We start from the raw sequence: 112521 nt of genomic DNA, 5'->3' as shown, positions 1-112521 counted from the left end.
CGACAGCGCCGCCACGGGCGCCGGCGTGTCACGGACATAGGCGCCGAATGACTTGTCGCGCAGCAACAGCCCGAGCGAGCCGATGCAGGAAATGGCGATCACCAGATGGAGGATGCTGGGCCCGATCAGCATCCCGAGGAACCATTCGAGGCTGAGCGTCGGGTTGCCGAGCAGCGTGATCTGGATCGTCGGCAGCGTGCGCCCGGCAACAGACGCCCCTGCCACGCCCAGGTCGCGTGGCGCCTGGGCCAACAGCGTCGCCGTGGTGACGAGCCGCAGATAGGTGGAGGCGACCGATCCTGTCGACAGGAACACCGCCTCGTAGAACACCGTCACCGGCGGATCGGTGGCCCCACGGGTGCCGACGCCTTTTGGAATGACCATGAAGGCGACAGCCTGTTCGCGGCGAACCATGGCCAGCGCTTCGGCGCGCTGCGGCGTCTGCGCCACCACCTCCAGATACGGTGTCGCATCAATGTTGCGCGTGATCGCGCGGGCGAGCGGGCCGCCGTCCTGATCGACGATGACGACGGGCAGGTTGCTCAGCGTGCCGCCCCACATCATGGCCGCCATCGCCGCCAGCATCACCAGCGGAAACAGCGTGAGCAGGAAAAGGTCGAGCGGGGTACGGAGGATTCGCGCGGCTTCCTGCCGAAAGGATGCCGCGAACGCGCTCATTGCGGCCAGTCGAACAGGACGCTCATCCCCGGCCGCAGCCCCGTGGCGCGCTGCGTCGGCTCCAGCTTCACGGCAAAGGCGTGAACGTCATAGCCGCTCGACTGCCGCGTCGCACGGAACGTGGCGTAGCTGCCCTGTGGCGCGATGTTGGTGACGCGAAAATCGATGGTCTTGCCCAGCGCGGGCACGGTGCCGCGCAGCACGCGGCCCTGCTTCATGCCCCTGAAATCATCCTCCTGGACGTTGACCGTCACCCACGGCCGATCGATCGCGATCAGCTGGATCGCGGGCAGGATCGGGCTGACGATCTCGCCCGGCTGCACCAGCCGCCGCGATACCTCGCCATCAATTGGCGAAATCAGCCGCGTCTCACGCTCAGCCGCATCGGCTGCGAACACCAGCGCCTCGGCGGACCGCACCTGCGCGGCGGCGACCTGCTTGTTCTCCTCCCGCGTGCCGGCGGCGACCTTTTCATATTGCAGCCGCGCCGCCTCCGCGATGCGCGCGCTCGACACCATCGCGGCGCGTGCCTCGTCACGCCGCTGCGCCGCGACCACCCCCTGTTCATAGAGGCTGTCGACCCGCCGGCTGGTCGTCGCGGCGAGGTTCGCGGTGGCGCGCGCCGCTTCCCAATTCGCGCGCATGGCGGCGATGTCCTGCTCGCGCGCGCCCTTGTCGGCGATTTCCTGCAGCGCGCGTGCGCTTTCCAGCGCGGCGGCGGCCTGTTGCGATCCCGTTTCCACTTCCGGCGCATTGAGGATCGCGAGTACCTCGCCGCGGCGCACGCGATCGCCCTCCGACACCATGATCCGCGTGAGCCGCGACAGCGCCTTGGTCGCGACGTTCACCTCCTCCGCCTCCACCTCGCCCTGCAGCGGCGGCAGGGCCGGACGGCTCGCGAGCCACAGGCCGATTGCGACGGCGATGGCGACGATCACCACGCCGCCCCACAGCAGCCAGCGCGTGCGATGTGACGGCGGCGGCGCGTCCTCCGCGGTCGCGGGAGCAGCAACCGTCTGCGCGCTCATCGCCGCGCCACGATCGGGATGCGCACGTTCGCGCCCGCCAGATACTGCGGAAAGGCGTCGAGCTTGCCGGACGCGGTCAGCAGCGCCGCGAGCGCCAGTTCATATTCATATGCGGTCGCCACGCGCTGCGTTCGTGCCGCCGCCAGCGCGGCTTCCGCCCCGGTCACTGCCGTCACTGTCCCCTCGCCCTCGCGGAAGCTGATCTGCTGAACGCGCAGATTCTCCGCTGCTGCCGCCAGGCTGCTGTCCAGCGAGACGAAGGAACGCCGCGCGCTTTCGACCAGGTTCCACGCCCGCAGCGTGGCGACACGGCTCGTCTGCCGCGCGCCCCGCGCGGTTTCCGCCGCCGCCGCCTCCTGCTCCCGCGCCGCCGCGACCGACTGCGATCGCCCGATATTGGACAACAGGGTGTACCGCACGCCGACGCCGACGATCCAGTCCGGCTCGACCGGCAAGGCATTGGAACGGTTGAGGTTATATTCGCCAAAGGCAAAGGCCTGCGGCCGCTGGCGCGCCTTCGCCAGATCCACCCCGGCCCGCGCCACCGCGGTCGCCGCATCGGCCTCGCGCGTCTGCGGCAGATCGTCCTCGCCGCCCAGGAACGTACTTGGCGGCGGCAGCGGCGCGGTCTGCACGAACAGCGGTGTCGTGGGGGTCACGCCCTCCTCCTCGAGCAGGCTGGCAAGGTCGCTGCGGGCGCTGTCATGCGCCAGCACCGCGCGCTCATATTGCCGCTCCGCCGCGTCACGCGCGACCTGCGCCTCCAGACGGCGGGCGCGGGGAACGAAGCCCGCCAGCTCCAGCTTGATCGCGTCGGACAGCAGATCATCGAGCGCTGCGAGCGACTCGCGCGTCGAATCCTCCAGCGAGGCGGCGGCAAGCTGGCCGAAATAGGCGCGGACCAGATTGACCCGCACCAGATCGCGCGCCGATCGGGTGCGCGCCTCGCCCAGCGCGGTTCCCGCCGCCGCCCCGCGCTTGATCGCGGCGATCGCGCCACCGGTGTAGATCGGCAGGATGCCCTGGACCGTGGGGCGGAACACGCTCTGGCGAAAGCGATACGACACGTCGCTCGGCAGTGCGGCGAACAGCCCCGGCAGCGCCTGGGAGATTCGCCCCACGATATCGGAGGCGATGGTCTGAAATTCAGGTGCGACGGAGCTGGGGATCGAATCAAGGAAGCTGTTGGAGCTGTCCAGCGCGTCGCGGCGCGGGCCGGTGAGGTCGAGCGACAGCGTCTTTTGATATTCGACATATTGCGCCGACACGGTGACGATCGGGCGGTTCAGCGTCGACAGCGATTCTTCGGTGAGGCGCGCCGCGCTCTGGGCGTGCTTCGCGGCTGAGAGCGCCGGATCCACGCGGTCAGTCCGCTCCAGCGCGGCGGTGAAGCTCATCGCCACCGGATCAGCCGTCGCTGCACTCGCACTCCCCAGCGCGGAAACGGCCAACAGCGCAATCCGCCAGCCGCTGCAGCGCACACCAAGGTCTGCCTGCCTGCCGTGCGCAGGCGAAACCGGATCCCAGCGACGGGGGCCCCCTCTCCACATGGCGTGAGCGTACGCCCCTTGCCTGGCCAACGCCAGTTGGTCCGCGCGTCATCGGCATGAGGGGAAGTACGAAGGAGAAGGTGGCGGAGAGGGTGGGATTCGAACCCACGGTACCCGTAAAGGCACAACGGTTTTCGAGACCGTCCCAATCGACCACTCTGGCACCTCTCCGCGAGGCAACCGGGCGTGCCAGATGGCGGGCCCGGTGGATCGAGGGCGCGCCTCTAACGCGCTTGTTTGCATTGCGCAAGCGGCTGCTTGTGCAGCGCGCAACAACCACTAGATTGGCATCATGCCTTCTGCCCCCAGTTCCCTGTCGATCCCATCGCGATCGGCCAGTTCCGCAGCGGCGAGCGATGCGCCCGCGCTGCCCGCGGTGGCCCATGCGCGATTCTCCATCGGTGACATCGTGCGGCATCGCATGCTCGATTTCCGCGGCGTCGTGTTCGATGTCGATCCGGTCTTCGCCAATACCGAGGAATGGTATCAGTCGATTCCCGAGGGGATCCGGCCGCGCAAGGACCAGCCGTTCTACCACCTCCTCGCGGAGAACGCCGAATCGACTTATGTCGCTTACGTCAGCCAGCAGAACCTGGTGCATGACGAGAGCGACGAGCCGGTCGACCATCCGGCGATCGCTGGCCTGTTCACGGGGCTGAGCGACGGGCGCTATCTGCTGCGGCGCGAGCATCGTCACTGATCGCGACGCAACGGTAATCGACGTCAGCGGCCGCGCGCGGCGTTGACAAACGGGCGCGACTCTCCTAGCTGCGCCCTTCCTCCTGGCCCGGCAATCCGGACCGGGCACAAGCATTTGGATAGAGTCAGGCCATGTTCGCAGTCGTGCGCACGGGCGGCAAGCAGTATCGCGTTGCCGCCGGAGACAAGATCGTCGTCGAGAAGCTGGAGGGCGATGCCGGCGCCTCCGTCACGCTGAGCGACGTGCTGCTGGCCGGCGAAGGTTCGGAGCTGAAGCCGACCGACGGGCTCACCGTCGCTGCCGAGATCATCGCGCAGGCGAAGGGTGAGAAGGTCATCGTCTTCAAGAAGCGCCGCCGTCACAACTACCGCCGTCGCAACGGCCACCGCCAGAACCACACGATCCTGAAGATCGTGTCGATCGGCGCGTCGGCGTAATCGCGAAGCGTAAGGAGCAAGCACCATGGCACATAAGAAAGCAGGCGGCTCGTCGCGTAACGGTCGTGATTCGGCCGGTCGTCGTCTTGGCGTGAAGAAGTTCGGCGGTCAGGAAGCGATCGCAGGCAACATCCTCGTGCGTCAGCGCGGGACGAAGTTCTATCCGGGCCGCAACGTCGGCATCGGCAAGGACCACACCCTTTTCGCGCTCGTCGATGGCCGCGTGGTATTCCACGACGGCAAGCTCGGCCGTAAATTCTGTTCGGTCGACATGATTGCCGAGGCGGCAGAGTAACATCGGGCGACCATCCGGGTTGCCCACCAGGGCGATCCGGAGCCTCCATCAGGGAGGCCAGCCACCAGACAAGGGAGCCGGGTCCGCCCAGGCTCCCTTTTTTATTGCTCCCTCAATTCACCGCGTCTGTCGCCGGCCCGTCATCGGTCCCGGCTAACGGCGCGTCAGGCGAGGAGGGCGCAGATGTTCGCGCGGACGAAGAGATTGACGTTACGGCCGGGATGGCCGGAAGAGGCCGAGAGGCTGCAGCACACCATCGCCCATGAAGAGGTGGCGATGAAGCTGGCGCGGCTGCCCTGGCCCTATACCCTCGCCGATGCAGAGGCATTTTTGTCGATGCCGCGCGGGGAGGCCGAGGCGCGATTCCTGATCCTGAGCCACGACCATGATTATCCCCGCATGATCGGTGGCATCGGCCTGACCGACCAGGGCGGCGGCGTGGCCGAGCTTGGCTATTGGCTGACGCCGTCGGCCTGGGGCCGCGGCTATGCGACCGAGGCGGCACGCGCCGTCGTCGACATGGCGCGCCATGCCCTGCCCCTCCGCCGGATCGAGGCGCGCCACCATCTCGACAATCTGCCCTCGCGCCGGGTGCTCGAGAAGCTGGGTTTCCGCGAGATCCGGCGCGAGGCCAGCTTCTCGCTGGCGCAGGGCCGGGCCGTGGACAGCGCCGTGCTGGCGCTCGACATGGGCGAGGAAGAAGAGGTCCCGGCGCGAATGGCAATCGCCGCCTGATCGCCCCTCGCCGCCCTCCTTTCTCCTGCTTGCCTGCAATGCACGGCCGGACGACGTACGCCCTCCAGCACGCCGTCCGGCTGCGTAAAGCAAGCCATTGCAAAACATTGCTGATGCGCCGACAGCCGGCTTGATGTCCGTGACCCCGCTTCGCCGCCGCATGACCCCCGAGGAATCGCGCAGCGCCGCGCTGTCGGCCGCGCGCGAGCTTCTGGTCGAGGTCGGGCCGCAGGCCGTCACGCTGAAGGCGGTGGGCGCGCGGATCGGCCGCACCCACGCCAATCTCCTCCACCATTTCGGATCGGCCGAAGGGCTGCAGAAGGCGTTGATCGAGGATCTGGCGGCGCGGATCGTCGGCACGATCAAGGCCGCAGTGCTCCGCTCACGCGAGGCGGAGGATCCCGCGGAGGTCGTCGACCTCACCTTCGACGCCTTTGGCCGCAACGGCGCCGGCGCGCTCGCGAGCTGGATGATCCTCACCGGCAATGAAAACGCGCTCGACCCGATTCTCACCGCGATCCACGATCTGGTCGAGGATCTGGCGCAGGACCATCACGGCGGGGCGCCGATCCGCGAGGAAACGCTTCAGCTCGTACTGATGGCCCTGGGCGACGCGTTGCTCGGGGCGCCGATGGCCAAGGCGCTCGGCCTGTCGCGCGATACCGCGCGCAAGCTGGCGCGCGGCATGTTGCTGGCGGACCGGGGTCGATAAGCCGGAAGCCCGGGGAATCGGGTTCGGGGCTACAGGATCAGCAGCCCGATTCCCGCGCCCGCCTGAATCGCGACGATCAGCAGCAGCCGGGTGGAAAACGGCTCCTTGCGCGTCTTGTGGCGAAACAGGTGGCGCGCGGCGAGCGCGCCCGGCGACCCGCCGATCAACGCCAGCTGCAGCAGGCTCGCCTCCGATATCCGTCGCTCGCCGGCAATGGCGCGGCGCTTGTCCGACCAGAATGCAGCAAAGGTCGCGGCGTTAATGAGCAGCGCGGCGAACAGCAGAGTCGTGACCATCTGCCCTCCCTGCCCCATCGTCGGTTAAGCAATCACCCGGTGATGCCGCGGCCGGCAGCGGTCCTTGTCGCTTTGCGCCGGCGAATTCGCTAAGCGGCTCGCCATGCATTTCCTCGATCAAGCAAAGATCTTCGTCCGCTCGGGCGCCGGTGGCCCCGGCGCGGTCAGCTTTCGCCGTGAAAAGTTCATCGAATATGGCGGCCCTGACGGGGGCAATGGCGGCAAGGGCGGCGACATCGTGTTCGAAGCCGTCGCCGGCCTCAATACGCTGATCGACTTTCGCTACACCCAGCATTTCCGGGCCGAGCGCGGCCATGGCGGCTCGGGATCGAATCGCACCGGCGCGGGCGGCGAGGATCTGGTCATCAAGGTGCCGGTCGGCACGCAGGTGCTGGCGGACGATGAGGAGCGCACCCTGCTCCTCGACCTGACCGAGGTCGGCCAGCGCGAGGTATTCCTGCGCGGCGGCGACGGCGGGCGCGGCAACGCCAGCTACAAGACCTCGACCAATCGCGCGCCGCGCCAGCATGGCACCGGCTGGCCCAATGAAGAGGCCTGGGTGTGGCTGCGGCTGAAGCTGCTCGCCGACGCGGGGCTCGTCGGCCTGCCCAATGCCGGCAAGTCGACCTTCATCAATGCGGTGACCAATGCACAGGCCAAGGTCGGCGCCTATGCCTTTACCACCACCCGCCCGCAGCTGGGCGTGGTGCGGCACAAGGGTCAGGAATTCGTCATCGCCGATATTCCCGGCCTCATCGCCGGCGCGGCGGAAGGCGCCGGCATCGGCGACCGCTTCCTCGGCCATATCGAGCGGTGCCGCGTGCTGCTGCACCTCATCGACGCCAATGATGTCGACGTGGGCGAAAGCTATCGCATCGTGCGCGAAGAGCTGGAGGCCTATGGCGCCGGGCTCGACGAGAAGCCGGTGGTGATCGCGCTGAACAAGATCGACACGCTCGACGAGGAACTGATCGCGGCGCTGTCGGCGGAGCTGGAGGAAGCGAGCGGGGCCGAGGTGATCCCGCTGTCGGGCGCCAGCGGCACCGGCGTCGACTGGGTGCTGGACAAGTTGCTCGAGAAGATCGGCCCCGATCACGCCCGCGTCGCCGAGGATGACGAGGGCGAGGAACCGGTGGAGTGGTCTCCGGTCTGACGCGCAGCGCCCGCGTCCGCCGGTTCGCCCCGGCGATCGCGGCCTTGGCGGTGGCGGCGCTCGCCCCGGTGGCGCCGCGGATCGCGCTCGTCGGCGCAGTACTTCTGTCGATCTGGTGGGTCGCCCGCCGCGACAACCAGGTCGGCACCTGGGGGGTCCTCTACGTCCTGTTGCTGATGATCGTGGCGATGCTGACCCTGCTCGTCACCGCGCTCACGCTGCTTCACCGCCTGCACGGCGGCTGATCGCGCGCCTTGGCAATCCTGCGACGCGGGCTTACCTCGCCGCGATGCCCGTCCGCTCCCTGTTCCCGACCCTCTTCTACGAAGAGACGATCGACGATGCCGCGCTGCTCGAGGAGCTGGAGGCATCGGTCCGCGCCTTTGCCATGGACGATACCGCCGGCAAGCGCTGGTCGAAGGAGCATGGCTATCGCGGCTATACCTCCTACGCCTCGCTCGACGATCTGCCGCAGCGCGACCCTGCCTTCGCCGATCTGAAGCGTCACCTCGATCGTCACGTCGCGCGCTTCGCGGCCGAGTGCGGCTTCCAGCTTGGCGGGCGCAAGCTGAAGCTCGACAGCCTGTGGGTGAACCTGCTGAAGCCCGGCGGCGCGCATTCGGGGCACATCCACCCGCACAGCGTCGTCTCCGGCACCTTCTACGTCAGCGTGCCGCCCGGCGCCGGGGTGCTCCGGCTGGAGGATCCCCGCCTGGGCCTGATGATGGCAGCGCCGCCGCGCGAGGGCAGTTTCGTCCATGCCGAGCCGCGCCCCGGCACGATTTTCCTGTGGGAAAGCTGGCTCAGGCACGAAGTGATGCCGAGCAGCGCCAAGCAGGATCGCATCAGCGTCAGCTTCAACTATCGCTGGTAGGCCTGCGGTGAGGGTGGCTTCCGCCGCGCCGCCGCATTAAGGCCGCCGCAACACCTAATCTCAAGGATCTATCATGGGTTTCCGCTGCGGCATCGTGGGCCTGCCCAACGTGGGCAAGTCCACCCTCTTCAACGCGCTGACCGAGACGGCCGCGGCGCAGGCGGCCAATTACCCGTTCTGCACGATCGAGCCGAACGTCGGCAATGTCGGCGTTCCCGACCCGCGCCTCCAGAAGCTGGCCGAGATCGCCAAGTCCGCCAAGGTGATCGAGACTCAGCTCGCGTTCGTCGACATCGCCGGCCTGGTGCGTGGCGCGTCCAAGGGTGAGGGGCTGGGCAACCAGTTCCTCGGCAACATCCGCGAGGTCGACGCGATCGTCCATGTCCTGCGCTGCTTCGAGGATGGCGACGTCACCCACGTCGAGGGGAAGGTCGATCCGATCGCCGACGCCGAGACGGTCGAGACCGAGCTGATGCTGTCGGACCTCGAAAGTCTCGAAAAACGCGTGCCCAACCTTATCAAGAAGGGCCAGCAGGGCGACAAGGAGGCCAAGATCGGCGCCAGCGTGCTGGGCCAGGCGCTCGAGCTGCTGCGCGACGGCAAGCCTGCCCGCCTCACCCAGCCCAAGGATGCGGAAGAAGAGCGAGTCTTCTCGCAGGCGCAGCTGATCACCGCCAAGCCGGTGCTCTACGTCTGCAACGTCGATGAGGCGCATGCCGCCGACGGCAACGAGCTGTCCGCGCGCGTCTTTGCCAAGGCCGCGGCCGAGGGCGCCGAGGCTGTCGTCGTGTCCGCCGCGATCGAGGCAGAGATCGCCACCATGCCGGTCGAGGACCGCGGGGAGTTCCTGTCCGAGCTGGGGCTGGAGGAAACCGGCCTCGCCCGCGTGATCCGCGCCGGGTACAAGCTGCTCCACCTCCTCACCTTCTTCACCGTCGGCCCGAAGGAAGCGCGCGCCTGGACGATCCCGGCGGGATCAAAGGCGCCGCAGGCCGCCGGCGCGATCCACAGCGATTTCGAACGCGGTTTCATCCGCGCCGAAACGATCGCCTTTGACGATTATGTCGCCTGTGGCGGCGAGGCCGGCGCGCGCGAGGCGGGCAAGCTGCGACAAGAGGGCAAGGAATATGTCGTCCAGGACGGCGACGTGATGCTCTTCCGCTTCAACGTCTGACGCCCACCCGAACAAGAAACCGCCGGCAGCCCTGAGGCTCCCGGCGGTTTTTTCATGCCTGCTGGTGCGCCGCTGCGCCGGGTGGAAGGCTCAGGCCTCCAGATCGCGCATCAGCGCGCGCACTGCGCCGTCGACGTCGGCATCGGTGTCGCGCAGTTCCTCGATCCGCCGCACCGCGTGGATCACGGTGGAATGGTCGCGGCCACCGAACTTGCGGCCGATCTCGGGCAGCGAGCGCGTGGTGAGCCGCTTGGCGAGGTACATGGCGATCTGTCGCGGCCGCGCCACGGCACGCGCGCGGCGGGCCGAGATGAGGTCCAGCGGCTTCAGGTCGAAATGCTGCGACACGCGCTTCTGGATTTCGTCGATCGTCACGCGCCGCATGCTGCCGCGCAGCACGTCGCCCAGCGTCGCGATCGCAAAGTCGAGGTCCAGCGTCTCGCCGGTCAGCTGCGCATAAGCGATGACCCGGTTCAGCGCGCCTTCCAGCTCGCGGATGTTGTTGGTGATGCGACCCGCCAGCATGTCGAGCACGTCGGCGGGCACGCGCACATCGGCCATGTCGGCGACCTTGCGGTCGAGCAGGGTGCGGCGCAGTTCCAGCGACGGCGGCTTGATGTCGGCGACCAGGCCCATCGCCATGCGGCCGATGATCCGCTGCTCGATCCCTTCCAGCGCCTGCGGCGAGCGATCCGCCGAGATGACGAGCCGCTTGCCCGCGCCCATGATCTCGTTGACGGTGTGGAAGAATTCCTCCTGCGTCGCGTCCTTGCCAGCGATGAACTGCAGGTCGTCGATCAGCAGCAGGTCGGCCGAGCGCAGCCGCATCTTGAACGCAAAGGTGTCGCGGGCGCGAAGGGCGGCGACGAAGTCGAACATGAAGCGTTCGGCCGACATCGCGATCACCCGCGCGCCGGGGACCGCCGCCATGAAGGCGTGGCCGATGGCATGCATCAGGTGGGTCTTGCCCTGCCCCGTGCCGGCATGAAGGAACAACGGGCTGAAGCGGACCGCGCCGGGCTTTGCCAGCTGCTTGGCGGCGTTGAACGCCACCTTGTTCGACGCGTCCACGACGAAGCGGTCAAAGGTGTAGCGCGGCTCCAGCGCGGGGCGCTCGACATCGCTGGCCGGCGCGGCGGGCGCAGCCACGACGACGGGCGCTGCGACGGGCACCGCGGTCAGCGACACCACGGCGGCGCCGGCGCGCGCAGGCGCCATCTCGATCTCGACCGAGCGGATGTCGGGCAGGATTGCGCGAAACTCGCGGAACAGCCGCTCCGCATAATGGCTACGCACCCAGTTGGTGGCAAAGGCCGACGGCAGGGTCAGGCGAACGCGATCGGGATCGCCCGCCTCGTCGAGCTGCATCGGCTTCAGCCACTGGTCGAACAGGCGGACGCCGGCGGACTCGCGCAGGTTGGCGCGCACCCGCGCCCATGCCCTTGCCAGGTCACTGCCTTCGTCAGTTGTTCGATGTTGTGACAACGGCACGCGCACCCTTCCTCGGGCCGCGACACGGGTCGCAGCCACAGATCGACAAAGCAAAAATGTCCCCCGATGTGGCCCCCGCCACGGTCGGCTACGACGATGGTCAAATGAGCGCCGCAGGCAGACAGCCGCGGCGACTGACTATGGTTTAGGAACAGCCGCGTGAGTCGATCAAGTCCGGCTCGTGCCGCATTTTTGAAATATACCTCCTTGACTCGATCCGGCCCGCGCAAATCCGTCGAAAAACGCACAAGTTGCTGTTTTTGCTAGGAGAAACTGAAACGGCGCAAAATCCGCGACGCGCGAATCGCGAGATTTCCTAGCCTTTCGAAACGGACCCGTTTCGTTCCAGCCGCGGGGTTGCCGCGTACAAAATGGGTCCGCCGACGAAGGCCCGATCCTTGCTTGTGGCCGGGCGGTCATCCAGGCCTACGTAGTCACCCCAAGGTCACCAGCGCCTTCACGAATCCGCCCGGCTTGTCGCGAGTCGCGGCCAGCGCCTCATCGAGCTGATCGAGCGTGTACCGCCCGGTGTAGAGCGGCGTCGGATCAAGGCGCCCGCTTGCCACCAGATCAATCGCCTCGCGCAATCCGCGCAGCTGGACCGCCGGGTCACGCTCATGCGCGTTGACGACGTCGATCCCCTTCCAGTTCCAGTTCTGGACGTTCACTTGCCGCGGTCCGTCCTGGTGATAGCCGGCGATCACCAGCCGCCCGCCGAATCCGACGAGCTCGCCCGCCAGGTCGAGCGGCCATTGCTTGCCCACCGCCTCGATGACGCGCGGGCAGAAGGTGCCGCCGGTCAGTTGCCCGATCTGGCCGATGATCTTGTAGTGATCGATCATCGGCACGGTCACCTCGGCGCCGAAGCGGCGCGCAAGCTCCAGCGATTCGTCGCGGCGCGAGATCGCGATCACCCGCGCCCCTGCTTCGCTCGCCAGCCGGGTCAGGACCGCACCAAGGAACCCGATGCCGATGATCGCCACCCACTGCCCGGCCTCGATCTGCGACCGGCGGAAGATGTTAACCGCGCAGGCGATCGGCTCGCCGGGGAAAGGCTGCCCGTCGAGCGCCGACGGCAGTGGCACCACCTTCTCGACCGGCGCCACGTCATAAGCGGCAAAGGCGCGTTCGGAGAGCATCGCGACCCGCGTGCCGATCGCGATGTCGGCGCCGCTGCCCACCGCATCGACGACGCCCCACGCCTCATGGCCAAGGCCACCCGGCGCGCCCGGCCAGCTCGACCATTCCTGCCCCTCCCACGGCTCGACATTGGACGCGCACACGCCGCACCCCTCGATCCGCACGCGTACCTCGCCGGCGCCCGGCTGCGGCACCGGCACCTGCTCGACGCTGATCTTGCCGGGCGCCTGAAGCACCGCTGCCTGCATCATTTCCGTCACGATCCATTCCGCCTTTCGTTCGACCCTACGTGATCGATGTTGGTGTTCTTCGCCCGCCGACACGCCATGATCCGCGCCATGACCACACCCCCCGCGAACACGCCAGCCGACGCGCACATGACCCGCACGCTGCGCGAGAATATCGAGCGGCTGAACGCGCGGGCCGAGCAACAGGCGAGGAACGCGCCGCTGGGCGACCGGCTGGCCGACGCGATCACGCGCTTTGCCGGGTCGATGCGCTTTGTCGTGCTCCACGCCATCTTCTTTGGCAGCTGGATCGTCTGGAACCTCGGCTGGATCCCTGGCCTCGCGCCGTTCGACCCGACCTTTGTCGTGCTGGCGATGGAGGCATCGGTTGAAGCGATCTTCCTGTCCACCTTCGTCCTCATCTCGCAGAACCGGATGGCGGCGGTGGCCGATCGGCGCCGTGACCTCGACCTCCACGTCTCCCTGCTCGCGGAACATGAACTGACCCGGCTGGCCGGCATGGTGGAGCGGATCGCGGTCAAGGTGGGCGCGGAAAGCGATCCCGAGATCGAGGAGATCAAGCGCGACATCTCGCCCGAGCAGGTGCTCGACTTCCTCGACAAGAAGGACAGCGACTAACGCCCGTCATCCGGCGTGGACGTTCAGCGCAAGCAGATGCCCGCCCCAGTCGCCCACCACCAGGCTGGTGATCGACCCCGGATCGACATCGAACGCCAGCATCCGGTCGAGCGATAGTCCCAGATAATGCGCGACGACGCCGCGGATGATGTCGGCATGCGAGACGCAGACGATCGCCCCCAGCCAGTCGGCCTGCGCCAATCCTGCGAGGTGCGTCACCGCGCGCGCCACGGCATCGGCCATCCGCTCGCCGCCCGGTGTCTGCCCCACGGCGCGCTGTTCATTCCAGCGCGCCCACTGCGGATCATCGGCCAGATCGGCAATCGCCTGCCCTGTCCAATCGCCGAAATCGAGCTCGTCCAGGGCATCCGCGACGAACGGCTGTCCCAGGCCGAAATGGTCCGCGATGACCGCCGCCGTCTCCATCGTGCGCCGCTGGGGGCTGGTCTCCACCCGCACCACGTCGGTCAGCCGCCGCGCCGCCCAGGCGGCCTGCTCGCGTCCGACCGGCGCAAGGCCGACCGGACTGCCACGCCCGGTGAGCACGCGCCCTGCTTCGACATGGGCGCCGTGCCGCACCAGATGGATCGTCGCTGCCACCGCCCCCGTTTCAACCTTTGTTGAAGATGCGACCTGAACGGGCCGCGCCGGCCCCTGTTCCGCGCAAATCGATTAACCTGCGTCAACAAGTAGTTGAGGAAGCGAAATTAACGGGAACCAAGGGTAGATGAAGATGTTCAAGCTCCGGTGGGACCGCTCCTAAGCGGGCGAAAACTCAAAACAAAATACAAAGCGGGGACCAATGAGCGAACATGTTCTCATCACGGGCGGCGCCGGTTTCATCGGCCGCTTTGTCACCGAAGAATTGCTTCGCCGCGGTCACCGTGTTCGTATCCTCGACAATCTGCTGCCGCAAGTCCACGGCGATGGCGGCCGCCCCGCAAACCTGTCGCCCGAAGCGGAACTGATCGTCGCGGATGTGCGCGATGGCGATGCGGTGGCGAAGGCGCTCGACGGGATCAACAGTGTCGTCCACCTCGCGGCCGAAGTCGGCGTTGGCCAGTCGATGTACGAGGTGGAACGCTACACCTCGGTCAATGACGTCGGCACGGCTGTGCTCTTCGAGCGGCTGATCGACAATCCCGTCCGCCGCGTCGTCACCGCCTCCTCGATGAGCATCTATGGCGAGGGGCTGTATCGCGACGCGGACGGCCATCTGGTGGAGGATGCCGCGCGCGGCATGATCCGCGATGGCCAGCGGCAATGGGATCCGACCGACGCGCAAGGCCGCCCGCTCACCCCCGTCGCGACACCCGAGACGAAGCGCCCCGCGCTCTCCTCGATCTACGCGCTCAACAAATATGTGCAGGAGCGCACGACGCACATCATGGGCGCGCCCTACGGCATCGAAAGCGTCTGCCTGCGGCTGTTCAACGTCTATGGCCCCGGCCAGGCGCTCTCCAACCCCTATACCGGCGTCCTCGCGATCTTCGCCTCGCGCCTGCTCAACAAGCAGCGCCCGATGGTGTTCGAGGATGGCGAGCAGCGCCGCGACTTCGTCCATGTCGGCGATGTGGCGCGCGCCTTTGCCGAGGCGCTGTTCCTGCCAGAGGCGGTAGGCGGCACGTTCAACGTCGGGTCAGGCAAGGACCGCTCGGTCACCGAAGTAGCCGAGGCGCTGGGCCGCGCCATGGGCCAGAATGACGCATCGCCGGAAATCGTCGGCAAGGCACGCGTCGGCGACATCCGCCACTGTTTCTGCGACACGTCGCTGGCGGAGCAGCAGCTCGGCTTCCGCGCCACCGCCGATTTCGAGACTGAGCTGGCCGTGCTGGCCGACTGGGTGGCGCAGCAGACCGCCGAGGACCGCGTCAGCCATGCGCGCGCCGAGCTCGAGAAGCGCGGGCTGGTCGCATGACCGCGACTTCCCAGGGAGCGGACGGGCGCGCGATCCTGGTGACCGGCGGCGCGGGCTTCATCGGCAGCAATATCGCGCACCGGTTGGCCGGCGAAGGCCACCGCGTCATCGTCTATGACGCGCTCGTGCGCGAGGGCGTGAAACGCAACCTCGAATGGCTGACGGCAAATCACGGCGAGCGGATCGACGTGCGGATCGCCGACATTCGCGACGAGGCGGCGATGACCGAGGCGGTGCAGGCGTCGCAGGCGGTGTTCCACATGGCGGCGCAGGTCGCGGTGACCACCAGCCTCACCGACCCGCGCGCCGATTTCGCGATCAACATCGCGGGCACGTTGAACGTGCTGGAGGCCGCGCGCCTCGCGCCGCAGCCGCCGGCGGTGATCTTCGCCTCGACCAACAAGGTCTATGGCGATCTTGCGGACCTTGCCTTTGACGAAACCGCCAACGGCTACCAGCCGGTCGATCCGCTGGTGAACGCTTACGGCATTGGCGAGACGCGCCCGCTCGACTTCCACACGCCCTATGGCTGCTCCAAGGGCGCAGCGGACCAATATGTCCTCGATTACGCGCGCAGCTACGGCATCCCGGCCGCCGTCCTGCGGATGAGCTGCATCTACGGCGAACGCCAGATGGGCACCGAGGATCAGGGATGGGTCGCGCACTTCCTGATCCGCGCGCTGGAGGGGCGCACGATCGACATCTATGGCGACGGCCATCAGGTCCGCGACATCCTTGAGGTGGGCGACGCAGTCGACGCCTATGTCGCGCTCTGGCAGCAGATCGATCGCCACGCCGGCGAGGTCTTCAACCTGGGCGGCGGGCCCGACAATGCCGTCAGCCTGCGCAACGTGCTGGCGGAGATCGAGGCGGTTGTCGGCTACCCGGTCGACCTGCGCTTTGGTGATTGGCGCGCAGGCGACCAGCGCTATTTCGTCGCCGATCGCCGCGCGGTCGATGCCGCACTCGGCCTCGCGCGGCCCGCCGACTGGCGCACCGGCCTGCGCCGCCTTGCCAGCTGGCTCTCGGCCGAGCGCGGTCTTGCGCTGGGAAGCTCCCCTTCGCTCAAGGTGGCGGTGTGACTCACCGTCCGCGCCGTATCCTGATGACGGTCGATGCGGTGGGCGGCGTCTGGCGCTATGCCGTCGATCTCGCCGGCGCACTGGGCGACGCTGGCATTGAGACGGTGCTTGCCGTGCTTGGCCCCGCGCCCTCGGAAACGCAGCGGGCGGAGGTCGCGGCGCTCCGCCGGGTGACCCTGGTGGAAACGGGCGAACCACTCGACTGGCTGACCGATGATGCCGTTGCCGTCCGCCACGCCGCGGCGACGATCGCGGCGCTGGCGATCCGCCACCGCGTCGATCTGCTCCATGTGAACCAGCCGGCCCTGATCCCGGGCCTCACCGGTGACCTTCCGGTCGTGGCGGTGGCGCATGGCTGCGTCTCGACCTGGTGGGAAGCCGCCCGCCCCGGCACGCCGCTCGACCCCGCCTTCGCCTGGCATCGCGCGCTCGTTGCCGACGGGCTGCGCCGCGCCGATTGCGTGGTCGCGCCGAGCGAGAGCTACGCCCACACGATCGCGCGCCATTACGGCCTCACCGCCGCGCCGATCGCCGTCCACAACGGCCGCACGCCGCCGTTGGTCGCGCCGGTCGCCACGCGGCATATCGCCTTCACCGCCGGCCGCCTGTGGGACGAGGTGAAGCGCACGCCGCTGCTTGATGCCGCCGCCGGCCGGCTCGCTGTCCCACTCTATGCCGCCGGTCCCACCCGCGCGCCGCATGGTGCCTCGGTCCCGGTCGAACATCTCCACCTGCTCGGCGAACTGACGCCGGACGGCATCGGCGCAATGCTGGCGGCACAGCCCGTCTTCGTCTCTGCCGCTTCGTTCGAACCGTTCGGGCTGGCGGTGCTGGAGGCGGCGCAGGCCGGCTGCCCGCTGATCCTGTCGGACATCGACACCTTCCGCGAGCTGTGGGACGGCGCGGCGCACTTCGTCGCCGGCGATGATCCCGCCGCCTGGGCCGATGCCATTGCCGAGGTAATGGGCGACGATGCCGAGCGCGCCCGCCTCGCCGATGCCGCGCTCGCCCGCGGCGCGCATTTCACCGTCGGCGCGACCGCAAAGGCGATGCGCGCCCTCTACACTGACGCACGAAGAGCCGCGGCCACCGGCGAGAACCCGGCCGGCACCAGCGAAAGGGTCGCCGCATGAAGATCATCTATTTCACCCACAGCTTGGCGTCCTGCTGGAACCACGGCAACGCCCATTTCCTGCGCGGGGTGCTGAGCGAGCTGGTCGCGCGCGGGCATGACGTGGTCGCCTATGAGCCAGAGGGCGCGTGGAGCCTCGCCAACCTCCTGGCCGACCATGGCGAGGCGGGGCTTGCGGCGTGGCGCGAACGCTATCCCGAGCTGAGCACGACCACCTACGATCCCGCGACCCCGGCCGACCAGCTTACCGACGGCGCCGATCTCGTCATCGTGCATGAGTGGAACGACCATGGCCTCGTCGCCGCGCTGGGCGATCAGCGCAAGCGCGGCGCGCACCACACCCTGCTGTTCCACGACACGCACCACCGCGCGGTGAGCGAGCCCGAGGCGATGCGCGCCTATGACCTCAGCGGCTATGACGGCGTCCTCGCGTTCGGCGAGACGCTGAGCGAGATCTACCGCGACTGGGGCTGGGGCAAGCGCGTCTGGACCTGGCATGAGGCGGCCGACCTGCGCCGCTTCCACCCGCCCGAGGTGGAGGGCGAGCGTTCCGGCCTCGTCTGGATCGGCAATTGGGGCGATGGCGAGCGTACCGAGGAACTGGAACGCTTCCTGTTCGCCCCGGCGCAGGGCGCGAAGCTGCCGCTCGACATCTATGGCGTGCGCTACCCGGCGGAGGCGCTGACCACGCTGGACCGCTACGGCGTGCGCTATCACGGCTGGGCGCCCAATGCGGCCGCGCCCGATATCTTCGCCCGGCATCTCGCCACCGTGCACGTGCCGCGGCGCTATTATGCCACCATCCTGCCCGGCATCCCCACGATCCGCGTGTTCGAAGCGCTGGCCTGCGGCATCCCGCTGGTGTCGGCACCGTGGGACGATGCGGAGGGGCTGTTCACCCCGTGGCGCGACTATCTCGTCGCCCGCGACGGCGCGGAAATGACTCGGCACCTCACCGCGCTGCGCGACGATGCTGGCCTGCGCCGCTCACTCGCCAGGCACGGCCTCGCCACGATCAAGGCACGCCACACCTGCGCGCATCGCGTCGACCAGCTGCTCGCCATCGTCGCCAGCCTGCGCTCGCTCGAACAGACGAAGGACGCCGCATGAAGATCGCCTTTTACGGCTCAAGCCTCCTGTCCTCCTATTGGAACGGCGCCGCGACCTATTATCGCGGCATCCTGAAGGCACTGGCGGCGCACGGTCACCAGATCACCTTCTATGAACCCGACGCCTTCGACCGGCAGTCGAACCGCGATATCGAACCGCCCGAATATGCGACCTCGATCGTCTATCCCGCGACGCAGGAGGGCCTGCGATCGGTCCTGGCCGAAGCGCGCAAGGCCGATGTGGTGGTGAAGGCCAGCGGCGTCGGCGTATTCGACGCGGAGCTGATCGCCGGCATCATCGACCATGCGCGCGCCGATGCGCTCAAGATCTTCTGGGATGTCGACGCCGCCGCAACGCTGGACGAGATCCGCGCCGATCCCGCGCACCCCGTCCGCGCCGCGCTGCCGCAGCTCGACATGGTGCTGACCTACGGCGGCGGCCCGCCGGTGGTCGAGGCGTATGAGGCGCTGGGCGCGGCGCGCTGCATCCCCGTCTACAACGCCGTCGATCCCGACACGCACCACCCGGTCGCGCCCGATGATCGCTTCGCCTGCGACCTCGCCTTCCTCGGCAACCGCCTGCCCGATCGCGAGGCGCGAGTGGAGCAATTCTTCCTCGCCGCCGCCGCTGCGCTGCCCGAACAGAGCTTCCTGATCGGCGGCAGCGGCTGGCACGACAAGCACATGCCGGCGAACGTCCGCCACCTCGGCCATGTCGGCACGGCGGACCACAATGCGTTCAACTGCACGCCCCGCGCGGTGCTCAACATCGCGCGCGATTCGATGGCCGCGGTCGGCTTCTCCCCCGCCACCCGCGTGTTCGAGGCGGCCGGTGCCGGCGCCTGCCTCATCACCGACTATTGGGAGGGGATCGAACAGTTCCTGATCCCGGGCGAGGAAGTGCTGGTCGCCCGCACCGGACAGGACGTCGCCGATCTGCTGGCGGACCTCACCACCGAACGCGCCCGCGCGATCGGTGAGGCGGCGCGCCGCCGCGTCCTGGCCGAGCACACCTATGAGCTGCGCGCGCGGCAGGTCGACGACCTGCTGCGCGCCCATGCCGCCGCGGCGAGGGTGGCGGCATGAAGCTCGTCGTCCTTGGCCTCAGCCTCGGCTCCTCCTGGGGCAATGGCCACGCCACCACCTGGCGTGCGTTGCTGTCGGGGTTCGCCGAACGCGGCCACGACATCCAGTTCCTCGAGCGCACCGTGCCCTGGTATTCCGGCGACCGCCGCGACCTGACCGATCCCGATTTCTGCCGGCTCGATTATTATGCCGACCTCGCCGACCTCGCGACGTGGCGCGACGCGATTGCCGGGGCGGACGCGGTCATTGTCGGTTCCTACGTGCCGGAGGGCGTTTCGATCGCCCGCTACGTGCAGGCGACGGCCCGGGGCGTCACCGCCTTCTACGACATCGACACCCCCGTCACGCTGGCGAAGCTCGACCGCGGCGACCATGAATATCTCTCGCCCGAGGTGATCCCCGGCTTCGACCTGTACCTGTCCTTCACCGGGGGCCCGACGCTGGAGCGGATCGAGCGCCAATATGGCGCCAGGGCCGCCCGCGCGCTCTATTGCACCGTCGACGCGACCCGTTACCAGCCGCAGGACACGCCCAAGCGCTGGGCGCTCTCCTACCTCGGCACCTATAGTGACGATCGCCAGCCGACGCTGGAACGGCTGCTGATCGAACCGGCGCGCCGCCGCCCCGACCTTCAGTTCGCCGTCGCCGGGCCGCAATATCCCGACACGATCGACTGGCCGGCCAACGTCACCCGCATCGATCACCTGCCGCCGGCCGATCACCCGGCCTTCTACAGCCAGTCGCGCATGACGCTGAACGTCACGCGCGCGGACATGATCGCCGCCGGCTGGTCGCCCTCGGTCCGGCTGTTCGAGGCAGGCGCCTGTGGCACGCCGATCCTGTCCGATCGGTGGGAGGGCATCGACGATCTCTTCGTGCCCGGGCGTGAGATCATGCTCGCCGACACCACCGAACAGGCGCTCGCCGCGCTGGAACAGGATGCCGCCGCGCTCGGCCATGCTGCGCGTGATCGCGTGCTCGCCGCGCACACCGCGTCGCACCGCGCCGCCCAGCTCGAAGCTCACATCAACGACGCCACCCGCCCCCAACCCAGCCGGAGCAAGCCCCGCATGGACACCAACGACGCGCCCGTCACTCTGGTCGCCGGCGGTGCCGGCTTCATCGGCTCGCACCTGTGCCAGGCGCTGCTCGCGCGCGGCGAGCATGTCGTCTGCCTCGACAACCTTCAGACGTCGCGCGCGACCAACGTCGATGATCTGATCGGCCACCCGCGCTTCACCTTCGTCAAGGCGGACGTGATCGAGAAGCTGCCCGCGACGGTCACCGCGCTGACCCGGCGGATCACGCGCGTCTACAATCTCGCCTGCGCCGCCTCGCCGCCGCATTACCAAGCCGATCCCGAGCATACGATGCTGACCTGCGTCGTCGGCACCGATCACTTGCTTCGGCTGGCCGAGCAATCGGGCGCCCGCTTCCTCCTCACCTCCACCAGCGAGGTCTATGGCGATCCGGAGGTTCACCCCCAGCGCGAGGATTATCGCGGCGCGGTCAGCTGCACCGGCCCGCGCGCCTGCTATGACGAGGGCAAACGCGCTGCCGAAGCGATGGCGCTCGATTTCGCGCGGCTCGGCCGGGCGGACGTTCGCGTCGCGCGCATCTTCAACACCTATGGCCCGCGGATGCACCCCGACGATGGCCGCGTCGTCTCCAATTTCATCTGCCAGGCGCTCACCGGCGATACGATCACGGTATATGGCGACGGCAGCCAGACGCGCAGCTTCTGCTACGTCAGCGATCTGGTCGACGGGCTGATCCGCCTGATGGACAGCGAGACGGTCGGGTCGGAGCCGGTCAACCTGGGCAATCCGAATGAGATGACCGTATCCGACCTCGTGACGCGGATCGTGGCGCTGACTGGCACCACCGCGCAGGTCGACTATCATCCGCTGCCCGTCGACGATCCCCGCCGGCGCAAGCCGGACATCACCCGCGCCCAGACGATGCTGGGCTGGGCGCCGCTCGTCCCGCTGGAGGAAGGGCTGTCGCGCACCTGCACCTGGTTTGCCCAGGAGCTGCGCCAGGCGGATCGAATGCCGCTGCTGTCGGTTGCCGCCGAATAAGGAGAACAGCCATGGACAAGCGCGCAACGACTGAAACCAAGCGGCCCAACCTGTCGACCGAGCATCAGGACGAGGGGGACGCGATGCGGCCCTCCGACACGCTCGACAAGGGGCAGCCCAACGAACAGACGATCAAGCGCAAGACATCGCTCACCCGCAACGAATAGCGCTGGGTCGCCGGGCGGACCAACATAGGTGAGGACAATCACCCGCCGCCCGGCCTTTTCCAGCCGAAAACAACGTTTTATCGTTGCTTTTCAATGCTTGCCCATTTCGATTGCGGAAACGACCGGGTGGTCATAGGTCTTTCGCGACAATGACCACCAATCCCACCCCACACCTGCTGGCGATGGAGACCGAACGCCGGTCCCAGCTGCTGCTGAACGCGGTGAAGGATTACGCCATATACCTGCTCGACACCGCAGGTTCCGTGGTCAGCTGGAACCCCGGGGCGGAGCGGTTCAAGGGCTACACCGCCGATGAGATCATCGGTGAGCATTTCTCGCGTTTCTACACGCCGGAGGACCGCGCCACCGGGCTTCCGATGCGCGCGCTTGAGACCGCGGCGGCGGAGGGAAAGTTCGAATCCGAAGGCTGGCGGCTGCGCAAGGACGGCACCCGCTTCTGGGCCAATGTCGTCATTGATCCGGTCCATGACGAAGACGGTACGCTGATCGGCTTTGCCAAGGTCACGCGCGACATCAGCGACAAGAAGGAGGCGGAACGCGCGCTGTTCCGCAGCGAGCAGCAATTCCGCCTGCTGGTGCAGGGCGTGCGCGATTACGCCATCTACATGCTCGATCCCGACGGCAATGTGTCGAGCTGGAACGCCGGGGCGCAGGCGATCAAGGGCTATACCGCCGAAGAGATCATCGGCACCCATTTCTCCCGCTTCTACATCCCGGCCGATCGCGACCGCGGCGAACCGGCCAAGGCGCTGCACACCGCGCTGATCCACGGCACCTTCGAGAAAGAGGCGCTGCGCCTGCGCAAGGACGGCACGACCTTCTGGGCGCATGTCGTCATCGATCCGATCTACGACGATGCCGGCGCACTCACCGGCTTCACCAAGATCACGCGCGACGTGACCGAGCGGCGCCGCGCGCAGGAGGAACTCGACACCGCGCGCGAGGCGCTGGCGCACAGCCAGAAGATGGAGGCGATCGGCCGGCTGACCGGCGGCGTGGCGCATGATTTCAACAATCTGCTCACCGTCATCCGCTCCTCGGCCGACCTGCTGCAACTCCCCAACCAGAGCGAGGAAAAACGGCAGCGCTATATCGCCGCCATCGCCGAGACGGCGGATCGCGCGGCGCAGCTCACCGGCCATCTGCTCGCCTTCGCCCGGCGCCAGCCGCTCGAACCCGAGACGTTCGCGGTCGGTGATCGCGTGCTCGGCCTCGAACGGCTGATTATCACCACCGTCGGCTCGCCGGTCCGGGTCGAGGTGGAGGTGGCGGACGACGCCGGCTGCGTCACCGCCGATCCCAACCAGTTCGAATCCGCGGTGCTCAACATCGCGATCAACGCGCGCGACGCGATGCCTGACGGCGGTGTGCTGCGGATCACCGCGCGCAACGTCACGCACGTTCCTTCCGTTCGCCGCCACGCCGCGGTCGATGGCGATTTCGTCGCCGTCGACATCAGCGACAGCGGCACCGGCATGGATGCCGAAACGCAGGGCCGCATTTTCGAGCCCTTTTTCACCACCAAGGCGGTCGGCCGCGGCACTGGGCTTGGCCTCAGCCAGGCCTATGGCTTCGCCAAACAATCGGGCGGCGAGATCAGCGTGCGCAGCACGCCCGGACACGGCAGCACCTTCACCATCTACCTGCCCCGCGCCGCCGCCGCGCCGACCGCGGAGCCGCTCACACCGGCGGTGCTTCGCCACGCGCTGCCGACGCAGCGGGTGCTGATGGTCGAGGATAATGAGGTGGTCGGCCGCTTCGCCCGCACCCTCCTGGAGGAACTGGGCCAGACGACGACCTGGGCGACCAACGGCGAATCCGCGCTTCGGCTGCTGGAGGAATCGAACGGCGGTTTCGATCTCGTCTTTACCGACGTGGTGATGCCCGGGATCAGCGGGATCGACCTTGCCAAGGAAGTGGAACGCCGCTGGCCGCATTGCCGCGTCGTGCTGACCAGCGGCTACAGCCACGTTCTGGCCGAGGAGGGGAACCACGGCTTCCCGCTGCTGCGCAAACCCTATTCGCTCGACAAGCTGATGAGCGTGCTGGGCGTCGCCCCGGCGGCAAAGCTCGCTTCCTGACCAGCGCGTCCGCCGCGCCTCACCCCCCGGCGTCGCGAATCGTTTCCATCACCACGAAGGTCGATGTGCTCGAGACATTGGGCAGCGTCGAGATACGCTCGCCCAGCACCGCGCGATAGCTGCGCATGTCGGCGGTGCGGACCTTCAGCAGATAATCGAAGTGGCTGGCGATCATATGGCATTCCTCCACCTCGGGAATAGCCAGCACGCCCTGCCGGAATTCCTCCAGCGCCGCCTCGCGCGTGTCGGACAGCTTCACCTCGGTAAAGGCGACATGCCCCTGACCCAGCCGCGCCGGGTCGATCACCGCGCGAAAGCCGCGGATGATCCCGCGATCGGTCAGCCGCTTCAGCCGCACCTGGCACGGCGTCTTGGACAGCCCCACGCGCTTCGCCAGCTCGGTGACCGACAGCCGCCCGTCGGCGCGCAGGATCTGGATGATCTTTCGGTCGAACGGGTCGAGTTCTTCCGGATCAAAGGGCGAAACGTCCATCCACAGCCTCAATGACAAGCCAAAGCGTCTGAGACAGGCCATATCATAAGTCGGATCGCCCGGACGAGCCTCACTATATAGCGGCCATCAACTTTCCGGACTGAGACCATGGCCGATCTCCCCCCGCTGTTCGCCGATTTTGCCCCGCCGGTCCGTGCCGCGACGCCGCTCCGCGCCGCGATCACCGCCGCCACCCGCCGCCCGGAGCCGGAGGCGCTCGCCCCCCTGCTCGACGAAGCGACTCTGCCGGAGGAGACAAAGGCCCAGGCGCTGGCGACCGCGACGAAGCTGATCACCGCGCTGCGCGCCAAGCACAAGGGCACCGGCGTCGAGGGTCTGGTGCAGGAATATGCCCTCTCCAGCCAGGAGGGCGTCGCCTTGATGTGCCTCGCCGAGGCGCTGCTGCGCATCCCCGACGACGACACCCGCGACGCACTGATCCGCGACAAGATCGCCGGCGGCGACTGGCGCAGCCACATCGGCGACGGCCGCTCGCTGTTCGTCAACGCCGCCACCTGGGGCCTGGTGGTGACGGGCAAGCTCACCAACAGCGTCAACGACCGCGGTCTCGCCGCCGCGCTCACCCGCCTGATCGCGCGCGCCGGCGAACCTGTCATCCGCCGCGGCGTCGACATGGCGATGCGCATGATGGGCGAGCAGTTCGTCACCGGCGAGACGATCGAGGAGGCGCTGAAGCGCGCCCGCCCGCTGGAAGCGCGCGGCTTCGGCTACAGCTACGACATGCTGGGCGAGGCCGCGACCACCGCCGCCGACGCCGACCGCTATTACCGCGACTATGAAACCGCGGTTCACGCCATCGGCAAGGCGTCGGCCGGCCGCGGCATCTATGCCGGCCCCGGAATCTCGATCAAGCTCTCCGCCCTCCACCCCCGTTACGCCCGCGCCCAGGGCGACCGCGTCATGGCCGAGCTGCTGCCCCGCGTCCGCGCGCTCGCCCTAATCGCCAGGGGCTATGACATCGGCTTCAACATCGACGCGGAGGAGGCCGACCGGCTCGAACTCTCGCTCGACCTTCTCGAAAGCCTCGCGCTCGATCCCGCGCTCGCCGATTGGAACGGCCTCGGCTTCGTCATCCAGGCCTATGGCAAGCGCTGCCCCTTTGTCATCGACTGGATCGTCGATCTCGCCCGCCGCGCCGACCGCCGCATCATGGTCCGTCTGGTCAAGGGCGCCTATTGGGATGCCGAAATCAAGCGCGCGCAGGTTGATGGCCAGTCGGACTTCCCCGTCTACACGCGCAAGATCCACACCGACGTCTCGTACCTCGCCTGCGCCCGCCGCCTGCTCGCGAACCGCGACGCGGTGTTCCCGCAATTCGCCACCCACAATGCGCAGACGCTGGCGACCGTCCACGCCATGGCCGGCCCCGACTTCACCATCGGCGATTACGAATTCCAGTGCCTCCACGGCATGGGCGAGCCGCTGTATGACGAGGTGGTCGGCGCGGATAAGCTCAACCGCCCCTGCCGCATCTACGCCCCGGTCGGCACGCACGAGACATTGCTCGCCTATCTCGTCCGTCGGCTGCTCGAGAACGGCGCCAACAGCTCGTTCGTCAACCGCATCGCCGATCCCGAAGTCTCGATCGCCGATCTCGTCGCCGATCCGGTCGCGATCGTCCGCGCCGCCGACACGCCGGGGCAGAAGCACGCCGCGATCGCGCTCCCGGCCGACCTCTACCCCCGCCGCCGCAATTCGGACGGCCTCGACCTCACCGACGAACGCACGCTCGCCGCATTGGCCGCGACGATGCAGGCCGGCGCCCACAGCAACTGGCACGCCGCCCCCAATGATGGTCAGGGCACCCCCCGCCCGGTGCTGAACCCCGCCGACCACCGCGACACCGTCGGCACCGTCGTCGAGGCAAGCCCCGAGCAGGCATCGGCCGCCGCGCGCACCGCCGCCGCCGCCGCCCAGTCATGGGCCGCCACCTCCCCGGCCGACCGCGCCGCCATCCTCGATCGCGCCGCCGACACGATGCAGGCGCGCATGGCCGAGCTGATCGGCCTGACCGTGCGCGAGGCCGGCAAGTCCGTCCCCAATGCGATCGGCGAGGTGCGCGAGGCGATCGACTTCCTGCGCTATTACGCCGACCAGGCCCGCCGCAGCTTCGGCCCCGCGCACCAGCCGCTCGGCACCGTCACCTGCATCAGCCCGTGGAACTTCCCGCTGGCAATCTTCACCGGCCAGGTCGCCGCCGCGCTCGTCGCGGGCAACGCCGTGCTGGCGAAACCGGCTGAGGAAACCCCGCTGATCGCCGCGCAGGCCGTCGCGATCCTCCACGCGGCCGGCGTCCCCACCGACGCGCTACAGCTCGTTCCCGGCGACGGATCGATCGGTGCCGCCCTCGTCGCCGCGCCCGAAACCGCCGCCGTGATGTTCACCGGCTCGACCGAGGTCGCCCGCCTCATCCAGCGCGAACTCGCCACCCGCGTCTCTGCCGATGGCGCGCCGATCCCGCTGATCGCCGAGACGGGCGGCCAGAACGCCATGATCGTCGACAGCTCCGCGCTTGCCGAACAGGTGGTGGCGGACGTCATCGCCTCCGCCTTCGACAGCGCCGGCCAGCGTTGCTCGGCGCTGCGCATCCTGTGCCTGCAGGAGGAGGTCGCCGACCGGATCCTCACCATGCTGCGCGGCGCGCTGCAGGAGCTGCGCATCGGCCGTACCGATCGGCTGGCGGTCGACATCGGCCCGGTCATCACCGCCGAGGCGCAAGGCAACATCACCCGTCACATCGCCGCGATGCGCGACCGCGGCCACAAGGTCGATTCGCTCCCGCTCGGCGAGGCGACCACGCACGGCACCTTCGTCGCCCCGACGATCATCGAGCTACCCGATATTGCCGAGCTTCAGCGCGAGGTATTCGGCCCGGTCCTCCACGTCATCCGCTACAAGCGCAGCGGGCTCGACGCGCTGATCGACCGAATCAACGCCACCGGCTATGGCCTGACCTTCGGCCTCCACACCCGCCTCGACGAGACGATCGCCCATGTCACCGCGCGGGTGAAGGCGGGCAATCTCTACATCAACCGCAACGTCATCGGCGCGATCGTCGGCGTTCAGCCCTTCGGCGGCCGCGGCCTGTCGGGCACCGGGCCCAAGGCGGGCGGCCCGCTCTATCTCGGCCGGCTGGTGCGCGGCGCGATCGAGGCGCCCGCCGGCACGTCGACGGCAGCCGATGCCGCCACCCGCGACCTCGCGCTCTGGCTGGAACAGCGCGGCGACGAACCCGCCGCCACCCGCGCCCGCGACATTGCCGCCGCCTCCCCGCTCGGCCTTGAGGCGGAGCTCGACGGCCCGGTGGGGGAGCGCAACCTCTACGCCCTCCACCCGCGCGGCCGGATCCTGCTGCTGCCTGAAACCAGCGCCGGGCTGATGGCGCAGCTCGCCGCCGCGCTCGCTACCGGCAACGACCTCGTGGTCGACGCCGCTTTCCGGGCCGATCTGCCGGCCCCGATCGCCGCCCGCGTCCGCTGGACCAGCGACTGGTCCAACGACGGCCCCTATGCCGGCGCGCTGATCGAGGGCGACGCCGCGCGCGTGCGCGACCTGCAACAGCGAATCGCCGCGCTCGATGGTCCCATCGTGCTGACGCAGGCGAACGACTATCGCCTCGAATGGCTGGTCGAGGAGGTGTCCACCTCGATCAACACCACCGCGGCCGGCGGCAACGCCAGCCTGATGGCGATGACCTGAGCCGCGGCATCAACCACACGCATGGCGGGGCCGCGCGGGACTGGATTTTTCCCCGCGACCCCGCTATGCGCGCGCTCTTCCAGGTAAATCGCTGGAACGCTTGCGGGAGGGTGCGGCAACGCGCCCGCGACGACCGCTAAACTTAAAGAGAGTGACATGGCGAAGAAAATCACAGGCTATATCAAGCTGCAGGTGCCTGCCGGCGCTGCAAACCCGTCGCCGCCGATCGGCCCGGCGCTGGGTCAGCGCGGCGTGAACATCATGGAATTCTGCAAGGCGTTCAACGCGCAGACCGCTGACATGGAAAAGGGTTCGCCCCTCCCCACCGTCATCACCGTCTACGCCGACCGCTCGTTCAGCTTCGAGACGAAGACGCCGCCGGCGACCTTCCTCATCAAGAAGGCGCTGAACCTGAAGTCGGGCTCGAAGGAGCCGGGCAAGACCAGCGCGGGAACCATCAAGCGCTCGCAGCTCGCCGAGATCGCACAGGCCAAGATGAAGGACCTGAACGCGAACGACATCGACGCAGCAACGAAGATCATCGAAGGCTCCGCTCGCGCGATGGGCCTCCAGGTTGTGGAGGGTTAATCCCATGGCGAAGCTCACGAAGAAGCAGAAGGCGATCACGATCGACCGCGAGAAGCTGCACGGCGTCGACGAGGCGATCAGCCTCGCCAAGTCGGGTGCGACCTCCAAGTTCGACGAGACGATCGAAGTCGCGCTGAACCTCGGCGTCGATCCGCGTCACGCTGACCAGATGGTCCGCGGCGTCGTCACGCTGCCTAAGGGCACCGGCAAGACCGTTCGCGTCGGCGTGTTCGCCCGCGGCGCAAAGGCTGAAGAGGCACTGGCTGCCGGCGCCGACGTCGTCGGTGCGGAAGACCTGATGGAAACCATCCAGGGCGGCAAGATCGACTTCGATCGCTGCATCGCGACCCCGGACATGATGGGCATCGTCGGCCGTCTCGGTAAGGTTCTGGGTCCCAAGGGCCTGATGCCGAACCCGAAGCTCGGCACCGTGACGATGAACGTCGCCGAGGCGGTGAAGGCTGCCAAGGGCGGCCAGGTCGAATATCGCGTCGAAAAGGCCGGTATCATCCACTCGGGCATCGGCAAGGCAAGCTTCCCGGCCGAGGACCTGCGCGCGAACTTCGACGCGCTGGTCGACGCCGTCGTCAAGGCCAAGCCGGCCGGCGCCAAGGGCAAGTACGTCCGCAAGGTCGCGATCTCCAGCACCATGGGTGCGGGCATCAAGATCGACGTGGCGGAAGTCGCTTCGGCCTGATCCGACGTCTCAGTTAGCGTAACGAAGAAGGCCGGGGGGCAACCTCCGGCCTTTTTTGTTGCCCGCTGCCGCCGGCGGCATGGCCCGCGTGAACCCATCCGTTGCCGAGGCGTTACGAACCGCATGAGCGAGGGCACCATCGCTGCGCCCTGGTGGAAGCGCGGCGTCATCTATCAGGTCTATCCACGCTCCTTCGCGGACAGCGATGGCGACGGCATCGGCGACCTTGCCGGGATCGAGGCGCATCTCGATCATATCGCCTCGCTCGGCGTCGACGCGATCTGGCTCTCGCCGATCTTTCCCTCGCCAATGGCCGACTTCGGCTATGACGTCGCCGATTACACCGGCGTAGAGCCAATGTTCGGCGACCTCGCCGCCTTCGACCGCCTGCTCGCCGCGGTCCGTGCGCGCGGGCTGAAGCTGCTGCTCGATTTCGTCCCCAACCATTCCTCGACCCAGCACCCCTGGTTCGTCGAAAGCCGCGCCAGCCGTGATAATCCGAAACGTGACTGGTACATCTGGCGCGATCCCGCGCCGGACGGCGGCCCGCCCAACAACTGGATCAGCGACATGGGCGGCCCGGCGTGGGAGCTCGATCCCGCAACCGGCCAATATTATCTCCACACCTTCCTGAAGGAGCAGGCCGACCTCAACTGGCGCAATCCTGAGGTCGTGGCGGCGATGACCGACGTGCTGCGCTTCTGGCTCGACCGCGGCGTAGACGGCTTCCGCATCGACGTGTTGTGGCACATCGTGAAGGCGCAAGGCCTGCCGGACAATCCGCCTAACCCCGACTGGCGCGAAGGGATGGCGGAGAAGCTGCGCCTCATTCAGCTGAACTCGACCGACCAGCCCGAGGCTTATGACTTCGCCCGCCAGTTCCGGGAGCTTGCCGACAGCTATGGCGAGACCTTGCTGGTGGGGGAGATCTTCCTGCCGCTCGATCGCCTGATGCGCTGGTACGGCCCGGCGGATCAGCCCTACGTACAATTGCCCTTCAATTTCGAGCTGATCGAAAACCCCTGGGATCGCGACACGCTGGCCGCGCTGATCGCCAGCTATGATGCCGCCATTCCCGAACATGGCTGGCCCAATTGGGTGATCGGCAGCCACGATGCGCCGCGCATCGCTGCGCGCGTCGGGGAGCGCCAAGCCCGTGTCGCCGCCATGCTGCTGCTCACGCTGCGCGGCACCCCGACACTCTATCAGGGTGACGAAATCGGCATTGGAAAGGTCGATATCCCGCCCGACCGGGTCCGCGACCCGCAGGACCTGCGCCAGCCCGGCATGGGGCTCGGCCGCGATCGCTCGCGCACCCCGATGGCCTGGGACGCCGCGCCCAACGCCGGCTTTTCCACCGCCGAGCCGTGGCTGCCGCTCCACCCCGACTGGCGCACCCGCAATGTCGCGGCGCAGGAGGCGGACCCGGCCTCGATGCTCTGGCTCTACCGCCGCCTCCTCGCCGCGCGCCGCGCCAGCCCTGCGCTGTCACTCGGCAGCATGACGCTGCACGCCGCGCCTACCGACGTGCTCATCTATGAGCGCCACCACGGCGACGAGCGGCTGCTGGTCGTCCTCAACCTCGGCAGCACACCGCGCGACGTTGCGCTGCCCGATGCCACCCGCCCCGGCCGGATCATCGTCGCTACCGGCACGCGGGCAACGTTCGACGGCACGATCGATACCGATGAAGCCTATGTCGTGGAGCTACTCGCCTGATGCGCATTGCCATGTTGTCGTCGATCTCCTGGCCGACGCCGCCGACCGGCTATGGCCCGTGGGAATTGGTGACCAGCCTCTTGACCGAGGCGCTGGTCGCGCGCGGCGTCGACGTCACGCTTTTCGCCACGCAGAATTCGCGCACCGCCGGCAAATTGGAGGGCGTCGCCCCGCGCGGTTATTCGGAGCCCCCGCATCTCGACGCCAAGGTGTGGGAGGCGATGCACATCGCGCATTGCATTGAGCGCGCCGGCGATTTCGACCTCATCCACAACCAGGCCGATTTCATGCCCCTCGCCTGGTCGCGGCTGATCGACACGCCGATGCTGACGACGATCCACGGCTTCTCGTCCGAACGGATCGTGCCGGTGTATCAACGCTACGACGATCACGTTCACTACGTCTCGATCAGCGACGCCGATCGCCACCCATCATTGCGCTATGCCGCGACGATCCATCACGGCATCCCCTTGGACGATTTCGCCTTCGACTCGGTCGGCAGCGACGACCTCCTGTTTTTTGGCCGGATCCACCCGGACAAGGGGCCGGCGGACGCCATTGCCGCCGCACAGCGCGCCGGGCGCCGGCTGATCATGGCCGGGCTGGTCCAGGATCATGGCTATCACGAACGCGAGGTGGCGCCGCATATTGACGGCGACCACGTGATCTACCGCGGCGTGGTCGGGGGTGACGCGCGGGTACATGCGCTCGGCCGGGCGCGCGCGCTGCTCCACCTCATCGGCTTCGACGAACCCTTCGGCCTGTCGGTGGTGGAGGCAATGGCCTGCGGCACCCCCGTCATCGCCTACAATCGCGGCTCGATGCCCGAACTGATCGAACACGGCGTCACCGGTTTCCTCGTCGACACGCTGGACGAGGCGGTCGCCGCGATCGAGCGCGTGGGGGAGATCGACCGCGCCACCTGCCGCGCCCGCGTTGCCGAACGGTTCAGCGTCGAGCGCATGGCGGACGATTACATCAGGCTATATCAACAGCTTATCGGCTGATCGCATTTCTCGCCCCAGGGCGTGACAAGGCTTCTCCAGCCCGCGACAATGCGCGCAAAGGAGAGCGTACCCTATGCCGCATTACGGCGACTTCCAGACCCAGATCTATGGCGCCGGCCTGTCCGGCATCGTCCCCACCTACCCGGTCGATTTCGCGACGCTGGAAAAGCGCGCGCAAGCCGCGCTGCCGCCGCATGTGCTGACCTATGTCCAGGGCGGCTGCGGCGACGAATATACGCAGGACGAGAACGCCCGCGCCTTCCGCCACTGGGGCATGATGCCGCGCATGATGGTGGACGCGACGTACCGCGACCTGTCGATCGATCTGTTCGGGCTCAAGCTGCCCTCGCCCTTGTTCATGGCTCCGATCGGCGTCACCGGCATGATGACCCAGGACCAGCATGGCGATGTGGCCGCGGCGCAGGCCTCGGCGATGACCGGCGTCCCGCTGACCGCCTCCACCCTCTCGAATGATCCGTTGGAGGACGTGAAGACTGCCTGCGGCGAGACCCCCGCCTTCTTCCAGCTCTACACCCCGCGCGACAAGGAACTGGCCGAAAGCCTCGTCTCCCGCGCCGAGGGGGCCGGCTACAAGGCAATCGTCGTCACGCTCGACACCTGGGTCACTGGCTGGCGGCCGCGCGATCTCAACCCGTCCAACTTCCCGCAGCTGCGCGGCCATGTGCTGCAGAATTACTTCGTCGACCCTCGCTTCCGCCAGATGCTGGGCGGCAGGGCACCGGAGGAGGATCTGCGCACCGCGATCGGCACCTGGGGCGCGACGTTCGGCAAGGTGCTGACGTGGGACGACATGGCTTGGCTGAAATCGATCACAAAGCTGCCGATCGTGCTGAAGGGGATCTGCCATCCGGACGACGCGCGCCGTGCGATCGATACCGGCGCGGATGGCATCTACGTTTCCAACCACGGCGGACGGCAGGCGAACGGCGGGATCGCGGCGATCGACATGCTGCCGGAAGTGGCTGACGCGGTGGCGGGGCGCGTGCCGGTGCTGTTCGATTCGGGTATCCGGTCGGGCACCGACGTGGTGAAGGCCATCGCCCTGGGCGCGGATGCGGTGGGCGTTGGCCGGCCCTATTCCTACGGCCTGGCACTGGGCGGTGCGCCGGGCTGCGCGCACGTACTGAAATGCATCCTCGCCGAGGCGGACCTGCTGATGGCGGTCAACGGCTGGCCGACGCTGAAGGCGGTGCGCGAGGCGGGGGCAATCCGCACCGATCGCTAGCAACGGGAAAGGCGTCATCCTCGGCAGCGCGAGGATGACGCCCTCCTGAAGATCAGATCCCGACCAGCCCGCCATCCTCGCGGGTGATCACGATCGTCGCCGAACGCGGGCGGCTGGCGCTGGCCGAAGTGCCGCTCTGCGACGCCGGCCAGTTCGACGTGATATTGTCCGGCCCGCCATTCTCGCCCGGGTGCTGGATGTTGACGAACAGTGCCTTGCCGTCCGGCGTCGAGGTTATGCCGGTGATCTCGCACTCCTTCGGCCCGACCAGGAACCGCTTGAGCGTCGCGCCCGGCGCCTTGCCTACCCGCGTCGTCGCCGTGCTGGTGCCCACCGACGTCGTGTTGTTCACGGTCTTCGTGCCGCCATCACCCACCCGCCCCGGAATGGCGGCGAGCATCTGGTTGTTGGTCACGTCGGTGAAGGCGCCATCGTCGGTCTGCAGCCACATCACCGGGCTTGCCCCCTGCCCCGCGACATTCGACGGAAGGCTGAACCACAGGCCATCAGGCGAAGAGAAGTCGTTGCTGTCGTCCAGCCCCGACAGGTTGATATTGTCCTTGTTGAGGTCGCTGCCGGCACCAAAGGCATAGACGTCCCAGGTGAACGCCGTCGCCTCGGTCGTGTCGCCATTTTCGCGCAGGCGGATGACATGGCCGTTGACGTTCCCCGCACTGTTGCTGCGCCCGTCGGTGCGCGGATCGACATAGGCGCGCGGGTTGGCGGCATCGGTGCGCGCCGGGCTGCGCGAGGAATTGTTGGTGAGCGTGCAATACATCTCGCCGTTCGCCGGATTCACCGCGGTCCATTCCGGTCGGTCCATCGGTGTCGCGCCCAGAAGGTCCGCGGCAAGGCGCGTGTTGATCAGCACGTCTGCCTGATCCGCGAACGGATAGGTCGCATTGCCACTGGTCAGCGGCCCGCTGCCGAACGTGAGCGGCAGCCACTGCCCGCTGCCGTCGGCGTTGAACTTCGCGACATAGAGCGTGCCGGCGTCGAGATATTTGTCGCCCACCGCCAGGCGATCGGCGGCATTGGCGTCGCTGGCTGACCAGGGGGTGCTCGACACGAACTTGTAGATATATTCGTTCTGGGCGTCGTCCCCCATGTAGAAGGCCGGCCGTACGCCGGCGACCATCCGGCTTGGCTCCACGCCCTCATGGTTCATGCGGCCCAGCGCGGTGCGTTTACGCGGCGTGGACTGGGGATTGTACGGGTCGATCTCGACGATCCAGCCATATTGGAATGGCTCGTGGCGGAAATCGGCCGTGCCATCGGTTGCCGCGTCCGCGATCGCCGTCGCATTCCATTTGCGGAAGATCGTGCTGCTCGCGTCCGCCGGGGTAACCGTCGTCCAACCGTAATTGCCGGCCCGCCCCTCACTGATGCCATAGCGCGCCAGGCTGACATTCTCCTTCGCGCGCCCCGCGCCGCTGCGCACCGCGGCGTCCCCACGATCCCGCCGGAAATAGCCGGCCCAATTCTCCTCCGCGGTTGCATAGGTGCCCCACGGCATCATCCCATTGGCGCAATTGTTGATCGTGCCCCGCCCCTGCGTCCCGTCCTTGGAATAAGCGGTGCGCAGCAGCGGGTTGCCGCGCGCGGGGCCATTGAAGGTCATCGGGGTATTCGGGGTGATGCGGCGGTTCAGCGCCGACGCCTGGACATAGCTCCACGCCGACGCGCCGTGCGTCACCTCGATCACCGACACGCCATGCGCCTCGACCTCCTTGATCGCTTCCGCCTCGGGCCGCACGCCGCCGGTGATCGTCTGCCCCCGCGGGTGAAGATAGCTTTCGGTGATATTCTCGTGATTGAGCACCAGCAGCCCGCGCGTGCTGCCCGCCGCATCGCGCGTCGCCCCTGTCGCAGCGAGCCCGAAGAAGCTCATGCCATCATGATGATCGCCCGCGCGCGCCGCGAAGTTCGTGTCCGTCCCGTCATTGGCATAGGCCGACGTGCTGGCGTTGATCGGGTCGCCCAGCCGGTAGAGCACGGTCACCAGATAACCGGCGGGCACCGTCACCAGATCGTTGCGATTCTTCGCCACCGCGACGAAATCCAGCGTCGCGGGCGTCACCGTGATCGTCGTGTCAGCGGTGGCGCTATCGCCGAGGCCGCTCGTTCCGGTGAAGCGGAACACCAGCGGCGTCGACGCGCTCACCGCCGGAGCGATGAAGGTCGCGCTCGCGCTATTGGCGTTGTTCAGCGTGACCTGCGGCCCGCTCACCTGCGTCCAGCGCACCGATTGCGCCGCGCTGCTGGCGGTACCCCGAAGCGTGACCGTCTTGCCCGCGCTCACGCTCGCGGCCTGGCCGGACGACACCGTGATCGGCTCTACCGTCACCAGATCGCCGTCGTCGTCGCACCCGGCCAGCAGGACGCCGCCGAACACGGCCGTGGTCATCGCGGTCAGGCCGCCGCGCAACGTCTGCCGCCGCGAATAGCGTCGCGCGATCAGATCGCTGAGATGCTGGTTGGCGCTGCCGTTCGTGTCGATGTCACCGTCGTCATAGACGAAACGCGATTCGGTCATCTTCTTCCCCCCAGAGGCGTGATCGTTTCCGCACCTCTGCCCGGGATGGATGACGCGGCCGTGGCGCCACGGCGTCCGATCGGTTGCACTTCCGTGGTAGTTTGACGACACTTGACCCGCGCGCGGATTTCGCTAGGGAGCGCGACTTGTCATGGCCCCGGCCGTGACGCCGTCCGAGACAGCGGGTGGGCCCTGGCGCCCTTAATTCCCCGCCGAGACGGGGACAGGATTTTGCCGCAGCGCGCCCGCGTGCTTCGGTTTGCCGCACCGCTTACGGGATCATTCCCGCGCCGTGCGACTGCTTCCCATTCCCCTTCGCTGGACAACCGTATGCGGTATCTGCCGCATGCGGATCGTAACCGGCCGCAGCCTTCGGGATGCGGCCAAAGTGTGGAGAATGGCATGGATCGTGCTGAAAAGGCCCAAGCCGTCGCCGAACTCAAGCAGACCTTCTCCGAGGTCGGCGTGGTGGTCGTCACCCGCAACCTCGGCCTCACCGTCGCTCAGTCGACGCAGCTGAGGACGAAGATGCGCGAGGCCGGTGCCGTCTACAAGGTCTCGAAGAACAAGCTTGCCAAGATCGCGCTCGATGGCACCGACTATGACGGCCTTGGTGAATATTTCACCGGTCCGGTCGGTCTCGCGACCTCGGTCGACCCCGTTGCGGCTGCCAAGGTGGCCGTGGACTTCGCCAAGACGACCGACAAGTTCGAGATCGTCGGCGGCGGCATGGGTGCGACCAAGCTCGACGTGGAGGGCGTGAAGGCGCTCGCTACGATGCCGTCGCTCGACGAGCTCCGGGCGAAGATCGTCGGTCTCATCGTGGCCCCGGCCACCAAGATCGCGACCATCACCCAGGCGCCCGCCGCGCAGATCGCGCGCGTGCTTGCAGCTTACTCGGAAAAGGAAGCCGCCTGATCCTTCAGGCAGCATCGTTTCATTCGAACGTTTCAAAGGAAGTATATCATGGCAGACCTGAACGCGCTGGTTGACCAGCTGTCCGAACTGACCGTCCTCGAGGCGGCTGAGCTCTCGAAGCTCCTCGAAGAGAAGTGGGGCGTCTCGGCCGCAGCAGCGGTTGCAGCAGCTCCGGCAGCTGGTGGCGGCGCAGCTGCTCCGGCCGCTGAAGAGAAGACCGAGTTCGACGTGATCCTCACCGGCGACGGTGGCAAGAAGATCAACGTCATCAAGGAAGTCCGCGCGATCACCGGCCTGGGCCTGACCGAAGCGAAGACCCTCGTTGAGGGCGCGCCGAAGCCGGTCAAGGAAGGCGTGTCGAAGGACGAAGCCGAGAAGATCAAGAAGCAGCTGGAAGAAGCCGGCGCGACCGTCGAGCTCAAGTAAGCAGCGGCGCGGGGCGGGCCTTCTGGTCCGCACCGCGTTCGGCCCTCGGGCCACGATTGCGAGGAAAGGCGGCTTCCCCTGGGGGAGCCGCCTTTTCTTTTGCGTGATGCCCGGAGGCAGAGAGCGAGGCCCGGCGCTGGATCAGCGCACGCGCGTCGGCCTCTTGGGCTCAGGCACCGGCGCGCCCGCTCGTGTGCCAGCCGCCAGCATCTGAACAGAGTGCTTTCCGCAGCCCGTCAGCGGCGCGCGACAATCCCTTGAGCGAGCCTGCCACCTGTCGGCAGCAGCGACGTCGACCGCCTCAGCGGCCAGTGTGCGGGCGTACGCCGATCGTGTCGAACATGCGCGACGGCTGGTCGAGCCAGAACGGCCCCAGCTTCGCCTGCCCGGCACGCTCGATTCCCAATGCGTGCACTGACGTCGTCTGTCCGCCGCTGTGAACGGCGCGGATCGCGACCACCGGCACAAACATCGGCCGATCCCCCGCCTGCAACACGGTGATCGCATCGCGCGGCATCGCGGCGACCGCACGGACGCGTCGCGACTCACCCGGCATCAGGTCGAACGGCGGCACCGCCGGGCGACCGACCGGCTCGGCGAACATGGCGGCAAGCACCGCATCCTGCCCCGGCTGCGCGCTCGTCAGCCGAATCTCCACCGCCACGCCGCGCGCGGGCACGTCCGACGCGTTGCGCACCGTCACCGTCACATCAGCGGTCGCGGTCACCATGTTCAGCCCCGCGCGGCTGACGGTCGGCAGGTCGAGATCAAGCCGTGCGGCCGGCAAAGGCGCGGCCGGCGCCGCGGGCGCCACGTCATCACGCCCGCGATCAAGGAAGCGCGGCTTGCCCGTGGGCGCAGCAGCGGCGCCGGCGCGCGCGACTGGCCGGACCGGCTCCACCGGCCGGGCGGGCTCCACCGCTGGAGCCGCCCGATCCGCCGGCACCCGATCGCGCACCCGCGCCCTGCGACGCCACAAATAAAGCCCCGCGGCAGCGAGCAACCCAAGGCCGATCGCCACCGGCCAGAACCAGGACGTCGGCTCAGACTCCGCAGCCCGCGCCTCACCATCAACGTCGACTGTCTCTTCTTGCGTCGGCTCAACCGTCAGGTCCGGAGCTTCATCTGCCTCGCTGCCCGCAACAGGTGCAGCATCCGCGCCGACCGTGGGCGTTTCAATAAGCGTCGGCTGCTCATCGAGCACCGGCGCAGGCACCGGAGTCGGCGTAGCCACCGGACTCGGCGCGGCGCGCGGCGACTCGGCGGGCTGCGGCGTGGCCGTCGCCCGCGGCGTCGGGGTCACGGTTGGCGTTGGGCGCGGCGCGGGTGGGCGGATGATCGGCGCCGCAGCGTTGGTCGCTGGCGCCTCGTCGGCCGGTCCGACCGGCGCGCTGGTCGGCGTCGGCGTCGGCTGCGAGGGCGGCAGGCTGAAGTTGCCGAGATCGGGGGTGCTCGTCGGCACGTCCTGCGCCAGCGCCGCACCACCGGCAAACGCAATCCACGCGCCCGCCACCAGCGCCGCGCGCCGCCCCTTCTTCGTCCCTGCCATCGTCATCGCGTTATCGTCTGAACCCTGAACACGGGGCAACGGAATCGCTGCCGCGCCGCCGCCTGTACGGCGGACCGGCCGCACCACCAAACGCCGCGTGACAGGGTGTGGCGGCTTCTTCAGCCTTTACCGCCCGGCATCAGGCCTTTGACCCCTTGCGGTCGCCAGGTCCGGTTGACGGAGGGCGACCCCTCCCCTATATCCGGCCGGTTACCACAGCTTCGGGAAATGACATGGCGTCGCGCACTATGTCGAACGGATTGGAGCAGGTGGGTTCATAAGACGCTGCAAGGCTGCCGTTGGTTCCGGATCCGGAACATGACGCGCGGCCTTTTGGCGTCTTGTCCTGCGCCCGGACGAATTAGACCAAGGCAGACAGCTACATGGCAACCAAGGCGATCGAAGGCGGCACCGCAAAGCGCCGCATCCGCAAGGTTTTCGGCAACATCCACGAAGTGGTGCAGATGCCGAACCTGATCGAGGTGCAGCGCGAAAGCTACGAACAGTTCCTGCGGTCCGACCCGTCGATCGGCTATGTCTCGGGCCTCGAGAAGACGCTGCGCAGCGTCTTCCCGATCCGCGACTTCGCCGGCACCGCGGAACTCGACTTCGTGAACTACGAGCTTGAGCCGCCGAAGTTCGACGTCGAGGAATGCCGCCAGCGCGGCATCACCTATGCCGCGCCGATGCGCGTGACGCTGCGCCTGATCGTGTTCGAGGTGGACCCGGAAACGGAAACTCGCTCGGTGCTCGATATCAAGGAGCAGGACGTCTACATGGGCGACATGCCGCTGATGACGGAGAACGGCACGTTCTTCATCAACGGCACGGAGCGCGTGATCGTCAGCCAGATGCACCGCTCGCCGGGCGTCCTCTTCGATCATGACCGCGGCAAGACGCACGCCTCGGGCAAGTATCTCTTTGCCGCCCGCGTGATCCCGTATCGCGGTTCGTGGCTCGATTTCGAGTTCGACGCGAAGGACATCGTCAACGTTCGTATCGATCGCAAGCGCAAGCTGCCGGTCACGGCGCTGCTCTACGCGCTGGGCCTCAACAGCGAGGAAATCCTCAACCACTTCTACAACCGCGTCACGTATGTGCGCGGCGAGGGTGGCTGGCGCATTCCGTTCGCGGCCGAGAACTGGCGCGGCGTGAAGCCGACGTTCGACCTGGTCGACGCAAATTCGGGCGAAGTGGTGTTCCCGATGGGCACCAAGGTCACCCCGCGCGCCGCCAACAAGGCGGCGAAGGACGGCCTCACCGACCTCCTCATCCCGACCGAGGAAATCTACGGCCGTTATTCGGCCTATGACCTCATCAACGAGCAGACCGGCGAGATCTACGTCGAGGCTGGCGATGAGATCGGCCCGGACAATCTCGAGAAGCTGGATCGCGCCGGCATCGACCGGATCGAGCTGCTCGACATCGACCATGTCACCACCGGTCCGTGGATCCGCAACACGCTGAAGGCCGACAAGGCCGAAGAGCGCGAGCAGGCGCTGTCGGACATCTATCGCGTGATGCGCCCTGGCGAGCCGCCGACGCTGGAAACGGCAGAGGCGCTGTTCGCCGGCCTGTTCTTCGATCCGGACCGCTACGACCTCTCGGCCGTCGGCCGCGTGAAGCTCAACATGCGCCTTGACCTCGATGCCGAGGACACGGTGACGACGCTGCGCACCGAGGACATTCTGGCCGTGGTGAAGACCCTCGTCGATCTGAAGGACGGCAAGGGCGAGATCGACGACATCGACAACCTCGGCAACCGCCGCGTGCGTTCGGTGGGCGAGCTGCTCGAGAACCAGTATCGCGTCGGCCTGCTGCGCATGGAGCGCGCGGTGAAGGAGCGGATGAGCTCGGTCGACGTGTCGACCGTCATGCCGAACGACCTCATCAACGCGAAGCCGGCCGTTGCCGCGGTGCGTGAATTCTTCGGCTCGTCGCAGCTGTCGCAGTTCATGGACCAGACCAACCCGCTGTCCGAAGTGACGCACAAGCGTCGTGTCTCGGCGCTCGGGCCGGGCGGTCTGACGCGTGAGCGCGCAGGCTTCGAGGTCCGCGACGTTCACCCGACGCACTATGGCCGTATCTGCCCGATCGAAACGCCGGAAGGCCCTAACATCGGTCTGATCAACTCGCTGTCGACCTTCGCGCGCGTCAACAAGTATGGCTTCATCGAGACGCCGTACCGCCGCGTGGTGGACGGCAAGGTGACCGGCGAGGTCGTGTACCTCTCCGCGATGGAAGAGCAGAAGCACACCGTTGCGCAGGCGAACGCCGAGCTCGACGCCGAGGGTCGCTTTACCGAGGAACTGATCTCCGCCCGTCAGGCTGGCGAATTCCTCATGGCGCTGCCCGAGACGATCACGCTGATGGACGTGTCGCCGAAGCAGCTGGTCTCGGTCGCCGCCTCGCTCATTCCGTTCCTGGAAAACGACGACGCCAACCGCGCGCTCATGGGCTCGAACATGCAGCGTCAGGCCGTGCCGCTGGTGAAGGCGGAAGCGCCCTTCGTCGGCACCGGCATGGAAGAGACCGTTGCGCGCGATTCGGGCGCTGCGATCTCGGCGCGTCGCGCCGGCATCGTCGACCAGGTCGACGCCAGCCGCATCGTGATCCGCGCCACGGGTGAGGTCGACGCCGGCAAGTCGGGCGTCGACATCTACTCGCTGATGAAGTTCCAGCGTTCCAACCAGTCGACCTGCATCAACCAGCGCCCGCTGGTGAAGGTGGGCGACGTGGTCAACGCCGGCGACATCCTGGCCGACGGTCCGTCGACCGAGTTCGGTGAACTCGCGCTCGGCCGCAACGCGCTCGTCGCGTTCATGCCGTGGAACGGCTACAACTATGAGGACTCGATCCTCATCTCCGAGCGGATCGTGAAGGACGACGTGTTCACGTCGATCCACATCGACGAGTTCGAGGTGATGGCCCGCGATACCAAGCTCGGGCCAGAGGACATCACGCGCGACATCCCGAACGTCGGCGAGGAAGCACTGCGCAACCTCGACGAGGCGGGCATCGTGTACGTCGGTGCCGAGGTCGAGCCGGGCGACATCCTCGTCGGCAAGATCACGCCGAAGGGCGAAAGCCCGATGACGCCGGAGGAAAAGCTCCTCCGCGCCATCTTCGGTGAAAAGGCCAGCGACGTGCGCGATACCTCGCTTCGTCTGCCGCCGGGCGTTGCCGGCACGATTGTCGACGTTCGCGTCTTCAACCGTCACGGCATCGACAAGGACGAGCGCGCGATGGCGATCGAGCGCGAGGAGATCGAGCGCCTGAAGAAGGACTCGGATGACGAGCGCACGATTCTCAACCGCGCCACCTGGTCGCGCCTGCGCGAGATGCTGATCGGCCAGACCGCGAGCGCGGTGCCGAAGGGCGGCCCCAAGAAGGGTGCCGTGATCGATCAGGACACGCTCGACAGCGTCGACCGCCACGAATGGTGGAAGTTCGCGGTCGCCGACGACAAGGTCCAGTCGGATCTCGAGGCGGTGAAGGCGCAGTATGACGAGGCCGCCAAGCTGATCCGCGAGAAGTTCGAGGATCGTCGCGAGAAGCTGGAGCGTGGCGACGAGCTGCCGCCGGGCGTGCTGAAGATGGTCAAGGTGTTCGTCGCGGTGAAGCGCAAGCTGCAGCCGGGCGACAAGATGGCCGGCCGTCACGGCAACAAGGGCGTCATCAGCCGCATCCTGCCGGTGGAGGACATGCCGTTCCTCGCCGACGGGACGCCGGTCGATCTCGTGCTGAACCCGCTGGGCGTGCCGTCGCGCATGAACGTCGGTCAGATCTTCGAGACGCACCTTGGCTGGGCCGCCCGCGGCTTGGGCCAGCAGATCGCGCAGCAGCTGGAGGAATGGCGTGAAGCCAATCCGGATGCCACCCCGGGCGCCATGCCCGAGGCGGTGAAGGACCGGCTGAAGACGATCTACGGCGACCATTATGTCGACGAGATCGAGGCACGTGACGCGCAGGGCATCATCGAGCTGGCGACCAACCTGAAGCCCGGCGTTCCGATGGGCACTCCGGTGTTCGACGGTGCGGTGGAGCAGGACGTTGCCAACATGCTCGAGCTGGCGGGTCTCGATCCGTCGGGTCAGTCGGATCTGTTCGACGGGCGGACCGGCGATCAGTTCGACCGCAAGGTGACGGTGGGCATCATCTACATGCTGAAGCTCCACCACCTCGTCGACGACAAGATCCACGCACGTTCGATCGGGCCGTACAGCCTCGTCACCCAGCAGCCGCTGGGCGGTAAGGCGCAGTTCGGCGGCCAGCGCTTCGGCGAAATGGAGGTGTGGGCGCTGCAGGCTTATGGCGCGGCGTACACGCTCCAGGAGATGCTGACGGTGAAGTCCGACGACGTGGTCGGCCGCACCAAGGTCTATGAGGCGATCGTCAAGGGCGACGACACGTTCGAGGCCGGCATTCCGGAGAGCTTCAACGTGCTCGTCAAGGAAATGCGTTCGCTGGGCCTCAACGTCGAGCTGAAGAGCATGGAAGACGCGGACGACAGCGACCTGGCCGAGGCGGCTGAGTAACCGCACCGCTCCGACGATCGACCATCCCTCCCCTAGCCCCTCCCGCCCGCGCGGGAGGGGGAAGAGGTAGAAAAATGAACGAACTTACCAATTTCGCGAACCCGGTCGCCAAGCCGGAGACCTTCGACCAGATCCAGATCGGCATTGCGTCCCCGGACCGCATCCGCTCCTGGTCGTTCGGCGAGATCAAGAAGCCCGAGACGATCAACTATCGCACGTTCAAGCCCGAGCGTGACGGCCTGTTCTGCGCGCGCATCTTCGGTCCGATCAAGGACTACGAATGCCTGTGCGGCAAGTACAAGCGCATGAAGTACAAGGGCATCGTCTGCGAGAAGTGCGGCGTCGAGGTCACCGTCTCGAAGGTTCGCCGCGAGCGCATGGGCCATATCGAGCTCGCCGCCCCCGTCGCGCACATCTGGTTCCTGAAGTCGCTGCCGTCGCGCATCGGCCTGCTGCTCGACATGCAGCTGAAGCAGCTCGAGCGCGTGCTGTACTTCGAAGCCTATATCGTCATCGAGCCGGGCCTCACCCCGCTCGAAAAGTATCAGCTTCTCACCGAGGATGAGCTGCTCGAGGCGCAGGACGAATATGGCGAGGACGCCTTCTCTGCCGGCATCGGCGCAGAGGCCGTGCGCATCATGCTCGAGAGCCTGGATCTCGAAGGCGAGAAGACCGCGCTGCTCGAAGAGCTGGCGACGACCAAGTCGGAGCTGAAGCCCAAGAAGATCATCAAGCGGCTGAAGGTCGTCGAGAGCTTCCTGGAATCGGGCAACCGTCCGGAGTGGATGATCCTCGAGGTCGTGCCGGTCATCCCGCCCGAACTGCGCCCGCTGGTGCCGCTCGATGGTGGCCGCTTCGCGACGTCGGATCTCAACGATCTGTATCGCCGCGTGATCAACCGTAACAACCGTCTGAAGCGGCTGATGGAGCTGCGTGCGCCGGACATCATCGTTCGCAACGAAAAGCGCATGCTGCAGGAAGCGGTCGACGCGCTGTTCGACAACGGCCGCCGCGGCCGCACGATCACGGGCGCCAACAAGCGTCCGCTGAAGTCGCTGTCCGACATGCTCAAGGGCAAGCAGGGCCGCTTCCGTCAGAACCTGCTCGGCAAGCGCGTCGACTATTCGGGCCGTTCGGTCATCGTGACCGGTCCGGAGCTCAAGCTGCACCAGTGCGGCCTGCCGAAGAAGATGGCGCTCGAGCTGTTCAAGCCGTTCATCTACGCACGTCTCGACGCCAAGGGTCTGTCCATGACCCTGAAGCAGGCGAAGAAGTGGGTCGAGAAGGAGCGCAAGGAAGTCTGGGACATCCTGGACGAGGTGATCCGCGAGCACCCGGTTCTGCTGAACCGCGCGCCGACGCTTCACCGCCTCGGCATCCAGGCGTTCGAGCCCGTGCTGATCGAGGGCAAGGCGATCCAGCTTCACCCGCTGGTCTGCTCGGCCTTCAACGCCGACTTCGACGGTGACCAGATGGCCGTCCACGTCCCGCTGAGCCTTGAGGCGCAGCTGGAAGCGCGCGTCCTGATGATGTCGACCAACAACATCCTCTCGCCCGCAAACGGCAAGCCGATCATCGTGCCGTCGCAGGACATGGTGCTCGGTCTCTACTATCTCTCGATGGAGAAGCAGAACGAGCCGGGCGAAGGCATGCTGCTGGCCGACATGGAGGAAGTGCACCAGGCGTTGTTCAACGGCGCGGTGACGCTGCACACCAAGATCGTCAGCCGCGTTCCGCAGACCGACGAGGACGGCAACCAGTACCTCAAGCGCTACGAGACCACGCCGGGCCGCATGCTGCTCGGGGAGTGCCTGCCGAAGAGCCACAAGGTACCGTTCGAAACCGTCAACCGCCTGCTGACCAAGAAGGACGTCACCGACGTCATCGATGAGGTGTATCGTCACACCGGCCAGAAGGAGACGGTGCTGTTCGCCGACGCGATCATGGCGCTTGGCTTCCGTCACGCGTTCCGCGCCGGCATCTCGTTCGGCAAGGACGACATGATCATCGCGCCGGACAAGACCAAGCTGGTCGACGAGACGCGCGAACAGGTGAAGGACTTCGAGCAGCAGTATCAGGACGGCCTGATCACGCAGCAGGAGAAGTACAACAAGGTGATCGACGCCTGGAGCCGTTGCGGTGACCAGGTGGCGAACTCGATGATGAACGAGATCAAGGCCGTTCGCATCGACGAGGTGACCGGCCGTGAGAAGCCGATCAACTCGATCTACATGATGGCGCACTCCGGTGCGCGTGGTTCGCAGGCGCAGATCAAGCAGCTTGCCGGCATGCGCGGCCTGATGGCCAAGCCGTCGGGCGAGATCATCGAAACGCCGATCATCTCGAACTTCAAGGAAGGCCTGACCGTCCTTGAATATTTCAACTCCACCCACGGCGCCCGTAAGGGCCTCGCGGATACGGCGTTGAAGACGGCGAACTCGGGCTATCTCACCCGCCGTCTCGTCGACGTGTCGCAGGATTGCGTCATCGTCGAGGACGATTGCGGCACCGAGCGCGCGCTTGAGATGAAGGCGATCGTTCAGGGCGGCTCGGTCATCGCGTCGCTCGGCGAGCGTATCCTTGGTCGTACGACCGCGGAGGACATCGTCGAGGCGAAGACCGGCGAGGTCGTGATCCCGATCGGCACCCTGCTCGACGAGCCGATGGTGGCGAAGATCGAGGCGACCGGTGTGCAGGCCGTCAAGATCCGCTCGCCGCTGGTCTGCGAAAGCAAGATCGGCGTCTGCGGCAAGTGCTACGGGCGTGATCTCGCCCGCGGTACGCCGGTGAACATCGGCGAGGCCGTCGGCGTCATCGCGGCACAGTCGATCGGTGAGCCGGGCACGCAGCTGACGATGCGTACCTTCCACATCGGCGGCGCGGCGCAGCTCAACGAGCAGTCGAACCTCGAGGCGCCGGTCGACGGCACGATCGAGTATCGCGACCTGCGCATCATCGTCGACCAGCGTGGTCGCCGCGTGGTGCTCAGCCGCTCGGGTGAAGTCGCGATCGTCGACATGGATGGCCGCGAGCTGGCGGTGCACAAGATCCCGTACGGCGCGAATGTGCTGTGCGACGATGGGCACATCATCAGCGCCGGCGATCGCATCGCGGAATGGGATCCGTTCACCATGCCGGTGATCACGGAAACCGGCGGCACGGTGAAGTATCAGGACCTCATCGAGGGCAAGACGCTGACCGAGCAGGTCGACGAGGCAACGGGCATCGCCCAGCGCGTCGTGATCGAATATCGTGCAGCTGGCCGTTCGAAGGAGGATCTGCGTCCGCGCATCACCCTGCTCGACGAAGGCTCGGGTGAATCCGCCCGCTACATGCTGGCGCCGGGTGCGGTGCTGTCGGTCGACGACAACTCGGTCGTCTATGCCGGCGACGTGGTTGCCCGTGTCGCTCGCGAGTCGGCCAAGACCCGCGATATCACCGGCGGTCTGCCGCGCGTTGCCGAGCTGTTCGAAGCGCGCAAGCCGAAGGAAAATGCGATCATCGCGAAGGTCTCGGGCCGCGTGGTGTTCGGCAAGGACTATAAGGCGAAGCGCAAGATCGGCATCCAGCCCGAGGACGGCGGCGAGGTGGTGGAATACCTCATCCCGAAGTCGAAGGTGATCGACGTTCAGGAAGGCGACTACGTCAAGCGTGGCGACAACCTGATCGGCGGCAGCCCGGATCCGCATGATATTCTCGAGGTGCTCGGCATCGAGCCGCTCGCGGAATATCTCGTGTCGGAAATCCAGGAAGTCTATCGACTGCAGGGCGTGAAGATCAACGACAAGCACATCGAGACGATCGTTCGTCAGATGCTGCAGAAGGTCGAGATCACCGAAGCCGGCGACACCACCCTGCTCCCTGGCGAGCAGGTGGACCGTGCGGAGATGGACGAGGTCAACGCGAAGCTCGGCAAGAACGAGGCACCGGCCCAGGGCAAGCCCATCCTCCTCGGCATCACCAAGGCGTCGCTGCAGACCCGGTCGTTCATCTCGGCCGCGTCGTTCCAGGAGACCACCCGCGTCCTCACCGAGGCGGCGGTCCAGGGCAAGCAGGACACGCTGATGGGCCTGAAGGAAAACGTCATCGTCGGCCGGCTCATCCCGGCAGGCACTGGCGCGGGCATGAACCGCCTGCGCGTGGCGGCTTCCTCGCGCGACGCCGCGCTTCGTGCCCAGCAGAAGAAGCTGGCCGATGCGATGATCGTCGCGCCGTCCAGCGCGGAAGAACTGCGTGCGGCCGAAAACGCCCGCAGCCCGCGTGAGGACGTCGGCACCGGTGACGATCCGCTCGCCACCGTCGTCCCCTCGGGCGACGGCAGCGACGAGGCTGCCGGCGAGTATCTGAACGACTGATTGTTCCGGTCAGCCTGACACAATCAGCCCCGCCGGAGCGATCCGGCGGGGCTTTTTGTTCGAAAATACCCACAGCGGCGTCGACGTGCCGCGCCGGCGTCAACCGGGTACCGCAGCCGACCCGGCGAGCAGCCCGCCATCAATGCTGATCTCGGTCCCGGTGACATAGGTCGCCTCGTCCGACGCCAGCGTCACTGCCAGCGCGGCGACCTCGTCCGCCCTGCCGAAGCGCCGGAGCGGCGTATCGGCGACCAGCGCCGCCATGCGCGCCTCGCGCTCCGGCCCCTCCCCCAGCATTTGTTCCCACATCGTCGTCAGGATCGCGGCGGGGTGGATCGAATTACACCGGATCCGCCACCCCTGCTGGGCGCAATAAAGCGCCACCGTCTTGCTGTGATTGCGGATCGCCGCCTTGGAGGAGGCGTAGGCCGCAGCGCCCGGTATCCCAACCATGCCGGATCGCGACGAGATGTTGATGATCGATCCAGTCCCTGCGCCCTTCATCGCGCCGATCGCATAACGACAGCCAAGGAACGTGCCGTCCAGGTTCACCTGATGCACCGCCCGCCAATCGGAGAGGCTGGCATGTTCCGGATCGTGCGGCCCCGCATTGCTCTCAAATCCGGTCACGCCGGCATTGTTGACCACGACGTCGGCGACGGGAACCAGCTGCGCGAGCCGGTCCCAATCCTCCTCCTCGCGCACGTCGAGCGGCTCGAAACGGCAGCCGATCTCTGCCGCGGTCGCAGCGCCCGCCACCGCGTCCACATCAGTGACGAAGACGCGCGCGCCCTCATCATGGAAGCCCGCGGCAATCGCACGCCCGATCCCACGCGCCGCGCCAGTGACGACGCACGTCTTGTTCTTCAATCTTTGCATGAATGTTCTCGAAACAGAGTCCGGACGGCGGATCGCTCCACCAATCGATGTCTTTTGCCGCCTCAGCGGTGACGCTGGATCATCTCGAAAACTCCTGAACCTTGCCTGCTTCTACAGGAGAGCGCCGCGTGGAGCAATTTTCTCGCGCGCTCCACCTCCGTGAGCCCCGACGAGCCCCATCAGACAAACTGCTGGGCGAACAGGAAACAATTGGTGCTACGCTGGCACCTTCTCTCCGCTTTTTTGCGGGCCACGCCGGAGACGCTCCATGGGCATCAGCAAGGCAATCGCAGTCACCTTGGCGGCACAGCTTTCGAACCCAATGCTCCCGGCCGGCGCCATTCCCAGTCCTCGGTCGCTCCCGATTTCATCCACGCAGCCCGAACCTTCCCGGGCCTGTGCGGTCCCGCGCGGCTGGGAGGGGGTCGCTGAGCGCGAACCTCGATTTGTCATCTTTGGTGAAGTGCATGGAACGCAGCAGGCACCGGCCTTCATCGGCGATCTCTCTTGCGCGCTGGCGGCGCAAGGCAAGAGGATCCTGGTCGCCGTCGAACACCCCTCTGATCTCAGCGCCGCCTACCAACATGCCTGGCAGCTCCCGGAAACGGCGTTCGTACAGGCGTTGAGCAAGGCTGGCTGGGCGCAGATGGACGACGGAACCGGCAGCGAAGCGATGATGGCCCTACTGGTGCGCCTGCATCAGCTGGCGCGGCGCGGCGCAGCGATAGACGTAACGCCCTTCAACGGCATGAAGAACGAGGCGCAGGCGCAGCAATTCGCGCACCTGCCGGGTCAGGGCCCGCACGAGGCAGCACAGGCAGACAATATCCTGCGCGCCGCATCCTCCCGCCCCTATGATTATGTGCTCGTGCTGGAGGGTAACGTACATGCGCGCAAGCGGCCCGTGCACCATTCCGGCGTCACGTTCGACCCGATGGCGCGGCATCTGGCGCGGCATGGTCGCCTTGTGACCCTTGATATGGAGACGGCCGGCGGCACGGCATGGAGCTGCCAGATCAAGCCAGACTTCAAGCCTCAGCCGGGCACGCCCGTCACGTCAGACGCGGTCGTGTGCGGGCCTCACGCTGTCGGCAGGACCGAACAGCCCGACGGCCCGCCCTTCATTGCCCTGACCGATCCGCCCCCCGCTCATCACGCCGCCGATTACGACGGGACCTTCTGGCTAGGTCGTGTCCGCAGCTCTCCGCCGGCGGTCACACCCGACTAGAGCGCAGGCGCTGCCCCCGCGCGCGCTTTTGCGGTTGCCATTCATCGCGCAGCAGGCCCCAGATCACGCTGTCGCGCACCCCGATATGCGTGTGCCATTCCGCGCGCAGCAATCCCTCGCGCTGGAAACCGAGGTCCATCAAGAGCGCGATCGATCGCTGATTTTCGGGATCGGTATCGGCGAACACGCGCCGCGCGCCCTCGGCAAACAACAGGTCGATCAACGTGCCCACCGCCTCGCGACCATAGCCCTTGCCGGCGGCCGACGGTGCCAGGAGATAGCCGATCTCCATCACGCCGCGCCGCCGCTCCCCCGCGGCCAGCGTGCCGATCGCGCGGTCGCTCGCCTTCTCCACGATCACCCATTGCCGCCACTGGTCGTCGACGTGCGGGGTCACATAGGCGATCGTGTCCGCGACGCTCTCATGCGGCGGGCTCGACCAGAAGCGCATCACCCGCTGGTCGCGATAGGCTTCGTACAGCGCCGGCGCGTCGTCATGCGTCGGGGCCCGCATCAGCAGCCGCTCGCTTTCAAACGGGTCCGCCCTCATGCCGACGATCAACCCGCCAGCGCCTCGACCAGCGCCTGCACCTTTTGCTGGCGCCATTGCGGCAGCGGCGCGACCAGCCAATAGCCCAGCCGCGACGGCCGCGGCTCACCGACCAGCGCCACCTTGCCCGCGGCGATATCATGCGCGGCGAGCAGCTCGGGCACCGTCGCCCGGCCCAGCCCGCGTGCCGCGGCGTCCAGCGCCAGCCCCGCATCCCCGACGCGCACCAGCGCCCCGGCCTCATCCATGCCGTCACCCGGCCAGGCGATGATCGCCGCCGCGCCGCCGCCCGGCCGCTCGACCGTCACCATGCCCTCGCTCTCGATCGCCTCGCCTTCGTGAAGGCCCGGACCCTCACCCCAGGTGATGGCAAGGTCGAGGTTCGCCTCGGTGAAATCGGGCGCGCTGTCGGCGGTCACCAGCACGAAGCGCAGGTCGCTGTCGCGCTGCGCGATCGTCGCCAGCCGCGGCAGCAGCCACTTCTCCGTCAAGTCGCGCGGCGCGGCGATGGTCAGCGACTTGGACGATTGCCCCGCCTGCATCGCCCGCACCGCTTCCTCGAACTGCAGGAAGCCCTGCCGCAGCGCCGACAGGCCGGCCTCGCCCTCCGGCGTCAGCTCCAACCCCTTGGTCGTGCGGCGGAACAGCACCACGCCCAGCGTATCCTCCAGCGCGCGGACCTGCTGGCCCACCGCCGCCGGGGTCACCGCCAGTTCGTCGGCCGCGCGGGTAAACGACAGATGGCGTGCCGCGGCATCCAGCACGCGCAGACCGTTCAGGGGAAGATGCGTACGCTTCACGCCGCGCTCCCCCTGGCAAGCGGCGATCGGTCAGAATGATAGGCGTGACGGGTCACCATGCCACGTGCCATGCCCCGCTCCCGCCCGCATCGCAAGCGACGCTGCTCAGCCACGCTCTCCACCGGTCACCGCGGGCGCGATCAGCGCGAACTTCGGGATGGCGACGTCGAACGTCATGCCGGCGGCATCGACCATGCGATAACTGCCCTGCATCGACCCGGCCGGCGTGGCCAGCGGGCAGCCCGAGACATAATCGTAGCTTCCGCCCGGCAGGATCAGCGGCTGCTCGCCCACCACGCCCTCGCCCTCGACCGAATGGCGCGCCCCGCGCCCGTCGATGATGATCCAATGGCGGGTCAGCAGCTGCACTGCCTGCGGCCCATCATTCTCGATGCGGATATGATAGGCCCAGAACCAGCGGCCCCGCTCGGGCTCCGACTGTTCGGGTAGATAGCTGACCGACACGCGCACGGTCACTCCCCGCGTCGTTTGCGACGAAGGGAAGAATGCCTTCACAAGCCGATCGTCCGCAGCGCCTGGTCGAGATCGTCGATCAGGTCGGCCGGATCCTCCAACCCGACATTCAGCCGCAGCATGCCCTCGCCGATCCCCATCTCCTCGCGCTTCTCCGGCGTGACCGACGCATGGGTGGTGGAGGCGGGATGGGTCATCAGCGACCGGGAATCGCCGATATTGTTGGAAATGTCGATCAGCTGCAGCGCATCGAGCAGGCCGTGCGCCATCGCACGTCCTCCCTCCACCTCGAAGGCGAAGATCGGCCCGCTTGCCTCCATCTGCGACATGGCCAGCTCGTGCTGCGGATGGCTGGGCAGGCCGGGGTGAAGGATCCGCGCGACGCGCCCTTCCAGGAACGCGCCGACCTTCAGCGCATTCTCCGACTGGCGACGGATGCGCAGGTCCAGCGTCTCCAGCCCCTTCAGCACGACCCACGCGTTGAACGGCGACAGCGTCGGCCCGGTATTGCGCGTGAACGGCAGCAGCGTGTTGTCGATGAAATCCTTGGTGCCGCACACCGCGCCGGCTAGAACGCGGCCCTGCCCGTCCATCATCTTGGTGGCGGAATAAGCCGTCACGTCGGCGCCGAATTCCATCGGCCGCTGCAGGGCGGGCGTGGCAAAGGCATTATCGACCACGCTGGTGATGCCGCGCTCGCGCGCAATGGTGCACACCGCGCGCAGGTCGACGACGTCCATCGTCGGATTAGCCGGCGTTTCGAAGAAGAACACCTTGGTTTCGGGCCGCACCGCATCGATGAACTGCTGCGGATCGCGCGCGTCGACCACCGTGGTGGCGATCCCGAACTTGGGCAGCAGGTTGTCGACCAGCCAGCGGCACGATCCGAACGCCGCCCGCCCGGCCACCACATGGTCGCCGGCCTGCAACTGGCTCAGCAGCACCGCGGTCATCGCCGCCATGCCGCTGGCCATCGTGCGACACGCCTCGGCCCCTTCCAGCAGCGCGATGCGATGCTCCAGCATCTCCACCGTCGGGTTCTGCAGCCGGGAATAGGTCATCCCCTCCTGCTCACCGGCGAACCGCGCCGCGGCATCTCCGGCACAGTCATAGGCATAGCCGGAGGTGACGAAGATCGCCTCGGACGTTTCGCCAAATTCGGATCGAACGGTGCCCCCGCGAATGGCACGGGTCGCGGGGCGCCAGGTGTCGGTGATCGTGCGGTCTTGTCCGGTGCGGCGCTTCATCCGGCCGCTTTCGGCCAATTGCCGCGGGCTTTCAAGCACGACGCTCGCTCGTCTTGCCGCGCGCCACCCAAGCGCCGCATTGGCGCTTTGCCCACATCCGGCTAAGTCCGGGCCATGCTGCGCCGCCCCCTGCCGCTCGCGATCGTGGTTTTCCTGGTCGCGGAGGCATTGTTCCTCATCGGCCTGACGGTGCCGCACCAGTTCGTGTTCGACGAGGTGCATTACGTGCCCGCAGCCCGCGCGCTGCTGACGCTGGACGGCCCGGTCAACATCGAACACCCGCTGCTCGGCAAATGGCTGATCGCGCAGGGCATCCGCCTGTTTGGCGACGATACCCTCGGCTGGCGATTCATGTCGACGCTGGCGGGCGCCGTCACCGTGACCGCAATCTTCGCGATCGTGTGGCAGATCACCCATCGCCGCCGCCCCAGCCTCGTCGCGGCGGCGCTGACCGTGCTGAACTTCACGGTGTTCGTGCAGGCGCGCATCGCGATGCTCGACGGCTTCATGCTCGCCTTCCTCGCCGCCGGCATCGCCATGGCGGCCGCCGCGCTGCGCAATGGCGGGCTGGCCCGCTGGGCCGTGGCCGCGGCGCTGCTTGGCGCGGCCACGGCCTGCAAATGGCTCGCCGCCCCCTATGTCGCCTTTGCCGCCCTCGCCTTCGTGCTGCTGAAGCGGGAGGATCCGCGCCGCTTCCCGGGCCTGTCGACGCCGGTCGCGCTTGGCGTGCTCGCGCTGCTCTCGGCCGTGACCTACCTCGCCACCTTCGCGCCGGCCTTCTTCTATCGCGACGCACCGCTGACGCTCGCAACGCTGCTGCCGTTTCAGCTCGAGATGTTCGATCGGCAGACGCAGGTGCTGCCCGCCCACACCTATCAGTCGAACTGGTGGACATGGCCGCTACTGATCCGCCCGATCTGGTATCTCTATGAGCCGGCGGACGGCGCGCAGCGCGGCATCCTCCTGCTCGGCAATCCCGTCATCATGTGGACCGGGCTGATCGCGGTGGTCGCCTGCTGGTGGGGCTGGGTCCGCTCCGGCTCGGCCCGCCTGCTCGCCGCCGCCGCCCTGTGGACCGGCAGCCTCGCCGTCTGGGCGGTGATCCCCAAGTCGCTCGGCTTCTATTATTATTACTATCCGTCCAGCGTCTTCATCGTCATCGCCATCGTGGTCGCGCTCGATCACTGGCGCGCACGGACCCGCGGGTGGGATACGGCGCTGCTCGCCGCGTCATTGGCGCTCGCCATCTATTTCTATCCGGTGCTGGCCGCTCTGCCGCTGCCCGCCGCCGACGCCTTCCGCTATTGGACGTGGTTTCCGACCTGGGTCTGACCCCGCCTCAATAGCGACCCCAGACGAAGCGCGACGACAAGGCATAATTCCACACCGCGCCCACCAGCACCCCGGCCAGCGCCGACGCCGCCCAGGCGCCGTAATGGAAATCGTACAGGAACGCCGCGACGCCGACGTTGGCGACCGCCCCGACCGAGCAGACGACGCAGAACGACACCCACCCGTCCAGCAACTGCCGCGCGCCCCTCAGCCGCCGGTCGCGATAGGTCAGCGCATTGTTGAGGAAGAAATTGAACGTCATCGCCGCGCCGGTGGCAGCGATCTGGCCGATCAGGAATGACGCGCCCACCACCAGATGGAGCAGCGCCAGGACGCCCATATGGATGCCGACGCCGATCACCCCGATGGCGGAGAACATCGCAAACCGCACCGGTACCAGCCGGCCGAAGCGGCGATCGTACAGCGCGATCAGATATTCGAGCGCCACGACATGATCGAGCTTCGATTCCCCCTCGGTCCGCACGCGAAAGACATAGGGCAGCTCGCGAAACCGCAGCGGCCGGCCGCCGGCGGTCATGATGTCGAGCAGGATCTTGAACCCGATCCCCGCCAGATGCGGTGCCCGCGCGCGCACGACGTCGGTGCGCACCATGAAGAACCCGCTCATCGGGTCGGTCAGTCCCACATCCAGCACACGCTGCGACAGCCGCGTGGCGAGCGCCGACTTGCTCAGCCGGTCGCGATCCCAGTCGCCCGTCCCGCCGCCCTCGACGAAGCGCGACCCCACCACGATGTCGAGCGCCGCGTCCGATCGAAGCGCCGCCAGCATGTCCGGCAGGATGGTCTCGTCATGCTGCAGGTCGCCGTCGATCACCGCCACCGCGGGGGCGGCGGTCGCGCACATCCCCTCGATACAGGCAGTGGCAAGGCCCCGCCGCCCGATCCGCTGGATCACGCGCACGCGGCGGTCGATCCGCGCAATCTCGCGCGCGGCCTCGGCCGTCCCGTCCGGGCTGTCGTCGTCGACGAAGATCGCTTCCCAGCTGATCCCGGTCAGCGCCTGGTCCAGCCGCGCGACCAGGACCGGGATATTGGCTTTCTCGTTGAACGTCGGGATGACGATGGCAAGGTCGAGCAGGTCGCTCACCCCCGGTTACAATGCCGCCAGCACCGCGTCGCCCATCTCCCGGGTGGAACAGGTGCCGCCAAGGTCCGCCGTGCGATGCGTCACCAGCGCGCGCGCCACCGCCGCCTCGACCCGGTCGGCCGCGTCCGGCAGCTCCAGCGAATGGCGCAGCATCATCGCCGCGGACAGGATCGTCGCGCACGGATTGGCCTTGCCCTGCCCGGCGATGTCGGGCGCCGACCCGTGGATCGGCTCGTACAGCCCCTTGCCCGTGTCATCGAGCGAGGCGGACGGCAGCAGCCCGATCGATCCGACGCACATCGATGCCTGGTCGGACAGGATGTCGCCGAAGAGGTTGCCGGTCACGATGACGTCGAACTGCCCCGGATCGCGCACCAGCTGCATCGCGGCATTGTCGACATACATGTGGGTCAGCGTGACGTCGGCATATTCCCGCGCCACCTCCGTCACCACGTCGCGCCACAATTGCGACGTTTCCAGCACATTGGCCTTGTCGACCGAGCACAGCCGCCCGCCCCGCCGGCGTGCCGCCTCGAACCCCGCCACCGCGATCCGCGCCACTTCGCCCTCGTCATAGCTCATCAGGTCATAGCCCTGACGCAGCCCCGCGGCCGTGGTGCGCATCCCCTTTTCGCCGAAGTAAACGTCGCCGTTCAGCTCGCGCACGATCAGCAAGTCAATGGTGCGCGCGACCTCGGGCCGCAGCGCGGAGGCATCCTCCAGCCCCGGGAACAGCTTTGCCGGCCGCAGGTTCGCGAACAGCGACAATTCCTTACGCAATCCCAGGATCGCCTGTTCCGGGCGCAGCCCCCGCTCCAGCGCGTCGCAGGAAGGGTCGCCGACCGACCCGAACAGGATCGCGTCCGCGCGATGCGCCAGCTCCAGCGTCTCGGGTGGCAGCGGCTCGCCCGTCGCATGATAGGCCGCGCCGCCCACCAGCGCGCTTTCAAACGCGAGCGGCAGGTCCAGCGCCTCCAGCACCCGGCGCGCCTCCGCCGTCACTTCGGGTCCGATGCCGTCACCCGGCAGGATTGCGATCAGGGCCATGCGTGCCTCCAGGCGAAACGGGGATGCGAACGGTACCGTTCCTTGCCGCCCGGCAGGGTCTCACGCAACCGCTCTGTGCAGCCGGTCGATCAGCCGCTCGCGCGCCGCCAGCGTTTCCGCCTGCCGATCAAGCAGGATGCTGCGCGCCAGGAACCGCCCGGTGATCGCCAGCCCGGCAAAGATGTCGGGCCAATCCGCCGCGCCCCCTGCCGCCAGGAACGCGGGCAGCGGCAGCAACCGGTCCTCATACCCCGCCGCCGCCGCACGGCTCACCGCGCCGCCAGACCGCGGGCTGACATAGCCGATATCCGCCTGCGCCCCCGTCGCCACGCAGCGCCCCAGATCAAGGCCAAAGCCAAGCTCTGACAGCAGCAGCAGCTCGTACCGCGCCAGCGGCGCCGCCCAGCCGCGTGCCGCCGGCGCCGCATCGATCGCGTCGAGCACCCCCGACAGCGCCTGGTACAGCCAGGGATAGGGATGCGCCTCGGGCAGCGCGGCGGCGGTCAGCGCGGTCAGCCATTCCAGCGCGGCCGCCGGCAGCGGCTCGCTATGCAGCGGCGCCCGGCTGCGCACCAGTTCGGCGGTCAGCGCCGGCAACTGGCTGTCGGTCCGCGCCCGCCATTCGCCGATAATGATGTTGGCCGGCTGCAATACGGGGCGCAGCGCGCGCGACCGGCCGCCGCGGACATAGCCGGCCTGCACGCCATCATCCCCGGTCAGCGCACGGACGACGGCGCCATGCTCGCCATGCGCCCGGCTCGACAGGATGATGGCGGTCGCGGTCAGGCGCATGGGGCGAGAGATAGGCGCTCACCCATCATCGCGCCATGCTGGCCGCTATTCGCCGCGCCGCCTCCGTCGCGGCGCCCGGCCGTCACTTGTTCCAGGAAACCTTGTCGCCTTCCGCAATGCCCAGTTCAGCCGATCGGCCGCCGTTCAGCTCCAGCACCGCGCTCACCGGCTCGCCAGACGGCACCTGCGCCTCGGAGAAGGGCACGGTATTCTCCGCGATGCGCGCGATCGTCCCGTCCGGCCGGATGAAGATGATGTCGAGCGGCGATGGCGTGTTCTTCATCCAGAAGCTCGCCTCGCGCGGGCCGCCGCCGTCCGGCGGATAGGGCGCGAACAGCATGCCGCCATCCTTGGGAATATCGGTACGGTACATCAGTCCGCGCTGCTGCTTCTCGGGCGTGTCCGCCACTTCAACCCGGAACACGTGCCGCCCGTTCGCGCTCGCGATCGTCACCTCGGTCAGCGGCGCTTTCGCGCGCTCGTCGCTGGCCGTCGCGGCGGCGTCACGGCCGGTACACGCCGCAGCGCCCAGCAGGAACGCCAGCGAGGCCATCGCCAACAGCTTCATCGTCAATTCTCCCGTGTCACGCTCACGGCCATCGGCCCCTTGCGCCCGTCCACGATGCGGGCGCGCAGCCTCTGGTCGGGCAACACTTCACTGATGTCGCCGCGGCGCAATGTTTCCATATGGACGAAGATATCGCCCGGCACGTCGTCGCGCACCAGGAAACCATATCCCTTCAGCCGATTGAACCATTTCACCGCCACCGGCTCCCAGTCGCCCGCTTCGTCGACCAGGGTGGCGGGATCGATGCGGCTGGTCGGGCGCGGTGTGGGCTCGATCGCGGTGGTCGTGTCGATCGACAGGATCTCGCGCGCCTGAAACCCCCGCTCGCGCCGCACCACCATCGCGTCGATCCGCGTCCCTTCGGGCAGGCTGCGGCGGCCAAGTGGCTGCAAAACCGAAAAGTGGATCAGCACGTCGCCAAAGGACGCATCGTCAGGCACCAGAAAGCCAAAGCCGCGCGTCACGTCGAACCACTTCAACGCACCGGCCACACGTACGCCATCTTCCTCGCCAGCACTGGCGGCGTCGGGGCCTTGTCTGGCCTCGGACGGTTCGCTTTGCATTGTTCTTTCCCCTGGGCGGGACGCTAGCATGGTTGTGGCGGCGCACAATATCTTCCTGCGAAAACAAGGCGTGCGTCACGCTTCCGGTATGTCGCCCGGCGCGGCCGCGACGATCTGCCGCGCCAGGGCGAAGGAATGGCCCGCGCGCAGCATCGCCGCCATGTGCCGCTGACGGCCGCGCTCGTCCGCCGGCGCGCTCGCAAACGGCCCGATCCGCCGCCGCCGGGCAAAGGCCAGCGCGCTTTCCAGCGCCTGCTCGCCGCTCTGCTCCACCAGCTCGGCAATATCCTCGCCCGCGATTCGCGCCGCCTTCAGCGCTTGGCCCACGCGCCCAGCGCCATAGCCGCGCCGCGCGAGCGATCGCGCCCGCGCCTCGGCAAAGGCGCGGTCATCGATATAGCCAAGCTCGGCCATCCGGTCGGCGATCGCGGCCGGATCCGCCGCGGCGGGGCCGTCCCAGCCCCGCTCGCGCACCTTGCGGGCCAGATATTCGGCCAATTTGCCCCTGGTCGTCGCGAACCGCGCCACGTAACGCAGCGCCAGATCCTCCAGCGCACGGCGGTCGAGCGGGGGCGGCGTACGGCGGCTATTCGTCATGCGCCTTTATGTTGCCACACTGCCATCGGAATTTGAACGTGGCGAACCGTCAGTTGGCCGGCCTCCGGAAAAAGCCGGTGTGCAGGTCCGAAACAGGCACACTAACGAGATTTTGAGCAAACCGACCATGACGAGCGCGACCCTGATCCCCACCCCGAGCAGCGACGCACGACCGCGCCGCTTCGCCGATTTCGACACGCTCGGCGAAGCGCTGGATTATGCCGCTGAGGGCGATCGCGGGCTGAACTTCCACGATGCGCGCGGCACGCTGGTGCGCCCCTACCCCTTCCGCGAGCTGCGCGACGACGCGAAGCAGGCCGCCTATCGCCTGATCGCCGCGGGCATCACGCCGGGCGATCGCGTCGCGCTGGTTGCGGAAACCAGCGCCGAATTCGCCGCCTTGTTCTTCGGCACCGTCTATGCCGGCGCCTGGCCGGTGCCGCTGCCGCTGCCGACCTCGTTCGGCGGCAAGGATTCCTACATCGATCAGCTGCGCGTCCAGCTCACGAGCTGCGATCCCGTCATGCTGATCTATCCGCCCGAGCTGTCGGAAATGGCCGGCGCGGCGGCGGCAGCCGTCGGCACGCAGGGCCTCGACTGGGCCGATCTTCTCGCTCGCCCCGCCGATGCCATCGATCTGCCGCCGGCGTCGGGCAGCGACATCGCCTATCTGCAATATTCCAGCGGCTCGACCCGCTTCCCCCACGGTGTCGCGATCACGCACCATGCGCTGCTCAACAATCTCGCCGCGCACGCGCACGGCATGCAGCTGATCGAAAGCGACCGCTGCATCTCCTGGCTCCCCTGGTACCATGACATGGGCCTCGTCGGCTGCTTCCTGTCGCCGATCGCCAACCAGGTGTCGGTCGATTACCTCAAGACCGAGGATTTCGCCCGCCGCCCGCTCGCCTGGCTCGATCTCATCACCCGCAACCCGGGCACCTCGATCAGCTATTCGCCGACCTTCGGCTACGACATCTGCGCGCGCCGCATGTCGAGCCAGACCAAGGCCGCCGACCGCTTCGATCTGTCGCGCTGGCGCCTCGCCGGCAATGGCGCGGACATGATCCGGCCCGACGTCATGCAGGGCTTCGTCGATGCCTTCGCCGATGCCGGCTTCCAGGCCAGCGCCTTCCTTCCCTCCTACGGCCTTGCCGAGGCGACGCTGGCGGTCTCCATCATGCCGCCGGGTGAGGGGATCCGCGTCGAGCTGGTGGAGGAAACGCAGCTCTCCGGCGTCCCCGCCGGCCAGGATCGCCCGCAACGCTATCGCGCGATCGTGAATTGCGGAAAGCCGGTGCGCGACATGCTGGTGGAGATCCGCGAGGAGGACGGCACCGTCCTTCCCGAGCGCGCGATCGGGAAGGTGTGGTGCAGCGGCCCGTCGCTGATGGTCGGCTATTTCCGCGATGATCCCGCGACCGCCGCCTGCATGGCCGACGGCTGGCTCGACACCGGCGACATGGGCTACATGTCGGATGGCTACATCTACATCGTCGGCCGCGCCAAGGACATGATCATCGTCAACGGCCGCAATCACTGGCCGCAGGACATCGAATGGGCGGTGGAGCAGCTCCCCGGCTTCAAGCAGGGCGACATCGCCGCTTTCGCGATCACGACGCCGGGCGGTGAGGAGACCCCCGCCGTCCTCGTTCAGTGCCGCACCTCCGACGTGGAGGAGCGCAGCCGCCTGCGCGACGAGATCCGCGATCGCGTCCGCGCGGTGACGGGCATGAATTGCGTGATCGAACTCGTCCCGCCGCGCACGCTGCCGCGCACCAGCTCGGGCAAGCTCAGCCGCGCCAAGGCGCGCAACCTCTATCTGTCGGGTGAGATCAAGCCTTACGCGGTCGCCGCCTGAGGCGCAGCGGCCCGGCGCCTGCAGCCCGACCAGGGCGCCGGCACCGGGCACGCCGATGGATCAGGCGATATGCAGGTCCAGCTCGCGCCGATGCGCGCGCGCCTTTGCGGTCAGCACGATATGCCCGCGCTTCTCCTGCACCCAGCCCTGCCGGGTCAGCGCGTTCAATGTCATCGGACAATCACCGCGCGAAATCATGAGATTCGATCCCGCGGCTCGCGCGGAGCCCAGGATACGTTCGAGCAACTCAGCGGTCAGCCAAGCGCCATCATCTTGCTGTCCCAAAGCGACCCCCCAAGGGTTTACGGCAGCCCTCGTTATTGTGGCTAAAAGACAACGATCCCTTAACAAAATCAACCGATTCGCAGGTGCCGGACGCCCCGATTCAACGAATCATCGGTGAGTTGCACGACTGCTGCGACGGCGCGGGAATCGCTCCCCAATCGCCGCCTGTTTGCCGCTCCGGGACACCCGCCGGCCCGGCCGAAAACCGGCCCGGCGTCGCCCTCATCGCTGCCGGTTCGCCACCAGGTCGTCGACCACCGCGGGGTCGGCCAGCGTCGACGTGTCGCCCAGGCTGTCGACCTCGCCCTCCGCGATCTTGCGCAGGATGCGCCGCATGATCTTGCCGCTCCGCGTCTTGGGCAGGCCGGGGGCGAACTGGATCGCGTCGGGCGTCGCGATCGGCCCAATCTCCTTGCGCACCCATGCACGCAGCGTGGCGGTCAGATCCTCGGACGGCTCCTCGCCCGAATTCAGCGTGACATAGGCGTAGATGCCCTGCCCCTTCACGTCATGCGGCATCCCCACCACAGCCGCCTCGGCGACCTTGGGATGAAGCACCAGCGCGCTTTCTACCTCGGCCGTGCCCATGCGGTGGCCGGAGACGTTGAGCACGTCGTCGACCCGCCCGGTGATCCAATAATAGCCATGCTCGTCGCGGCGGCAGCCGTCGCCCGTGAAATATTTGCCGCGGTAGGTCGTGAAATAGGTCTGGAAGAACCGCTCATGGTCCCCCCAGACGGTGCGCATCTGCCCCGGCCAGCTCGCGGTGATGCACAGGTTGCCGCTCACCGCACCGTCCAGCACCGCGCCGCTTTCGTCGACCAGCTGCGGATGGACGCCCGGCAGGGGTTTGGTGGCCGATCCCGGCTTCAGGTCGGTCGCGCCCGGCAGCGGTGCGATCAGCGCGCCGCCCGTCTCGGTCTGCCACCAGGTATCGACGATCGGCGAGCGCCCCTCCCCCACCACCTGATGATACCAGCGCCATGCCTCCGGATTGATCGGCTCGCCGACCGTGCCCAGCAGCCTCAGGCTCGCGCGGCTGGTCGCCTTCACCGGCGCGTCGCCCTCCTTCATCAGCGATCGCAGCGCGGTCGGCGCGGTGAACACCGTATGCACCTGGTGGCGGTCGACCACCTGCCAGATGCGGCTCGCATCGGGCCAGTTGGGCAGCCCCTCGTACATCAGCGTCGTCGCGCCATTCGCCAGCGGGCCATAGACGACATAGGTATGCCCGGTGACCCAGCCGATGTCGGCCGCGCACCAGAAGACATTCTCGGGCCGATGGTCGAACACCAGGTCATGGGTGTAGCTCGCCCACAGCAGATAGCCGCCCGTGGTGTGCAGCACGCCCTTGGGCTTCCCCGTTGAACCGGAGGTGTAGAGGATGAACAGCGGGTCCTCCGCGTTCATCGGCTCGGGCGCGCATTCGCTCGACACCGCGGCCGCTGCCTCATGATACCAGATGTCGCGGTCGTGCATCGGCACGTCGTCGCCGGTCACCTTGATGACGATCACCCGCTCCAGGCTCGGCGCGCGCAGCGCCGCCGCATCGACATTGGCCTTTAGCGCGATGCGCTTGCCGCCACGCCGCCCGGCATCGGCGGTGATGACCAGCTTGGAATCGCAATCCTGGATGCGCCCGGCGAGCGCGTCGGGGGAAAAGCCGCCGAACACCACCGAATGGATCGCCCCGATCCGCGCGCAAGCGAGCAAGGCAAAGGCCGCCTCCGGAATCATCGGCAGGTACACGGTCACCCGGTCGCCCTTGCGCACCCCTTGCGCCTTCAGGACATTGGCGAACCGCCCGACCTCTTCGTGCACCTGGCGATAGGTGAAGCGGCGCGGCTCCTCCTCCGGCACGTCCGGCTCCCAGATGATCGCGACCTGCTCGGCGCGCTCGGGCAAATGCCGGTCGATGCAGTTCGCGGAGACGTTGAGCACGCCGTCCTTGAACCATTCGATGTGGAAATCATCCTCGTCGAACGACCAGTCACCCGCCACCGTCGGCGCCTTGATCCAGTCCAGCCGCTTCGCCTGCTCCAGCCAGTAAGCGTCGGGATCGGCGGCCGCGGCGGCATACATCGCCTCATAGCCGGCACGATCCACTTTCGCATTGGCCGCCCAGTGTTCCGGAACGGCGTACAGCTGCGGCTCGACCATGCATCATCTCCTTTTTTGAGCCTGATGGCCGCTGAAGGTGATGATTGGCAACCGTCTTGGTAAACCCCGCGGCGGCGCGATTGCCGGGCGCGCGGCGACCGGGGTGCCGGGTCAGCCCAGCTGCGCCTGCACCCCGTCGATCACGAACTGCACCGCCAGCGCGGCCAGCAGCACGCCCAGAAGGCGCGTGATAACCGCCTCCATCTTGTGCCCCATCAGCCGCATCAGCGGCCCGGCGGCGATCAGCGCGGCCAGCGTGAGCAGCAGCACCGATCCCAGCGCCGCGAACACGACCAGCGACTGGTTCAGGCCGTTGCTGCCGCTCATCAGCAGCATGACGCTGGCGATCGATCCGGGTCCCGCGATCATCGGCATCGCCATGGGGAAGATCGACACATCCTCCACCTCTTGCGCCGCGACGGCGGCGGCACGATCCTCGCGGCGCTGGGTGCGCTTCTCGAACACCATTTCCAGCGCGATCAGGAACAGCATGATGCCGCCGGCGATCTGGAACGAGGCCAGCTCGATCCCCAGCCCCTTCAGCAATTCCTCGCCGAACAGCGCAAAGACGAGGAGGATGGTCGTCGCCACGCCGACCGCGCGCATCGCCATCGACCGGCGCTGCACCGCCGAGGCGTCGCCGGTCAGCCCGGCATAGATCGGCGCGCAGCCGGGCGGATCGATGATCACGAAAAACGTGATGAAGGAGGAGATGAACAGCTCAACCATGATGATGCCCCCCCAGGCAGATCCTCCAGGCGTCTAGTGATGCATGCCGCCGCACGGCCGCCGGCATCAGATTGGCTTAGCCAGCGTGATTCCTTCACGGCGTGCGGCAGACACCAGGGTGTTCCGCAGCAGCACCGCGATCGTCATCGGGCCGACGCCGCCCGGCACCGGCGTCATCGCGCCTGCCACGTCGGCGCAGGCCGGGTCGATATCGCCGACCAGCCCCTCGTCGGTGCGGTTGATGCCGACATCGATCAGCGTCGCGCCCGGCTTGATCCAGTCGGGCTTCACCATCTTGGCACGGCCGACCGCCGCGACGACGATGTCGGCGCGCTTCACCACCGCTGGCAGGTCACGGGTGCGCGAATGGGCGACCGTCACGGTGCAGCTGTCGCCGATCAGCAATTGCGCCATCGGCTTGCCGACGATGTTGGACCGGCCGATCACCACCGCGTCCTTGCCGCTGAGGTCACCGAGCACGTCGCGCAGCAGCAACAGGCAGCCATAAGGCGTGCAGGGCACGAACCCCGGCAGGCCGGTCGCCAGCCGCCCGGCGTTCACCGGGTGAAAACCGTCGACGTCCTTGTCGGGATCGATGCGCGTGATGATCGCGCTTTCATCAAGATGCCCCGGCAGCGGCAGCTGCACGAGGATGCCGTCCACCGCCGGATCGGCGTTCAGCTGGTCGACCAGCCGCTCCAGCATGTCCTGCGTCGTATCGGCCGGCAGGCGGTGCTCGATGCTCTCCATCCCCGCCGCCACCGTGGCCTTGCCCTTGGACCGGACATAAACCGCCGAGGCCGGATCCTCCCCGACCAGCACCACGGCCAGCCCCGGCTTGCGCCCGGCTTCGCGGGCGACCTGAGCCACGCCTTCTGCCACCTGCGCGCGCACATCCGCCGCGAAGGCCTTTCCGTCGATGATCCGTGCCGTCATGGTTGAGCGCCATAGAGGCTCGCCGCGCGCCGCGCCAGCATGTCGCTGTCGCCGCTGAGCAAAAGCCGCTTGATCCGCGCGGTCTCGCCGGCGACCAGCCGAACGGCGCTGCGCGGCACCCCGAATGTCTTGGCGACCAGCGCGATCACCGCTTCATTGGCCGCACCGTCGACCGGCGGCGCGCAGACCCGCGCCGCCAGATGTTCATCGGTTCCCGCTGCCAGCACCTCCTTCGAGGCGCGCGGCGTTACCCTGACCGCGATCGCCAGCCCTTCGGGAACCGGGCGCCAGGCGCTCAGACGCCGCCCATCACCACGCTGGCGGCGGCGTTGTTCAGGATGATCGTCAGGATGGCGATCCCGATCAGCACCACGGCCGGCGCGAAATCGATCCCGCCGGTCTGCGGCAGGATGCGGCGAATGGGGCGGTACATTGGCTCGGTCAGCTTATCGAGGCCCATGTAGAGCGAACGGACGAAGTTCGACTGCATATTGACGACGTTGAACGTCACCAGCAGCGACAGGACGAACTGGATGATGATGACCCACCACACCACGTTCAGCAGCACCTGCAGGATCTGGACGAGGGTTAGCATCAGCAAGGGCGGTCTCCGTTCGGGTGTGTCATTACGATAGCACAGTTGGGCATCGCGCCAGTCGCGATCAAGCCCGGCGGATCAATGTACCCGCACCGCGCCGCGTGAAGATTTCCAGCAGCATACCGTGGGGCACCCGCCCGTCCAGAACGACCGCCGCGTCGACGCCGGACTGGACCGCCGCCACGCACGTCTCCAGCTTGGGGATCATGCCGCCCGAGATCGTGCCGTCGGCGCGCAGTCCGGCGACGTCGTCGGGCGTCAGGTCGGTGACCAGCTGCCCCTGCTTGTCGAGCACGCCCGCGACGTCGGTCAACAGGAAGAACCTCTTGGCCCCCAGCGCCGACGCAATCGCACCCGCCATCGTGTCGGCGTTGATGTTGTACGTGTGGCCGTCGGCACCGATGCCGATCGGCGCGATAACGGGGATGATCCCGTCGCGGCTCAGCGTGTCGATGATCCGCCGGTCGACCGCCACCGGCTCCCCGACGAAGCCCAGGTCCACCTTGCGCTCGATCCCCTGCAACTGGTCGGGCTCGCTGCGGCCGACCTTCTCGGCCTGCACCAGCCCGGCGTCCTTGCCGGAAATCCCCACCGCACGGCCGCCGGCCGCCGCGATCCAGGACACGATCTGCTTGTTGATCGATCCCGCCAGCACCATTTCGGCGATCTGCGCGGTTTCCTCATCGGTGACGCGCAGCCCGTCGACGAAGCGCGACTCGACGCCCAGCCGCTTCAGCATCGACCCGATCTGCGGCCCGCCGCCGTGCACCACCACCGGGTTGATCCCGACGGCCTTCATCAGCACCACATCCTCGGCGAAATCGCGCTGCGCCTCGGGGTCGCCCATGGCGTGCCCGCCATATTTCACCACGAAAGTCGCGCCGGCATAACGCTGCAGATAGGGGAGCGCCTCGACGAGCGTTTCGGCTTTCGCGAGCAGTTCGGGCGCGGGCGTATGATCGTTCATGGCGGTGCCCTTAATCATATCGCCCTGCGCGCGAAAGTCGGCACTGCCGCTGGCGTCGGCCAGCGGCAGTCGCCTTCAGGCCCGCCGGTCGAGCCGCCGGCCCAGCGCGACGAAGGCGTAGATCAGCGGCGGCACCAGCACGATCGACAGCACCACCTTCGCAATGATCTGCCCCATCATCAGCTCGCCGATCGGGAACACGCCGTAAAAGGCGATGGTGACGAACAACAGGCTGTCCAGCACCTGCGACAGGACGCTCGCGATCGCCGCGCGCAACCACAGGAACCGCCCGCCCTCACGCCCCTTCAGCGCGGCAAAGATGGTGACGTTCAGCGTCTGCGACGTGCCATAGGCGACGATCCCGCCCAGCCAGATGCGCGGCGTGCCGGTCATCATCAGCTCGAACGCGCTCAGTCGCTCCGGCTCCATCGCCGGCGACGCGGGCACCGCCAGCACGACCAGCGTCAGGAACAGCGACACGATCAGCGGGATGAAGCCCAGCTGCACGAGCCGGTTCGCGATCTGCCGCCCATATAGCTCCGCGATCGCGCTCGACGTCACTACCAGCAGCAGGAAGGCGAAGATCCCCGCCTCCACCGCCAGCGGCCCGAGCGCGACCTGCTTGTTGCCCAGCACCCCGGCAATGCAGACCATGCCGCCATAGAAGATGGAGAAGGCGAAGAGCGAGCGCGCGATCGGCGCGGGAGCGCGGGATTCCATCGGCCGCCGGTACATCGTGCAGCGCGCCGGTAAAAGGGCGTTGTTGCAGGAATCCTGTCCTTCCGCGCGGTTGACTGCTTGTCGAACCGCCTGCCTTTTCCCTATGATAGCGCGCGAAAAGTGATCAGGCGGCAAGCTCCGCCCGTAGCGGGGATGAGTTGCAGTTGAGCCGTTTTCTGATCGGTATCGCCGGTATTCTGGTGATCCTTGCGCTGGCCGTGGCCTTGTCGACCGACCGGCGCGCCATCCGTCCCCGCGTCGTGCTCAGCGCCTTTGCGCTTCAGGTCGGCATCGCAGTGATGGTGCTCTACGTCGACTGGGGCAAGCGCGTGCTCGCCACCATGTCGGCGGGCGTCTCGAACCTGCTGGGCTATGCCAAGGCGGGCGTCGACTTCCTGTTCGGCCCGCTCGCCTCGCCTGAGATCGGCGGCAACAGCTTCGCGATCGCCGCGCTGCCGGTGATCATCTTCTTCGCCAGCCTCGTTTCGATCCTTTATTATCTCGGCATCATGCAGTTCGTCGTCCGCTGGCTGGGCGGCGCGCTGGAAAAGGTGATCGGCGTCTCCAAGGTGGAAAGCCTGTGCGCGGCGGCCAACGTCTTCGTCGGCCAGTCCGAATCGCCGCTCGTCATCCGCCCCTATCTCGCCGGCCTCACCCCGCCGCAGCTGTTCACCGTGATGACCAGCGGCATGGCCGGCGTCGCGGGCACGATCCTCGCGGCCTATGCCTCGATGGGCATCCGCATCGACTATCTCCTCGCCGCCAGCTTCATGGCCGCGCCTGCCGGCATCCTGATGGCAAAGATCATCATGCCGGACCGCACCGTGCCGCCGGAAGGCGAACTGCCGCTCGGCGACCTGCCCGACGCCGACCGCGAGATCCTGGTCTCCGAGGCGCGCCTCGCCGGCGCCAACATCGCCGCGCTCCCGAACGAGCTCGCGCCCGGCGAACCCATGCCGCAGGCGACGCATGACGAGGAGGCACCCGCCAACATCATCATGGCCGCCGCACAGGGCGCACAGACCGGCGTGCGCCTCGCCGTCGCGGTCGGCGCGATGGTGCTGGCGTTCGTCGCGCTGGTTGCGCTCGCCAACGGCATCCTCGGGGGCATCGGCGGCCTGTTCGGCTATCCCGATCTCAGCTTCCAGCAGATCCTCGGCTATGCCTTTGCGCCGGTGATGTTCCTCATCAACGTGCCATGGGACGAGGCACTGCGCGCGGGCGGCATGTTCGGCCAGAAGATCGTGCTGAACGAGTTTGTCGCGTACATCGACCTCGGCCGCCAGGCCGGTGAGCTGTCCGAACGCACCGTGGCGATCGTCACCTTTGCCTTGTGCGGCTTCGCCAATTTCTCCTCGATCGCGATCCAGATGGCGGTGACCGGCAACCTCGCGCCCAACCAGCGGCCGATGATCGCCAAGCTCGGCATCCGCGCGCTCCTCGCCGGCAGCCTCGCCAACCTCCTCTCCGCCGCCCTCGCCGGCCTGCTAATCGGCTGATCAACGGCGGGGCCGGCCGCCCCGCCCCCAAGCCCCCCGCTCAGCCGTGCGCCTGGCGCCACAGCCAGTCGCGCAAGAGGCACCCCGCGCGGGTCGACGGCCTAAGCGGCTCCAGCAGGAAGAAACTGCGCGCCGATCGCAGCCGGTGCGTGGCCAATCCCGTCAGCCGGCCATCGTTCAGCAGACCCGATACCAACGGCTCGAGCCCGATCGCGACGCCGGCACCGCTGACGGCATGCTCGTACAGCAGCAGCGGATCGATCCCTCGGATGCGCGCCGCCGACCTGTCCAAACCAACGCCGCCGAGCCACTCCTGCCAGAATTCCGGCCGGTGATCCGGTCCCAGCAGCACATGGCGCAGAATCTCCGCGGGACGATCGATCGCGAACGAATGACCCGCGCTCCACACCGGCAAGAGATGGATCGGCAGCAACGGCGCCATCGCCATCTCGGCGTCGGGCGCTAGGCGGATCGCCAGGTCGTACTCACCCCCGTCGAGCCGCTCGAATGTAATCGAGGTGCGAACATCGACATGGATGTCGGGATTGCGCGCAGTGAAATCGGGCAGGCGCGGCAACAGCCATCGTGTGGCCAGCGACGGGATCGTCGTGACCCGCACGGTCGCTGAATCCTGCCGCACCTCGGCGGCGGCGACCTCAAGCCGCTCGAGGATGGCGACCGCATGCACCAGGTAGCGTTCGCCCGCATCCGTCAGCACGACACCGCGCGGAAGCCGCTCGAACAGGCGGACGCCCAGCCCCTCCTCCAGCGCAGCGAGACGCCTGGACAGCGCCGGCACTGACATCGCCACCCGGGTACTGGCCGCGGCAAGGCTTCCCAGTCGCGCCGCGGCGACGAACGCCTGAAGGGTGCGGGGCGCAGGCAGGTGCATCGCCGACCAAGGTAGCAGCGGCGCAGCCTTGCAAAAAGTGAAAGGTACCGCGCACCTTCGCAATGGTGGCAGGCCCGTTCACCGCATAGCTTCAACGGCGACGGACCCGGTCCGGCCACTGTCGGAAGATCGCGCATGACAAGCCCAACGCCACCCTCAGCCCGCCCGGAGGATCCGGCCACCGTTCCCGGTCCCATTCCCCACCACCATCCCATCGCGGATGCCCCGCATCGCGGCGTCATCCTGACCGGCGAGAACGGCGCGGACGGGCACAAGGCCTTCTACATTCACATCGAGGCAAGGCCCGGCAAGGAAGACGCGGTCGTCGATATGCTCCGCGACATCTACGGCTGCGTCCTCGGCGAACCGGGGACCGGCCCGTGGTTCGCGGTGCGCTATTCGCCGCAGGTGTTCGGCATCTTCGAGGCATTCCCCACCATCGCTGCCCGCGACGCGCATGTCGCGGGTGGCGGCGGCGACATCTTCCGCGACAATGCCCGCATGAACGACCTCCTCACCCGCCCGGCGCACGTCTATCGCCTCGACGTGCTCCTCAACAAAAGCACCATTGGCGAGTAGAACCCCGCCGTCAGTGCCCGCGCCCTGTTCCCCGCGATATGGGTCTGTTACGCTGGCTCCGATGGCCACGCAGCACCGCACGATTGAACATCTGCTCGAACAGGCTGCCGGTGCGGGAACGGTCTCGGCCAAGCCGATGTTCGGCAAATACGGCCTCTACCTCGACGGCAAGATGATCGGCACGGTCTGCGACGATCAGCTTTACCTGAAGCCCACCGCCTCCGGTCGCCGCCATGCCGCGCCCGTGTCCGAAGCGCCGCCCTATCCGGGTGCCAAGCCAAACTTGCTGATCGAAGCCGATCGATGGGATGACGCCGAATGGCTCGGCGAACTGCTGCGCCTGACCGCCGCTGAGCTGCCAGCCCCCAAGCCGCGCAAACCGAAGAAGGCGAGCTGAGCGCCCGCCGCGCGCTACCGCCGGTTTCGTGCCGCGCCGGCCACCCATCGGACAGCAGCAAGCGCCAGCACGTATCGCAACGCATCGTCCGGCGGTCTGAACGCACAATGTCCGCTTGCCTCACCCGGTCACCCCGTCAGAGCGCCCGCCCGCCGCGCATCCGCTTGCGCAGCGATCCCGGCATCCACCGCGACGCAAAGGACAGTCGCCGCGCCGTCTTGCCGACCAGCGTGTGGACGCGCCCGCCATGCACCGCTTCCCACGCCGCTTGCGCGACGACCTCGACCGGCGTGAACTCCAGCCCCGCCTCGACCACCGTCTCGCGCACGCTGCGGTTCGATCCGCCGACCCCGGCCTGCAGCAGCGGCGTGTCGATGAAGCCCGGCATCAGGCTTCGCACGCGAATGTCGTCCGCCGCCCATTCGCCGTCCAGCGCCTCGGTCAGCCCGCGCACCGCGAACTTGGTCGCCGAATAAACCGCCGCCCCCGGCGTGCCATAGATGCCAGCGGCCGACGCGGTGTTGAGCAGGCACGATCCCGGCGTCGCCGCCAGAAACGGATAGGCCATGCGCGCGCCATACAGTACGCCCTTCAGGTTGACGTCGACCGCGCGGTCGATGTCCTCCAGCCCCGCCGCGCCGAATGGCCCGCCCACCGCGACCCCGGCATTGTTGAACAGCACGTCCAGCCGCCCGCCGCTCAGCTGCGTGAACTCGGCCAGCACTTCCTCCCAATCCTCCGGCGATCGCACGTCCATGACGTGACAGCTGGTGCGCTCCGCCGGCAGCCCCGCCGCCGTCTCCTTCAGCCCTGCGCTGTCGCGATCGGCCATCCCGACGCGCCACCCCCGGTCGGCGAACAATTGCGCCACCGCCCGGCCGATGCCGGAACCCCCGCCGGTGATCAGGATCGCCTTCATCTCTCAACCCTCATGTTTGACGCCGGTGGCGGCATCCCGCATCCTCCCGGCCGATGTCCCTGGACTTATCCGGCCCGGCGGTGGCTTTCCACCGCATCGCGAAACACTACGCCGGGGGGAGCGCAGCGGTCGACGAGGTGACGCTCACCATCGCCGGCGGCAGCTTCGTCGCACTGGTCGGCAGCTCGGGTTCGGGCAAATCGACGCTGTTGAAGATGATCAATCGACTGGTGGAGCCGACCGCCGGCCATGTCACGCTGGGCGACCATGATGTCCGCGATCAGGCCTCGCACCGCCTGCGCCGCGCGATTGGCTATGTGTTCCAGAACGTCGGCCTCTTCCCGCACCTGACCGTGGCGGAGAATATCGCCCTGCCGCTGCGCATCGCCGGCCAGGGCCCGGCGCGCGAGCAGCGCGAGGCGCGCGTGGGCGAGATGCTCGACCTCGTCGATCTGCCGAGCGCGCTCGGCAGCCGGCTGCCCGACGCGCTCTCCGGCGGGCAGCGCCAGCGCGTCGGCGTCGCCCGCGCGCTCGTCACCGGGCCGCAGCTGCTGCTGCTCGACGAACCGTTCGGCGCGCTCGATCCGATCACCCGCAGCGCGCTGGGCGACGCGGTGCAGGCGCTGCACCGCCGGCTCGGCCTCACCACCATCATGGTCACACATGACATGGCGGAGGCGCTGCTCCTCGCCGATCGAGTCCTGGTGATGGATCACGGCCGGATCATCGCCGACGAAACGCCCGCCGCGCTTCTCGCCGGCGGCGGCGGTGAACAGGCGCAGGCGCTGGTCGCCGTCCCCCGCGATCAGGCGCTTCGCCTCGCGGGCCTCGCGCGATGAGCGACGCCTGGGCGCGCGTCCCCGATCTCGCCGCGCAGCACTTCCTGCTCGCGATGACGGCGCTCGCCGCCGGCATCCTCATCGCGGTGCCGCTCGGCTTCTGGTCCGCGCGCCGGCCCACTGCGGCGCGGATCGCGCTGGGTGCCGCCAGCCTCGTCCAGACGATCCCCAGCCTCGCGCTGCTCGCGCTTTTCTATCCCATACTCCTGTGGATCGGCGGCCTGCCCGCGCTCGGCTTCCTCCCCTCGGTTCTGGCGCTCACACTCTACGCCATCCTCCCGATCCTGCGGAACGTCGTCACCGGGCTCCAGGGCCTCGACCCGGCAGTGATCGAGGCTGCGGACGGCATCGGCATGACCGGCTGGCAGAAACGCCGGCTGGTGGAGGCACCGCTGGTCCTGCCGATGGTGATGGCGGGGGTGCGTACCGCCGCGGTGTGGACGATCGGCGCGGCGACCCTTTCCACCACGGTCGGTCAGCCGAGCCTCGGCGACCTCATCTTCGCCGGGCTTCAGACGCAATCCTGGCCGCTGGTGCTGGCGGGGTGCATCGCCTCCGCCGCGCTGGCGCTCGCCACCGACGCGCTGCTCGGCCTGTCCGAATGGGGCATCGCGCATCGCCGCCGCTGGCTGGCGGCCCTGTCGCTCGGGCTGATCGTCGCCGCGACTATCGCCGCCGCCGCGCCTTTGTGGCGCAGCGATCAGGATCGGGTGGTCGTCGGCGCGAAGAACTTCTCCGAACAATTCATCCTCGCCCGGCTGATCGGCGATCGGCTGCGCGACGCGGGCTATGCCGTCGACTATCGCGACGGGCTCGGCTCCGCGGTCGCCTTCGGCGCGCTCAAGAGCGGCGCGATCGACGTCTATGTCGATTATGCCGGCACGATCTGGACCGGCGAGATGAAGCGCAGCGACACCCCGCCACGCGATCAGCAGGTGCGCGCGATCGGCGACTGGGCACGCCGGCAGCATCAGGTGACGCTGCTTGGCCCGCTCGGCTTCCAAAACGCCTACGCTTTTGCGATGAAGCGGGAGGATGCGGCGCGCCGCGGCATCGCCGATCTGAACGATCTGGCGCGCCAGTCGCCCCGGCTACGGCTCGGCGCCGACCTCGAATTCCTCGACCGCGCCGAATGGGCCGCGATCCGCCGCGCCTATCCGATGCGCTTCGCCGCCGCGACGCCCTACAGCCCGACCTTCATGTATCGCGCGCTGGCCAGCGGCCGGGCGGATGTGATCAGCGCCTTTTCCTCCGACGGCCGGATCGCCGCCGACGATCTGGTCGTGCTGCCCGATCCGCGCGGTGCGATTCCGGGCTATGACGCGATTCTGTTGGTCTCACCGCGCCGCGCCGGCGACGCGCGCTTTGCCGATGCGCTGCGCCCGCTGATCGGCGCGATCACCCCGGCGATGATGCGCGCCGCCAATTACCAGGTCGATCGCGACACGGACAAATCGACTCCCGAAATCGCTGCTGGCCGGCTCGCCGCGCAAATCGGCCGATCTTCTCCGAAGGGCGGCCGGGACTAGCCCATCGTCAGGACGATCTTGCCCACATGATCGCCGGCTTCCATCCGGCGATGCGCGTCCGCCGCCTGTTCCAGCGGGAACGCCTTGTCCATCACCGGCTTCAGCCGCCCCGCCTCGACATGCGGCCAGACGATGCGCGCCAGCTCGTCCGCGACCATCGCCTTGAACGCATTGTCGCGCGCCCGCAGCGTGGATCCGGTCAGCGTCAGCCGCTTCATCATCACTTCGAAGATCGGGATCGTCGCCTTGGCGCCGCCCTGCACCGCGATCGACACATGCCGGCCGTCCGGCGCCAAGCACTTGAGATTGCGGGCAACATAGTCGCCGCCCACCATGTCAAGCACCGCGGCACAGCCTGCGCCGCCGGTGATTTCCTTCACCCGCTCGACGAAATCCTCGGTCCTGTAATTGATCGCATGATCCGCCCCCAACGCCTTGGCCGCCGCGACCTTCTCGTCCGATCCGGCGGTGACGATGATGGTGATGCCAAAGATGTTGCACAGCGAAATCGCCATCGTCCCGATGCCGCTCGTGCCCCCATGCACCAGCACCGTATCCCCCTCGGAGGCATAGGCCCGCTCGAACAAATTGGTCCACACGGTGAACAGCGTTTCCGGCATCGCCGCCGCTTCTTCCATCGACAGCAGCTCGGGCACCGGCAGGCACTGGCCGGCGGGCGCCGTCACATAATCGGCATAGCCGCCCCCGGCGACCAGCGCGCAGACCGGCTGCCCGACCATCAGCTGGTGAACCCCCTCGCCCAGCGCGACGACCGTGCCCGACACCTCCAGCCCGAAGATGCTGGGCGCGCCCGGCGGCGGCGGATAGGCGCCCTTGCGCTGCATGACGTCGGGGCGGTTCACCCCGGCCGCGGCGACGCGGATCAGCACTTCGCCCGGCTGCACGGCAGGGACCGGACGCTCCACGATCTGCAGCACCTCTGGCCCACCGGGCGCTTCGGGATCGATCGCCCGCATTGTCGCCGGAATGATGTACATTCGCGTCCCCCTCATTCGGACTTTGCGCGCCTTATTGACTTCGCACCCGCAGCGGTCAACGATGGGGGCTATGGATCTGGATGATATCCTCGGGTCCCGGCCCGACGATCCGCTGACCGCCCTGGTGCGCGAGGATCTCGATCGCCTATCGGTTGCCGAGCTGGAGGCGCGAATCACGGCGCTGGAGGGCGAAATCGCCCGCAGCCGGCGCAAGATCGAACTGGCGTCGAACACGCGCGCCTCTGCGGACGCCTTGTTCAGGCGATGACCGGGCGGGCACCCGCCCGGCGCCACGCCACCTGCCGGTCCCTGACTGCGCTTCTTGATGACGGCCGCCGCAATCACGACATGGTGAGAAAGGGCCAGGCGCCTGCCTGCTGCCCGGTTGGAGTATCCTGAATGCCATCCTTTGCCAGCGCTCTCGAGACCACGCTGCACAAGGCACTCGAGGCCGCGTCGTCCCGGCGCCATGAATATGCCACGCTCGAACACCTGCTGTTCGCGCTCGTCGATGACGAGCATGCCAGCCAGGTGATGACCGCGTGCGGCGTCGACCTTGGCGAACTCAAGACTACCGTCGCGCATTATCTCGATACCGAGCTTGGCGCGCTGAAGGTCGACCAGCAGACCGATCCCTCTCCCACCAGCGGGTTCCAGCGCGTCGTGCAGCGCGCGATCCTGCACGTCCAGTCCTCCGGTCGCGATGAAGTAACCGGCGCGAACGTGCTGGTCGCCTTGTTCTCCGAACGCGAAAGCTATGCCGTTTATTTCCTGCAGCAGCAGGACATGAGCCGCCTCGATGCCGTCAGCTACATCAGCCACGGCGTCGGCAAGGGCGTGTCCGCGCCGGAAGCCGCGACGCCCAAGGGAGCCGAGGACAAGGAAGAGAAGAAGCCAGCCGAGAAGGCCGGCAAGGGTGAAAGCGCGCTCAAGCAGTTCACCGTCGACCTCAATGAAAAGGCGCGTAACGGCAAGGTCGATCCGCTGATCGGTCGCGGCCCGGAGGTCGATCGCACGGTGCAGATCCTGTGCCGCCGGTCGAAGAACAACCCGCTCTATGTGGGCGATCCGGGCGTTGGCAAGACGGCCATTGCGGAAGGCCTCGCGCGCAAGATTGTCGAGGGCGACGTGCCCGACGTGCTGAAGCCCGCCGTCATCTATTCGCTCGACATGGGCGCGCTGCTCGCCGGCACGCGCTATCGCGGCGATTTCGAGGAACGGCTGAAGCAGGTCGTCAATGAGCTCGAGAAGATGCCGCATGCGGTGCTCTTCATCGACGAGATCCACACCGTGATCGGTGCCGGCGCGACCAGCGGCGGCGCGATGGATGCGTCGAACCTGCTGAAGCCGGCGCTGTCGGGCGGCACGATCCGCTGCATCGGCTCCACGACGTACAAGGAGTTCCGCAACCACTTCGAAAAGGATCGCGCGCTGCTGCGCCGGTTCCAGAAGATCGACGTGAACGAGCCGACGATCGAGGATACGATCAAGATCCTCGCCGGCCTGCGCTCGGCGTTCGAGAGCCATCATGACGTCAAATACACGCCCGACGCGATCAAGTCGGCCGTGGAACTGTCGGCGCGTTACATCAACGACCGCAAGCTGCCCGACAAGGCGATCGACGTGATCGACGAAGTCGGGGCGATGCAGATGCTGGTGGCGCCGTCGAAGCGCAAGAAGACGATCACGCCCAAGGAGATCGAGCAGGTCATCGCGACGATGGCCCGCATCCCGCCGAAGAGCGTATCGACGGACGACAAGAAGGTGCTCGAGACGCTCGAGACGGACCTGAAGCGCGTGGTGTTCGGCCAGAACAAGGCGATCGAGAACCTCGCGAGCGCGATCAAGCTGTCACGCGCGGGTCTGCGCGATCCGGAGAAGCCGATCGGCAATTACCTCTTCACCGGCCCCACCGGCGTCGGCAAGACCGAGGTTGCCAAGCAGCTTGCGACGATCATGGGCATCCCGCTCCAGCGGTTCGACATGTCCGAATATATGGAGCGCCATTCGGTCAGCCGGCTGATCGGTGCCCCTCCGGGCTATGTCGGGTTCGACCAGGGCGGCCTGCTGACCGACGCGGTCGATCAGAACCCACATTGCGTGCTGCTGCTCGACGAGATCGAGAAGGCGCATCCGGACCTGTTCAACATCCTGCTTCAGGTGATGGACAACGGCCGCCTGACCGACCAGCACGGCAAGACGGTCGATTTCCGCAACGTCATCCTGATCATGACGACCAATGCGGGCGCGTCCGACATGGCACGCGAGACGCTGGGCTTCGGCAATCTTTCCCGCGAGGGTGAGGACGAGCAGGCCGTGCAGCGGCTGTTCACGCCGGAATTCCGCAACCGTCTCGATGCGATCGTGCCGTTCAGCTACCTGCCGACCGAGGTTGTCGCCCGGGTGGTGGACAAGTTCATCCTTCAGCTGGAGCTTCAGCTGGCGGACCGCGACGTCCACATCAAGCTCGACGACGAGGCGCGCCAGTGGCTCACCACCAAGGGCTATGACAAACTCTATGGCGCGCGCCCGATGGGCCGCCTGATCCAGGAGAAGATCAAGCAGCCGCTGGCCGAGGAACTGCTGTTCGGCAAGCTCGTCCATGGCGGCGAGGTCGTGGTGAAGCTGAAGGACAATGCGCTGACGTTCGAGATCGTCGGCGCGGCGCCCAAGAAGCCGAAGCGCAAGGGCGGCAAGGCCAAGGTCGCCGTCGAATAAACCAGAAGGGCGCCGGTCGATCGACCGGCGCCCTTTCTGATTCCATCTATTTCGCAGAACTGACCGGGCGCTAGGCGCCCTAACGGCGCAATCAGCCCTTCGGCTGCCCCTTGTCCTTGGCAACCCACCGGGGTCCGCTCGCGCGGCACGCCGCGCTGATCACCGGGAACATCAGGTCCGTATTGCGCGCCAGCGCCGCCGGCGCCGCGGCCTGGCACTGTTGCACGGTGGAATAGCGAACCGGGTCGATCCGCGCCTCTGCGCAGCCGGACTGATCGTCCCCGCAGCCCATGATCGCCAGTACGAAATAGATCGGTTGCATCATCGCCTCCACTCCCTGCTGAAACCCGCAAGGCCTTCAAACTGTTCCGTTTGCGCTTGCCGGTGTCCTATGCGCATGACACAGTCGGCCAATAGGTCAGGGGGAGAATCAACATGCGTATCGCGACAAAATTGCTGTTGGGGGCAACAGGCATCGCACTGGCGGCGGCGGCTGTCGCCGCGGGACCATCAGCCACCCGGACGCAGGTGGCGGCGCCGCTGATTGAGCGCACCAAATTGTTCGGCAATCCGGAGAAGACCGGCGGTCAGCTGTCGCCCGACGGCCGGTGGATCAGCTTCATCGCCCCGCGCGATGGCGTGCTCAACGTTTGGGTCGCCCCGGCTGACAATCCCGCCGCGGCCAAGCCGCTGACCGCGGAGAAGACCCGCCCGATCCGCCAGACCTTCTGGGCACCGGATTCGAGCCAGGTGCTGTTCGTCAACGACAAGGGCGGTGACGAGAATTTCCGGCTCTATGGCGTTCCCGTCGTGGGGGGCGAGGCGCGCGATTACACGCCGTTCGAGAAGGTTCGCGTGATCCCGTACGGCCAAAGCAGGACGATCAAGGACCGCGTCCTCATCGGCCTCAACAATCGCGATCCCCGCTGGCACGATGTCCACAGCCTCGACCTCAAGACCGGCAAGCTGACGCTGGTGATGCAGAATGATGGCTATGCCGGCTTCATGGCCGACGATCAGCTAAACATCCGCATCGGCTCTCGCCCGCGCGCCGATGGCGGCGACGACTGGTTCAGGATCGTGGACGGCAAGGCAGAAGCCACCCCGATCCTCTCTTATGGCCTCGACGATAGCGCGACGACCGGTGCGATCGGCTTCACCACCGATGGCAAGACGATCTACTGGGCGGACTCGCGTGATCGTAACACCGGTGCGCTCATGGCACAGGATACCAGCGGCAAGATGACGCTGATCGCCGAGGACCCCCGCGTCGATCTCGCCGACGCCCTGTTCAATCCTAAAACCGGCGTGATCGAGGCTTATCGCGCGGATTATCTCAAGAACGAATATGTGCCCATCGGCGAGGCGGTGAAGGCAGATCTCGCCTTCCTCAAGGCGCAGAACAAGGGTGAGTTCACGATCACCAGCCGCACTGATGCCGACGACAAATGGCTTGTCGCCTTCGATCCGGTGTCCGCCCCTGCCTCCACCTGGGTCTATGATCGCCGCGCCAAGACGCTGAAGCAGCTCTACGTCTCGCGCCCGGCGCTGGTCGGCGCGCCGCTCGTGCCGATGATCCCCACGGTGATCAAGTCGCGCGACGGGCTCGATCTCGTCTCCTATCTGACGCTGCCCAAGGGCGTCGACGCGAATGGCGATGGCAGGGCGGACAAGCCCGTGCCGATGGTGCTGTTCGTCCATGGCGGGCCGTGGGGCCGCGATGGCTACGGCTATAACAGCTATCACCAGTGGCTCGCCAACCGCGGCTATGCGGTGCTCTCGGTGAACTTCCGCGCCTCCACCGGCTTCGGCAAGAAGTTCCTTGCCGCCGGGAACATGGAATGGGGCAAGAAGATGCACGACGACCTGCTCGACGCGGTCGACTGGGCCGTGCGCGAGGGCGTGACGACCAAGGACAAGGTCGCGATCATGGGCGGCTCCTACGGCGGCTATGCGACGCTCGCCGGCCTCGCCTTCACGCCGGATACCTTCGCGTGCGGCGTCGACATCGTCGGCCCGTCGAACCTCAATACCCTGCTCGCCTCAATCCCTGCCTATTGGGAGGCGGGCAAGCAGCAGATGTACCGCCGCATGGGCGATCCCACGACGCCGGAGGGTCAGGCAATCCTGAAGGAACGCTCGCCGCTCTTCGCGGCGGACAAGATCAAGAAGCCGCTGCTGATCGGCCAAGGTGCCAACGATCCGCGCGTCAACGTGCGCGAAAGCGATCAGATCGTCGATGCGATGAAGGCGAAGAACATCCCCGTCACCTATGTCGTCTTCCCGGACGAAGGGCATGGGTTCGCCCGGCCGGTGAACAACATCGCGTTCAACGCGGTGACGGAAAACTTCCTCGCCCCCTGCCTCGGCGGCCGCGCCGAGCCGATCGGCGACGCGCTGCAGGGCTCCACCGCGGAAATCCGCCATGGTGCCAATCATGTGAAGGGTCTTGGCTCCACCCGATCCGCCGCGAGGTAACGCGCCCAGGTCAGCGTAGCGTCAGCGCCGTCACCCCGCAGCGTCGCGGGGTGACGGCTCCTGCGCATCAACCGCGCGTCACCCCATTGCACGCGCCGCTCCGTGCCCCGACATAAGCAACAATGCCACCCATCGACCCGACCGGGAACAGCGCCGAGCGTCCGCTCGGCCCGACGCTGCGCCGCTTCCTCCCCTATCTCTGGCCATCCGACGCGCCGGGCATGAAGCTGCGCGTCGCCGGCGCGATGCTGCTCGTCCTCATGTCGAAACTGGTCCAGGTCTATGGCGCGCCCTTCGCGCTTCAGGGCGCGGTGGACGGCATGGCCACGCTGCCCCGCTCGCCGGCGATGCTCGTGGTGCTGCTCGTCGTGGGGTACGCCGCGGCGCGGTTCGGCACCACGCTGTTCGACAATCTGCGCAACACGGTGTTCGAACGTGTCGGGCAGGAGGCGACGCGCCGCCTCGCCAGCCAGGTGTTCCGCCACCTCCATGATCTGTCGCTTCGCTTCCATCTCGAACGGCGCACCGGCGCGGTCACCAAGGTCGTCGAACGCGGCACCAAGAGCATCGATACGATGCTCTACTTCCTCCTGTTCAACATCGCGCCGACCATCCTTGAACTGACGCTGGTCCTCGGCATCTTCTGGGTGAAGTTCGGCTGGCCGCTCGTCGCCGGTACCCTGGTGATGGTGGTCGTCTACATCTGGTTCACCCGAAAGGTGACCGACTGGCGCGCCAGCCTGCGCCAGCGGATGAACGATCTCGACACCGGCGCGGTCGCCCACGCGGTCGATTCGCTGCTGAACTTCGAAACGGTGAAATATTTCGGCGCCGAGGATCGGGAGGCCCGCCGCTACGATGCCGCGATGCAGGCCTATGCCACCGCCGCGGTGAAGTCCGAAAACAGCCTCGCCTGGCTCAATATCGGCCAGGCCGCGATCACCAATCTGATGCTCGGCGCTGGCATGGCCTTTGTCGTATGGGGCTGGTCTGACGGCCGCTTCTCCGCCGGCGACGTGGTGCTCGTCTCGACGCTGCTGTCGCAGCTGTTCCGCCCGCTCGACCTCCTCGGCATGGTCTATCGAACGATCCGCCAGGGCGTGATCGACATGGGCGCGATGTTCGATCTGGTCGACACCCCGTCGGAGGTGGTCGATCCCCCTGGCGCCCGCCCGCTCCGCGTCGGCCCGGGGCATCTGCGCTTCGAGGATGTCCGCTTCGGCTATGAGCCCGGGCGCGATATCCTGAAGGGCATCACGCTCGACATTCCGGCCGGCAGCACCGTTGCGGTCGTCGGCCCGTCCGGCGCCGGCAAGTCGACGCTCGCGCGGCTGCTGTATCGCTTCTACGATCTGACCGGCGGCCGCATCACCATCGACGGGCAGGATATCGCCACGGTCACCCAGGCCAGCCTGCGCAGCGCGATCGGCATCGTGCCGCAGGATACGGTGCTGTTCAACGACACGATCGGCTACAATATCGCCTACGGCCGTGAAGGCGCCGACGACGCCGATATCCGCGCCGCCGCGCGCGGGGCGGCGATCGCCGGCTTCATCGAGGCGCAGCCCGGCGGCTATGACACGCGCGTCGGCGAGCGTGGGCTGAAGCTTTCGGGTGGCGAAAAGCAGCGCGTGGCGATCGCCCGCACCCTGCTCAAGAACCCGCCGGTCCTGATCCTCGACGAGGCGACCTCGGCACTCGACAGCCGGACGGAAGCGGACATCATGGCGACGCTGGAGGCGATCGAGCGTGGTCGCACCACCATCGTCATCGCCCACCGCCTTTCGACTGTCGTCCACGCCGACAAGATCGTCGTGCTTGAGGCCGGCCGTGTGACCGAACAGGGCACGCATGACGAATTGCTCCGCGCCGGCGGCACCTATGCCGAACTATGGGCGCGTCAGGCGAGCGAGCGGCAGGCGGCGGAGGTCGAAACCGCCGACTGATCTACTATTGATCTGTTGTCGGGCGCGCGCGATCAGGCGACCAGATCGCGATATTCGGGATGCCGGCGGATGAATGCTGCCACGAACGTGCATTGCGGCACCACCTTCAGCCCCTGGTCGCGCGCGCTGTCCAGCGCGGCGCGGATCAGCTTGGATGCAACGCCCCGCCCCTCGATCTCTGCCGGGACGTGCGTGTGGGTGAAGACGATCCGCTCGCCCTCGCGCTGATAGGCGGCCAGCGCGCGATGGCCGCCGACGTCCAGTTCGAATTCCTGTTCGGCACGATTGTCGCGGACCTTGTTCATGCCCCGCATGTAATGCGTCGCGCGGCGGGGTAAACTGCTGCGGATCAAGCGGCGCCATCGCGGTTGCCGCCCCCGCCCGGCACGCGTAGAGCCACGGCGAATGGCCGCCGACCCCGTTTCCGTCCTCCAGAAGCTGTTTGGTTTCCCCGATTTCCGCGGTGTTCAGCGCCAGGTGGTCGATCGCGTGCTGGCCGGCCAATCGACGCTTGCCGTGATGCCCACCGGCGCCGGCAAGTCGCTGACCTATCAGCTGCCCGCCACCATGCTCGACGGCACCTGCATCGTCGTCTCCCCGCTCATCGCGCTGATGCACGATCAGCTGCGCGCGGCCGAGGCGGTGGGCATCCGCGCCGCCACCCTCACCAGCGTCGATGAGAACAAGGCAGAGACTCGCGGCCGTTTCCTCGATGGCGATCTCGACCTCCTCTACATCGCGCCCGAACGCGCCTCGACGGCCGATTTCCGCGACCTGCTCGAACGCGGCCGGGTCGCCTTGTTCGCGATCGACGAGGCGCATTGCGTCAGCGAATGGGGGCATGATTTCCGCCCCGATTACCGCCTGCTGCGCCCGCTGCTCGATCGCTATCCCGATGTGCCGCGGCTCGCGCTCACAGCGACGGCGGACGAACATACCCGCGCCGACATCCTCGATCAGCTCGGCATCCCGACAGAAGGGATGATCGTCGCCGGTTTCGACCGGCCCAACATCCGCTATTCGATCTCGCCGCGCGACAATACGACGCGCCAGATCGCCGATGTCATCCGCGACACGCCGGGCCCGGGCATCGTCTATGCCCAGACCCGCGCGGGTACCGAGAAGCTCGCCGCCACGCTGCGCGAGGCGACCGGCCGCCCGGTGCGCGCCTATCACGCCGGGCTCGATCCCGAGATTCGCCGCCGCAATCAGGCCGCCTTCGTCGCGAGCGAGGACATGGTGATCGTGGCGACCGTCGCTTTCGGCATGGGGATCGACAAGCCCGACGTCCGCTTCGTCGCGCACGCCGGCCTGCCCAAGTCGATCGAGGCTTATTATCAGGAAACCGGCCGCGCCGGTCGCGATGGCGATCCGGCGGTCGCGCACCTGTTCTGGGGCGCGGAGGATTTCGCCCGCGCGCGACAGCGCATCGCGGAGGTCGAGCCGCAGCGCCAGCCGGGGGAACGCCAGCGGCTCAACGCGCTCGGCGCCCTCGCCGAAACCGCCGGTTGTCGCCGTCGCATCCTTCTCGCCCATTTCGGGGAGAGCCCGCCGGCGACCTGCGGCAATTGCGACAATTGCCTGTCGCCCCCCAATGCGATCGACGCGACGGAAACCGCGCGCAAATATCTCTCCGCCGTCTTCCGCACCGGCCAAAGCTATGGCGCGACCTATGTCGAGGAAGTGCTGACCGGTAAATCCTCCGAACGCAGCCTGATGAACGGGCATGAGGCGCTGTCGGTGTGGAGCATCGTCGACGGCGAGGAGGCGGCCATGCTCAAGCCGGTCGGCCGCGCGCTGCTGCTGCGCGACGCGTTGCGCACCAATCCGCATGGCGGGCTGGAATTCGGCCCCGCCGCGCGCGGGCTGATCAAGGGCGAGGATACGCTCAAACTCGTCATCCCGCCCAAGCGCGCCCGCCGTCGCCGCGGCGATCAGGCGGCCGATCCGGTCAACGACCCGCTGTTCGAGGCATTGCGCACCTGCCGGCGCGAACTTGCGCAGGAGGCCGGCGTGCCGCCCTATGTGATCTTCCACGATTCGGTGCTGCGCGAGATGGCGGCGACCCGCCCCGCCAGCCTCTCGGCGCTCGGCCGCCTGACCGGCGTGGGACAGCGAAAGCTCGATGCCTATGGAGAACCGTTCCTGCGCGTGATCCGCGAGCATTGAGCCGCTGAAAAAGCCGTGGATAACGCGCCGGCGCTGGTTCTCCCGTGCGCGAAGCTGCGCTATCGCTGGCGCCATGCTCGATATCCGCCGCATCGACGACCGCATCTCGGTCGCCCCGCAGATCGCCCCTGAGGACATTCCGGCGATCAAGGCCGCCGGCTTCGCGGCGATCGTCAACAATCGGCCCGATGGCGAAGAGGACGGGCAGCCGACCGGCGACGCGATCCGTGCTGCGGCCGAGGATCAGGGCCTGGCCTATACCGCCATCCCGGTCACTCACGCCGGCTTCTCGATGCCGCAGGTCACGGCGATGATCGACGCGCTCGGCGCCGCCAATGGCCCGGTGCTCGCTTACTGCCGGTCGGGCACCCGGTCGTGCAACCTGTGGGCGCTGGCGCAGGCTGGCCTCGGCGGTGACCCGGACGAACTGACACAGCAGGCGCGCGGCGCCGGCTATGATCTCTCCGCCCTTCGTCCGCTGATGGACGCGGTCGCGCCACCCAGATGATCTGGGTCGTGGCGGGCGCAGCGGGGGCTGCGCTGGCCGGGCTGGGGGCGCTGATCATGTGGCTGCTGCACCGTGGGGGCGGGCAGCGGCTGACCACACCCGAGCAGGCGTTGTCCGCATCGGCAGAGCTCCTCACCGACTTCGCGCCGGTGTCCGCCGTGCTTGGCGATGACGGGCAGGCCGCGTTGATCGTCGGCGATGGCCGGCGCGTCGCGGTGCTCAAGGTGCGCGGAAAAGGCGCTGCCGCCCGGGAGGTCGAATGGCGCGACGTTCAAGCCACGCGTGAGGGGTTGCGCGTCGCGACGCGCGACTGGCGGCTCGGCACGATCCTGATCCTGGGCGTCGACAATCTCGACGTCCGCCGCCTCGCGCCGCAGCTGCGGCGCCCCTAGGCGGCGGCTCCGTCTCCCTCCCGACTTAGTCGGTCGCGGTCGCGTCGACCGGCTTCATCGCCTTCTGGCTGGCGGCGACCGCCTCCACCCGCTCCATCACGCGCAGCACGTTGCCCTGCGCCAGCGCACCAAGCTCCGCGTCGGTCCAGCCGCGCCGCGCCAGTTCCGCGAACAGTCGCGGATAGCCGTCCACCCCGGTCATGTCCGCCGGTGCCGTACCGCCGATCCCGTCATAGTCGCCGCCTATCCCGACCGCGCCCTTGCCGGCGACGCGCGCGATATGCTCGACATGGTCGGCGACGTTGGCGGCGGTGACATGCGGCATCGGGTTCGCCGCGTCCCAGGCGACCATCGGCGCCGGTGCCTTCGGCCCGTACACATCCGTGGCCAGCCCCTGCGCCTTGCCGAACTCGGATCGCTTGCGATCCCACGCGCGCCATTCCTCCGAGACGAAGGCCGGGTACACGTTGACCATCACGACCCCGCCCGCCTGGCCGATCCGCGCGAGCAGATCGTCGGGAATGTTACGCGGCACGTCCGCCACCGCGCGCGCGCCGGAGTGCGAGGCGATCACCGGCGCCTTGGTGATGTCCAGCACCGCCGCCATCGTCGCGTCCGACACATGGCTGACGTCGACGATCATGCCGATGCGGTTCATCTCCGCCACGACCGATCGGCCGAAATCGGTCAGCCCGTTGGCGCGCGGCGCATCGGTCGATGAATCCGCCCAGCTCAGGCTCTTGCCATGCGTCAGCGTCATATAGCCGACGCCCAGCTCCTTCATCTGGCGCAGCACGGACAGGCGGCCGTCGATCTGGTGCCCGCCCTCGATCCCGATCATCGAGGCGATCCGCCCCGCCTTCTGCGCCGCGCGCGCTTCGGCCGCGGTGGTGACCAGCGCAAAGGCGTCCGGATTCGCCGCCGCCACCCGGCGCACGATGTCGATCTGCTCCAGCGTCATCTCGACGGCGCGCGGCCCGGTGGTGGTCGCCGGGATCCACACCGACCAGAACTGCCCGCCCACGCCGCCGCGCCGCAACCGCGGGATATCGGTCTGCAAGGGATAGGGCAGCGTGGAGGTATCGCGCATCAGATCGACCTGCTCGACCTTGCCGTCATGCCGGTCGCGGATTTCCCAGGCGAGATCGTTGTGCCCGTCGATCACCGGATAGCGCTGCAGCAAGCGGGTGATCCGCGCCGGAACCTCGGCCGTTACGGGGCTAGTCGCGGCCGGCGTGGAGGGCATGGAAGCTGTGGCTGCCTGGGCGACAAACAGAAGGGCAATCAGCGACATGGCATCTCCGGACGTAGCGGGCCGTGCAGGAACCATCCGCCAGCCCGCATGTTGTGGGGTGAGGCCCGGAGAAAACCGGACCGCTTGATGGTCTGCGAAAGCGGCCATTGGTGCAAGTGATAAACCAGCCTCGTCGCATCCCCGCGGCGGGGTTTCCTTGTCTGCAATAACAAGACGGAGAGTAATAGAAGATTACGCTTCAGCAACAAGTAACACAGCTTTCATGCGCTTAACGGTTGATTATTAATGTGGTTGATTTCGCACTCCCGGCAGAAGGGCTATGTCGGAAGTCGGGAGATGGAGTGAGTTTCGTGGACGACGACAAGGAATATTACTACCGCCGCGCCGAGTCGGAGCTCGAAATGGCGCAGCGGACCGAAAATCCCGAGGCGGTGAAGGCTCATTACACTTTGGCCGGCTATTATCTCGACAAGGTGTACAATGATGATGCCGCCGCCATCGTGGCTTCCGGAGAGGCCGCCATCAACACCACCCCGCCGGGCGCTTCGCTAAGCTAGGACGGGTGGGTCACGCGCCGGGCACATCGGCTGCCCGGCTCTTCACGCGCGGCATCGAAATCCCGTGAAGAACGCCGCGTGCCGCGCCAGGATAGTGTCGATATCCCCCGGCTGGGGCTCCGCCGCACTTTCCCCATGTTCGAACGTGCCGCCGCAGATGATCCCGTCCGGGCGCGGGAACATATATCCCATCCGGCCGCCGAAAGCGTAATTCACCTCGGGCTGCGGCAGCAGGACGGCCAGCTGCCCGCGCACGGGGATCATCTCCGCATCACCGAACAGCGCGGCCGCGCCCAGCCCCGTGCAATTGAAGATCAACCGCTCTGGCAACCGCGCCAGGTCCGCAGGCGTGGCAAAATCGCGAATGACGATGCGGCCGCCGGCAATCCGCACATCCTGTTCCAGCTTGCGCAGCAACCGACCCGTCTCGGCATACATCGTGTCGAACCGGATGACGTGGCCGCCAACGGGAAAGGGATGCTCCGCCGCATCGAGGTAGCGCAGACCGGGCATGTAGCGCTCCAGCGCGCGTGCCTGCCCCGGCGGGGTGCGCGTCTGCTGATAGGTGGGCACCCAGCGGATGCCGTAATCCTCGCCGACCATGATCTGGAACCGGCGCCAGCTATAGTCCAGCGCCCGGGCATATTGTGCGCGCCATTGGGACGTCACCGCATCGTCCGCGAAATGGCTCGCCGGTTCCCATTGCCCGCCCGCGATATTGGACGTCGTCTCGGGCGGTAGCGCCTTGGTGTAGAGCGTCACCGGATAGCCGGCTTCCTGGCACAGCCGCGCGGTGGTGAGGCCCATGATCCCGGCACCGATCACCGCCACGCCTCCGTGATGGCCGGGCAGCCCCAGATCCACCGCCAGCCGCGATGTGCCCCAGGACAGGGTGATGCCCGCGCCGCCGTGGCCGTAATTGTGCACCACGCGCTTGTCACCCAGCGTGTCTGCGCGGACCACGAACCCGCTCGAACGATAGGGCCTGAGGCCGGCAATGGTGCGGATCACGCGGTCCGGTGCCACCCGGACCGGCGCCAGGCAGGCCGTTGCTGGCGCCGCAATCGGGCGCGTCCGTGTCGTGGCACATCCCGGAAGGATCAGCGGGGCGGCGGCAAGGACCGCGCGGCGATCCAGCGTCACGCCGGCCCGTCGCTTCGGAATGGCGCGGCAACTTCGTCACGTACCCGCAGCAGCCGCCCGCTCGCCCGGTCGAGCAGCGCCCAGGTGGTCACGCCTTCCACCAGCGCCCGGCCGTCGGCGCTGGTGAAACGGAAATGCCGGTTGAACCGCGCGCCCCGCGGCGGCTCGGGCACCCATGTCTCGCCCGTCGCCTGCTGCCCCTCCGCCAGATTGCCGCGATAATCGATCTCGTGCCGGGTCACGACCCACACATGCGCCGCGCGCTGCTCCTCTGGCGCGACCGCCTCCCAATGCGCCACCGCCAGGTCCTGGATCCAGCGCACCCACACGGCATTGTTAACATGGCCCAGCTCGTCGATGTCGGCCGCATCGGCGACAAAGGTCTTGGTAAAGGTCATCGCTTTCGCCACCATCGCAGGATCTGGAACAGCACGAATATACCGCCCAGCACCGCCACGCCCATCAGCAGCGTTTCTCGACTGGGCCGCAGTCGCCCGGCCAGTTCCGTCACCGCCTCGCCAAACCAATAGCCGAGCGCCGTGAACAGGCTCGCCCAAACCGTCGCGGCGATCGCGTTGATCACCAGGAAGGTCGATGCCGGCACCTGGCTGGTCCCTATCGCGATCGGGCTGACGGTGCGGAACCCGTACAGGAAGCGGAAACCGAAGATGAAACTGGTGGGATAGCGTTCCAGCAGGCGCAACGCCTTGGCAAAGGCGCGCTTCTGCGTCCAGCGCTGCACCGTCGGACTGTCGCGATAGCGCCGGCCCGCGGCGAAGAAGAACTGGTCCGACAGGAAGGAGCCCGCGGCCGCCCCGACAAAGGCGAACTGCCAGTGCAACAGGCCCTGGTGCGACAGCAGACCACCGGCGAGCACTGCCGTCTCACCTTCGAGCATCGCGCCCAGGAACACCGCGACGGCTCCCCATTGCGCGATGATCGATTCAAACGTCACGTGCGAACGGCCCCGCGCACCGTGCGGCTCACTCTTCCACCCCCAGCTGCCACAGCACGAAGGCATGTTCCTCCGCCGCCTCGCGAAGGCTTTCGAACCGCCCTGATTTGCCGCCATGCCCCGCGCCCATGTTGGTCTTGAGCAGCAGGATGTTGTTATCGGTCTTGGTCGCGCGCAGCTTGGCGGCCCATTTCGCCGGCTCCCAGTAGGTCACGCGCGGATCGTTGAGCCCGCCGGAAATGAACAGCGGCGGATAATCCTGCGCCCGGACATTGTCATACGGGCTGTAGCTGCGGATCAGCTGGAACGCGGCCGGGTCGGTGATCGGATTGCCCCATTCGGGCCATTCGCCCGGCGTCAGTGGCAGGCTTTCGTCCATCATCGTGTTCAGCACGTCGACGAACGGCACGTCGGCAATCACCGCGCCCCAGAGTTCAGGATCGGAATTGACCACCGCACCCATCAGCTCGCCGCCGGCCGATCGCCCGGCGATCGCGATCCGCCCCTCGCTGGTCCACTTCCCATCGATCAGCCCGCGGGCGACATCGACGAAATCGGTAAAGGTGTTGGTCCGCTTCGCCAGCTTGCCGTCATGGTACCATTGCTGCCCCAGGTCGTCGCCGCCGCGGATATGCGCGATGGCATAGGCGAAGCCGCGATCGAGCAGGCTCAGCCGCCCGGTGGAGAAGCCCGGCGGGATCGCATGGCCATAGGCACCATAGGCATAAAGGAACAACGGCCGGCTGCCATCGCGTGGGAAGTCGGCCGGATAGACGATCGACACCGGCACCTCGGTGCCATCGCGCGCCGTGATGTGCAGCCGCTCGGTGCGATATTTGCCCGCCTCATAGCCGGACGGGATCTCCTGCACCTTCAGCACGGTCAGCCCGCGTGTCGCGGTATCGTAATCGTACACGGTGCCCGGCGTGACCATCGATTCATAGCCTACGCGCAGCACCGTCTGGTCATATTCGGGATTGTCCCCCAGCCCGGCGGCATAGCTCGCCTCGGGGAAATTGATCCGCTCCGCCACGGTTGGCGCGTCGTAGCGGTGGATCGCCACCTGATCGAGGCCGTCCTCGCGCCCCTCCACCACGAAGAAGTCGCGATAGCATTCGACGCCCGTCATGTAGAAATGGCGGCTCGCCCCGATCAGCTCGGTCCATTCGCCGGGCGCACTGATCGGCGCGGTAACCAGCCGCCACATCGGGTCCACGTCATTGGTGTGGATGAACAGCGTGTCGCCATGCGTGTCGACGTCATATTCCCGCCCCGACTGGCGCGGCGCGACCATGATCGGCTCGGCCAGCGGATTGTCCGCCGGCAGCAGGCGAACCTCGCTCGTCACATGGTCGCCCGTCGCGATCACGATCCAGCGCCGGTCGCTCGTCTCCGCCACGGCGACGCGATAACCCTCGTCATCCTCGTGGTAGAGCTCGACATCCTCGACCGGATCGGTGCCCAGCCGGTGAAGCCGCGCATTGTCCGTCCGCCATTCCTTGTTGGCGAGGCCGTAGAGAAACGCGCTGTCATCCGCGGTCCACACGATGTCCGACAGCATCCCCGGGATCGTGTCGGGCAGCAGCGCGCCGGTGGCCAGATCCTTCACATGGATGGTGAAACGCTCGGACCCATTATCGTCGATGGCGTAGGCCAGCTTCATGCCGTCGTTCGACACGGCGAACGCGCCCAGCCGGAAATACTCCTTCCCCGCCGCCAGCGCCGTTTCATCCAGCAGCAGCTCGTCGGCGCTGCCATCGTCGGGCGCACCGACCGGGCGGCGCCACCATTTGCGATACTCGCCGCCCGTCTCGAATGCGGTCCAATACAGCCAGTCGCCATCCTTCTGCGGCACGGAGGATTCATCCTCCTTGATGCGCGCCTTCATCTCTTCAAACAGCCGGTCGACCAGCGGCCGGTGCGGTGCCATCGCCTGCTCGAAATAGGCGTTCTCCGCCTCCAGATAGGCGAGCACGTCCTTGTCGCTGACGTCAGGATAATTGGCGTCCTTCAGCCACGCCCAGGGATCCTCGATGGTGACCCCGTGGGCGGTGAAGGAGTGCGGACGAGTGGCGGCGATCGGCGGGGAAATCGTCATGTCGCTTCCTTAACCCGCATCGGGCCGAAGTCGATGCCAACGGGTTGCGATGCAATTTATGCAACCGGTTACAATCAACTTTGCACTTGCGGCGAATCATGCTGCAGTGCACAAGCATCAGGCCTTTCAGGCATCCTCTCCTAAAAACTTTCATGGCCGACCCCTCCGGGGGTCGGCCTTTTTTCTTTGTGCCGCGTTCATCCGCCCCTTGCCGCTGTGCGCGTTCGCCCATAGCGGCAGCTTGGGTTTGAAGGATCAGATCAGATGGCTGGTGGCCTCGTTGCGTTGCTTGATGACATTGCGGCGCTGGCGAAGCTCGCCGCCGCCAGCCTGGACGACGTCGCCGGCGCCTCGGCAAAGGCCGGGACCAAGGCCGTGGGCGTCGTCATCGACGACACCGCGGTCACCCCGCGCTACGTCACCGGGCTCAGCCCCGCGCGCGAACTGCCAATCATCTGGAAGATCGCGCTGGGCTCCATCCGCAACAAGCTGATCCTGCTCCTGCCCGCGGCACTCCTGCTGTCGGCCTTCGCGCCATGGGCAATCACCCCGATCCTGATGGCGGGCGGCACCTTCCTGTGCTTCGAGGGCGCGGAAAAGGTGATCGAGGCGCTGACCGGCGCGCACCATGGCGACGAAGCCGTCGCGGTGACCGATCCCAAACAGCTGGAGGATCGTCAGGTGTCGGGCGCCATCCGCACCGACCTCATCCTCTCCGGTGAGATCATGGCCATCGCCCTGTCTGAACTGGCCGATCAGACGATCGTCAACCAGGCGATCGCGCTTGCGCTCGTCGGCCTCGCCATCACCGTCGGCGTCTATGGCGTCGTCGCGCTGATCGTGAAGATGGACGACATCGGCCTCGCATTGGCAGAGCGGGAGGGCAGCGGCACGCGCGCGATCGGCCGGGGGCTGGTCTCGGCGATGCCCGTTGTCCTGAAATGGCTCGGCATCATCGGCACGGCGGCGATGCTGTGGGTCGGCGGCCAGATCATCGTCCACGGCCTGCACGAATTTCACCTGACGCCGATCCCCGGCTGGATCGAGCACGCCGCCGAAGCCGCGCGCCACGCCGTTCCCGGTGCCGGGGGCGTCGCCTCCTGGATCGTCAACGCCGCCCTCTCGGCGGTGTTCGGCATCATCGTCGGCGCGATCGTCGCCGGCGTGCTTCACCTCCTGCCCAGGAAGGCCGCCAAGCACTGATAGCGCTGGCGGACCGCGACCCGATCGGTCAGGCCGCGCGGGTCAGGCTCAGGAACACGTCCTCCAGATCAGCTTCGCGCGTCGACACATCGACGATGCCGAATCCCGCACCCTGAACCGCCGCCAGCACCTCACCAGCGTTCACCCGGTCCTTGGAATAGGTGATCTCCAGCGTTCGCTCGCCCTTCAGCACGATCTTCTCGAAACAGGGCGCGCTGGGCACCGCCGTCACGTCGCGTTCCACGGTCACCTCGACCACCTTCTCCTGCGCACGGCTCAGCAACTGGCGGGTCGGCTCGTTGGCGACGACCTGGCCATGGTTGATGATCGCGATCCGATCGCACAATTCCTCGGCTTCCTCGAGGTAATGCGTCGTCAGCACCACCGTCACGCCACCGGCGTTCAATTCGCGGACATAGGCCCATAATTGCTGGCGCAGCTCGATATCGACGCCAGCGGTCGGCTCGTCGAGCACCAGCACCGGCGGCGAATGGACCATGGCCTTGGCCACCATCAGCCGCCGCTTCATGCCCCCCGACAGGGTGCGGGCATAAGCCTTGGCCTTGTCCTCCAGATGCACCGCGCGCAGCAATTCCATCGATCGCCGCTCCCGCTTCGGGATGCCGTACAGCCCGGCCTGGATCTCCAGCGTCTCGAGCGGCGTGAAGAACGGATCGAACAGGATCTCCTGGTTCACGATCCCGATCGACGCCTTGGCGTTGCGCGGCTGCGCATCGATGTCGAAGCCCCAGATCGATGCCGTGCCGCTGGTCTTGTTCACCAGCCCGGCCAGAATGTTGATCAGCGTCGATTTGCCCGCGCCATTTGGCCCCAGCAGGCCAAAGATCGTGCCCTGCGGCACGTCGAAACTGACCCCGTCGAGCGCGCGCTTCCCCCCCTGATAGGTCTTGCAAAGATCCCGTATGGCGATGGCAGCGTCGGTCATGGCGGCGATCGTTACGCCCGCCCGCACGCGAATGCTAGGCAGGTGATTGCTAGCGCGGCGCGGCCTTGCTAACGCGGGCGCCATGTTGCCGCCGCCCCAGATCAGCCGAGTTTCGCACCACCGCGTCGCCTGTGACGGCGCGCATGACGGGATCCCCGCCGCGCTGGGCCACCCGCGCGTGTGGCTGGAAATCTCGGAACTCGGCTATGTCGACTGCGGCTATTGCGATCGCCGCTTCGTGCTGATCGGCGGCCCGGCCGATGGCGTCGACCCGGCCACCCTTCCCGACCACGGCGACGGCGCCGGGCGCTAAGTCGCCTCGTGACGCGACAGCACGCAAACCTGCTCGATCGCGTCACCGCCCCCTCGGGCGCCTGAACATCCCACCACCGGTACGCAGCCGCGGCACTTGCGGCTGCGTCAGATCAGCGGAACGAACAGCCCATTGGCGCCGCACCACCGGGCGTGAGCGCCGACACGCGCCTCCCGGCCCTCACGCCAGCGCCTTGACGCGAGTCCTACCGGGCTGACGCCACCCCTTCCTCGATCCGGCAAGTCAGCGCAGCCGCCGAACAGCGCCGTTGCGTCACCTTGGGCCACGCGCGCCTCCAGCCATACCTCGCGAACGCAACGCCAGCTCGTCACCCCGCTGAGGATTGTTAACGCACGCCAATGTTATCCACAGCCAGTCCACAGCTAATCCACACGCTGCCCACACCCTTCCCACGGCCTGTCCACAACCTGCTCACAACTTATCCACAGCCCGCTTGAAGGTTATCCACAGCTCGCCCACAGATTGTCCGCAGCTTGTTCCGGCCGCCCCCACAGCTTTGCCCACAACTTTATCCACAGCCTTTCCGCGACGCCCCCCGCGCCCTACATTCCCATCATGACCGCTATCGATCCCCGCTCGTTCCTGTACCGCGACTCGCTGGATCCGGAGGCCGCGCTGTCGCTCACCGCGGGCGCTCTCTCGCGCGCCGACGACGGGGAGCTGTTCCTGCAATATCGCAAGTCGGAGGCGTTCGGCTTCGACGATGGCCGGCTCAAGACCGCCAGCTACGACACCCATTCCGGCTTCGGCCTGCGCGCCGTCTCGGGTGAGATGACGGCCTTCGCCCACGCCAGCGAACTGTCCGAGGCAGCGATCAAGCGCGCGGCGGAAACGATGCAGCTGATCGATCCCTCGACCAGCGCGAAGGCGCCGCCGCCCACCGGCACCAATCAGCGGCTCTACACCGATGGCGATCCGCTCGATCTCGTCCCCTTCGCCGACAAGGTGAACCTGTGCCAGACGATCGAGGCCGCCGCCCGTGCGCGCGATCCGCGAGTCGCGCAGGTATCGGTCGGCCTGTCAGGCACGTGGAGCGTGGTGGAAATCGTCCGCCCCGACGGCTTCGTCGCTACTGACGTTCGCCCGCTCGTCCGCCTCAACGTCTCGATCGTCGTGGAGCAGAACGGCCGCCGCGAAACCGGCACCTTCGGGATCGGCGGGCGCTATCTCTACGATTCGCTGCTCGATCCGGCGACCTGGAACCGGGCGATTGACGAGGCATTGGCGCAGGCGCTGGTGAACCTTGAATCGGTTGCGGCTCCGGCGGGCGAGTTCACCGTGCTGTTCGGCCCCGGCTGGCCCGGCATCCTCCTGCACGAGGCGATCGGCCACGGGCTTGAGGGCGATTTCAACCGCAAGGGCACCAGCGCCTTCTCGGGCCGCATCGGCGAACAGGTCGCGGCGCGCGGCGTCACCGTGGTCGACGATGGCTCGATCCGCGATCGCCGCGGCTCGCTGACGATCGACGACGAAGGCACGCCGACTCGCGAGACGATCCTGATCGAGGACGGCTTCCTGAAAGGTTACATGCAGGATCGCCTCAACGCGCGCCTGATGGGCGTGGAGGCGACCGGCAACGGCCGCCGCGAAAGCTTCGCGCACGCCCCCATGCCGCGCATGACCAACACCTTCATGAAGGGCGGCAACGACGATCCGGCCGAGCTGCTCTCCCGCGTGAAGAACGGCATCTATGCCAAGTCGTTCGGCGGCGGTCAGGTCGACATCGTCTCGGGCAAGTTCGTCTTCTCCTGCACCGAGGCTTATAAGGTGGAGAACGGCAAGATCGGCGCCTCCATCAAAGGCGCGACGCTGATCGGCGATGGCCCGACCGTGCTGACGAAGGTGCTTGGCGTCGGCAACGATTTCGCGCTCGACGAAGGGATCGGCATGTGCGGCAAGGGCGGGCAGAGCGTGCCGGCCGGCGTTGGTCAGCCGACGTTGCTGGTGGGCGGCCTGACTGTCGGCGGCACCGCCGCCTGACGCGTTCGCGCACGATAACCGCCATGGCGCCCGCGCGCGATGGCGGGGGTCGGGCCTAGCTGTTGCTCAGCGCCACGATGTGATCGAACACCGCCGGGTGCAGCGGCTTGGTGAAGGCGCAGCCGTAGCGATATTTGTCGCGCCACGCGACCACCGCCTCCAGCCCGGCCAGCCCCGGCAGCGTCAGCCACACGGTCGTGCCCGGCCACAGCGTGAAGCTGGTCTGCGCGCGGAAACCGGTGGTGGACAGGTCGACCACCTCGATCTCGAATCGGGTCGTGCCGCGATCACGCAGATGCGCGCGCATCTTCACCGCCTTGCGCAGCGCGCCGCGATTCTCATCGCCCTCACCCGGGCCGGGAAGTGGGATGGCGTGGTCCATGGCGCCCTTATCCCCTGCGAAGGTTACTTTTCGGCAAACGTCCGATCCGCACCGGCCGGGGCACGCACCCCCGCCCGCCCGCGCCGCTTAAGCTCGGCCTTCAGATCCTCCGGCTTGGGCGCCACGAGGAAGCCGAAGCTGACCGTGCCTTCCTTGGTGTTCACCACATGGTGCAGCCGGTGCGCCTGCACGATCCGCTTCATGTAGCTGGATTTGGGCAGGTAGCGCGTGCGCACCCGCTCATGAACGATGATGTCGTGGAACCCGAAATAGATCGCGCCATAGGCAGCGATCCCCGCGCCGATCCAGGCATAGCCTTCCCACCAGCCGCCCTGCACGCCGCCATAGATCAGCACGATCGAGGGGATGGCGAAGATCGCGCCGTACAGGTCGTTCAGTTCGAACCGTCCGGTGCGCGGGCGATGGTGGCTTTCGTGCAGGAACCAGCCCGGCCCATGCATCACCCAGCGGTGCATGACATAAGCGAACACCTCCATCCCGGCGACGGTGAGGAAGAACAGGAGAAGGCCGGACCAGATCGACATGCGTTGCCCATATAGCCATCGCGCGCCCGCGTCGCTACGTCGCACCGCGTTATGACAGACGCATACGATCCCGAACGGCGCGCCGCAGCGCTCGAGTCCAAGGCCTGGCCCTATGAGGAAGCGCGAAAGCTTCTGAAGCGCTGGCCCGAAGGCAAGCCGAACGGGGAACCGATGCTGTTCGAAACCGGCTACGGTCCCTCGGGCCTGCCGCACATCGGCACCTTTCAGGAGGTGCTGCGCACCACCATGGTCCGCCGCGCCTATGAGGAAATGACCGGCCGCCCAACCCGGCTGGTGGCGTTCAGCGACGACATGGACGGCCTGCGCAAGGTACCGGACAATGTGCCGAACAAGGAATTGCTGGAGGCGAACCTCGGCAAGCCGCTGTCGCGCGTCCCCGATCCCTTCGGCAAGTTCGACAGCTTCGCCGCGCACAATAACGCCATGCTGCGCGACTTCCTCGATCGCTTCGGCTTCGATTACGAATTCGTCTCGTCGACCGACTATTACACCTCCGGCCGCTTCGACGAGAAGCTGCGCGACGTCCTGCGCAACTATGACAAGATCATGGCCGTCATGCTGCCGACGCTGCGTGCCGAGCGGCAGGCGACCTATTCCCCCGTCCTGCCGATCAGCCCCACGTCCGGCATCGTGCTCCAGGTCCCGGTTGAGGTGGTCGATGCCGAAGCCGGAATCATCCGCTTCGAGGATGAAGGCAAGGTCGTCGAACAGTCGATCCTCGGCGGCAAGGCGAAGCTTCAGTGGAAGCCCGACTGGGGCATGCGCTGGGCCGCGCTCGGCGTCGATTACGAGATGTACGGCAAGGATCTGATCGATTCCGGCATCCTCGGCGGCAAGATCGCGCAGATCCTCGGCGGCCGTAAGCCGGAGGGGCTGATCTACGAGCTGTTCCTCGACGCCAAGGGTGAGAAGATTTCCAAGTCGAAGGGCAATGGCCTCTCGATCGAGGAATGGCTGACCTACGGCCCGGACGAAAGCCTCGCCTTCTACATCTATCGCGAACCCAAGAAGGCGAAGTCGCTTCACCTCGGCCTCATCCCCCGCGCGGTGGACGATTACTGGCAGTTCCGCGCCAATTACCCGGCGCAGGGCTGGAAGGAGAAGCACGGCAACCCGGTCCACCACGTCCACACCGGCAACGTGCCGGCGGCAACGCTCCCGGTCACCTTCGGGCTGCTGCTCAACCTCGTCGGCGTGATGGGCGAAGGCGCCACCAAGGAGCAGGTCTGGGGCTATCTCGGCAATTACCTCGCCGATGCGAACGCCGCCGCGCATCCCGAACTCGACCGGATGATCGGCTATGCCCTCACCTATCACCGCGACTTCATCGCCCCCACGCTGAAGCGCCGCGCGCCCGAGGGCGTCGAGGTGGCGGCACTCGAGCGGCTCGATGCCGATCTCGCCACGCTGGGCGAGGATGCCTCGGCCGAGGACATTCAGAACGCCGTCTATGAAATCGGCAAGACCGGCGGGTTCGCCGAGCTGCGCGACTGGTTCAAGGCGCTGTACGAAACCCTGCTCGGCTCCAGCCAGGGCCCGCGCATGGGCAGCTTCATCAAGCTCTACGGCGTCGCCAACACCCGCCGCCTGATCGCCGAGGCGCTCGCCGCGGCCAAGTGATACCGGCAGCCGGCGTCAATCTCCCCCGTCGCGGGAGGTTGGCGCCCGCGACGCCGATCCGCTACCCTCACGGCCATGTGCAACGAGGCCGCCCGCCGCATCGCCATCGGCGAATTGCGCAACGACTGGGGCGAGACGCGAATCCCGCTCGTCTTTCCCGAAGGCGTGCCTAACATGGCGCCGCTCGACAGCTTCCGCATCACCGATCCGACGATCATCATCCGCGGCGTCGACGGCCGCGCGGACGAGGCGGAATGCGTCACCCGCCGCTGGAGCTGGCCCGGCACCGGCGGCCGCCCGGTGTACAATTTCCGCTCCGACGGCCGCGACCTGCGCTCAGGCCGCTGCCTCATCCCGGTCGACAGCTTCTTCGAATTTACCAAACCCGCGGATCCCAAGGCGAAGCGCAAGGACAAATGGGCCTTTCGCCTCACCGGCCACGACTGGTTCTGCATCGCCGGCCTGTGGCGCAAGGACGCAAGCGTCGGCGAAGCCTTCACCATGCTCACCTGCGAGCCCGGCCCCGACGTCGCCCCCTATCATTCACGCCAGGTGGTGGTGCTCGGCCGCGACCACTGGGCGGCATGGCTCGACCCTTCCGTCCCCTCCGCCGATCTGTGCCGGCCGCTCCCCGCCGGCAGCCTCAGCGTCGCGCCCGCGCGATAATTCGCGCTACGTCGCCAGGATCGTCGCCGCCCCGGCCAGGATCATGCCTACCGCCACCCCGCGCTGCCACGACACCCGCTCGCCCAGCGCGAAGATCGCGATTCCCATTGCCGTCACCATCCCCGTCTCGCGCAGCGCGGCGAGCGGCGCGGTCGGCCCAAGCGCAAAGGCGGTCAGCGCCCGCTGGACCGCTCCGGTGAATGGGTGTTAGGTTTTGCTTCCTCGCTCCCTCTCGCAAAAGGTCTAATCATTGGGCTTCTTTGCTTCACTCCTTAAGGCACTTGCCGGAGAGACGATCAACGACGGTTTTGGTCGGCATCGACTGCCAAGAAACTGGTGGAAAGTTGAGGGGTTCTTCCCGCTCGCCACCGGGGGCCATCTTGAGATCGTAGGAGAGAGCCACTTTCAAGACACATTTGAGACGGTGGTAGGGGAGCGTTGGCGTGGAGGAGTGTATTGGCACGTCGTCGCTCAGATCTTTTTCGTCGACGACAACCCTGCTGATCCGAACGCGGTGGGTGTCATGATTGAGGGTATGCCCGCCGGCTACATTCCACGTGATCAAGCTAATGCAATCCGCACTGCCATTTTGCAGGCGAACCCGGAGAGGCTGCCGGTAATATGCAAGGGCGAGATCATCGGCGGCTTTGTTCGAGGGTCAAAACGAGGCAGCTACGGCCTTGTGCTTGATGTTTCCCAGCCGATCCGCCGGAAAGCACGCTAGCAACCCGGGCTTCGATTGGGGCGTGCACACTGGCTCGATTGCGGCGTGCTCGGAACGTGCTGCATCGGCAAACACGCCGCTCATGTCACCAGCCGCCGCAATCCCGCAAGCGTATCCGCCTCCGCCGCCGGCTTGTCGGTCCTGATCCGCGCGATACGGGGGAAGCGCATCGCGACGCCCGATTTGTGCCGTTTCGATTCGTGGATCGAATCGAACGCCACCTCGAGCACCAGCGTCTTTTCCACCTCGCGCACCGGGCCGAAGCGGTTGAGCGTGTTGTTGCGCACGAACTTGTCGAGCTGCTTCAGTTCCTCGTCGGTGATCCCGGAATAGGCCTTGCCCACCGGCAGCAGCTCGCCATCCTCGGTCCAGCAGCCAAAGGTATAGTCGCTGTAGAAGGACGATCGCCGCCCATTGCCGCGCTGCGCATACATCATCACGCAATCGGCGGTCAGCGGATCGCGCTTCCATTTGTACCACAGGCCCACGCGCCGCCCGGTGACATAGGGCGAATCGCGCCGCTTCAGCATCACGCCCTCGATCGCCGCATCGCGCGCGCCGGCGCGGATGCCCTCCAGCGCGGTGAAATCCTCCGCCTCGATCAACGCGGAAACATCGAACCGCTCCGGGTTCAGCCGGCTGGCGAAATCCTCCAGCCGCCCGCGCCGCTCGTGCCAGGGCAGCGCGCGCAGATCCTCCTCCCCGTCGAGCAGGATATCGTACAGCCGCACGAACGCCGGCGCTTCCTCCAGCATCTTGGCGGAGACGACCTTGCGCCCCAGCCGCTGCTGCAACGCGTTGAAGCTCGCCGCCCCGCCGCCTTCCTCATCACCCTTGCCGCCCAGTGCGGCGCCCAGTGCGATCCCCTGCGCCTCGCCCTTCACCAGCAATTCGCCGTCCACCGCGCCCGCCTCGGCAAAGGCGCTGGCGACATCGGGAAAGGCGCGGGTCACGTCATCGCCGGTGCGGCTGTACAGCCGCGTCTCGCCTGCGACATGGACGATCTGGACCCGGATGCCGTCCCATTTCCACTCCGCGGCATAATCGGAAAGGTCGACGCGCAGGTCTTCCAGCGGGTGCGCCAGCATGAACGGGCGAAACACCGGCACATTGGCCGGCGTCGGCTGCGCGCCGCGTCCCTCGGCCCAGGCGAACAGGCTTTCGTAGGGCGGGTCGATCCCGTGCCACACCTCCTCGACCGCATCGACGTCGATCGCGAAGGCATCGGCCAGCGCCTGCTTGGCCAGCCGCGCTGACACCCCGACGCGAAGCGCGCCCGTCGCCATCTTCAGCAGCGCGAAACGCTCCTCGGCGTTCAGCTGGTCCAGCATCTGCGCCAGCGCCGCCGGTGCCTGCCCGCGCGGCAGCGTCAGCAACCGTTCGACCACCGCGCCGACCGACAGCGCTTCAGCCGCCATCGGCGTCTCCGGCGTCGGCCACAGCAGCGCCACCGTCTCCGCCGAATCGCCGACATAATCGCGGCTCATCCGGTACAGCACCGGATCGACCCGCTCCTCGATCAGCGCGCGGATCACCGCCGGCTTGACCCCCGGGATGTCGAGGTCGCCGGTCAGCGCGGCCATCGCCCAGCCCCGGTCGGGATCGGGCGTGGTCTTCAGATAATCGCCGATCAGCCTCAGCTTTGCCGTGCGCGACCGGGTGTAGATGAGCGAATCGAGAAGCTGCGCAAAGGCGTGCATGGCCGCTCCAACGCACGGCATCGGCGAACCGCTCCGGCGATGGCCTCGGCGGCGCACTGGCGCTAGCGACACCGGCATGATCCGCAGGCATCCCATCATCGTCGCGCTCCTTCTCCTCCTCGTCGCAGCCGGCGGCGTGCTGGCCGTCCTCGGCTGGCAGGAGGCGCATCGCGATCCGGTGATCCGCCCCGGCTCGATCGCGCTGTCGGGCTGGCCCGCCGGCCACCCGCCGCTCACCATTGCCCTCGCCAGCGATATCCACATCGGCGGCGGCGCGATGGACGGCGACCGCCTCGCCCGCATCGTGGCGCAGATCAACGCCGCCGCCCCCGACCTGATCGTCCTCGCCGGCGACTTCATCGACGGGCATGACGCTGAGACCGCGCGCGACAATGCGCCCGTTCTGACCCAGGCGCTGCGCGGGCTGCGCGCGCCGCTCGGCACGATCGCAGTGCTGGGCAACCACGATCATGACAGCGATCCCGCCAGGATCGCCGCCGCGCTTGCCGCGGCAAACATCGCGGTGCTCGACAATGCCGCCACGCAGCGCGGCCCGCTGGCGATCGGCGTGGTGGGCGACGCCTATAGCGGCAACGACGATCTGCCGGTGACGCTGCGCGCGCTCGCCCGCCTCTCCGGCCCACGGCTGCTCGTCACGCATTCGCCCGATATCGCGCCGGACATGCCGGCCGACATATCGCTGCTGCTCGCCGGGCACACCCATTGCGGCCAGGTCGTGCTACCGCTCGTCGGCGCGCTGTGGGTCCCCTCGCGCTTCGGCGATCGCTACCGCTGCGGCATCATCCGCGAGGGCGCGCGCAACGTCGTCACCAGCGCCGGGCTCGGCACCAGCCTACTGCCGCTCCGCTACCGCGCCCCGCCGGACGTGTGGCTGCTTCGGCTCGGCGCGAATTGACGATCCATATACGGTTCATATACGCACGGCTCATCACTTTGGAGCGGCCGGCATGGGAATTGTGAAGATCGACGACGCCCTGCACGAGGATGTCCGCCGCGCCAGCGCGGTGATGTGCCGCTCGATCAACGCCCAGGCGGAATTCTGGATGAAGATCGGCATGTTGGCCGAAACCAATCCCACGCTGACCTTCCACGAGATCATCAAGACGCAGCTCGCGGCCGTTCCCGCCGATCTGCCGCGCCTCTCGGTCGCCTGAAAGCCTCCCATGACGAAGAATGGCCTGATCAAGACCCTGGACGAACTGGCGCTGATGCGCATCTCCGGCCGGCTGCTCGCCAGCGTGTTCGAAATGCTTGATCGCCAGGATCTCGCCGGCATGTCGACGCTCGCGGTCAACGATCTCGTCGAACATTTCATCACCGTCGATCTCGCCGCGCGTCCCGCCAGCAAGGGGCAATACGGCTATGGCTATGTGCTGAACTGCTCGCGCAACGAAGTCGTCTGCCACGGCGTGCCGAGCGCTGACGAGATCATCCGCGACGGCGACATCATCAACCTCGACATCACGCTGGAAAAGAACGGCTTCATCGCCGATTCCAGCAAGACCTATATGGTCGGCACCGTCTCTCCCCAGGCGCGCCGGCTGGTGCGTGTCGCGCAGGAGGCGATGTGGCAGGGTATCCGGCAGGTACGGCCCGATGCGCACATCGGCGACATCGGCTTTGCGATCGAACGCCATGCCAAGAAGAACGGCTATTCGGTCGTGCGCGACTATTGCGGCCACGGCATCGGGCGGGAAATGCATGAGGAGCCGCAGGTGCTGAATTTCGGCAAGCCCGGCTCAGGCCCCCCGATCCGGCCCGGCATGGTCTTCACCGTCGAACCGATGATCAATCAGGGCAGCCGAAAGGTCGCGACGCTCGACGATGAATGGACCGTCGTGACGGCCGACGGCAAGCTGTCGGCGCAATTCGAACACACGGTGGCGGTCACGGAAAACGGGGTCGAGATACTGACCCTGCGCGGCGACGAGCAGCCGTCGCTGGGCAAGAACTGAAGCAACGCGCCCTACGCACCGGCGCGGGGAGGACGCTTCCGCCCCGCGCCGGCGCCCGTCAGGCTAATCGATCGCATCCTTGATCGCGCGTCCCGTCATCAGCGCCAGCACCAGCAGCACGACGAAGATCGCAATCGCGATGAAGAACAGCACCTTGGCGATGCCGACGAAGGCGCCGCCGATCCCGCCAAAGCCCAACGCGCCGAGCACGAGGCCCGCGACAAGGAAGATCAGCGCCCATTTAAGCATCGCGGCTTATCCCCGACCCTTGCGGCTGGCCTCGAACAGGAACCAAGCGCGCTCCTCGGCCTGATCAGTCCATTCGTCGACGATGCCGCTGGTAGCATTGTCCTTCGCTTCCTCTGCCGCTTCCTTGACGGCGCGGAAGCTCTCGACCAGCTTCAGATTGTCGTCGCGCAGCTCGGCCAGCATCTCGTCCGCCGGCACGAAATCGCGATCATTGTCGGAAATCGTCTGGCGGCGCGAAATGTCGCCGATCGAGCGCAGCGTGACGTTGCCCGTCTTGCGCACGCGCTCAGCGATCGCGTCAGTCACGCCCAGGATCTGGGCCGCCTGGTCGTCGAGCATCAGGTGATAGTCGCGGAAATGCGGCCCCGACACATGCCAGTGGAAATTCTTGGTCTTCAGGTACAGCGCATAGCAATCTGCCAGCGACGAATTGAGCGCGTCCGCCACCGTGCGCGTGTCGTTGCGCGGCAGGTCGGAGGGGGTTTTCAGGTCAGGCGCGATGTCGGCCACGGTACATACCTCCACAAAGCTGGGATTTCGTTGCGACAACGGCCTGATCGCCGAATCTATCCCTCCCCGTGAAATCCCGGACAGCCGTGTGCGCTACAGCAGCCGCACCGCATTCAGCCCGGCGATCACCCCCGTCACGACCAGCACCAACGCCGAGGCGATGCGGATCGCCGGCTGCGGCAGCGCCAGCCAGCGCCGCTCGCCGATCACCGCCGCTGGCGCCACCACCGCCAGCGCGCCCAGCGTGCCACCGACCGCCGCCAGCCACGGCAGCTCGCTCCGCGCCGCCAGCCCCAGCACGATGAACTGCATCCGGTCACCCACGATCATGATCGCCAGCCCCAGCACGCTGGTCGCCACCGCCCCCAGCCGCCAGCCGCTCAGCCGGTCGGGCGTGCGCGATCGCAGCGTCGTGCTCAGCCCCGCCAGCACCAGCGCAAGCGCCAGCAGCAACTGGCGCGCCTCCGGCGTCAGCAGCGGCGTGATCCACGATGCCGCGACAACCCCCAGCGCATAATTGCCCGCCAGCGCCACCCCCGCGGCGGCAATCACCAGCGCAGGCGATCGGAAACGGTCAGCCAGGATCGCCGCCAGCCACGGCGTCTTGTCCCCCGCCTGGCAGATCGCGCCCAGGACCAGCGCGGCCATCAGCGCATCCACGTTCGTCGTCCCTCGTCTGCCGTCCGATTCGCCACGCGCGCCTTGTGGTGCATGCCCGCGGGCCATTCCATGGTCGCATTCACCGTGGCAGATAGGGGTTGAAGAGGGCGTTAAGCCACGCCGCTGCTTGACTTCGCCCGCCCCATCGGCCATTGCGCCGACCGTTGGAAGCGGCGCGCCCACGCTCGCCGCTCCTTTTTTGTTTGCTACAGAACAGGATTCGCGGGTCATGGCCAAGCCGACCACCGTCAAGATCAAGCTCGTCAGCTCGGCCGATACCGGCTTCTTCTACGTCACCAAGAAGAATCCGCGGACCAAGACCGAGAAGCTCAGCTTCAACAAGTACGATCCCGTCGTGCGCAAGCACGTCGAGTTCAAGGAAGCGAAGATCAAGTAAGTCGCGATTCGTCATGCTCCCGGTGGGCATGACGTCAATCGATCGATTGGCCGGCGGCACGCCCGATTGATGGGCGCCGCCGGATGGCATCCCGCTTGCGGGGACCGCCCAGGCGCTGTCACATCAGGGCCTATCCGGCAGCCGCACCTATTTCGCGGCCGGCTTGCCACAGCTCACCGGACCGCCGCCAGCGGAGCGTACGGTGCAGGTGGCATCACCCGCGACGGTGACCTTCCCCAGCCCGGTATTCGTCACCGATGCGGTATAGCGCGCCTGTGCGCGTGTTTCCCCCGGCCCGGTCAGCAGAACGGTCAGGTCCTTCGTGAGCAGCCCGGACGCGTCGATCGTCCCCGGACCATCGGTGATCAGCCGCGCCCGGTTCGCCTGCCCGCCAGCCGTGATCGTCCCGGCACCGACCAGCGACGCGGCCAGCTGATCCGCGTCCACCCGCGCAGCAGCAACCCGCCCCGACCCGGCGAGCGACAGCTCCACGCGCTGCCCCGCCATGCGGTTGACCGTCACATTCGCGCCCGCACTCACCGCCAGCGAATTCAGCCGCGGCGTGCGCAGCACGATGACGGGGGGCGCGGCATTGTCAGCGCGAAACGTCTCGCCCCATCCGCCAGTACCCAGCCGAACTGACAGGGTCCCGCCATTCACCGCCACGGCGATCCGCTCGATCAGCTGGCGCTCGCCGCTGGCTGTGGCGCCGGGCGACGCGCCGGCCTCGATCCGCACCTCGAACGGCCCGTCGACCCGCACCCGCTCGAAACTGCCGACCGAAAACACCCGCTCCGCCGCCAGGGCGGGTAAGGGGGCCAGCAACAGCGGAAGAGCGAGCGCGCCTGTTCTCATGCGATGAGGTGGCACCAACTCACCGCTGGCTGCAAGCGCTCATCCGCCGCAGCGCACGTCCCCCGTGCCCATCTTGCTCACCTTGCAGCGCGCCTTGGGCCCCAGATCGACATCGCCCGTGCCCATGATCGACACACTGGCATCGCCATCGATCAGCGCCTGGACATTGCCCGTCCCGGCGATCTTCACCGATGCCCGCGATCCGCGCAGATCCTTGCCGTCGACGTCGCCCGCACCGGCGATCGACACGTCGATTTCTTGCGCCTGCCCCGCGGCGGTGACCGTGCCCGACCCGGCGATCGACAGCTTCAGCGCGTCCACCGTCACCCGGTTCAGGCCCAGCGATCCCGCGCCGGCGATGTCGCCCGTGAAGGCGGCGCCGTCGACGCGGTCGATCGCCACGTCGCCCGCCCCGGCGAGCCGCGCGGCCTCGATCCGCGGCATGGTGACAAAGACCTTGGCCGACCCGGAGCTCCAGCCGATGCCGCCCGTCGTCTTTCGGGAGATCCGCAGCCGGTTGCCCTCGCGGACGATCTTCAGACGGTCCAGCGCGTCGGGATCACCCTCCGCGTGCACCGAAAAGCCGGCACCGACCCGGACGTCGACGTCGTCAGGCCCACGCTGATCGATCTGCGTGAAATCCGTCACGGCATAGGTGCGGCTGGATCCTTCACCCTGCCCGCGCACCCCCGGCGTGTCATCGTCGCCCGACAAAGTGCCACCACAGGCAGCGGTCGGGATCAGCGCGCCGATCACCAGCCAGCGCATGATCGATCGCCCGCGCGAACGATTGCGCTTCGATTCCGACGCCTCATTGCTGTGATCAACTCGGTTCGACGAAAAAAGTAGATCAGATTGCATCATATCAGCCTGCCCGGTGTATTTGCTAGATAATACACCAGGCAGGAACGAACGCAACGGTCGTTTCACATGCGAAAAGGGCGGCCTTCCGTCGGGAAGACCGCCCTTTTTCGAAAACCGGCCGCAACCGCGGTCGGTCTGGCTGGATCAGGCCGGAACCTTGTCCTTGTTGTAGATCGCGGCTGCATCGCGGAGGATCTCGAGGATCTTCTCCTGCGCCGCCGGCTCGTCGATCTGCTCCATCGCGGCCAGTTCGCGCGCCAGACGGCTGCACGCACCTTCGAAGATCTGCCGCTCGGAATAGCTCTGCTCGGGCTGATCGTCGGCACGGAACAGGTCGCGGACCACTTCGGCGATCGACACTAGGTCGCCCGAGTTGATCTTCGCTTCATATTCCTGGGCGCGGCGCGACCACATGGTCCGCTTGACCTTGGGCTTGCCCTTCAGCGTCTCCATCGCCTCGCGCATCGTCTTGTCGGACGACAGCTTGCGCATGCCTACGCTTTCCGCCTTGTTGGTCGGAACGCGCAGCGTCATCTTTTCCTTCTCGAAGCGCAGCACGTAGAGCTCGAGCTGCATGCCGGCAATTTCTTGTTTCTGCAGCTCGATTACGCGGCCCACGCCATGCTTGGGATAAACGACATAATCACCGACATCGAAATGCAGCGCCTTGGCAGCCATAGGATCCGGATCCTCCGGGTTGAATCACGCCGAGGCAGAGCTTTGTGCGGACAACCGCCCGTCTGAGCCCGTGCACCATTGACGTGAAGGGTTAGCGACTCCAGCGGACGCGCGAAAACAATGCGCCCGTCACGGACTCATATAGCAGCGTTGCAACAATATTACCAGAGTCGATCGGGCAGCATGGCTGGCATTTCGCCACCATCCCACGATCGACGAGGAACGGGCCGCGGCGATATCCGGGATTTCACCTAGGCTGTCGCTCGCGGCCGCGGCCGCCGTCAGGCGACCAGATCGGCCGTCGGGGATCAGTCGCCCGCGCCAGGCTCGGGCGAGAAATACTTGTCGTACTTGCCCTCGGCGCCCTTGAACTCGTCGGCATCCGGCGGCGTCTGGTCTTCCTTGCGCGTGACATTGGGCCATTGCGCGGAGAAGGTCGCGTTCAGCTCCAGCCACTGCTCCAGCCCGCTCTCGGTATCGGGCAGGATCGCTTCCGCCGGGCATTCCGGCTCGCACACGCCGCAATCGATGCATTCGCTCGGATTGATGACGAGCATGTTCTCGCCCTCATAGAAGCAATCGACCGGACACACCTCCACGCAATCCATGTACTTGCAACGGATGCATGCGTCGGTGACGACATAGGTCATGGCCGGTTCAACTCCTCCATCGATCAGCAGATCGGGCGCCGCTGCTATGCGCGCTGTCGGCCAGCGTCAATCGTCGTCGCACTTGGGCGGTGCGTTCTCGATCTTTACACCCAGCTCGCGGTAACAGGCCTGCGCCTCTGCTGCTGGCCCGCGACGTAAGGGCAAAGCCTCGATCTGCAAGACGCGAACGCTGCCTGCCTTCACGAATGTCAGCACATTGCCGACCCGCACCGGGGCATGCGCCCGGTCGATCACGCGGCCGTCGATGCGTAGCCGCCCCTGGGCCGCCATGTCCTGCGCGATCTCCCGCGTCTTGGCCAGGCGAACGAACCAAAGGTAACGGTCCAGCCGCATCGTGGCCTCGCCACCCGGCGGGTTAGCCAAGGTTCAGGTCCGACAGCACGGCGAATGCATTGTCGCTGCGCGGGCGCACCGCGCGGGCCGGCGGCCGGCCACGCCATGTCCAGCGCCCCTCGGACAGGGCACGAAAGCCCAACTCGGTCAGCAGCCGCGCGATGGTTGCGGGCTCCAACCCCATCGACGTGGCGAGCGCCGGGTCGGGCGTGAACGCGCCCCTCCCCTTGCGCCCTTCATGTGCCGACCTCGCGATCCGCTCGACCAGGTCGATGCGCACCGCCTGCTTTCCCAATGGGCGGAAACCGGTCGACAGAACCGCGCCGGGCGCGCCCCGCATCAGCACGGTCGCCCCGCCCGGCGGGGTGCCCGTCAGCGGCTGCCCCGCGGCGTGAAGCAGCGCGGCGCGCCAGGGAAGCGCGCGCGGCTTCATCATTCGCGGGTCGAACAGGTCCAGCGCGCCGATCGTCACGCCCGCCTTGCGCAGCCGCTGCCGCTCATCCGGGGTAAGCGCCTCCACCGCCGGGCGGATCGGCAGGCGCTGGGTGATGCCGGCGCCGGTCTCGATCGCCCGCGCCACGCTGCGCAGCGCGCCTGTCGCGGCCGCATCACCCGCCATTTCGGCCAGGCGCGCGATCACCGGCAGATGCGCGGCAATCGCATCCTCCACCCATCGCTGGACGCGGGCCGACGCCGCCTTGCGCAGCGGCGCGGCAAGGCAGTTCAGCGCCTCGTCCAGCACGATGGCGGGGCGGGCGAGCGATCGCCCGCGCGCCAGCCGCGCGACCTCATGCCCCTGCCAGCTGATCGTGCCCTTGGGGCCCAACGCAAAGGCGTCGTCCGCAGCACCGATCAGCGCCGCCCCACGCGCATCGCGCTCCTTGGAAAGCTGCTTCTCCGCCGTCGACAGCAACAACCTCTTGTCCGCCGCCCGTGCCTCGGGCGCGACGACGAAGCGGAAACCGTCGAGGCGGCCGATCGAATGGGTGTCGATCGTCACCTCGCCCTCGGCGCCGATTTCGATCGGCAACGCGCCGGCGCCTGCGCCGATCTGCTTCAGCAGCACGCTGGTCCGCTTGTCGACGAAGCGCTGCGTCAGGCTGGCATGCAGCGCGTCCGACAGCCGCTCCTCCACGGCGCTCGTCCGCGCCGCCCAATGGTCGGGATCGGCCAGCCACCCCTTGCGCTGCGCAATATAGGCCCAGGTGCGGATCGCGGAGACGCGCCCGGCGATCGTCTCGACGTCACCATCGAGCCGGTCGAGCCGCGCGACCTCGTCGGCAAACCATTGGTGCGGCAGAAAGCCGGTCGACAGGTGATCGAAGATCCGCGTCACGAAACGGGCATGCGGCTCGACACCCAGCTTCTGGAAATCCGGGATGCCGCACACCGCCCACAGCCGCTCCACCTGCCCGCGCGCCTGCGCCCGGATTTTGGGGTCGGCCGAAAGTCTCCGTAGAACGGCCAGGTCGACCGCCTCCGGGGCCGCACGCAGCCGCTCGTGATCCGGCGGCTCCGACAGCGAGGCCAGCAAATCGTCCACGCTGCGAAGGTCGGGGCGACCGTTGCGCCAGTACAGCCAGTCGAGCGCGGGGAAGCGATGCTCCTCGATCGCCAGCACTTCCTCGGGCAGGAACCCGTCCGGCCCCTCCTCGGTCACCGCGCCAAAGGTGCCGTCCCGCTGGTGCCGCCCGGCGCGCCCCGCGATCTGCGCCATCTCCGCCACCGTCAGCCGCCGCCGCCGCTTTCCGTCGAACTTGTGCAGCCCGGCGAAGGCGACATGCGCGACATCCATGTTCAGCCCCATGCCGATGGCGTCGGTCGCAACCAGGTAATCGACCTCGCCGGCCTGGAACATCGCCACCTGCGCGTTGCGGGTGCGCGGGGACAGCGCCCCCATCACCACTGCCGCCCCGCCACGCAGCCGCCGCAGCATTTCCGCGACGGCATAGACTTCCTCGGCGCTGAACGCGACGATCGCGGAGCGGCGCGGCAGCCGGCTGATCTTCTTCGCGCCGGCATAGGAAAGGTCGGAAAAGCGCGGCCGCTCGACGATTTCCGCGCGTGGGATCAGCGACCGGACCACCGGCTTCAGCGCCGCCGATCCCAGGATCATCGTCTCCTCGCGCCCGCGGGCATGAAGCAACCGGTCGGTGAACACATGGCCGCGCTCAGCGTCCGCCCCCAACTGCGCCTCGTCCAGCGCCACAAACGCGACGTCGCGGTCGACCGGCATGCTCTCGGCCGTGCACAGGAACCAGCGGGCGTCCTTGGGAACGATCCGCTCCTCACCGGTGATCAGCGCGACGCGTTCCGGCCCCTTCATCGCGACGACGCGGTCATACACCTCGCGCGCCAGCAGCCGCAGCGGAAAGCCGATCATGCCGCTGGAATGCGCCACCATCCGCTCGACCGCGAGGTGTGTCTTGCCGGTGTTCGTCGGCCCGAGAACCGCTGTTACGCGGAGGTTGTCGTGGGAGGACATGGTCCCGGCAACATCGGGCGCAAGCACCTCTGAATCAACCATTCCGTTTCGTCGCGTTCAAGGAACGGGCCGGCGCAGCAGCGACTCGCCTGATCCCGGGTTAATTTGACTTTAGGACCTTGCCCCCACAACGCCTTGGCCTGCGCCGGGGGTGGCCGGCGACATCATGTGCTTGGGGGCGCCTTTCTCCTCGTGTTCTTGCGTGAGCAGCCTGGACTGGAACTGGCCGGCGCCGCAGGCGCCCGTCGCTTCGGACGTGCGACCGCGCCCGTGCGCACGATCCCCTGGCCGGACCGCATTCGTCACACGCTGCATCAGACCGACTGGGCACCTGACCTTGGCGCGCGCATCGGCAGCCGGGAATGGTGGCGCGGGCTGGCCACCTGCGGCAGCCTCATCGCCGCCGCGCTGCTGACGGCGCCGGGCATCCGCCCCGTGCCAGGCACCATCACCAGCCAGATGATCGGCGCGGAGCGCGAAGAGGCCCGCACGCTGTCGATCGCCCCGCTCGGCCTCGGCGCCTCCAGCGGGCGACGCATGGCCGCCAACGATCTCGTTCGCCCCCTGTCGGAAACGCCCGAGCGTCCAACGATCGAGCTATCGGCGTCGATCAGCAACGGCGACAGCTTCGGCGCGGCCTTGCAGCGCGCCGGGGTCGGCCGCGCCGATGCCGCCCGCGCCGCAGCACTCGTCGCCAGTGAGGTCGGGCTGAAGGATCTGAAGCCCGGCACCGTTCTGGACCTGACGCTCGGCCGCCGGCACGACCGGCGCACCGCGCGCCCGCTGGAAAAGCTCGCCTTCCGCGCCCGCTTCGATCTCAACCTCGAGCTGCATCGCCAGGCAGAGGGGCTGACGCTGGAGCGGCATCCGATCGCGATCGACAACACGCCGCTGCGCATCAAGGGCCAGGTCGGCTCCAGCCTCTACCGCTCGGCGCGCGCCGCCGGCGCCCCGGCCAAGCTGGTCGAGGCCTATATCAAGGCGATCGCCGCGCGCACCTCGGTCGGCGCGATCCCCGCCAGCGCCACGTTCGACATCATTGCCGATCACGCCCGCGCGGCGACGGGCGAGGTCCAGGTCGGCCAGCTGCAATATGCCGGCCTCGATCAGGGCCGAAAGAAGCTTCAGCTCGTCCGCTGGGAAGATGGCGACGGCAATGGCGGACAATTCTGGGACGCCAGCGGCCAGGTGAAGCGTCAGGGCTTCATGGGCATGCCGGTCTCCGGCCGGATCTCCTCCACGTTCGGGATGCGGCGCCACCCGCTGCTGGGCTTCCTGCGGATGCACAAGGGCCTTGACCTTGCGGCCCCGCACGGCACGCCGATCTATGCCCCGGTCGCAGGCCGCGTGGTCATGGCGGCGCGCAATCGCGGCTACGGCAATTTCATCAAGCTGGATCACTCCAGCGGCATCTCGAGCGGCTATGGCCACCTCAGCCGCTTTGCCGTGCGCGCAGGCCAGCAAGTGTCGCGCGGCCAGATCATCGGCTATGTTGGGTCGACCGGCATGTCGACCGGCCCGCACCTTCATTGGGAGGTGTGGAAGAACGGCAAGAACGTCAATCCGCGTTCCATTTCGCTCTCCAGCGTCGCCACGCTTTCGGGTGAAAAGCTGCGCGCCTTCAAGAAGAAGACCGCACACCTCCTGTCGGCACCCATCGCAAACTAATTGATTATCGCTGACCTGCACTGCCGCCCGCTGCCTTTCACTTGACCGAAAAGCGGCCTAACGCGCGATCATCATGGAGATCGCCGCCAATCCTCCGCTGACCGAGACTCGCCCCGCCAGCGATCGTGCGGAAATGTCGGCGCT

The 112521-nt window shown here is 67.3% G+C and carries 107 protein-coding genes and 1 tRNA gene (2 of these 108 running past the window's edge); 56 read left to right on the top strand and 52 right to left on the bottom strand.

Annotated features, from left to right (window positions below; genetic code table 11):
* The 4 genes from L8F96_RS11685 to L8F96_RS11670 all read right to left on the bottom strand — a co-directional run.
* A protein-coding gene (locus L8F96_RS11685) for an ABC transporter permease (protein WP_334656065.1) crosses the window boundary here: on the bottom strand, nucleotides 1-678 show its 5' portion. 450 nt of this gene lie to the left of the window's left edge; only the first 678 of its 1128 coding nucleotides appear in the window; it begins with the start codon at nucleotides 676-678; its stop codon lies off the left edge, out of view.
* On the bottom strand, nucleotides 675-1706 hold the full coding sequence (locus L8F96_RS11680; RefSeq protein ID WP_125945267.1) for an HlyD family secretion protein: 1032 nt from the start codon (nucleotides 1704-1706) through the stop codon (nucleotides 675-677). Before L8F96_RS11680 ends, L8F96_RS11685 begins: the two co-directional genes overlap by 4 nt.
* Nucleotides 1703-3157, bottom strand: a complete 1455-nt coding sequence (locus L8F96_RS11675; protein ID WP_334656064.1) for a TolC family protein — start codon at nucleotides 3155-3157, stop codon at nucleotides 1703-1705. The genes L8F96_RS11680 and L8F96_RS11675 overlap by 4 nt, the downstream gene beginning before the upstream one ends.
* A 180-nt stretch (nucleotides 3158-3337) precedes the next feature.
* Nucleotides 3338-3427, bottom strand: a tRNA-Ser gene (locus L8F96_RS11670).
* A 121-nt stretch (nucleotides 3428-3548) separates the two neighbouring features.
* Here L8F96_RS11670 and hspQ point away from each other — a divergent pair.
* The 5 genes from hspQ (at nucleotide 3549) to L8F96_RS11645 (ending at nucleotide 6135) form a co-directional block, all read left to right on the top strand.
* Complete coding sequence (gene hspQ, locus L8F96_RS11665; protein WP_125945265.1) at nucleotides 3549-3956, top strand: heat shock protein HspQ; 408 nt, start codon at nucleotides 3549-3551, stop codon at nucleotides 3954-3956.
* Between the two features lie 131 nt (nucleotides 3957-4087).
* The gene (rplU, locus tag L8F96_RS11660) at nucleotides 4088-4393 is read left to right on the top strand and encodes a 50S ribosomal protein L21 (RefSeq protein ID WP_046406359.1); all 306 of its coding nucleotides are present in this window, start codon (nucleotides 4088-4090) and stop codon (nucleotides 4391-4393) included.
* 25 nt (nucleotides 4394-4418) lie between these two features.
* Entirely contained in the window at nucleotides 4419-4688 is a 270-nt protein-coding gene (gene rpmA, locus L8F96_RS11655) for a 50S ribosomal protein L27 (RefSeq protein WP_046406357.1), read from the top strand.
* 183 nt (nucleotides 4689-4871) lie between these two features.
* A complete protein-coding gene (locus L8F96_RS11650) occupies nucleotides 4872-5423 on the top strand; it encodes a GNAT family N-acetyltransferase (RefSeq protein WP_334656062.1) in 552 nt (183 codons plus the stop codon).
* Between the two features lie 133 nt (nucleotides 5424-5556).
* Entirely contained in the window at nucleotides 5557-6135 is a 579-nt protein-coding gene (locus tag L8F96_RS11645; RefSeq protein WP_145120425.1) for a TetR/AcrR family transcriptional regulator, read from the top strand.
* A gap of 29 nt (nucleotides 6136-6164) precedes the next feature.
* On the opposite strand, the gene L8F96_RS11640 is transcribed toward L8F96_RS11645, so the two are convergent.
* Nucleotides 6165-6431: a DUF1294 domain-containing protein gene (locus L8F96_RS11640; protein WP_046406637.1), complete on the bottom strand. Its 267-nt coding sequence runs from the start codon at nucleotides 6429-6431 to the stop codon at nucleotides 6165-6167.
* Between the two features lie 103 nt (nucleotides 6432-6534).
* On the opposite strand from L8F96_RS11640, the gene obgE reads away from it, so the two are divergent.
* From obgE to ychF, 4 genes are all read left to right on the top strand, one after another.
* On the top strand, nucleotides 6535-7584 hold the full coding sequence (gene obgE / locus L8F96_RS11635) for a GTPase ObgE (protein WP_136450554.1): 1050 nt from the start codon (nucleotides 6535-6537) through the stop codon (nucleotides 7582-7584).
* Nucleotides 7569-7829, top strand: coding sequence for a hypothetical protein (locus L8F96_RS11630; protein ID WP_334656061.1), 261 nt, complete (start codon nucleotides 7569-7571; stop codon nucleotides 7827-7829). Before obgE ends, L8F96_RS11630 begins: the two co-directional genes overlap by 16 nt.
* 44 nt (nucleotides 7830-7873) lie before the next feature.
* Entirely contained in the window at nucleotides 7874-8458 is a 585-nt protein-coding gene (locus L8F96_RS11625; protein WP_125945261.1) for a TIGR02466 family protein, read from the top strand.
* A 73-nt stretch (nucleotides 8459-8531) separates the two neighbouring features.
* Nucleotides 8532-9632 (top strand): redox-regulated ATPase YchF, encoded by a 1101-nt coding sequence (ychF, locus tag L8F96_RS11620; RefSeq protein ID WP_046406642.1) that lies wholly within the window; start codon nucleotides 8532-8534, stop codon nucleotides 9630-9632.
* Nucleotides 9633-9722: 90 nt separating this feature from the next.
* On the opposite strand, the gene dnaA is transcribed toward ychF, so the two are convergent.
* Together dnaA and L8F96_RS11610 are read right to left on the bottom strand one after the other, a co-directional pair.
* The gene (gene dnaA, locus L8F96_RS11615; protein ID WP_417158974.1) at nucleotides 9723-11117 is read right to left on the bottom strand and encodes a chromosomal replication initiator protein DnaA; all 1395 of its coding nucleotides are present in this window, start codon (nucleotides 11115-11117) and stop codon (nucleotides 9723-9725) included.
* Nucleotides 11118-11557: 440 nt separating this feature from the next.
* A complete protein-coding gene (locus tag L8F96_RS11610) occupies nucleotides 11558-12514 on the bottom strand; it encodes an MDR/zinc-dependent alcohol dehydrogenase-like family protein (RefSeq protein ID WP_197075265.1) in 957 nt (318 codons plus the stop codon).
* Nucleotides 12515-12601: 87 nt separating this feature from the next.
* Between L8F96_RS11610 and L8F96_RS11605 the strand changes: the two genes are divergently transcribed.
* Nucleotides 12602-13129, top strand: a complete 528-nt coding sequence (locus L8F96_RS11605; RefSeq protein ID WP_334656059.1) for a DUF1003 domain-containing protein — start codon at nucleotides 12602-12604, stop codon at nucleotides 13127-13129.
* A 6-nt stretch (nucleotides 13130-13135) separates the two neighbouring features.
* Here L8F96_RS11605 and L8F96_RS11600 read toward each other — a convergent pair whose 3' ends face one another.
* The gene (locus tag L8F96_RS11600) at nucleotides 13136-13729 is read right to left on the bottom strand and encodes a histidine phosphatase family protein (RefSeq protein WP_334656058.1); all 594 of its coding nucleotides are present in this window, start codon (nucleotides 13727-13729) and stop codon (nucleotides 13136-13138) included.
* 202 nt (nucleotides 13730-13931) lie between these two features.
* On the opposite strand from L8F96_RS11600, the gene L8F96_RS11595 reads away from it, so the two are divergent.
* From L8F96_RS11595 to L8F96_RS11560, 8 genes are all read left to right on the top strand, one after another.
* Entirely contained in the window at nucleotides 13932-15047 is a 1116-nt protein-coding gene (locus tag L8F96_RS11595) for an NAD-dependent epimerase/dehydratase family protein (protein WP_334656057.1), read from the top strand.
* Complete coding sequence (locus L8F96_RS11590) at nucleotides 15044-16129, top strand: SDR family NAD(P)-dependent oxidoreductase (RefSeq protein WP_334656056.1); 1086 nt, start codon at nucleotides 15044-15046, stop codon at nucleotides 16127-16129. The genes L8F96_RS11595 and L8F96_RS11590 overlap by 4 nt, the downstream gene beginning before the upstream one ends.
* Entirely contained in the window at nucleotides 16126-17262 is a 1137-nt protein-coding gene (locus L8F96_RS11585) for a glycosyltransferase family 4 protein (RefSeq protein WP_334656055.1), read from the top strand. The genes L8F96_RS11590 and L8F96_RS11585 overlap by 4 nt, the downstream gene beginning before the upstream one ends.
* Nucleotides 17259-18371, top strand: coding sequence for a CgeB family protein (locus L8F96_RS11580; RefSeq protein ID WP_334656054.1), 1113 nt, complete (start codon nucleotides 17259-17261; stop codon nucleotides 18369-18371). Before L8F96_RS11585 ends, L8F96_RS11580 begins: the two co-directional genes overlap by 4 nt.
* Entirely contained in the window at nucleotides 18368-19456 is a 1089-nt protein-coding gene (locus L8F96_RS11575) for a CgeB family protein (protein ID WP_334656053.1), read from the top strand. Before L8F96_RS11580 ends, L8F96_RS11575 begins: the two co-directional genes overlap by 4 nt.
* Nucleotides 19453-21537: a bifunctional glycosyltransferase/UDP-glucuronate decarboxylase gene (locus L8F96_RS11570; RefSeq protein WP_334656052.1), complete on the top strand. Its 2085-nt coding sequence runs from the start codon at nucleotides 19453-19455 to the stop codon at nucleotides 21535-21537. The genes L8F96_RS11575 and L8F96_RS11570 overlap by 4 nt, the downstream gene beginning before the upstream one ends.
* Before the next feature lie 11 nt (nucleotides 21538-21548).
* Nucleotides 21549-21704 carry a hypothetical protein gene (locus tag L8F96_RS11565; RefSeq protein WP_168770658.1) on the top strand — a complete coding sequence of 52 codons (156 nt, stop codon included), beginning with the start codon at nucleotides 21549-21551 and terminating at the stop codon, nucleotides 21702-21704.
* Between the two features lie 149 nt (nucleotides 21705-21853).
* Nucleotides 21854-23806, top strand: coding sequence for a hybrid sensor histidine kinase/response regulator (locus tag L8F96_RS11560; protein WP_206430532.1), 1953 nt, complete (start codon nucleotides 21854-21856; stop codon nucleotides 23804-23806).
* A 19-nt stretch (nucleotides 23807-23825) separates the two neighbouring features.
* Here the strand turns inward: L8F96_RS11560 and L8F96_RS11555 are convergent, their stop codons facing one another.
* Nucleotides 23826-24299: an Lrp/AsnC family transcriptional regulator gene (locus tag L8F96_RS11555; protein WP_125945253.1), complete on the bottom strand. Its 474-nt coding sequence runs from the start codon at nucleotides 24297-24299 to the stop codon at nucleotides 23826-23828.
* 108 nt (nucleotides 24300-24407) lie between these two features.
* Between L8F96_RS11555 and putA the strand changes: the two genes are divergently transcribed.
* The 6 genes from putA (at nucleotide 24408) to L8F96_RS11525 (ending at nucleotide 33276) form a co-directional block, all read left to right on the top strand.
* Complete coding sequence (putA, locus tag L8F96_RS11550) at nucleotides 24408-28019, top strand: trifunctional transcriptional regulator/proline dehydrogenase/L-glutamate gamma-semialdehyde dehydrogenase (protein ID WP_334656051.1); 3612 nt, start codon at nucleotides 24408-24410, stop codon at nucleotides 28017-28019.
* A gap of 156 nt (nucleotides 28020-28175) precedes the next feature.
* Nucleotides 28176-28607, top strand: coding sequence for a 50S ribosomal protein L11 (gene rplK, locus L8F96_RS11545; RefSeq protein ID WP_046406429.1), 432 nt, complete (start codon nucleotides 28176-28178; stop codon nucleotides 28605-28607).
* Between the two features lie 4 nt (nucleotides 28608-28611).
* Complete coding sequence (gene rplA, locus L8F96_RS11540; RefSeq protein ID WP_046406428.1) at nucleotides 28612-29304, top strand: 50S ribosomal protein L1; 693 nt, start codon at nucleotides 28612-28614, stop codon at nucleotides 29302-29304.
* A 123-nt stretch (nucleotides 29305-29427) separates the two neighbouring features.
* Complete coding sequence (locus tag L8F96_RS11535; RefSeq protein ID WP_334656050.1) at nucleotides 29428-31023, top strand: alpha-amylase family glycosyl hydrolase; 1596 nt, start codon at nucleotides 29428-29430, stop codon at nucleotides 31021-31023.
* Nucleotides 31023-32030 (top strand): glycosyltransferase family 4 protein, encoded by a 1008-nt coding sequence (locus tag L8F96_RS11530; protein ID WP_334656049.1) that lies wholly within the window; start codon nucleotides 31023-31025, stop codon nucleotides 32028-32030. The genes L8F96_RS11535 and L8F96_RS11530 overlap by 1 nt, the downstream gene beginning before the upstream one ends.
* Before the next feature lie 73 nt (nucleotides 32031-32103).
* On the top strand, nucleotides 32104-33276 hold the full coding sequence (locus L8F96_RS11525; protein WP_046406556.1) for an alpha-hydroxy-acid oxidizing protein: 1173 nt from the start codon (nucleotides 32104-32106) through the stop codon (nucleotides 33274-33276).
* Between the two features lie 52 nt (nucleotides 33277-33328).
* Here L8F96_RS11525 and L8F96_RS11520 read toward each other — a convergent pair whose 3' ends face one another.
* The gene (locus tag L8F96_RS11520; protein ID WP_334656048.1) at nucleotides 33329-35812 is read right to left on the bottom strand and encodes a PhoX family protein; all 2484 of its coding nucleotides are present in this window, start codon (nucleotides 35810-35812) and stop codon (nucleotides 33329-33331) included.
* A gap of 402 nt (nucleotides 35813-36214) precedes the next feature.
* Here L8F96_RS11520 and rplJ point away from each other — a divergent pair, with 402 nt between their 5' ends.
* Together rplJ and rplL are read left to right on the top strand one after the other, a co-directional pair.
* On the top strand, nucleotides 36215-36730 hold the full coding sequence (gene rplJ / locus L8F96_RS11515; protein WP_046406553.1) for a 50S ribosomal protein L10: 516 nt from the start codon (nucleotides 36215-36217) through the stop codon (nucleotides 36728-36730).
* 48 nt (nucleotides 36731-36778) lie between these two features.
* The gene (rplL, locus tag L8F96_RS11510; RefSeq protein WP_046406551.1) at nucleotides 36779-37156 is read left to right on the top strand and encodes a 50S ribosomal protein L7/L12; all 378 of its coding nucleotides are present in this window, start codon (nucleotides 36779-36781) and stop codon (nucleotides 37154-37156) included.
* Between the two features lie 301 nt (nucleotides 37157-37457).
* On the opposite strand, the gene L8F96_RS11505 is transcribed toward rplL, so the two are convergent.
* Nucleotides 37458-38711, bottom strand: coding sequence for an LPXTG cell wall anchor domain-containing protein (locus tag L8F96_RS11505; protein ID WP_334656047.1), 1254 nt, complete (start codon nucleotides 38709-38711; stop codon nucleotides 37458-37460).
* Between the two features lie 377 nt (nucleotides 38712-39088).
* Between L8F96_RS11505 and rpoB the strand changes: the two genes are divergently transcribed.
* Both rpoB and rpoC read left to right on the top strand, forming a co-directional pair.
* Nucleotides 39089-43243 (top strand): DNA-directed RNA polymerase subunit beta, encoded by a 4155-nt coding sequence (gene rpoB, locus L8F96_RS11500; RefSeq protein WP_334656046.1) that lies wholly within the window; start codon nucleotides 39089-39091, stop codon nucleotides 43241-43243.
* Between the two features lie 74 nt (nucleotides 43244-43317).
* Nucleotides 43318-47598 (top strand): DNA-directed RNA polymerase subunit beta', encoded by a 4281-nt coding sequence (gene rpoC, locus L8F96_RS11495; RefSeq protein ID WP_145120460.1) that lies wholly within the window; start codon nucleotides 43318-43320, stop codon nucleotides 47596-47598.
* A gap of 99 nt (nucleotides 47599-47697) precedes the next feature.
* On the opposite strand, the gene L8F96_RS11490 is transcribed toward rpoC, so the two are convergent.
* Nucleotides 47698-48477, bottom strand: a complete 780-nt coding sequence (locus L8F96_RS11490; RefSeq protein WP_046408317.1) for an SDR family oxidoreductase — start codon at nucleotides 48475-48477, stop codon at nucleotides 47698-47700.
* Nucleotides 48478-48745: 268 nt separating this feature from the next.
* On the opposite strand from L8F96_RS11490, the gene L8F96_RS11485 reads away from it, so the two are divergent.
* Nucleotides 48746-49705: a hypothetical protein gene (locus tag L8F96_RS11485; RefSeq protein WP_334656045.1), complete on the top strand. Its 960-nt coding sequence runs from the start codon at nucleotides 48746-48748 to the stop codon at nucleotides 49703-49705.
* Here L8F96_RS11485 and L8F96_RS11480 read toward each other — a convergent pair.
* The 4 genes from L8F96_RS11480 to L8F96_RS11465 form a co-directional block, all read right to left on the bottom strand.
* Nucleotides 49692-50255: a GNAT family N-acetyltransferase gene (locus tag L8F96_RS11480; RefSeq protein WP_334656044.1), complete on the bottom strand. Its 564-nt coding sequence runs from the start codon at nucleotides 50253-50255 to the stop codon at nucleotides 49692-49694. The two genes, L8F96_RS11485 and L8F96_RS11480, sit on opposite strands and share 14 nt — an antisense overlap.
* 8 nt (nucleotides 50256-50263) lie before the next feature.
* A complete protein-coding gene (locus L8F96_RS11475) occupies nucleotides 50264-51055 on the bottom strand; it encodes a LysR family transcriptional regulator (protein WP_046408324.1) in 792 nt (263 codons plus the stop codon).
* Nucleotides 51056-51160: 105 nt separating this feature from the next.
* Entirely contained in the window at nucleotides 51161-51571 is a 411-nt protein-coding gene (gene apaG, locus L8F96_RS11470; protein WP_046408325.1) for a Co2+/Mg2+ efflux protein ApaG, read from the bottom strand.
* Nucleotides 51568-52776, bottom strand: coding sequence for a trans-sulfuration enzyme family protein (locus tag L8F96_RS11465; protein ID WP_046408327.1), 1209 nt, complete (start codon nucleotides 52774-52776; stop codon nucleotides 51568-51570). The genes apaG and L8F96_RS11465 overlap by 4 nt, the downstream gene beginning before the upstream one ends.
* A 114-nt stretch (nucleotides 52777-52890) precedes the next feature.
* On the opposite strand from L8F96_RS11465, the gene L8F96_RS11460 reads away from it, so the two are divergent.
* The gene (locus L8F96_RS11460) at nucleotides 52891-54108 is read left to right on the top strand and encodes a glycosyltransferase family 39 protein (protein WP_334656043.1); all 1218 of its coding nucleotides are present in this window, start codon (nucleotides 52891-52893) and stop codon (nucleotides 54106-54108) included.
* Between the two features lie 7 nt (nucleotides 54109-54115).
* Here the strand turns inward: L8F96_RS11460 and L8F96_RS11455 are convergent, their stop codons facing one another.
* The 6 genes from L8F96_RS11455 to L8F96_RS11430 all read right to left on the bottom strand — a co-directional run bounded on the left by L8F96_RS11455 (nucleotide 54116) and on the right by L8F96_RS11430 (nucleotide 58783).
* Nucleotides 54116-55216 carry a glycosyltransferase family 2 protein gene (locus tag L8F96_RS11455; protein WP_334656042.1) on the bottom strand — a complete coding sequence of 367 codons (1101 nt, stop codon included), beginning with the start codon at nucleotides 55214-55216 and terminating at the stop codon, nucleotides 54116-54118.
* 6 nt (nucleotides 55217-55222) lie between these two features.
* Nucleotides 55223-56263, bottom strand: a complete 1041-nt coding sequence (gene leuB / locus L8F96_RS11450) for a 3-isopropylmalate dehydrogenase (protein WP_334656041.1) — start codon at nucleotides 56261-56263, stop codon at nucleotides 55223-55225.
* 60 nt (nucleotides 56264-56323) lie between these two features.
* Nucleotides 56324-57055, bottom strand: a complete 732-nt coding sequence (recO, locus tag L8F96_RS11445; RefSeq protein ID WP_334656040.1) for a DNA repair protein RecO — start codon at nucleotides 57053-57055, stop codon at nucleotides 56324-56326.
* Between the two features lie 82 nt (nucleotides 57056-57137).
* Nucleotides 57138-57623: a DUF192 domain-containing protein gene (locus L8F96_RS11440; RefSeq protein WP_052742474.1), complete on the bottom strand. Its 486-nt coding sequence runs from the start codon at nucleotides 57621-57623 to the stop codon at nucleotides 57138-57140.
* A 2-nt stretch (nucleotides 57624-57625) separates the two neighbouring features.
* The gene (locus L8F96_RS11435; RefSeq protein ID WP_046408335.1) at nucleotides 57626-58186 is read right to left on the bottom strand and encodes a cold-shock protein; all 561 of its coding nucleotides are present in this window, start codon (nucleotides 58184-58186) and stop codon (nucleotides 57626-57628) included.
* 75 nt (nucleotides 58187-58261) lie between these two features.
* Nucleotides 58262-58783, bottom strand: coding sequence for a regulatory protein RecX (locus tag L8F96_RS11430; protein ID WP_046408337.1), 522 nt, complete (start codon nucleotides 58781-58783; stop codon nucleotides 58262-58264).
* Nucleotides 58784-58910: 127 nt separating this feature from the next.
* Here L8F96_RS11430 and L8F96_RS11425 point away from each other — a divergent pair, with 127 nt between their 5' ends.
* The gene (locus L8F96_RS11425; protein WP_125945237.1) at nucleotides 58911-60644 is read left to right on the top strand and encodes a fatty acyl-AMP ligase; all 1734 of its coding nucleotides are present in this window, start codon (nucleotides 58911-58913) and stop codon (nucleotides 60642-60644) included.
* Between the two features lie 507 nt (nucleotides 60645-61151).
* Here the strand turns inward: L8F96_RS11425 and acs are convergent.
* The 7 genes from acs to L8F96_RS11390 all read right to left on the bottom strand — a co-directional run bounded on the left by acs (nucleotide 61152) and on the right by L8F96_RS11390 (nucleotide 67039).
* A complete protein-coding gene (gene acs, locus L8F96_RS11420) occupies nucleotides 61152-63089 on the bottom strand; it encodes an acetate--CoA ligase (RefSeq protein ID WP_334656039.1) in 1938 nt (645 codons plus the stop codon).
* 111 nt (nucleotides 63090-63200) lie between these two features.
* Nucleotides 63201-63818 (bottom strand): MarC family protein, encoded by a 618-nt coding sequence (locus L8F96_RS11415; protein ID WP_334656038.1) that lies wholly within the window; start codon nucleotides 63816-63818, stop codon nucleotides 63201-63203.
* Nucleotides 63819-63884: 66 nt separating this feature from the next.
* Nucleotides 63885-64754, bottom strand: a complete 870-nt coding sequence (folD, locus tag L8F96_RS11410; protein ID WP_136450527.1) for a bifunctional methylenetetrahydrofolate dehydrogenase/methenyltetrahydrofolate cyclohydrolase FolD — start codon at nucleotides 64752-64754, stop codon at nucleotides 63885-63887.
* On the bottom strand, nucleotides 64751-64981 hold the full coding sequence (locus L8F96_RS11405; protein WP_231621879.1) for a DUF167 domain-containing protein: 231 nt from the start codon (nucleotides 64979-64981) through the stop codon (nucleotides 64751-64753). The genes folD and L8F96_RS11405 overlap by 4 nt, the downstream gene beginning before the upstream one ends.
* 68 nt (nucleotides 64982-65049) lie before the next feature.
* Complete coding sequence (locus tag L8F96_RS11400) at nucleotides 65050-65349, bottom strand: YggT family protein (protein ID WP_334656080.1); 300 nt, start codon at nucleotides 65347-65349, stop codon at nucleotides 65050-65052.
* A gap of 67 nt (nucleotides 65350-65416) precedes the next feature.
* Nucleotides 65417-66319, bottom strand: coding sequence for an acetylglutamate kinase (gene argB / locus L8F96_RS11395; RefSeq protein WP_046408451.1), 903 nt, complete (start codon nucleotides 66317-66319; stop codon nucleotides 65417-65419).
* Nucleotides 66320-66394: 75 nt separating this feature from the next.
* Nucleotides 66395-67039, bottom strand: coding sequence for a queuosine precursor transporter (locus L8F96_RS11390; RefSeq protein WP_314472315.1), 645 nt, complete (start codon nucleotides 67037-67039; stop codon nucleotides 66395-66397).
* Between the two features lie 164 nt (nucleotides 67040-67203).
* Between L8F96_RS11390 and L8F96_RS11385 the strand changes: the two genes are divergently transcribed.
* Nucleotides 67204-68538, top strand: coding sequence for a NupC/NupG family nucleoside CNT transporter (locus L8F96_RS11385; protein ID WP_125945232.1), 1335 nt, complete (start codon nucleotides 67204-67206; stop codon nucleotides 68536-68538).
* Nucleotides 68539-68578: 40 nt separating this feature from the next.
* Here L8F96_RS11385 and L8F96_RS11380 read toward each other — a convergent pair whose 3' ends face one another.
* Nucleotides 68579-69430, bottom strand: a complete 852-nt coding sequence (locus L8F96_RS11380; RefSeq protein WP_334656037.1) for a LysR family transcriptional regulator — start codon at nucleotides 69428-69430, stop codon at nucleotides 68579-68581.
* Nucleotides 69431-69565: 135 nt separating this feature from the next.
* Here L8F96_RS11380 and L8F96_RS11375 point away from each other — a divergent pair, with 135 nt between their 5' ends.
* Both L8F96_RS11375 and L8F96_RS11370 read left to right on the top strand, forming a co-directional pair.
* Nucleotides 69566-70009 (top strand): putative quinol monooxygenase, encoded by a 444-nt coding sequence (locus tag L8F96_RS11375; protein WP_211095161.1) that lies wholly within the window; start codon nucleotides 69566-69568, stop codon nucleotides 70007-70009.
* A 61-nt stretch (nucleotides 70010-70070) separates the two neighbouring features.
* Nucleotides 70071-70406, top strand: coding sequence for a TfoX/Sxy family protein (locus tag L8F96_RS11370; RefSeq protein ID WP_334656036.1), 336 nt, complete (start codon nucleotides 70071-70073; stop codon nucleotides 70404-70406).
* A gap of 136 nt (nucleotides 70407-70542) precedes the next feature.
* On the opposite strand, the gene L8F96_RS11365 is transcribed toward L8F96_RS11370, so the two are convergent.
* On the bottom strand, nucleotides 70543-71325 hold the full coding sequence (locus L8F96_RS11365; protein WP_334656035.1) for an SDR family oxidoreductase: 783 nt from the start codon (nucleotides 71323-71325) through the stop codon (nucleotides 70543-70545).
* A 53-nt stretch (nucleotides 71326-71378) separates the two neighbouring features.
* Here L8F96_RS11365 and L8F96_RS11360 point away from each other — a divergent pair, with 53 nt between their 5' ends.
* Nucleotides 71379-72164: an ABC transporter ATP-binding protein gene (locus L8F96_RS11360; protein ID WP_334656034.1), complete on the top strand. Its 786-nt coding sequence runs from the start codon at nucleotides 71379-71381 to the stop codon at nucleotides 72162-72164.
* The gene (locus L8F96_RS11355; protein WP_334656033.1) at nucleotides 72161-73693 is read left to right on the top strand and encodes an ABC transporter permease/substrate-binding protein; all 1533 of its coding nucleotides are present in this window, start codon (nucleotides 72161-72163) and stop codon (nucleotides 73691-73693) included. The genes L8F96_RS11360 and L8F96_RS11355 overlap by 4 nt, the downstream gene beginning before the upstream one ends.
* Here the strand turns inward: L8F96_RS11355 and L8F96_RS11350 are convergent.
* Entirely contained in the window at nucleotides 73690-74691 is a 1002-nt protein-coding gene (locus L8F96_RS11350; RefSeq protein WP_334656032.1) for an NAD(P)H-quinone oxidoreductase, read from the bottom strand. The genes L8F96_RS11355 and L8F96_RS11350 overlap by 4 nt on opposite strands.
* A 70-nt stretch (nucleotides 74692-74761) precedes the next feature.
* Here L8F96_RS11350 and L8F96_RS11345 point away from each other — a divergent pair, with 70 nt between their 5' ends.
* The gene (locus L8F96_RS11345; protein ID WP_334656031.1) at nucleotides 74762-74959 is read left to right on the top strand and encodes a DUF1192 domain-containing protein; all 198 of its coding nucleotides are present in this window, start codon (nucleotides 74762-74764) and stop codon (nucleotides 74957-74959) included.
* A 131-nt stretch (nucleotides 74960-75090) separates the two neighbouring features.
* Nucleotides 75091-77409, top strand: a complete 2319-nt coding sequence (gene clpA, locus L8F96_RS11340; RefSeq protein WP_145120488.1) for an ATP-dependent Clp protease ATP-binding subunit ClpA — start codon at nucleotides 75091-75093, stop codon at nucleotides 77407-77409.
* A gap of 91 nt (nucleotides 77410-77500) precedes the next feature.
* Here the strand turns inward: clpA and L8F96_RS11335 are convergent, their stop codons facing one another.
* The gene (locus tag L8F96_RS11335; RefSeq protein WP_241212575.1) at nucleotides 77501-77734 is read right to left on the bottom strand and encodes a hypothetical protein; all 234 of its coding nucleotides are present in this window, start codon (nucleotides 77732-77734) and stop codon (nucleotides 77501-77503) included.
* 110 nt (nucleotides 77735-77844) lie between these two features.
* Here L8F96_RS11335 and L8F96_RS11330 point away from each other — a divergent pair, with 110 nt between their 5' ends.
* Both L8F96_RS11330 and L8F96_RS11325 read left to right on the top strand, forming a co-directional pair.
* The gene (locus L8F96_RS11330) at nucleotides 77845-79887 is read left to right on the top strand and encodes a S9 family peptidase (RefSeq protein WP_334656030.1); all 2043 of its coding nucleotides are present in this window, start codon (nucleotides 77845-77847) and stop codon (nucleotides 79885-79887) included.
* A gap of 122 nt (nucleotides 79888-80009) precedes the next feature.
* Complete coding sequence (locus L8F96_RS11325) at nucleotides 80010-81833, top strand: ABCB family ABC transporter ATP-binding protein/permease (protein WP_334656029.1); 1824 nt, start codon at nucleotides 80010-80012, stop codon at nucleotides 81831-81833.
* 32 nt (nucleotides 81834-81865) lie between these two features.
* Here the strand turns inward: L8F96_RS11325 and L8F96_RS11320 are convergent, their stop codons facing one another.
* Complete coding sequence (locus L8F96_RS11320) at nucleotides 81866-82138, bottom strand: GNAT family N-acetyltransferase (RefSeq protein WP_046408459.1); 273 nt, start codon at nucleotides 82136-82138, stop codon at nucleotides 81866-81868.
* A 100-nt stretch (nucleotides 82139-82238) separates the two neighbouring features.
* Here L8F96_RS11320 and recQ point away from each other — a divergent pair, with 100 nt between their 5' ends.
* The 3 genes from recQ to L8F96_RS11305 all read left to right on the top strand — a co-directional run bounded on the left by recQ (nucleotide 82239) and on the right by L8F96_RS11305 (nucleotide 84902).
* Nucleotides 82239-84002 (top strand): DNA helicase RecQ, encoded by a 1764-nt coding sequence (gene recQ / locus L8F96_RS11315; RefSeq protein WP_334656028.1) that lies wholly within the window; start codon nucleotides 82239-82241, stop codon nucleotides 84000-84002.
* A 73-nt stretch (nucleotides 84003-84075) separates the two neighbouring features.
* Nucleotides 84076-84510: a protein tyrosine phosphatase family protein gene (locus L8F96_RS11310; RefSeq protein ID WP_046408368.1), complete on the top strand. Its 435-nt coding sequence runs from the start codon at nucleotides 84076-84078 to the stop codon at nucleotides 84508-84510.
* The gene (locus L8F96_RS11305; RefSeq protein ID WP_334656027.1) at nucleotides 84507-84902 is read left to right on the top strand and encodes a hypothetical protein; all 396 of its coding nucleotides are present in this window, start codon (nucleotides 84507-84509) and stop codon (nucleotides 84900-84902) included. Before L8F96_RS11310 ends, L8F96_RS11305 begins: the two co-directional genes overlap by 4 nt.
* A gap of 25 nt (nucleotides 84903-84927) precedes the next feature.
* Here L8F96_RS11305 and L8F96_RS11300 read toward each other — a convergent pair whose 3' ends face one another.
* Nucleotides 84928-86196: a dipeptidase gene (locus tag L8F96_RS11300; protein WP_334656026.1), complete on the bottom strand. Its 1269-nt coding sequence runs from the start codon at nucleotides 86194-86196 to the stop codon at nucleotides 84928-84930.
* A 311-nt stretch (nucleotides 86197-86507) separates the two neighbouring features.
* Here L8F96_RS11300 and L8F96_RS11295 point away from each other — a divergent pair, with 311 nt between their 5' ends.
* On the top strand, nucleotides 86508-86714 hold the full coding sequence (locus L8F96_RS11295; RefSeq protein ID WP_046408461.1) for a hypothetical protein: 207 nt from the start codon (nucleotides 86508-86510) through the stop codon (nucleotides 86712-86714).
* A gap of 42 nt (nucleotides 86715-86756) precedes the next feature.
* On the opposite strand, the gene L8F96_RS11290 is transcribed toward L8F96_RS11295, so the two are convergent.
* The 4 genes from L8F96_RS11290 to L8F96_RS11275 are packed head-to-tail and all read right to left on the bottom strand — an operon-like array spanning nucleotide 86757 to nucleotide 90910.
* On the bottom strand, nucleotides 86757-87857 hold the full coding sequence (locus tag L8F96_RS11290; protein ID WP_334656025.1) for an FAD-dependent oxidoreductase: 1101 nt from the start codon (nucleotides 87855-87857) through the stop codon (nucleotides 86757-86759).
* The gene (locus tag L8F96_RS11285; protein WP_125945219.1) at nucleotides 87854-88255 is read right to left on the bottom strand and encodes an acyl-CoA thioesterase; all 402 of its coding nucleotides are present in this window, start codon (nucleotides 88253-88255) and stop codon (nucleotides 87854-87856) included. Before L8F96_RS11285 ends, L8F96_RS11290 begins: the two co-directional genes overlap by 4 nt.
* On the bottom strand, nucleotides 88252-88812 hold the full coding sequence (locus L8F96_RS11280) for a DedA family protein (protein ID WP_241212573.1): 561 nt from the start codon (nucleotides 88810-88812) through the stop codon (nucleotides 88252-88254). The genes L8F96_RS11285 and L8F96_RS11280 overlap by 4 nt, the downstream gene beginning before the upstream one ends.
* A 28-nt stretch (nucleotides 88813-88840) precedes the next feature.
* Nucleotides 88841-90910, bottom strand: a complete 2070-nt coding sequence (locus tag L8F96_RS11275) for a S9 family peptidase (RefSeq protein WP_334656024.1) — start codon at nucleotides 90908-90910, stop codon at nucleotides 88841-88843.
* Nucleotides 90911-91174: 264 nt separating this feature from the next.
* Between L8F96_RS11275 and L8F96_RS11270 the strand changes: the two genes are divergently transcribed.
* A complete protein-coding gene (locus L8F96_RS11270; protein WP_145120497.1) occupies nucleotides 91175-92113 on the top strand; it encodes a DUF808 domain-containing protein in 939 nt (312 codons plus the stop codon).
* A gap of 28 nt (nucleotides 92114-92141) precedes the next feature.
* Here the strand turns inward: L8F96_RS11270 and L8F96_RS11265 are convergent, their stop codons facing one another.
* Complete coding sequence (locus tag L8F96_RS11265; protein WP_125945215.1) at nucleotides 92142-93059, bottom strand: ABC transporter ATP-binding protein; 918 nt, start codon at nucleotides 93057-93059, stop codon at nucleotides 92142-92144.
* Nucleotides 93060-93141: 82 nt separating this feature from the next.
* On the opposite strand from L8F96_RS11265, the gene L8F96_RS11260 reads away from it, so the two are divergent.
* Complete coding sequence (locus L8F96_RS11260) at nucleotides 93142-93372, top strand: zinc-finger domain-containing protein (protein WP_046408381.1); 231 nt, start codon at nucleotides 93142-93144, stop codon at nucleotides 93370-93372.
* A 576-nt stretch (nucleotides 93373-93948) separates the two neighbouring features.
* A complete protein-coding gene (gene tldD, locus L8F96_RS11255; protein ID WP_417158968.1) occupies nucleotides 93949-95373 on the top strand; it encodes a metalloprotease TldD in 1425 nt (474 codons plus the stop codon).
* A gap of 55 nt (nucleotides 95374-95428) precedes the next feature.
* On the opposite strand, the gene L8F96_RS11250 is transcribed toward tldD, so the two are convergent.
* On the bottom strand, nucleotides 95429-95755 hold the full coding sequence (locus tag L8F96_RS11250) for a pilus assembly protein PilZ (RefSeq protein ID WP_046408383.1): 327 nt from the start codon (nucleotides 95753-95755) through the stop codon (nucleotides 95429-95431).
* 23 nt (nucleotides 95756-95778) lie between these two features.
* Nucleotides 95779-96300 carry a sterol desaturase family protein gene (locus L8F96_RS11245; RefSeq protein ID WP_046408385.1) on the bottom strand — a complete coding sequence of 174 codons (522 nt, stop codon included), beginning with the start codon at nucleotides 96298-96300 and terminating at the stop codon, nucleotides 95779-95781.
* 51 nt (nucleotides 96301-96351) lie between these two features.
* Here L8F96_RS11245 and L8F96_RS11240 point away from each other — a divergent pair, with 51 nt between their 5' ends.
* From L8F96_RS11240 to L8F96_RS11230, 3 genes are all read left to right on the top strand, one after another.
* Nucleotides 96352-97941, top strand: coding sequence for a lysine--tRNA ligase (locus L8F96_RS11240; protein WP_334656023.1), 1590 nt, complete (start codon nucleotides 96352-96354; stop codon nucleotides 97939-97941).
* Nucleotides 97942-98016: 75 nt separating this feature from the next.
* Complete coding sequence (locus L8F96_RS11235; protein WP_334656022.1) at nucleotides 98017-98607, top strand: SOS response-associated peptidase; 591 nt, start codon at nucleotides 98017-98019, stop codon at nucleotides 98605-98607.
* A gap of 250 nt (nucleotides 98608-98857) precedes the next feature.
* Entirely contained in the window at nucleotides 98858-99331 is a 474-nt protein-coding gene (locus L8F96_RS11230; RefSeq protein ID WP_125945212.1) for a hypothetical protein, read from the top strand.
* A gap of 80 nt (nucleotides 99332-99411) precedes the next feature.
* Here L8F96_RS11230 and L8F96_RS11225 read toward each other — a convergent pair whose 3' ends face one another.
* The gene (locus tag L8F96_RS11225) at nucleotides 99412-101031 is read right to left on the bottom strand and encodes a cisplatin damage response ATP-dependent DNA ligase (protein WP_334656021.1); all 1620 of its coding nucleotides are present in this window, start codon (nucleotides 101029-101031) and stop codon (nucleotides 99412-99414) included.
* Nucleotides 101032-101107: 76 nt separating this feature from the next.
* Between L8F96_RS11225 and L8F96_RS11220 the strand changes: the two genes are divergently transcribed.
* From L8F96_RS11220 to map, 3 genes are read left to right on the top strand one after another with little or no spacing between them, the layout of a single operon-like run.
* Nucleotides 101108-101947: a metallophosphoesterase gene (locus tag L8F96_RS11220; protein ID WP_296220657.1), complete on the top strand. Its 840-nt coding sequence runs from the start codon at nucleotides 101108-101110 to the stop codon at nucleotides 101945-101947.
* Between the two features lie 52 nt (nucleotides 101948-101999).
* Nucleotides 102000-102206, top strand: coding sequence for a ParD-like family protein (locus L8F96_RS11215; protein WP_125945209.1), 207 nt, complete (start codon nucleotides 102000-102002; stop codon nucleotides 102204-102206).
* A 24-nt stretch (nucleotides 102207-102230) separates the two neighbouring features.
* Complete coding sequence (map, locus tag L8F96_RS11210; protein WP_334656078.1) at nucleotides 102231-103007, top strand: type I methionyl aminopeptidase; 777 nt, start codon at nucleotides 102231-102233, stop codon at nucleotides 103005-103007.
* A gap of 63 nt (nucleotides 103008-103070) precedes the next feature.
* Here map and L8F96_RS11205 read toward each other — a convergent pair whose 3' ends face one another.
* From L8F96_RS11205 to L8F96_RS11195, 3 genes are all read right to left on the bottom strand, one after another.
* On the bottom strand, nucleotides 103071-103256 hold the full coding sequence (locus L8F96_RS11205) for a DUF1328 family protein (protein WP_046408396.1): 186 nt from the start codon (nucleotides 103254-103256) through the stop codon (nucleotides 103071-103073).
* A 6-nt stretch (nucleotides 103257-103262) separates the two neighbouring features.
* On the bottom strand, nucleotides 103263-103766 hold the full coding sequence (locus L8F96_RS11200) for a Dps family protein (protein WP_046408467.1): 504 nt from the start codon (nucleotides 103764-103766) through the stop codon (nucleotides 103263-103265).
* Nucleotides 103767-103859: 93 nt separating this feature from the next.
* Entirely contained in the window at nucleotides 103860-104414 is a 555-nt protein-coding gene (locus L8F96_RS11195; RefSeq protein ID WP_334656020.1) for a TMEM165/GDT1 family protein, read from the bottom strand.
* Nucleotides 104415-104655: 241 nt separating this feature from the next.
* Here L8F96_RS11195 and rpmG point away from each other — a divergent pair, with 241 nt between their 5' ends.
* On the top strand, nucleotides 104656-104823 hold the full coding sequence (rpmG, locus tag L8F96_RS11190) for a 50S ribosomal protein L33 (protein WP_007407030.1): 168 nt from the start codon (nucleotides 104656-104658) through the stop codon (nucleotides 104821-104823).
* Nucleotides 104824-104970: 147 nt separating this feature from the next.
* On the opposite strand, the gene L8F96_RS11185 is transcribed toward rpmG, so the two are convergent.
* From L8F96_RS11185 to L8F96_RS11160, 6 genes are all read right to left on the bottom strand, one after another.
* Complete coding sequence (locus tag L8F96_RS11185) at nucleotides 104971-105678, bottom strand: head GIN domain-containing protein (RefSeq protein WP_334656019.1); 708 nt, start codon at nucleotides 105676-105678, stop codon at nucleotides 104971-104973.
* Between the two features lie 39 nt (nucleotides 105679-105717).
* Nucleotides 105718-106446 (bottom strand): head GIN domain-containing protein, encoded by a 729-nt coding sequence (locus L8F96_RS11180; protein ID WP_125945206.1) that lies wholly within the window; start codon nucleotides 106444-106446, stop codon nucleotides 105718-105720.
* 240 nt (nucleotides 106447-106686) lie between these two features.
* A complete protein-coding gene (locus tag L8F96_RS11175) occupies nucleotides 106687-107220 on the bottom strand; it encodes a CarD family transcriptional regulator (protein ID WP_046408403.1) in 534 nt (177 codons plus the stop codon).
* Between the two features lie 308 nt (nucleotides 107221-107528).
* Nucleotides 107529-107870 carry a ferredoxin FdxA gene (gene fdxA / locus L8F96_RS11170; RefSeq protein WP_046408405.1) on the bottom strand — a complete coding sequence of 114 codons (342 nt, stop codon included), beginning with the start codon at nucleotides 107868-107870 and terminating at the stop codon, nucleotides 107529-107531.
* A gap of 66 nt (nucleotides 107871-107936) precedes the next feature.
* Complete coding sequence (locus L8F96_RS11165; protein WP_046408406.1) at nucleotides 107937-108224, bottom strand: RNA-binding S4 domain-containing protein; 288 nt, start codon at nucleotides 108222-108224, stop codon at nucleotides 107937-107939.
* Between the two features lie 22 nt (nucleotides 108225-108246).
* Entirely contained in the window at nucleotides 108247-110709 is a 2463-nt protein-coding gene (locus L8F96_RS11160) for a helicase-related protein (protein ID WP_334656077.1), read from the bottom strand.
* Nucleotides 110710-110877: 168 nt separating this feature from the next.
* Between L8F96_RS11160 and L8F96_RS11155 the strand changes: the two genes are divergently transcribed.
* Together L8F96_RS11155 and L8F96_RS11150 are read left to right on the top strand one after the other, a co-directional pair.
* On the top strand, nucleotides 110878-112377 hold the full coding sequence (locus tag L8F96_RS11155) for a M23 family metallopeptidase (RefSeq protein WP_334656018.1): 1500 nt from the start codon (nucleotides 110878-110880) through the stop codon (nucleotides 112375-112377).
* A gap of 73 nt (nucleotides 112378-112450) precedes the next feature.
* Nucleotides 112451-112521 carry the start of an MATE family efflux transporter gene (locus L8F96_RS11150; protein ID WP_296220643.1) on the top strand. The gene runs 1336 nt beyond the window's last position, so the window shows 71 of its 1407 coding nt (coding positions 1-71); its start codon is at nucleotides 112451-112453; its stop codon lies beyond the right edge, outside the window.

It is taken from the genome of Sphingomonas panaciterrae (assembly GCF_036890205.1).
GTDB lineage: Bacteria > Pseudomonadota > Alphaproteobacteria > Sphingomonadales > Sphingomonadaceae > Sphingomonas > Sphingomonas panaciterrae.
This window is presented reverse-complemented; position numbering and strand designations above follow the sequence as displayed.

What these genes read in the sequence shown, in the direction of transcription:
- L8F96_RS11680 (WP_125945267.1), bottom strand. Translation starts at nt 1,706, where the DNA reads ATGAGCGCGCAGACGGTTGCTGCTCCCGCGACCGCGGAGGACGCGCCG.
- hspQ (WP_125945265.1), top strand. Translation starts at nt 3,549, where the DNA reads ATGCCTTCTGCCCCCAGTTCCCTGTCGATCCCATCGCGATCGGCCAGT.
- rplU (WP_046406359.1), top strand. Translation starts at nt 4,088, where the DNA reads ATGTTCGCAGTCGTGCGCACGGGCGGCAAGCAGTATCGCGTTGCCGCC.
- rpmA (WP_046406357.1), top strand. Translation starts at nt 4,419, where the DNA reads ATGGCACATAAGAAAGCAGGCGGCTCGTCGCGTAACGGTCGTGATTCG.
- L8F96_RS11650 (WP_334656062.1), top strand. Translation starts at nt 4,872, where the DNA reads ATGTTCGCGCGGACGAAGAGATTGACGTTACGGCCGGGATGGCCGGAA.
- L8F96_RS11645 (WP_145120425.1), top strand. Translation starts at nt 5,557, where the DNA reads ATGTCCGTGACCCCGCTTCGCCGCCGCATGACCCCCGAGGAATCGCGC.
- L8F96_RS11640 (WP_046406637.1), bottom strand. Translation starts at nt 6,431, where the DNA reads ATGGTCACGACTCTGCTGTTCGCCGCGCTGCTCATTAACGCCGCGACC.
- obgE (WP_136450554.1), top strand. Translation starts at nt 6,535, where the DNA reads ATGCATTTCCTCGATCAAGCAAAGATCTTCGTCCGCTCGGGCGCCGGT.
- L8F96_RS11625 (WP_125945261.1), top strand. Translation starts at nt 7,874, where the DNA reads ATGCCCGTCCGCTCCCTGTTCCCGACCCTCTTCTACGAAGAGACGATC.
- ychF (WP_046406642.1), top strand. Translation starts at nt 8,532, where the DNA reads ATGGGTTTCCGCTGCGGCATCGTGGGCCTGCCCAACGTGGGCAAGTCC.
- L8F96_RS11610 (WP_197075265.1), bottom strand. Translation starts at nt 12,514, where the DNA reads ATGATGCAGGCAGCGGTGCTTCAGGCGCCCGGCAAGATCAGCGTCGAG.
- L8F96_RS11605 (WP_334656059.1), top strand. Translation starts at nt 12,602, where the DNA reads ATGACCACACCCCCCGCGAACACGCCAGCCGACGCGCACATGACCCGC.
- L8F96_RS11595 (WP_334656057.1), top strand. Translation starts at nt 13,932, where the DNA reads ATGAGCGAACATGTTCTCATCACGGGCGGCGCCGGTTTCATCGGCCGC.
- L8F96_RS11590 (WP_334656056.1), top strand. Translation starts at nt 15,044, where the DNA reads ATGACCGCGACTTCCCAGGGAGCGGACGGGCGCGCGATCCTGGTGACC.
- L8F96_RS11580 (WP_334656054.1), top strand. Translation starts at nt 17,259, where the DNA reads ATGAAGATCATCTATTTCACCCACAGCTTGGCGTCCTGCTGGAACCAC.
- L8F96_RS11575 (WP_334656053.1), top strand. Translation starts at nt 18,368, where the DNA reads ATGAAGATCGCCTTTTACGGCTCAAGCCTCCTGTCCTCCTATTGGAAC.
- L8F96_RS11570 (WP_334656052.1), top strand. Translation starts at nt 19,453, where the DNA reads ATGAAGCTCGTCGTCCTTGGCCTCAGCCTCGGCTCCTCCTGGGGCAAT.
- L8F96_RS11565 (WP_168770658.1), top strand. Translation starts at nt 21,549, where the DNA reads ATGGACAAGCGCGCAACGACTGAAACCAAGCGGCCCAACCTGTCGACC.
- L8F96_RS11560 (WP_206430532.1), top strand. Translation starts at nt 21,854, where the DNA reads ATGACCACCAATCCCACCCCACACCTGCTGGCGATGGAGACCGAACGC.
- L8F96_RS11555 (WP_125945253.1), bottom strand. Translation starts at nt 24,299, where the DNA reads ATGGACGTTTCGCCCTTTGATCCGGAAGAACTCGACCCGTTCGACCGA.
- putA (WP_334656051.1), top strand. Translation starts at nt 24,408, where the DNA reads ATGGCCGATCTCCCCCCGCTGTTCGCCGATTTTGCCCCGCCGGTCCGT.
- rplK (WP_046406429.1), top strand. Translation starts at nt 28,176, where the DNA reads ATGGCGAAGAAAATCACAGGCTATATCAAGCTGCAGGTGCCTGCCGGC.
- rplA (WP_046406428.1), top strand. Translation starts at nt 28,612, where the DNA reads ATGGCGAAGCTCACGAAGAAGCAGAAGGCGATCACGATCGACCGCGAG.
- L8F96_RS11535 (WP_334656050.1), top strand. Translation starts at nt 29,428, where the DNA reads ATGAGCGAGGGCACCATCGCTGCGCCCTGGTGGAAGCGCGGCGTCATC.
- L8F96_RS11530 (WP_334656049.1), top strand. Translation starts at nt 31,023, where the DNA reads ATGCGCATTGCCATGTTGTCGTCGATCTCCTGGCCGACGCCGCCGACC.
- L8F96_RS11525 (WP_046406556.1), top strand. Translation starts at nt 32,104, where the DNA reads ATGCCGCATTACGGCGACTTCCAGACCCAGATCTATGGCGCCGGCCTG.
- L8F96_RS11520 (WP_334656048.1), bottom strand. Translation starts at nt 35,812, where the DNA reads ATGACCGAATCGCGTTTCGTCTATGACGACGGTGACATCGACACGAAC.
- rplJ (WP_046406553.1), top strand. Translation starts at nt 36,215, where the DNA reads ATGGATCGTGCTGAAAAGGCCCAAGCCGTCGCCGAACTCAAGCAGACC.
- rplL (WP_046406551.1), top strand. Translation starts at nt 36,779, where the DNA reads ATGGCAGACCTGAACGCGCTGGTTGACCAGCTGTCCGAACTGACCGTC.
- L8F96_RS11505 (WP_334656047.1), bottom strand. Translation starts at nt 38,711, where the DNA reads ATGACGATGGCAGGGACGAAGAAGGGGCGGCGCGCGGCGCTGGTGGCG.
- rpoB (WP_334656046.1), top strand. Translation starts at nt 39,089, where the DNA reads ATGGCAACCAAGGCGATCGAAGGCGGCACCGCAAAGCGCCGCATCCGC.
- rpoC (WP_145120460.1), top strand. Translation starts at nt 43,318, where the DNA reads ATGAACGAACTTACCAATTTCGCGAACCCGGTCGCCAAGCCGGAGACC.
- L8F96_RS11490 (WP_046408317.1), bottom strand. Translation starts at nt 48,477, where the DNA reads ATGCAAAGATTGAAGAACAAGACGTGCGTCGTCACTGGCGCGGCGCGT.
- L8F96_RS11485 (WP_334656045.1), top strand. Translation starts at nt 48,746, where the DNA reads ATGGGCATCAGCAAGGCAATCGCAGTCACCTTGGCGGCACAGCTTTCG.
- L8F96_RS11480 (WP_334656044.1), bottom strand. Translation starts at nt 50,255, where the DNA reads ATGAGGGCGGACCCGTTTGAAAGCGAGCGGCTGCTGATGCGGGCCCCG.
- L8F96_RS11465 (WP_046408327.1), bottom strand. Translation starts at nt 52,776, where the DNA reads ATGAAGCGCCGCACCGGACAAGACCGCACGATCACCGACACCTGGCGC.
- L8F96_RS11460 (WP_334656043.1), top strand. Translation starts at nt 52,891, where the DNA reads ATGCTGCGCCGCCCCCTGCCGCTCGCGATCGTGGTTTTCCTGGTCGCG.
- leuB (WP_334656041.1), bottom strand. Translation starts at nt 56,263, where the DNA reads ATGGCCCTGATCGCAATCCTGCCGGGTGACGGCATCGGACCCGAAGTG.
- recO (WP_334656040.1), bottom strand. Translation starts at nt 57,055, where the DNA reads ATGCGCCTGACCGCGACCGCCATCATCCTGTCGAGCCGGGCGCATGGC.
- L8F96_RS11440 (WP_052742474.1), bottom strand. Translation starts at nt 57,623, where the DNA reads ATGAAGCTGTTGGCGATGGCCTCGCTGGCGTTCCTGCTGGGCGCTGCG.
- L8F96_RS11435 (WP_046408335.1), bottom strand. Translation starts at nt 58,186, where the DNA reads ATGCAAAGCGAACCGTCCGAGGCCAGACAAGGCCCCGACGCCGCCAGT.
- L8F96_RS11430 (WP_046408337.1), bottom strand. Translation starts at nt 58,783, where the DNA reads ATGACGAATAGCCGCCGTACGCCGCCCCCGCTCGACCGCCGTGCGCTG.
- L8F96_RS11425 (WP_125945237.1), top strand. Translation starts at nt 58,911, where the DNA reads ATGACGAGCGCGACCCTGATCCCCACCCCGAGCAGCGACGCACGACCG.
- acs (WP_334656039.1), bottom strand. Translation starts at nt 63,089, where the DNA reads ATGGTCGAGCCGCAGCTGTACGCCGTTCCGGAACACTGGGCGGCCAAT.
- L8F96_RS11415 (WP_334656038.1), bottom strand. Translation starts at nt 63,818, where the DNA reads ATGGTTGAGCTGTTCATCTCCTCCTTCATCACGTTTTTCGTGATCATC.
- folD (WP_136450527.1), bottom strand. Translation starts at nt 64,754, where the DNA reads ATGACGGCACGGATCATCGACGGAAAGGCCTTCGCGGCGGATGTGCGC.
- L8F96_RS11400 (WP_334656080.1), bottom strand. Translation starts at nt 65,349, where the DNA reads ATGCTAACCCTCGTCCAGATCCTGCAGGTGCTGCTGAACGTGGTGTGG.
- argB (WP_046408451.1), bottom strand. Translation starts at nt 66,319, where the DNA reads ATGAACGATCATACGCCCGCGCCCGAACTGCTCGCGAAAGCCGAAACG.
- L8F96_RS11390 (WP_314472315.1), bottom strand. Translation starts at nt 67,039, where the DNA reads ATGGAATCCCGCGCTCCCGCGCCGATCGCGCGCTCGCTCTTCGCCTTC.
- L8F96_RS11380 (WP_334656037.1), bottom strand. Translation starts at nt 69,430, where the DNA reads ATGCACCTGCCTGCGCCCCGCACCCTTCAGGCGTTCGTCGCCGCGGCG.
- L8F96_RS11375 (WP_211095161.1), top strand. Translation starts at nt 69,566, where the DNA reads ATGACAAGCCCAACGCCACCCTCAGCCCGCCCGGAGGATCCGGCCACC.
- L8F96_RS11370 (WP_334656036.1), top strand. Translation starts at nt 70,071, where the DNA reads ATGGCCACGCAGCACCGCACGATTGAACATCTGCTCGAACAGGCTGCC.
- L8F96_RS11365 (WP_334656035.1), bottom strand. Translation starts at nt 71,325, where the DNA reads ATGAAGGCGATCCTGATCACCGGCGGGGGTTCCGGCATCGGCCGGGCG.
- L8F96_RS11360 (WP_334656034.1), top strand. Translation starts at nt 71,379, where the DNA reads ATGTCCCTGGACTTATCCGGCCCGGCGGTGGCTTTCCACCGCATCGCG.
- L8F96_RS11355 (WP_334656033.1), top strand. Translation starts at nt 72,161, where the DNA reads ATGAGCGACGCCTGGGCGCGCGTCCCCGATCTCGCCGCGCAGCACTTC.
- L8F96_RS11350 (WP_334656032.1), bottom strand. Translation starts at nt 74,691, where the DNA reads ATGTACATCATTCCGGCGACAATGCGGGCGATCGATCCCGAAGCGCCC.
- L8F96_RS11345 (WP_334656031.1), top strand. Translation starts at nt 74,762, where the DNA reads ATGGATCTGGATGATATCCTCGGGTCCCGGCCCGACGATCCGCTGACC.
- clpA (WP_145120488.1), top strand. Translation starts at nt 75,091, where the DNA reads ATGCCATCCTTTGCCAGCGCTCTCGAGACCACGCTGCACAAGGCACTC.
- L8F96_RS11335 (WP_241212575.1), bottom strand. Translation starts at nt 77,734, where the DNA reads ATGATGCAACCGATCTATTTCGTACTGGCGATCATGGGCTGCGGGGAC.
- L8F96_RS11330 (WP_334656030.1), top strand. Translation starts at nt 77,845, where the DNA reads ATGCGTATCGCGACAAAATTGCTGTTGGGGGCAACAGGCATCGCACTG.
- L8F96_RS11325 (WP_334656029.1), top strand. Translation starts at nt 80,010, where the DNA reads ATGCCACCCATCGACCCGACCGGGAACAGCGCCGAGCGTCCGCTCGGC.
- L8F96_RS11320 (WP_046408459.1), bottom strand. Translation starts at nt 82,138, where the DNA reads ATGAACAAGGTCCGCGACAATCGTGCCGAACAGGAATTCGAACTGGAC.
- recQ (WP_334656028.1), top strand. Translation starts at nt 82,239, where the DNA reads ATGGCCGCCGACCCCGTTTCCGTCCTCCAGAAGCTGTTTGGTTTCCCC.
- L8F96_RS11310 (WP_046408368.1), top strand. Translation starts at nt 84,076, where the DNA reads ATGCTCGATATCCGCCGCATCGACGACCGCATCTCGGTCGCCCCGCAG.
- L8F96_RS11305 (WP_334656027.1), top strand. Translation starts at nt 84,507, where the DNA reads ATGATCTGGGTCGTGGCGGGCGCAGCGGGGGCTGCGCTGGCCGGGCTG.
- L8F96_RS11300 (WP_334656026.1), bottom strand. Translation starts at nt 86,196, where the DNA reads ATGTCGCTGATTGCCCTTCTGTTTGTCGCCCAGGCAGCCACAGCTTCC.
- L8F96_RS11285 (WP_125945219.1), bottom strand. Translation starts at nt 88,255, where the DNA reads ATGACCTTTACCAAGACCTTTGTCGCCGATGCGGCCGACATCGACGAG.
- L8F96_RS11275 (WP_334656024.1), bottom strand. Translation starts at nt 90,910, where the DNA reads ATGACGATTTCCCCGCCGATCGCCGCCACTCGTCCGCACTCCTTCACC.
- L8F96_RS11270 (WP_145120497.1), top strand. Translation starts at nt 91,175, where the DNA reads ATGGCTGGTGGCCTCGTTGCGTTGCTTGATGACATTGCGGCGCTGGCG.
- L8F96_RS11265 (WP_125945215.1), bottom strand. Translation starts at nt 93,059, where the DNA reads ATGACCGACGCTGCCATCGCCATACGGGATCTTTGCAAGACCTATCAG.
- L8F96_RS11260 (WP_046408381.1), top strand. Translation starts at nt 93,142, where the DNA reads ATGTTGCCGCCGCCCCAGATCAGCCGAGTTTCGCACCACCGCGTCGCC.
- tldD (WP_417158968.1), top strand. Translation starts at nt 93,949, where the DNA reads ATGACCGCTATCGATCCCCGCTCGTTCCTGTACCGCGACTCGCTGGAT.
- L8F96_RS11250 (WP_046408383.1), bottom strand. Translation starts at nt 95,755, where the DNA reads ATGGACCACGCCATCCCACTTCCCGGCCCGGGTGAGGGCGATGAGAAT.
- L8F96_RS11245 (WP_046408385.1), bottom strand. Translation starts at nt 96,300, where the DNA reads ATGTCGATCTGGTCCGGCCTTCTCCTGTTCTTCCTCACCGTCGCCGGG.
- L8F96_RS11240 (WP_334656023.1), top strand. Translation starts at nt 96,352, where the DNA reads ATGACAGACGCATACGATCCCGAACGGCGCGCCGCAGCGCTCGAGTCC.
- L8F96_RS11235 (WP_334656022.1), top strand. Translation starts at nt 98,017, where the DNA reads ATGTGCAACGAGGCCGCCCGCCGCATCGCCATCGGCGAATTGCGCAAC.
- L8F96_RS11225 (WP_334656021.1), bottom strand. Translation starts at nt 101,031, where the DNA reads ATGCACGCCTTTGCGCAGCTTCTCGATTCGCTCATCTACACCCGGTCG.
- L8F96_RS11220 (WP_296220657.1), top strand. Translation starts at nt 101,108, where the DNA reads ATGATCCGCAGGCATCCCATCATCGTCGCGCTCCTTCTCCTCCTCGTC.
- L8F96_RS11215 (WP_125945209.1), top strand. Translation starts at nt 102,000, where the DNA reads ATGGGAATTGTGAAGATCGACGACGCCCTGCACGAGGATGTCCGCCGC.
- L8F96_RS11205 (WP_046408396.1), bottom strand. Translation starts at nt 103,256, where the DNA reads ATGCTTAAATGGGCGCTGATCTTCCTTGTCGCGGGCCTCGTGCTCGGC.
- L8F96_RS11195 (WP_334656020.1), bottom strand. Translation starts at nt 104,414, where the DNA reads ATGGCCGCGCTGGTCCTGGGCGCGATCTGCCAGGCGGGGGACAAGACG.
- rpmG (WP_007407030.1), top strand. Translation starts at nt 104,656, where the DNA reads ATGGCCAAGCCGACCACCGTCAAGATCAAGCTCGTCAGCTCGGCCGAT.
- L8F96_RS11185 (WP_334656019.1), bottom strand. Translation starts at nt 105,678, where the DNA reads ATGAGAACAGGCGCGCTCGCTCTTCCGCTGTTGCTGGCCCCCTTACCC.
- L8F96_RS11180 (WP_125945206.1), bottom strand. Translation starts at nt 106,446, where the DNA reads ATGCGCTGGCTGGTGATCGGCGCGCTGATCCCGACCGCTGCCTGTGGT.
- L8F96_RS11175 (WP_046408403.1), bottom strand. Translation starts at nt 107,220, where the DNA reads ATGGCTGCCAAGGCGCTGCATTTCGATGTCGGTGATTATGTCGTTTAT.
- fdxA (WP_046408405.1), bottom strand. Translation starts at nt 107,870, where the DNA reads ATGACCTATGTCGTCACCGACGCATGCATCCGTTGCAAGTACATGGAT.
- L8F96_RS11165 (WP_046408406.1), bottom strand. Translation starts at nt 108,224, where the DNA reads ATGCGGCTGGACCGTTACCTTTGGTTCGTTCGCCTGGCCAAGACGCGG.
- L8F96_RS11160 (WP_334656077.1), bottom strand. Translation starts at nt 110,709, where the DNA reads ATGTCCTCCCACGACAACCTCCGCGTAACAGCGGTTCTCGGGCCGACG.